General features: G+C 34.5%; 76 protein-coding genes. 4 read left to right on the forward strand and 72 right to left on the reverse strand.

What is annotated here, in order from left to right; all coding sequences use genetic code 11:
* Positions 1–15 precede the first annotated feature (15 nt).
* The 12 genes from OO013_RS07585 to OO013_RS07640 form a co-directional block, all read right to left on the reverse strand.
* Complete coding sequence (locus OO013_RS07585) at positions 16–633, reverse strand: class I SAM-dependent methyltransferase (RefSeq protein WP_266056124.1); 618 nt, start codon at positions 631–633, stop codon at positions 16–18.
* Between the two features lie 26 nt (positions 634–659).
* Complete coding sequence (locus OO013_RS07590) at positions 660–1,628, reverse strand: amidohydrolase family protein (protein WP_266056125.1); 969 nt, start codon at positions 1,626–1,628, stop codon at positions 660–662.
* Between the two features lie 258 nt (positions 1,629–1,886).
* Entirely contained in the window at positions 1,887–2,720 is an 834-nt protein-coding gene (locus tag OO013_RS07595) for an alpha/beta hydrolase (RefSeq protein ID WP_266056126.1), read from the reverse strand.
* A gap of 74 nt (positions 2,721–2,794) precedes the next feature.
* Positions 2,795–3,646: an FkbM family methyltransferase gene (locus OO013_RS07600; RefSeq protein ID WP_266056127.1), complete on the reverse strand. Its 852-nt coding sequence runs from the start codon at positions 3,644–3,646 to the stop codon at positions 2,795–2,797.
* 440 nt (positions 3,647–4,086) lie between these two features.
* Complete coding sequence (locus OO013_RS07605; RefSeq protein ID WP_266056128.1) at positions 4,087–7,992, reverse strand: cadherin-like domain-containing protein; 3,906 nt, start codon at positions 7,990–7,992, stop codon at positions 4,087–4,089.
* A gap of 365 nt (positions 7,993–8,357) precedes the next feature.
* Positions 8,358–10,952 (reverse strand): T9SS-dependent choice-of-anchor J family protein, encoded by a 2,595-nt coding sequence (locus OO013_RS07610; protein ID WP_266056129.1) that lies wholly within the window; start codon positions 10,950–10,952, stop codon positions 8,358–8,360.
* 442 nt (positions 10,953–11,394) lie between these two features.
* Complete coding sequence (locus OO013_RS07615; protein WP_266056130.1) at positions 11,395–12,810, reverse strand: amidohydrolase family protein; 1,416 nt, start codon at positions 12,808–12,810, stop codon at positions 11,395–11,397.
* 200 nt (positions 12,811–13,010) lie between these two features.
* Positions 13,011–13,457, reverse strand: a complete 447-nt coding sequence (locus OO013_RS07620; RefSeq protein WP_266056131.1) for a hypothetical protein — start codon at positions 13,455–13,457, stop codon at positions 13,011–13,013.
* Positions 13,458–13,799: 342 nt separating this feature from the next.
* The gene (locus OO013_RS07625) at positions 13,800–14,369 is read right to left on the reverse strand and encodes a hypothetical protein (protein WP_266056132.1); all 570 of its coding nucleotides are present in this window, start codon (positions 14,367–14,369) and stop codon (positions 13,800–13,802) included.
* 484 nt (positions 14,370–14,853) lie between these two features.
* A complete protein-coding gene (locus OO013_RS07630; RefSeq protein WP_266056133.1) occupies positions 14,854–15,387 on the reverse strand; it encodes a hypothetical protein in 534 nt (177 codons plus the stop codon).
* Positions 15,388–15,454: 67 nt separating this feature from the next.
* Positions 15,455–16,204: a hypothetical protein gene (locus OO013_RS07635; protein ID WP_266056134.1), complete on the reverse strand. Its 750-nt coding sequence runs from the start codon at positions 16,202–16,204 to the stop codon at positions 15,455–15,457.
* Positions 16,205–16,208: 4 nt separating this feature from the next.
* Complete coding sequence (locus OO013_RS07640) at positions 16,209–16,769, reverse strand: hypothetical protein (RefSeq protein ID WP_266056135.1); 561 nt, start codon at positions 16,767–16,769, stop codon at positions 16,209–16,211.
* Positions 16,770–17,480: 711 nt separating this feature from the next.
* On the opposite strand from OO013_RS07640, the gene OO013_RS07645 reads away from it, so the two are divergent.
* Positions 17,481–18,836 carry a serine hydrolase domain-containing protein gene (locus OO013_RS07645; RefSeq protein ID WP_266056136.1) on the forward strand — a complete coding sequence of 452 codons (1,356 nt, stop codon included), beginning with the start codon at positions 17,481–17,483 and terminating at the stop codon, positions 18,834–18,836.
* Between the two features lie 144 nt (positions 18,837–18,980).
* Here OO013_RS07645 and OO013_RS07650 read toward each other — a convergent pair whose 3' ends face one another.
* The 13 genes from OO013_RS07650 to OO013_RS07710 form a co-directional block, all read right to left on the reverse strand.
* Positions 18,981–19,619, reverse strand: coding sequence for a hypothetical protein (locus OO013_RS07650; RefSeq protein WP_266056137.1), 639 nt, complete (start codon positions 19,617–19,619; stop codon positions 18,981–18,983).
* A gap of 31 nt (positions 19,620–19,650) precedes the next feature.
* Positions 19,651–21,819, reverse strand: a complete 2,169-nt coding sequence (locus OO013_RS07655) for a TonB-dependent receptor (RefSeq protein WP_266056138.1) — start codon at positions 21,817–21,819, stop codon at positions 19,651–19,653.
* Between the two features lie 280 nt (positions 21,820–22,099).
* Positions 22,100–23,191 (reverse strand): zinc metalloprotease, encoded by a 1,092-nt coding sequence (locus OO013_RS07660; RefSeq protein ID WP_266056139.1) that lies wholly within the window; start codon positions 23,189–23,191, stop codon positions 22,100–22,102.
* A 573-nt stretch (positions 23,192–23,764) separates the two neighbouring features.
* Positions 23,765–24,223: a hypothetical protein gene (locus OO013_RS07665; RefSeq protein ID WP_266056140.1), complete on the reverse strand. Its 459-nt coding sequence runs from the start codon at positions 24,221–24,223 to the stop codon at positions 23,765–23,767.
* Positions 24,224–24,280: 57 nt separating this feature from the next.
* Positions 24,281–25,171 (reverse strand): hypothetical protein, encoded by an 891-nt coding sequence (locus tag OO013_RS07670; protein WP_266056141.1) that lies wholly within the window; start codon positions 25,169–25,171, stop codon positions 24,281–24,283.
* A gap of 161 nt (positions 25,172–25,332) precedes the next feature.
* Positions 25,333–25,695, reverse strand: a complete 363-nt coding sequence (locus tag OO013_RS07675; protein ID WP_266056142.1) for a hypothetical protein — start codon at positions 25,693–25,695, stop codon at positions 25,333–25,335.
* 461 nt (positions 25,696–26,156) lie between these two features.
* Complete coding sequence (locus OO013_RS07680; RefSeq protein WP_266056143.1) at positions 26,157–27,230, reverse strand: hypothetical protein; 1,074 nt, start codon at positions 27,228–27,230, stop codon at positions 26,157–26,159.
* 372 nt (positions 27,231–27,602) lie between these two features.
* The gene (locus OO013_RS07685; RefSeq protein WP_266056145.1) at positions 27,603–28,385 is read right to left on the reverse strand and encodes a hypothetical protein; all 783 of its coding nucleotides are present in this window, start codon (positions 28,383–28,385) and stop codon (positions 27,603–27,605) included.
* A 528-nt stretch (positions 28,386–28,913) separates the two neighbouring features.
* Positions 28,914–30,653, reverse strand: coding sequence for a BspA family leucine-rich repeat surface protein (locus OO013_RS07690; protein ID WP_266056146.1), 1,740 nt, complete (start codon positions 30,651–30,653; stop codon positions 28,914–28,916).
* 536 nt (positions 30,654–31,189) lie between these two features.
* Positions 31,190–31,975, reverse strand: coding sequence for a hypothetical protein (locus OO013_RS07695; RefSeq protein WP_266056147.1), 786 nt, complete (start codon positions 31,973–31,975; stop codon positions 31,190–31,192).
* 64 nt (positions 31,976–32,039) lie between these two features.
* Entirely contained in the window at positions 32,040–32,522 is a 483-nt protein-coding gene (locus tag OO013_RS07700) for a hypothetical protein (protein WP_266056148.1), read from the reverse strand.
* 16 nt (positions 32,523–32,538) lie between these two features.
* Positions 32,539–35,256: a toxin-antitoxin system YwqK family antitoxin gene (locus OO013_RS07705; protein WP_266056149.1), complete on the reverse strand. Its 2,718-nt coding sequence runs from the start codon at positions 35,254–35,256 to the stop codon at positions 32,539–32,541.
* A gap of 80 nt (positions 35,257–35,336) precedes the next feature.
* Positions 35,337–35,960, reverse strand: coding sequence for a hypothetical protein (locus OO013_RS07710; RefSeq protein ID WP_266056150.1), 624 nt, complete (start codon positions 35,958–35,960; stop codon positions 35,337–35,339).
* 504 nt (positions 35,961–36,464) lie between these two features.
* On the opposite strand from OO013_RS07710, the gene OO013_RS07715 reads away from it, so the two are divergent.
* A complete protein-coding gene (locus OO013_RS07715; RefSeq protein WP_266056151.1) occupies positions 36,465–36,959 on the forward strand; it encodes a YciE/YciF ferroxidase family protein in 495 nt (164 codons plus the stop codon).
* Positions 36,960–37,044: 85 nt separating this feature from the next.
* Here OO013_RS07715 and OO013_RS07720 read toward each other — a convergent pair whose 3' ends face one another.
* From OO013_RS07720 to OO013_RS07730, 3 genes are all read right to left on the reverse strand, one after another.
* Positions 37,045–37,779, reverse strand: a complete 735-nt coding sequence (locus OO013_RS07720) for a hypothetical protein (RefSeq protein ID WP_266056152.1) — start codon at positions 37,777–37,779, stop codon at positions 37,045–37,047.
* Between the two features lie 50 nt (positions 37,780–37,829).
* Positions 37,830–39,257 carry a hypothetical protein gene (locus OO013_RS07725; protein ID WP_266056153.1) on the reverse strand — a complete coding sequence of 476 codons (1,428 nt, stop codon included), beginning with the start codon at positions 39,255–39,257 and terminating at the stop codon, positions 37,830–37,832.
* A gap of 387 nt (positions 39,258–39,644) precedes the next feature.
* The gene (locus OO013_RS07730) at positions 39,645–40,034 is read right to left on the reverse strand and encodes a nuclear transport factor 2 family protein (protein ID WP_266056154.1); all 390 of its coding nucleotides are present in this window, start codon (positions 40,032–40,034) and stop codon (positions 39,645–39,647) included.
* Between the two features lie 136 nt (positions 40,035–40,170).
* Between OO013_RS07730 and OO013_RS07735 the strand changes: the two genes are divergently transcribed.
* Positions 40,171–41,061, forward strand: a complete 891-nt coding sequence (locus OO013_RS07735; RefSeq protein ID WP_266056155.1) for a LysR family transcriptional regulator — start codon at positions 40,171–40,173, stop codon at positions 41,059–41,061.
* Positions 41,062–41,371: 310 nt separating this feature from the next.
* Here the strand turns inward: OO013_RS07735 and OO013_RS07740 are convergent, their stop codons facing one another.
* On the reverse strand, positions 41,372–42,520 hold the full coding sequence (locus OO013_RS07740; RefSeq protein WP_266056157.1) for an alpha/beta hydrolase-fold protein: 1,149 nt from the start codon (positions 42,518–42,520) through the stop codon (positions 41,372–41,374).
* A 568-nt stretch (positions 42,521–43,088) separates the two neighbouring features.
* Here OO013_RS07740 and OO013_RS07745 point away from each other — a divergent pair.
* Positions 43,089–44,021 carry a hypothetical protein gene (locus OO013_RS07745; RefSeq protein ID WP_266056159.1) on the forward strand — a complete coding sequence of 311 codons (933 nt, stop codon included), beginning with the start codon at positions 43,089–43,091 and terminating at the stop codon, positions 44,019–44,021.
* Between the two features lie 184 nt (positions 44,022–44,205).
* Here the strand turns inward: OO013_RS07745 and OO013_RS07750 are convergent, their stop codons facing one another.
* From OO013_RS07750 to OO013_RS07955, 43 genes are all read right to left on the reverse strand, one after another.
* Entirely contained in the window at positions 44,206–44,418 is a 213-nt protein-coding gene (locus OO013_RS07750; protein WP_266056160.1) for a hypothetical protein, read from the reverse strand.
* 86 nt (positions 44,419–44,504) lie between these two features.
* Positions 44,505–45,947 carry a glycoside hydrolase family 30 protein gene (locus OO013_RS07755; RefSeq protein ID WP_266056161.1) on the reverse strand — a complete coding sequence of 481 codons (1,443 nt, stop codon included), beginning with the start codon at positions 45,945–45,947 and terminating at the stop codon, positions 44,505–44,507.
* Positions 45,948–46,098: 151 nt separating this feature from the next.
* Positions 46,099–46,287, reverse strand: a complete 189-nt coding sequence (locus tag OO013_RS07760) for a hypothetical protein (protein ID WP_266056162.1) — start codon at positions 46,285–46,287, stop codon at positions 46,099–46,101.
* Between the two features lie 541 nt (positions 46,288–46,828).
* Positions 46,829–47,722 (reverse strand): zinc-dependent peptidase, encoded by an 894-nt coding sequence (locus tag OO013_RS07765; protein ID WP_266056163.1) that lies wholly within the window; start codon positions 47,720–47,722, stop codon positions 46,829–46,831.
* Between the two features lie 143 nt (positions 47,723–47,865).
* Entirely contained in the window at positions 47,866–48,045 is a 180-nt protein-coding gene (locus OO013_RS07770; RefSeq protein ID WP_266056164.1) for a hypothetical protein, read from the reverse strand.
* 33 nt (positions 48,046–48,078) lie between these two features.
* Positions 48,079–48,537: a YehS family protein gene (locus tag OO013_RS07775; protein ID WP_266056165.1), complete on the reverse strand. Its 459-nt coding sequence runs from the start codon at positions 48,535–48,537 to the stop codon at positions 48,079–48,081.
* Positions 48,538–48,649: 112 nt separating this feature from the next.
* A complete protein-coding gene (locus OO013_RS07780) occupies positions 48,650–48,907 on the reverse strand; it encodes a YdeI/OmpD-associated family protein (RefSeq protein WP_266056166.1) in 258 nt (85 codons plus the stop codon).
* A gap of 125 nt (positions 48,908–49,032) precedes the next feature.
* A complete protein-coding gene (locus OO013_RS07785) occupies positions 49,033–49,584 on the reverse strand; it encodes a DUF6985 domain-containing protein (protein WP_266056167.1) in 552 nt (183 codons plus the stop codon).
* Positions 49,585–49,726: 142 nt separating this feature from the next.
* Complete coding sequence (locus tag OO013_RS07790; protein WP_266056168.1) at positions 49,727–50,341, reverse strand: hypothetical protein; 615 nt, start codon at positions 50,339–50,341, stop codon at positions 49,727–49,729.
* A 466-nt stretch (positions 50,342–50,807) separates the two neighbouring features.
* Positions 50,808–52,166 (reverse strand): BspA family leucine-rich repeat surface protein, encoded by a 1,359-nt coding sequence (locus OO013_RS07795; protein WP_266056169.1) that lies wholly within the window; start codon positions 52,164–52,166, stop codon positions 50,808–50,810.
* A gap of 239 nt (positions 52,167–52,405) precedes the next feature.
* Positions 52,406–52,810, reverse strand: coding sequence for a hypothetical protein (locus tag OO013_RS07800; RefSeq protein ID WP_266056170.1), 405 nt, complete (start codon positions 52,808–52,810; stop codon positions 52,406–52,408).
* A gap of 138 nt (positions 52,811–52,948) precedes the next feature.
* On the reverse strand, positions 52,949–54,205 hold the full coding sequence (locus OO013_RS07805) for a right-handed parallel beta-helix repeat-containing protein (protein WP_266056171.1): 1,257 nt from the start codon (positions 54,203–54,205) through the stop codon (positions 52,949–52,951).
* A 431-nt stretch (positions 54,206–54,636) separates the two neighbouring features.
* Positions 54,637–56,481 carry a PLP-dependent aminotransferase family protein gene (locus OO013_RS07810; RefSeq protein ID WP_266056172.1) on the reverse strand — a complete coding sequence of 615 codons (1,845 nt, stop codon included), beginning with the start codon at positions 56,479–56,481 and terminating at the stop codon, positions 54,637–54,639.
* Positions 56,482–56,650: 169 nt separating this feature from the next.
* Positions 56,651–57,136, reverse strand: a complete 486-nt coding sequence (locus OO013_RS07815; RefSeq protein ID WP_266056174.1) for a hypothetical protein — start codon at positions 57,134–57,136, stop codon at positions 56,651–56,653.
* Positions 57,137–57,419: 283 nt separating this feature from the next.
* The gene (locus OO013_RS07820; protein ID WP_266056176.1) at positions 57,420–57,968 is read right to left on the reverse strand and encodes a glycosyl-4,4'-diaponeurosporenoate acyltransferase CrtO family protein; all 549 of its coding nucleotides are present in this window, start codon (positions 57,966–57,968) and stop codon (positions 57,420–57,422) included.
* 75 nt (positions 57,969–58,043) lie between these two features.
* Entirely contained in the window at positions 58,044–58,589 is a 546-nt protein-coding gene (locus OO013_RS07825) for an RNA 2'-phosphotransferase (RefSeq protein ID WP_266056177.1), read from the reverse strand.
* Positions 58,590–58,610: 21 nt separating this feature from the next.
* Complete coding sequence (locus OO013_RS07830) at positions 58,611–59,987, reverse strand: amidohydrolase family protein (protein WP_266056178.1); 1,377 nt, start codon at positions 59,985–59,987, stop codon at positions 58,611–58,613.
* Positions 59,988–60,155: 168 nt separating this feature from the next.
* Positions 60,156–61,067, reverse strand: coding sequence for an amidohydrolase family protein (locus tag OO013_RS07835; protein WP_266056179.1), 912 nt, complete (start codon positions 61,065–61,067; stop codon positions 60,156–60,158).
* 214 nt (positions 61,068–61,281) lie between these two features.
* A complete protein-coding gene (locus OO013_RS07840; protein ID WP_266056180.1) occupies positions 61,282–62,406 on the reverse strand; it encodes a peptidase MA family metallohydrolase in 1,125 nt (374 codons plus the stop codon).
* A 123-nt stretch (positions 62,407–62,529) separates the two neighbouring features.
* Positions 62,530–63,546: a DUF3500 domain-containing protein gene (locus tag OO013_RS07845; RefSeq protein WP_266056181.1), complete on the reverse strand. Its 1,017-nt coding sequence runs from the start codon at positions 63,544–63,546 to the stop codon at positions 62,530–62,532.
* Between the two features lie 276 nt (positions 63,547–63,822).
* Positions 63,823–64,359, reverse strand: coding sequence for a hypothetical protein (locus tag OO013_RS07850; protein WP_266056182.1), 537 nt, complete (start codon positions 64,357–64,359; stop codon positions 63,823–63,825).
* A 28-nt stretch (positions 64,360–64,387) separates the two neighbouring features.
* Positions 64,388–64,963 carry a hypothetical protein gene (locus OO013_RS07855; protein WP_266056183.1) on the reverse strand — a complete coding sequence of 192 codons (576 nt, stop codon included), beginning with the start codon at positions 64,961–64,963 and terminating at the stop codon, positions 64,388–64,390.
* Between the two features lie 142 nt (positions 64,964–65,105).
* Positions 65,106–65,420, reverse strand: coding sequence for a hypothetical protein (locus OO013_RS07860; protein WP_266056184.1), 315 nt, complete (start codon positions 65,418–65,420; stop codon positions 65,106–65,108).
* Between the two features lie 391 nt (positions 65,421–65,811).
* The gene (locus OO013_RS07865) at positions 65,812–66,741 is read right to left on the reverse strand and encodes an alpha/beta hydrolase (RefSeq protein WP_266056185.1); all 930 of its coding nucleotides are present in this window, start codon (positions 66,739–66,741) and stop codon (positions 65,812–65,814) included.
* Positions 66,742–66,911: 170 nt separating this feature from the next.
* Positions 66,912–67,493, reverse strand: coding sequence for a pyridoxine/pyridoxamine 5'-phosphate oxidase (locus OO013_RS07870; protein WP_266056186.1), 582 nt, complete (start codon positions 67,491–67,493; stop codon positions 66,912–66,914).
* Between the two features lie 77 nt (positions 67,494–67,570).
* Positions 67,571–68,560, reverse strand: coding sequence for an MBL fold metallo-hydrolase (locus tag OO013_RS07875; protein ID WP_266056187.1), 990 nt, complete (start codon positions 68,558–68,560; stop codon positions 67,571–67,573).
* A 166-nt stretch (positions 68,561–68,726) separates the two neighbouring features.
* Positions 68,727–69,098, reverse strand: coding sequence for a hypothetical protein (locus tag OO013_RS07880; protein ID WP_266056188.1), 372 nt, complete (start codon positions 69,096–69,098; stop codon positions 68,727–68,729).
* A gap of 316 nt (positions 69,099–69,414) precedes the next feature.
* Positions 69,415–70,671, reverse strand: a complete 1,257-nt coding sequence (locus OO013_RS07885; RefSeq protein ID WP_266056189.1) for a serine hydrolase domain-containing protein — start codon at positions 70,669–70,671, stop codon at positions 69,415–69,417.
* A 105-nt stretch (positions 70,672–70,776) separates the two neighbouring features.
* Positions 70,777–72,093 (reverse strand): amidohydrolase family protein, encoded by a 1,317-nt coding sequence (locus OO013_RS07890; RefSeq protein ID WP_266056191.1) that lies wholly within the window; start codon positions 72,091–72,093, stop codon positions 70,777–70,779.
* 225 nt (positions 72,094–72,318) lie between these two features.
* On the reverse strand, positions 72,319–73,035 hold the full coding sequence (locus OO013_RS07895) for a hypothetical protein (protein WP_266056192.1): 717 nt from the start codon (positions 73,033–73,035) through the stop codon (positions 72,319–72,321).
* A 145-nt stretch (positions 73,036–73,180) separates the two neighbouring features.
* Positions 73,181–73,645, reverse strand: a complete 465-nt coding sequence (locus OO013_RS07900) for an Imm42 family immunity protein (protein WP_266056193.1) — start codon at positions 73,643–73,645, stop codon at positions 73,181–73,183.
* A 66-nt stretch (positions 73,646–73,711) separates the two neighbouring features.
* Positions 73,712–74,236 (reverse strand): hypothetical protein, encoded by a 525-nt coding sequence (locus OO013_RS07905; RefSeq protein ID WP_266056195.1) that lies wholly within the window; start codon positions 74,234–74,236, stop codon positions 73,712–73,714.
* Positions 74,237–74,377: 141 nt separating this feature from the next.
* On the reverse strand, positions 74,378–74,971 hold the full coding sequence (locus OO013_RS07910) for a hypothetical protein (RefSeq protein ID WP_266056196.1): 594 nt from the start codon (positions 74,969–74,971) through the stop codon (positions 74,378–74,380).
* 132 nt (positions 74,972–75,103) lie between these two features.
* Positions 75,104–75,757: a hypothetical protein gene (locus tag OO013_RS07915; protein WP_266056198.1), complete on the reverse strand. Its 654-nt coding sequence runs from the start codon at positions 75,755–75,757 to the stop codon at positions 75,104–75,106.
* On the reverse strand, positions 75,758–76,234 hold the full coding sequence (locus OO013_RS07920; RefSeq protein WP_266056200.1) for a hypothetical protein: 477 nt from the start codon (positions 76,232–76,234) through the stop codon (positions 75,758–75,760). It lies immediately after the preceding gene.
* Between the two features lie 360 nt (positions 76,235–76,594).
* A complete protein-coding gene (locus OO013_RS07925) occupies positions 76,595–77,059 on the reverse strand; it encodes a hypothetical protein (protein ID WP_266056202.1) in 465 nt (154 codons plus the stop codon).
* A 130-nt stretch (positions 77,060–77,189) separates the two neighbouring features.
* On the reverse strand, positions 77,190–77,486 hold the full coding sequence (locus OO013_RS07930; protein WP_266056203.1) for a HigA family addiction module antitoxin: 297 nt from the start codon (positions 77,484–77,486) through the stop codon (positions 77,190–77,192).
* Positions 77,487–77,488: 2 nt separating this feature from the next.
* Positions 77,489–77,770, reverse strand: coding sequence for a type II toxin-antitoxin system RelE/ParE family toxin (locus tag OO013_RS07935; RefSeq protein WP_266056204.1), 282 nt, complete (start codon positions 77,768–77,770; stop codon positions 77,489–77,491).
* A 140-nt stretch (positions 77,771–77,910) separates the two neighbouring features.
* On the reverse strand, positions 77,911–78,387 hold the full coding sequence (locus OO013_RS07940; protein ID WP_266056206.1) for a hypothetical protein: 477 nt from the start codon (positions 78,385–78,387) through the stop codon (positions 77,911–77,913).
* Positions 78,388–78,491: 104 nt separating this feature from the next.
* Positions 78,492–78,788, reverse strand: a complete 297-nt coding sequence (locus OO013_RS20260; RefSeq protein WP_369414881.1) for a type II toxin-antitoxin system RelE/ParE family toxin — start codon at positions 78,786–78,788, stop codon at positions 78,492–78,494.
* The gene (locus OO013_RS07945; protein WP_266056208.1) at positions 78,770–79,003 is read right to left on the reverse strand and encodes a hypothetical protein; all 234 of its coding nucleotides are present in this window, start codon (positions 79,001–79,003) and stop codon (positions 78,770–78,772) included. Before OO013_RS07945 ends, OO013_RS20260 begins: the two co-directional genes overlap by 19 nt.
* 261 nt (positions 79,004–79,264) lie before the next feature.
* Positions 79,265–79,753 carry a phosphoribosylaminoimidazolesuccinocarboxamide synthase gene (locus OO013_RS07950; protein WP_266056209.1) on the reverse strand — a complete coding sequence of 163 codons (489 nt, stop codon included), beginning with the start codon at positions 79,751–79,753 and terminating at the stop codon, positions 79,265–79,267.
* A 75-nt stretch (positions 79,754–79,828) separates the two neighbouring features.
* Positions 79,829–80,857, reverse strand: a complete 1,029-nt coding sequence (locus OO013_RS07955; RefSeq protein ID WP_266056211.1) for an SMI1/KNR4 family protein — start codon at positions 80,855–80,857, stop codon at positions 79,829–79,831.
* Between the last annotated feature and the right edge of the window lie 139 nt (positions 80,858–80,996).

Raw genomic sequence — 80,996 nt, forward strand, 5'->3', positions numbered from 1 at the left:
AAGAAGGGTGTTATTTCATACTATTTTTTTACCGATTAACCGAATTATCCTGCTAAGTCCATTGTGGTATTTTCCTTCTGATAAATGAGTTTCACTTTCTTTCAATTGGAGTATCTTAAAATTGCTGAAGTCTTCTTTAATAGATTCGATAGAAAAAAGCATATCTATATCCGGTGGACCACCGGCTTTTGGATCTGCTTGTCTTAGTTCATAATGATTTTTACTAAATCCTTCCAGAATTACAAATCCACCAGGTTTGATCAGATTAGCTATTTTTTTATGATATTTTGATAAAAGTTCAGGTGGGAAGTGTGCAAAAATCAATGCTGCTACATCATATTTCTTATTGCTGATATCCATTTTCATGAAATCACCTACGTGATAATCGATTTCAACATTTTCTTTTCTAGCTAATTTTAAGGCTTTCTTTCTCCCTTCAGTGCTTATGTCGAAAGCTGTTACATTTAATCCTTTTTTTGCAGCATAGACTGCATTTCGACCTTCCCCTTCAGCAGGCATCAGGATATTGCCATTAATATTATATTTATCAATTGCTTCTTTAAAAAAGATATTCGGTGAAGTGCCATAGGCATATTCTTCACCGGAATACCTTTCATCCCACATTTGCTTCATAAAATTATAATATCAGTGTTGCTTTATTATTTATTCGTATTAATTAATTTCTCCTTGTCATTCCTACTTAGAAATTGTACTGCATTATTATAAAAGATGTCACGCTTTTGATCCTTAGTTAGAAAAGGGGCTTCCTTAATAGCTTCAACTGCTGCCCCGATTTTATCCGGCCATACCATCTGGTCCGTTCCAAACATGATTCTTTTCCCAAGTCCGGCATGAATAAACGCTTTCAAATAATCGTAAAATGCCTCTCTGGGTATTACCCAGGTAATTGTTGAAACATCAGCATATAATTGAGGATATTGATACATCATTGCAATCATTTGATCCCGGTACGGATACCCTGCATTTTCAACATATAGCCTGAGTTTAGGATGTTTTATTAGTACTTCCTCAAGTAATAGCGGACTTCCGGAAGATGAGCGGAAATTGGGCATATAAGGGCCTATGCCGGCTGCGTGAATGAGAACAGGAATATCCATTTCTTCTGCTAATTGAAAATAGGGTTCAAGTGATGGGTCATTTGGTTTTATTCCATTCAGTTGTGTGCCAATTTCTCCCATACCTTTAAATCGCTTTGCGATATACTCTTCTTTTAAAGCTTCAATTCCTACTTCTTCAGGGTTTAGGATAAAAGGAGAGGGTATGAAGCGATCGGGAGAGGCATTATTCCATTGCTGAACTACATCCCAGTCCACTCCACTTAGAAAAGCTTTTTCGATATTGTATTTATCCATTGCTTCTATTGTTGCCCTCATCAGTTTAATTGGATTAACAACCGACTTACCAGTACCCTCACATGGCGAAGGGCGACAAATAGCCGGGATACCTTCAGGTATTTCTTCGGGAAGTCCGGTATGCATGTGCATGTCAATGATTGGTTCGGCATAATTAATCGAACCCAGTAGTTGAACTGACTCTCTATCTGACTCACGATTACATCCTGGTAAAAGTAATATCAGTAAACCAAGGGTTAAAACAATACTTTTCATGATTGAAAACTTTTAGTTGGCAGATATTTTTTAGATTTCTAAGGAGAACGAATTGCAGCTTTGAGGAGGTGGGGCATAAAACTGCCGAGGTGTGATATACAATTTACAAGGATTTATTCTCTTTTTCTTTCTTATATGCTAAAAATTAAAGCTTTCTGTGAATAATATTCTATTCATAGATGTTTAAAATCAATTTATTGGCGGTTTTAACTGCTAAATTGTTAATCGTAAATGTATATTGTAGTAAATGGGGGTTGATTAATTGATCGGGGGGTTGATGGTTTCATTTGTTACCTGGATCCCCTTATAAAAGCTATCAAGATAAAGTGAGTTGTGTGTTTTATGTTCATAAAAGAAGGTTGTCAGGTCAATTTTATGATCGTTATTCAATAACTCAATTAATTCTTCGATTTTTGATTTGTGGAAATCCGGTTTTGGCTGGTAAGAAATAACAACTTTAATATCCTTTTCTATTTGATTGTTTTTTATTCGTTCAATTACTTCGCCGTTGCTATACCAAATAGCCGGGTCATACATGTGAATAACTTCAAAAGGATGAGTCATAGAGAGGAGGTAGCCCCCAAAATAACCACCGTAGGAATGACCGATGAGGGTTTCGTGATCAGTAGTGGAATAATTATTATTAACATCCGGGATCAGTTCATTCATGAAGTAATTATAAAATTTCATTGCTCCTCCGGAATTGGATGAATTATACCAGGTGGAATCAACAATTTCACCATCGTATTCAATTCTGGATTGGCTGAATGTTAAATCTATTCCTCGTTTAAATTCCCAATCGATGTGTGGAATTCCAACGACAATTGATTTTTGAATTATATTATTTCCACCTAAATCAAAAGCGATATTCCTAGCGAGATCAAATCTCCATTCCGCATCAAGCACATAGATTACCGGATAACTTATCGAATCAGAATAGTTTAAGGGAAGACTAACCCAATAATCTCTGGTTTCACTTAAATGTTCAGATTCTATTTGATGACTGATAACCTGGTTTACGCAAATTGTGTCCTGGGTAAATGCCGATACGGATAAAGAAATCAATAATGCTGATATAAAAAATATTTTCATGGCTCCTTAATACATAATTGAGGAGGCAAAAATATAAAACCTGGAACAAATTTGTCTTGAATTGGGAAATGAATTTATACCATTTTAGAGATCTTCCTGTTTTTATATACATCGAGTAATATATCCTGGAATTCCCCTATTTTAGAAAAGTTGGTTCTGATATTATATTCGAAATTGTTCTTTTCAAATTGTTGAATAAAACTGGATAAATGAGATTTTTCTCCGCCGATCTTATGATGATATTCGATCTTATATCGGTTGAAGTGATCTATTTTCTCTTTACTAAACAGATCTTCGATAACCTGGATCTCAGCACCTTCAATATCGATTTTTATCAGGTCAAAATGATTGTCTAGTATTAATTCTGACAACTTTTGTGTTTTTACAACAATCTTGTTTTCTCCCCCGCGTTCTTTATTGAAAGATCCCTGTAGTGACCCTTTGTGGTCATTAATGAAAAAATCTATTTCTCCAATGTCATTTGACAATCCAACATTGTGTAATTCAACATTTTTTAAATTGTTTTGACGCACATTTTTTTCCAGAAGTTCAAATGCATAAGGATTAGGTTCAAATGCCATTATAGAGCAATCAGGGTAAAGCTTTTTAAAGAAAAGTATGGACATGCCTATATTGGCACCGCAATCAATGATCTTTGGTGAGTCAGTTTCAATATCAAAATAGTAATCGGTTGATAAGAATATTTCAATTATTAAATAGAGAAGAGTATCGTGGTCATAGGCTGTCACCTTATAGTCGAGCACTTTTTTAGTTACCTCACCATTGTTTTTACTAAATTTTGAACCCAGATAGGTAGATAACAAAACGCCGAAAATCTGAAATTTCTCGCCGAATTTATAATTGCTGTTTATCGCAAGACTAGCGAAATTATAAATCTGTCTGAATGCGTTGATGATTTTTTTCATAGTGCTGAGTGGTTGTTAGGCTATTGGACTTAAAAGTCATAAGGTTAAATCTGGTAATGATGTTGTAAAATCGCTTATTCAAACAAAGACAGAAGTTTTTGTATTATCTATTTATTTATGGTTACCCCTTTCTTTATTCTTGCTTTTCCTGTTGTTATTAATGAGTAGAATAGTCAATATGATGCTAGATCTCCTTACTAATAAACCACCGGATACTATTAAATATAATCAATTTATTATTAATAAAGTGCTATTACTAGGTTGAAAATTAAATAATTTGAATAAGAAATATCCCGGAGCCATTTATACAAATCCTTGATAATTAGTTTATTATCAATATTCATAGAGAAAGTTGTATAAATGGCTCCGGGTTATAAGATTACATATAATGTTCATTTTAATAAAATCGGGAATTATAAAGTCCTTATTTATAATTCAGTCTAACGGATAATCATCACTTTTCTCATTTCCTGAATGCCGTTATCTGTCGTGAAGAAAATGTGATAAATACCACTTTGAATAGTTTCAGGTTTAAGAGTAATCTGATGATTTCCAGCAGGACTAAATCCATCTTTGATTACCTGAACTTTCTGCCCGGTCATATTAAACATTTCAATGGTTACATTTGATTCTTTTTCCAGCCTGTAAACAATTTCTGCTGTGGTTTTTACAGGGTTTGGATAGATATTAATTCTATCATTTTTATCAGTCAGATCATTACCTGAAATTCCCATTACAGATGAAATTGATGATGCTTGGTAGCTACTGATTGAATATTTTGATTCTATTACAGCAATGATCTCATCAATACTGGCGATCAGAGCAGTTGCTTGTGCTTCTGTTAATACATTGTCTTTCTCGTAAAGATCCATTACCTGAGTACGAAGATCATAAAGCACTGCAAGGGCTTCCTCATACTTATCTTTATCAAGTAGCTTAAGTGCCTGATCGATTTTTTTCAATAATCCATTTTCCTGTCCATTATTGAGTACTTGCGAACTTGTGAGTAATTGAATGTCATCTTCCAGATCATTTAATGCCTCAGTGATTAAAATTGCGGTGATAGTTACGTAGTCCGGATCACTGTCTTTAAATCCATCGTTAACGATAAGCTGCACAGAGTAAGTTCCTGGTACATCTGCAATGAAGGATGGGGTAGAAGTGTTGGCTCCACTGAGTGAAGCTGTACTACCTGCAGGTTTTGCCGGAGAGGTATCCGGGCTGGCAAACATCCAGGAGTAGGTTATCGGATCTCCTTCAGGATCAGAAGAGCCGGATCCATCAAGGTTGACGGTTTGTTGCTCAATAACTTCCTGGTCTTCTCCGGCATCTGCTATTGGTGGGTTATTAGGTATAACAGAAATAATAAGTTGACCAAATCCGATTCCTCCGTTACCATCTGTAATGGCTATTGTTAAAGATTCAATACCTTTAAAGTCCGGGTTTGGTGTATAAGTAAATCCACCATCAGCAGATGTATTACTCATCGAACCATTTTCCGGGACAGTGTAGGATATCCATTCTATTTCATCACCATCGAGGTCAAAGTCGTTTGCCAGGTGGCCGGGAGCTGTAACGATCAGTTCGGTGTTTTCGGGTGTCGTATAAACATCCGGAACCGCAATTGGAGTTCGGTTTTGATCCGGAATGACCAATATAGAAATAAGTCCGAAACTTATACCTCCGTTACCATCTGAAATGGCAATCTCAATAGATTCGATTCCGGAAAATCCTGGATTTGGAGTATAAGTGAAAGTACCATCAGGGGAGGGATTGCTTATTACTCCATTTTCCGGAACAGTATACGATAACCACTCTATTTCATCACCATCAAGATCTATATCGTTATTGGTGTGGCCGGGTGCAGAAACTATCAATGGAATGCCTTCTGGTGTAGTGTAAACATCGGGAACTGCCACAGGCTCTCTGTTTTGATCAGGAATGACTAAAATGGTTAATGTAGTAAATGCAATTCCTCCATTACCATCTGTTATTGCAACTTCTAATGATTCGATCCCTGAAAACCCAGGATTTGGAGTATAAGTGAAAGTACCATCAGAAGATGTATTACTCATTGTGCCATTTTCCGGAACAGTATAGGATATCCATTCTATTTCATCTCCATCGCGGTCGAAATCATTTCCAAGATGACCCGGAGCAGAAACTATTAAAGGAGTATTTTCCGGAGTCGTGAAAACATCAGGTATAGCTATAGGCTCTCTGTTTTGATCCGGGATTACCAGAATAGAAATGAGTCCGAAACCTATCCCTCCATTACCATCAGATATTGCATATTCAAAGGTTTCTATTCCTGAAAATCCAGGGTTAGGAGTATAGGTAAAGCCCCCATCAGAGGTAGTATTGGTAATTGATCCATTTTCCGGGACACTATAGGAAAGCCAGGTAATCGGATCTCCATTTGGATCAAAATCGTTATCCAGGTGGCCAGGAGGTGAAACGACTAATGCTGTGTTTTCCGGGGTAGTAAATACATCTGCCACAGCCACAGGATCAGTGCCTCCGGATGGAGTGACAGTGATCATAATTAGTCCAAAAGCGATACCTCCTTCCCCGTCAGAAATAGATACAGTTATTTCTTCAATCCCTGTAAATCCTGGATTAGGGGTATAAGTGAAAGTTCCATCAGAATTTACATTAGAGATAAATCCATTTTCAGGAACGGTATATGTAATCCACTCGATTTCATCACCATCAGGATCGCTATCATTACCCAAATGTCCGGGTGCTGAAACTATTAATGCTGTATTTTCAGGTGTGGTATAGGTATCTGGTACAGCTACAGGATTCCGGTTTTGATCGGATATCACCTGAATTTGAAGTAAACCGAAACTAATACCGCCATTACCATCGGAGATAGCAACTTCAATGGATTCTAATCCTGTAAATCCGGGGTTAGGTGTATAGGTGAAAGTACCATCAGGGGAGGGATTACTTATTACTCCATTTTCCGGAACAGTATACGATAACCACTCTATTTCATCACCATCCAGGTCAATGTCGTTATTGGTATGGCCAGGAGCAGAAACAATTAGTGGAGTGTTTTCAGGTGTGGTATAAACATCCGGGACCGCAATGGGAGTTCGGTTTTGTTCCGGAATAACCAGAATAGAAATGAGTCCAAAACTTATGCCTCCATTCCCATCAGAAATTGCAATTTCAAGAGACTCTATTCCTGAAAATCCTGGATTTGGCGTATAGGTAAATCCACCTTCTGAGGTTGTATTGCTCATTGTTCCGTTTTCGGGAACAGTATATGAAAGCCATGTTAATTCATCACCATCAGGTTCCAGGTCATTGGAAAGGTGGCCCGGAGGTGTTATCTCAAGTGCTGTGTTTTCGGGAGTGGTGAATACATCAGGAACTGCCACAGGATTTCTGTTTTGATCAGGTATAACCAAAATAGATATGAGTCCAAAACTAATACCTCCGTTGTTATCAGATATGGCAACTTCTATATTATCAATTCCTGAAAACCCAGGGTTAGGGGTATAAGAAAATCCGCCATCAACAGAGGCATTACTAATTGCGCCATTTTCTGGTACTGTATAAGATATCCAGATTAGTTCGTCACCGTTTAAATCAGAATCATTAGCCAGGTGCCCGGGAGCCGCAATAATTAGTTCCGTGTTTTCAGGCGTTGTATAAACATCCGGTGTGGCAACGGGAGCATAATTTTCCATGTCGGTCTCCATAACCGTCATCTGATCATCTTTTTTTGAGGGGTAATTTTGGTTTAAGAGTTGAACCGGTTGATCCCTTTTAAGAATTAAATCGGACTTCTTTATTTGTACCGGTCCATTATTTGGTGAATCTTTGATTACCATATCCAGAACTTCCCCTGAAATACGATTTTTATTTGATCCTTCAGGGGGACTAATAAGAATTTTATCTCTTTCTAGTTCTGTTTTATTTTCTGATTTTGGGTGGGCCTGAACTGAATTACTAAAATTTAAAATATCATCTAATTCAAATGATTTTCTTTGTTGTAAATGATCTTTATTTATCAGGATACTCTCATACTTATCATTTAATAAAACTCTTTCATCAGACTTTGATTGATCAATTTGTTTTGCTTCGGAGGGCAGAACTAATGTTTCACCTTTTTGATTAAATTCATTTAGTAAGCGTTCATTTTCAGGGTTGATTTTTGGAGTTGATGATTGTTCTAACTTTTCTTTTTCCACTTTTACCTGTGTTAGGGCAGGCATCGAAATAAATAAGGAAAGAAGTAAAATAAAGATGGAAGTTTTAAAATTATACTTTTGATCGGATACAGATATTTTAATATCATCCTTGGTTTTTGGGGATAAAATGATCGGTTTCATGGCTATAGAATTGACTTGTGGTGTATTATAAATTAAATAATTAACCAGAAAAGAACAATAGGATTATGCCCCTAAGCGACCAAGTAGTCCTAAATTTCGATGAATATTGATATTCAGTGACTTATGCAAAAAATACTGTGGGTTGTGAAGATATTTGAATTTCTGATAATTTACGCTATCGGGTATGTTTTTGTAGCTTCTTAATGTGTTGATATGCCGACATTTTACATCAAATAATTTTCGATATAACGGCTCAAATACATTTTCAGGTAAGCGCTCAGGTAGGTTTTTATTCTATCACAAAAAACAATAAAAAAAGCCGCTTCACATATTGAAGCGGCTTATATATTTTTAAGTAATAATAATTACTGGATCACAACTCTGTTAACCAATACATTATCACCATCAGTAACTCTTATGATGTAAAGACCTGCATCTAAATCTGATACATTGATCTCATTATATTTATTTGAAAGAACACCTTCTTTCCAAACCTGACCGGTTGTATTCATAATTCTGAATTGAGCCGATTCCATTTTACCAATATGTATATTCAGGTAGTCCTTCGCAGGAATAGGATATACAGAGTAACCTTCAGGTCTTTCACCTGTGCGGGTTACAGAAACTTTTGAAGTTCTTGCACCACTACCTACACAAAAGTTGGTTGTTTCACTTGAAGCGAACGATCCTCCTGATGCTAATGTAACTCCATCAGCAGTTAGAGAGTATGAACCGTTTCCGTAAGAACAGCAAATACCGTCACCATAAGCATCATAGATTACGAAATCATAGCATCCATCGTCAAGAATAATATCCTGAGTGACAGTAGATCCATCTGGTTGAGAACCGTAAGTTCCGCCAGAAGCAATAACTGTTGAGCCACTTAGGATCTCCCAGCTTGTTTCTTCAGGATAGTTATCAAGAGTGATAGAAAGCGTGGCAGTAGTTGTTCCTCCACCAGTGCTTCCACCTGTACCAAGGCTAAGCGCATCAATAGCCATATCTCCTTGCCAGGTATCACCTGTAGTACCTACAAATTTTAGTTTTACTGTTCCACCTAAATAAGCAGAAAGGTCAATGCTTGCTTCGTTCCAGCTGTTACCCTGGTTTCCTGATTTACTCCAGATTGTTGACCAGTTTGTGCCATCTGTTGTAGCATGAAGTTCAAGGTCACCCATTGTAGTAGCACCATACATATGATATCTGAATGAGAATGCCGCTGAAGTTTCAGAAGTAAGATCGAAGCACGGTCCTGCCAGCTCCGCTCTTTTGAACGAATAGTTAGGACTTGATGACTCCATGTAAGCGTAATAGCTTCCAGCAAAAGCACCTGATGGTCCTGTGTTAGAAGAAGGAGTGCCTGAGCTGTTAACTGTCCAGTCGAAGTCATCTCCTGAAACTTGAGACCATGATCCCAATCCACTTTCAAATCCTTCACCATAACCTAATGTTACAGTTGAAGAGCAGCTTTCTCCACCACCAGTTGAACCAGTTGATAAAGAAATTTTATCTACCGCTATATCTGAAGTATATGACGAACCGGTTGTACCGACAAATCTTATTTTTACAGTTTCTCCAAGATATCCGGCCATATCTACATTAGCAGAAAGCCAGCTATTTCCCTGGTTGCCACTTTTCGACCAGATTGTAGTCCAGCTACCACCATCGATTAAAGCCTGTACTTCAAGACTTCCCATGGCAGAACCATACATGTGGTAATCGAAACTGAACGTAGCAGAAGTTTCTGTAGTCAGGTCAAAGCATGGACCAGCAAGGTGTGCAGATTTTGACGGGTAGTTTGGATCTGATGCCTCAACATACATGTAGTACGAACCATCATTTGCAGATGAAGGTCCTGTGCTTGAAGAAGGAGTACCAGAGCTGTTTCTTGTCCAGTCAATATTGTCTCCGCTTCCTTGTGACCAGTTTCCAAGACCACTTTCGAAGCTTTCATTGTAAGGGTAATTGCTCACTGTTCCAGTGCAAGAAAATCCACCGCCTGGATTTCCAGGAGTATAAACAGGATCTAAAAGGAAGCCTTCACGACCACCACCATTAGAAAAAGTAGCCTGCATTCTTGCATCCTGACCAGCTGAGAACATAAACATACATGCATCATCAACATAATCCATATAGTTCATGAACATATCGTCCTGTCCACCAGAACAGCTATTTGTTCCTGGTGAAGGGCATCCGTAGTTTGGATTTCCAGCTACCGGGGTGTCACTAACAAAGTCATCTGCAGAGCAATTTCCATCTCCCCAGATATGACGAAGGTTTAACCAGTGACCTACCTCGTGAGTAGCAGTTCGTCCCTGATCAAATGGAGCAGAAAGATAGAAGTTACTACCCCCTGCTACTGAAGCATCACCAAAATACTGAGGAGACATTACAACTCCATCAGTTGCCGGATCACCACCAGGGAACTGAGCATATCCAAGGATACCACCTCCGATATCCGCAACCCACATGTTTAATATGCGGTCCGGTTCGATTGGAGGGTAAGCTGCTTTTACAGCGTCGTTAGTGCCCCAAGTGTCACGTGAGTTTGCATATCTCTTAATTTCGATGATCTCAAAACGGATTTGAGTATCTCCTGAACGCACACTTTGAAATTCAGATGGTGTGTTGTCATAGTCGCTATTGGTAGCGCTATAATCTTTGTTTAATCTGTCGATCTGAGATTGGATCTGTGCATCAGAGATGTTTTCCTGAGAATTTCCATATACCACATGAATAATACATGGAATAACGATGTTGCTTCCTGATACTCTGAAGCTTTCCGAATTTTCTGCAAAGCGCTGAGTCAGTTGCTCGATCTCAGCCTGTCGTCTTGCATAGTCGGGGTTTTGTTGAAGTAGTCTTTCGTGTACCTCATCGGTAGCACAAACACGTTCCTGTGAATAGGTTAGAAAAGAACAGCATATAGCCATCCCAAATAATAGTAAACGTTTAATCATACAATGTTGGTTTATAGATTACAAAAATATAACTGTCAGATTAACAGTGGTTTGAGCGGGTTGGACTGATAAAGCCAATGAAATGATCACTAATGTTTTGGTTGCTCGAACTTCACTTAATTGTTCGTTCTGACTTTTACTACATCCACAAGTATACAAATAATTTTTCGCAATATAAAATTCTGCATTTTTTGTCTATCCAGAATTTATTACCAAGATCACTTATAAATTAAGAATAAGTGAAAATAAAAATTAAAAATATCCATTAAATTCTGAGCTAAATTTTGGCCGGTTAAGGGGTTTTTTTGGCCGAAAAGCAGATTCTATTTAATCTTAGCACTTGCTTAGAATTATTTTCTTAAAAAGGAGAGTTTGGCCATATTTTATTGAATAAAAAATGTTCAAAGATTAAAATCCAAATCTAAAATTTTCCAATAGTTGTTTAACGAATCCCGACTAATCCTTCTGCAGCTTTGAAAAGTTTTTGGGAATCATAACCAATTCCATTTTTGAAAATGATTTTATCTGATCGAATCGCAGAAATATCTTTACTGATATCATCATTCATAATTATTATATCAGCAATTTTTCCTTCTTCTATGGTGCCAATAAGGTTTTCTGATTCTAAATACTTAGCCCCGTTTAATGTGCATATCATAATCGCATCAGGAATACTGAATCCCATTTCAACCATTAGTTCAAGTAATCTCATATTAGCATAACCGGCAACTATTCGTCCATCATATGTTGGGTCTGTACCTGCGACTAATAACCCGCCTGCATCATGAAACTTTTTATCCATGAGTTTAAGTTTATTGAACCTTGCGACATCAATAGAATCTCTTCCCTGCTTGCTAACCCATCGTTGATAGACCTTTTCTTTTGCTCTGGGCGATAAGGCTTCCAGGCCTCCGCCTGGTATTACTTCTCTTCCTGTATAGGGTTCAAACACGTTAACTGTAGTTGTCAGTGCTACATTATTGGAAATCATGTGATCGATCAAACTGGTGACATTTTCGGAATCCGGGTCTACTTCTAACAGACTTTCCAGCATAAAGGGATTACACTGGTCGGGTAGTTTGTTTTCTAAAAAGTCAGGACAAGATCCAAATCCGTGTTCAATGTTATCAATTCCCAGATCTACCGCTTCCCTGTATGTTATGGAGCAAAGGTGACCAGTTACTTTCATGTTTCTGGCATGAGCTGCCTCAATAATGGCCTTGAGATCTTCCCTTGTCAGCATATTGTATACTTTTATTGAGGTAATGCCCAGGTCAGCATAAAAATCCACCTGATCTTGTGCCTGTTCCGGACCATCAAATGCAAACATTTCCAGGATTGGGAGTCCTTTTCTGTCCATATGTGGGCTGGTAGCATCGATAGTGGGGCCCGGTAATCGCCCGTCTTTGATCCATTTCTTCAATTTTACATCTACCTGGGGCATTATCGCTCCGGCAGTACGCATTGTGGTGACACCTCCTGCCAGGTAAAGCTTGGGAAATGAATAAGTCATCTGATCTAACCCGTAGTTTGGTCCCGGGACATTTTTAGGATAAAACAGGTGTTCATGAAGCATAATCATACCCGGCATAGCAGATTTTCCTTCCATATTGATGACAATGGTATTGTCAGGAACGCTTAAATCCTGACCTATTTGAGTGATGTATTCTCCTTCGATTAATATATCCTGGTTGGTCATGGCAGCTGAACCGGTACCATCGAGTACTGTGAGGTTATGGAGGAGGTAATTACCACGATCGTGAACTACGTATTGTTGCACTTCAGCCGAGAGGCTATCCTGGGCATAACAGATTGTATTAAGTAAGGATAGAAGGAAAAGAACCGGAAATTTTTTCATGGTGTTTGGTAAGGTATTGGTGGAGGAAGGTGTTGAGGATATTATTTTTAATAGTTTAATAATAATATACGGTTATAAAAGGCATGTTCCAAACCCACTTAGAGATTTTGAAAGGGTAGAGGAGGTTTTGGGATGTAGTTTGGTGAGTAGGGGTTAAAAAGGGAAGGGATTATTCATTGAAGGTGTTGTTGGAATGTCGTTTATATCAAACTATTCCAATCATCATTCTGAGTAATAAAATATTCGAAAGTATCATTTACTTCCGTTGTTTGACAATCCATTTCCCAATGGATATTATTTTTTGTTCTATTTTCTTTAGGGCAAATCCAATATTTGAATTTTACGATTTGTGATAACTGTTCATATTCAATGAGAAGAGTTTTTGTGTAATCAATTTGATTAGTTGTTGGAATAGAAATCATCAAATTGTATAAGGAAGTTCCTCCAAAAAGATACTTGGAATAACCTCGATCAATTATATGGCGAACTAGAAATCTAATTGGTCTTAATTGTTCCCCTTCGTTGTCAATCAAATGATTATAAAACTCCAGTATTTCTCCCCAAGTTTTGATAAGATCTTTGGTAGATATGTTATCACCTTCTGTCATAAGTCTTCTAATGCATGCCAACGAAGTGCTATGAGTCACTCTGTGACTCTTATTCCTTATATAGTTATCGTTTTGGTTGTTAATAAATTCCTTTAAAAGCTAAAAATAGCTGTTTCCAGCTCAAAATCAAACTTTATCTCTTATTTATACCCGATTGTAACAGTTTACTAATGGAAAAGAGGATGGTGATTTTTGAATGATATTAAAGCACAAAATCAATCTTGCGGTAGGGGGTGTGACTAACTATAATATAACAGAAGTTACGGTATTTAGTTGTTAGCGATAGAATTAAGCACAGGTTTTAGAAATGCACGCTAGATTAGACTATGTCCGAATCCAGCGTGCATTGCGGTTATACATTATTGTAAAACGCTTTTAAGATTAATTGTAAAGATTAAAACCCCATACTCCATGAGTATATCCATCAATAACTCCTTGCCAGAAATTTGGATTTGAAGCGCTATTTTTTCTATCGGTTAAATAGTTTATTCTAAACTGATAATCATCTGAAGAAACAAAACTTATGTTAAATAAATCTTCATTAAACTTAGCTCTGTAAATTTTGATCACTTGATTTTCAGTCTCATCAATTCCTCCATTATCATTATAATCTCCAAAATACGTATCCAATTCATCACCTAGACCAAAACTTTCTTCATAGTCAACTTCATAATACTTAGTATGATACTGTGTTCCCCAATTAGGATGTAATTCCATTGCTATTTTTTTATCGGAATTGACATCTTTGTATCCTTTAACATATCCACATTTATATTCGTTAGCTGTGCATTCATTGTAAGGGATTAGTTCAGGTAAAGTTGTTCTGTTTGCAGAGCTATTTTGGATAAATGATAATTCTACGATATCATCCTTATGTATGTCAGTTATTTGGTCATTACATGAAAATGAAAAAATGATAATAATAAGTGAAAGCGTTAAATGTTTTTTCATGATTATTTAGTTTTAAATGTTTTACAACATATGATATAACACACTCAGTGCTTGTTATTCATATGTCTGTTTTTTGATTGTTGTTGATAAATTCTGGTTTCAGAATCCTAAAGTAGGTATTTTTGGCTAATAGTCAATGATTATATTGAATTTTTAAGCGGATGGAAACAACTGTAGCCGTTTGTACACTGAATTGTATAAACGTGTTTAAACGTTTATAACTGTTAAAAATGGATAATATGGACTTTATGTTTCCTGTCCAAGGAGGCTTAGCTAGCATTTCGTAAAACTAGATCCTTGCGTGATCAGTGGAAGTGACTTTTTTTTACCTTTCGTTTATTGAATTGTGCATAACGGTTGCGTATATGAAACGTTTGGCATTTCGAAGTACTTTCCTGTTCCCCGTAACCCAAGTAGGCTACTGAGCGAAAACCTTGCTGGCAGACGTTCACCCGCCATAAACTATATGCGTTGTTGGGTACAGTTATATTTTATTCATTAATTCTATTTCTTTCATCAAATCCGAACCGTGATATTCTTTGACATTCACAATATTTCCATCAGTGTCGTATTTGAATTTAATCGTTTTATTATCATTGAGATTATTGGTCATTTTGACTACCTGTCCAAGTTGATTGTAAAAAAAATGGAATTCATAAGGTAACTGCGAGCAAATCATACACGCTGAGTATTTATATGAGGTTACTCTTGAAAGTGAATCGTAAGTTATCGTGTAACTCCAATTGGTATTGAAATCCCCAACTTTAGTCGAGTCATTCCATATAGTTATTGTATCATTTTTATGGATAGAGTCAACCATTTTTTGAGGGTAATGATATGGAGTGAAAAAGTGTTTTTTGTAAAAATCAAAGTCCAATTTTCCCGAGTGCACAATTGTTGGTGGGGCGGTTATTTGTCCGCTAAATCCTTTTGGTGTAGTCACACTAAATTGAAGAGTGTCCTGCCCGTAAACAAGATTCAAAGTCAAAATTAATATGATTGTTGTTATCGTCTTCATTTTAATTATGCCCAACGTTAAGTGTAAAATGCGTTTTAATGCATTTTTACACAGTGTTGGCAAATCGTTATTCATTTATTTTCTCTAGGCCAAATCTTTCAGCACTTAAGTTAAATTGTTCAGAAGCCCATTTATATTTCTTGTAAGCACTTGTTTCTGCAGGAAGTTTGAGACCATCAATTATTATTTCTCTTAATTTCTGGTAATGGATGGCCGCAGTTCCTTCTCCACCACCAACTAGGTCGTCATAGTCAGTGAAATAATCAAGGTAATATTCCTTTTCATTAAGCTGTTTACAATTCTTTTTTATAAAGTCAATTTCCCATTCTTCGTAGTCTTTATTAGCTGGGCCTGGGAATAATTTTACTACATCAAATAGCTCCTTTTCGAATTTTACTATAGGCAATATTTCTTCTGCTTCTGATTGGTAGGCTCTTATAAACGCTTCTCCAAACATTGTGCTTTCAGTATGGTGTAAATACCCAGCTTTAATAGAGCCTCTGCAGAGAAATCCATTTGAAATAAGTAAGTGAATTGCAAAAGCACAATCTGATAGCATGTAATATATTCCACCTTGTTCTTGAATGAGTCTGGATATCACCAAGCTATCGGAAACTTGAATAATTTGAGTGTCCGTATTTAATTTCCTGTCAGCATCAATTTCATACTTGTCTTTTGGTGTAATAAAGAATTCGTTTAGGTCTGTCAAAGCAGTTTTAATCCTGTTAAACTCATCATCATCTTCTAGGCTGGAATCAACGGCATTTTTAAATCCTAAAATGTCAATGAAAGCTACAACTCTAATATCATATTTCATTTGGTTATTTTATTTCTTCACAAAATTGTCTTGCTTCTGGGCAATGTATTACAAGTCCATCTTCAACTTTCCTATCGGTTGACCATAGCATTCTGTATTCAGACTGTGGTTGATAGTCAGTATGCTTCAAGAAAAATCTATGTCTCGTTAGTGAAGGACCTGCAGCTTGTATCATTTTTTGAAAACTAATTTTATCTGTTTCCTTATCGTCCTTTAACTCTTCAATATCTAAATTCTTTGGTATTTTAGTTGAAATTATTTTTTCATTTACGTAAAGACAATTCCCAAAAAGTACACTTTGAACTCTAGGAAGGGAACGTGTAATTTCAATCATAAAGTTTAACGGGTCAATTATTCTAAAGACAGAGTCTCGTTTGAAAGTTTTCTTAAGTTCATCATCTAGAATTGTGGAAGTACAAAAGCAAAATTCATTTTGGCCTACCATAGTATATGTGCCAATCATTTTATCATTAGCTCCATTGACTATGTTCATAGAATGACCTTCAGTTTTATCTCCTAACTGGTTGTCTTCATATGCTTTGTAATTCTTGAATGAACTTAGCATGATATTTCCAGTTTTAAAGAATTCATCTATCCATTTATTATTCTCATATCTGTATAAATATGGTATTGAATTCTCAAATGGAATTACATGCGTGAATTGTGTTGCGAAGTTTCTATTCATTCTCTAATGTTTGCCAACGATTGGCTATGCGCGACTCAGTCGCGCTTATTCCTTATATGGTTATCGTTGTTAATTTTGTTAATAAATCCTTTTCAATGACCAAAATAGCCGTTTTCTCTTCAAATTCAAACTTTATTACTATTTAATACCCGTTAGTAAACGTTTGTAACCGACTGTAATCGGAAATTTTTATATCCGTTTGTAACCGTTTACGAATGGGTAATAAGACTTTTGTGATTCTGCGATTAATAAGGTATTTAGCTTAGACTAAACGTTTTTATAATCCGATCGGTCCAGGTGAAATCTTGAACTATAACTTGACCTGCATTCCCAGACCAGCTAAGGAAGTTTTTTTTATAGAGAAGGAGGAGCTTATTGTAATATGACAGTAGAGCCTTCTTTTTAAATGCTACCTGATTTAATAGGAAGTTATTATAATAAACGCTTATAATTAGCTTGGTTCAAACTGTTGTGAGTATTTGACTTTAATCTTTTATAGTTATTAGTATCTAATTATAATTTCTAAATTTACCATTTGTAATTCATGCTTCAACTCAATTTTTGAAGAGCTAAATTTTTAAGAATCCAACTATGAATAGACAAATATTCTGGTTATTACTAATAACCATATTTTTATCAAATTGTACAGAGAAAAAATCAGACCCTAATCATTCTTCTTTAGAGGTCTATACTGATTCGTTATTTAAGGCTACGATCGACAGCGGTTTTATTGCCGGAGCTTCCGTGATGGTTGTTAAAAAAGGCGAAGTTTTAATAGATACATCTTATGGCTATGCAAGTTTGGAATTATCTGCCCCGATGCCTGAAAACCCATCATTTGAGATCGGGTCAGTAACAAAGCAATTTACTGCAGCAGCTATTCTTAAATTATCTGAGGATAATAAATTGTCTCTTGATGATGACTTTACTAAATACCTGGAGTTTGATACCAAAGGACGAATTGTTACAATAAATCATTTGCTTTACCATACTTCGGGAATTGCCAGTTATACTGAGTTTCCAGAGTTTATGGATTTTTCTGTTCAGCAGCATGATCCTGATTCATTAATCAGATGGATTGAACAAAAGGATTTCTCTGTTGAACCTGGTGAATCAATGCTTTATAATAATTCTGCCTATGTCTTCCTGGGGCGTATTATCGAGGAAGTGAGCGGGATGACTTATGAAGAATATCTTCAAAAGGAGTTTTTTAAACCCCTGGGAATGGAGCACACTTATTATGCTTCCAATACAGAGGTAGTTAAAGATAAAGTGTATGGATACCGATATTCACCTGATGGATTAAAACAAAAAAGATATTTAAATCATACCTGGCCTTTTGCTGCCGGATCGCTTTGCAGTACAACTGAAGATCTTCTGATCTGGATGAAAGCGTTGCACGAAAAGCAAATACTTGATGAGGATTTATACGCTTCACTTATTAAAACCGGAGAACTTAATGATGGCACAAAATTACGTTACGCCAAAGGGCTGGATAATTACTTTCATTATGGGAACCAGGTTATTCAACATGGAGGAGCAATCAATGGCTTTTTGTCTGATACAAAATATTTTCCTGAAGAGGATCTTTACATAATTTGTTTGGTCAACACGATAGGGCCAAAAGGAGCAAGCTTCTTTTCCGAGCAACTTACATGGCAATTACTGGAAAAACAAGAGCCGGAAAATATCGCTCTGGATATGAATCTTCAGACTTTAGAAGGGAAATATAAAGGAGCGATGCGTAATTACAATCTTGTGGTAGAGGTAAAAGCTTTAGATAGTTCCCTGGTTTTAACAAGAGAAAACCAGAAACCGGATACTTTAAAGCACTATATTGGTAATAATAGTTTCTGGTATAACAATCAGGTTTATAAATTTAAGAATGAGGATTTACATGCCGATGTAGTTTATGGCTACTACATTTTTGATAAAATTGAAGAGTAGCAAGCAGGTCGCTATTACTATTCACAATAGATATTGCCTGAAATATAAAAAAACAGCAGCCGGGATTTGGTCTCCGGCCGCTGTTTTTTTTAGTAGTGAAGTGTATTAAATTCAATTGCTTTTCAGAATGATTTTTTATTTGGTTTATTTCCCGCATTGCTCATAGGCTCTCATTGCCTGGCCTTTTCCCCACGTTGGAGCAATTTCATTTTCAGGGTTATACGTTTCAAATTTCTCAATTGATTTCCCGATTGTTTCACAGGCTTCGGTAGTAGAGGAGCCCATAAATTGAGCAGTGCCATACATCATTTGTCCCAACATTAATAACGCTCTCGGGTTTTCAGGATCTTGTTGTAAAGCCTGGTTATATTTTTGCATGGCCATTCCGGAATATTTAGGGCCACGTGTTGCCGGATCAACCGAAAGCTTAGCAGTATAAATAAATCCTTGTAATGTTAATAATTCAGCATGATCCGGTGCCAGGTTTAATGCTTTATCCATATGCTGTTGGGCAATCGCAATTAAAGCATCTCTCTTATCTGTATTTCTTTCATCAAAAGAAGATAGGGTATACGCAAAGGCAATGTAGTATTCGGGTTCCCATCTATCCGGTTCAGCATCTGCAATACGCGTGAGGTTGTTTATGGCAATCTGGTAGCTTTCTTCAGAATCAGCAGAGTAAACCAGTTCGATATTCTTTTTCATGGCTTTCTCAAATTTATCGTTGCCGAAAACAGAAATAACTAAAATTGTCAGCAGAGAGGTAATGATTACTTTTTTCATGATTTTATGATTTATAAGTTTCTAATTTTTATTAAAGATTTGGGAGTTCGTTTAATGTTTTATTCTTCGAAAGGGTGATGAAGACACCAAGAAAAATAAACCGTGGTGCCATAGGTGTAATGGCTCTTCTATTGTATTGTCCGCTTTCATCAGGTGTGTTACTGTATTCATATCCAAATACATTTTTGATGCCCGGTATATTGGTAATTGACCCGTGGATGATCACATTTGATCTCAACAGATAACTGAAATTCATACTTAGATCATGGTATGACCTGGTTTTACCTGAATTGAATCCTGTGCTGTTCGGATCATGATAAGGCCGTCCACTGGCAAAATTGTATGACATCCCAACCTGTGTTTTTATCTTCTCAATAAAGTGTTTGTAAACAATCGAGAAATTATGCTTTGAGGCAAATGTGGGTACTGCCAAATGAGGGAAATTCAAATAATCTCTCTTTGTGTCGAGGTAAGAGTATGAGACCCAGTAGTCTACTTGCTTAAAGGTTTTATTATCACGCCAAAACAAATCAAACCCTCTCGCATAACCACTGCCTTGATTAGTATATACTTCCGGTTGCTGTGACTGGTTTTGATCAAATTTCACGAGGTCAGCATAATCCTTATAGTATATCTCTCCACGGAGTATTCGTCCTTCATTTTGCCATTGATAATTAATCAGGTAATGGTTGGCTTTTTCTACACCTAGTTCCGGATTGATTTTTACCCATTGATTTTCTGCTGTTTGATGAAACTGCCCAACTGCCATTGATATTTGACTGTTTTCTCCGGTTTTGTAAGCCATGGATATTCTGGGAGCAAATAGCTGATCATTGTTTAAGCTATTGTGTTCGAATCGGAGACCGGCTTTTGTGATGAAATTATTTGAGGCATAGAATTCCACTTCTGAAAATCCTGCTAATATGGTTTCGTCGAAGTTGAGTGACCCCGTTTGCTGATTTGATAATGAATTAAATTGTTGTTGATAATTCCTTTTAAAAACCTCCATTCCAAATTTAATTCCCAGCTGGTTGGAGTGGTCATATCCAAGAACTGTTTTTAGATGAAATCCTTTTTCTTTTTCGTTTACCTGGGCAGTATCCATCCCTATAATATCATTATTGAGCGTGTAGGAAATACCGCTGTGCAGGCTCCAGTTTTTATTTAGAATATCTTTATAAGAAGCGTTTAAATACCTGTATTTGTTTTCGAGAGAAAAGCGGTGGTAGGTATTTGGCTCATCAATTTCAGCTAACTGACTCACTAGTGAAGACTGGTTGATATTTCCATATACTTTCAACATTCCATCTTTATTGACTTGCTGGCGGAATGCAAAATTTGCTTCCAATGCTTCCGGAGCTTTATCCATAGGGATTTTTTGTTCGATCAGGGTGAAATAGGGAGTCAGATTAATGTACTGGATTTTACCTGATACAGAGTTTTTATCATTGACTTTAGTACCACCTGCACTCATTCCAACAGACATCAAGCCGATATCAATCCGATCATGGTTAGGAGCATCTTTTGTATTTAGTATCAACGCTGAAGATAATGCCTGACCATATTCAGCTGAGTAACCACCGGTGCTAAAGCTGGCTCCCTTAAACATCATCGGCGAAAATCTGCCTCGTCCTGGAGTATTTGGGATTGTGGAGTTGTAGGCATTTAATACCTGCATGCCATCAATAAAAGTTTTTGTTTCATGGCCGCTACCCCCTCTCACAAAGAGCCTTCCTTGTTCGCCAACAGCCTGAGTGCCGGGAAGAGTATTTAAAGCACCTGCAATATCAGCCGTTGCACCAGCCGTTGTTACAATGTCCATTGGTTTAAGGACTTCTTGCCTGGCTTCATCGCTCGCGCCAAACGATCCGGCAGAGATCACAACGGCCTTTAGTTCGTTTATAGACTCTTCTAAAATGAATTTGAATTCAGATAGTTCCGCCTTAAGATCTACTGGCTGGTGTATAGGTTTATAACCTATGAAAGTTACAACAAGGATATGCTCCCCGTGTGAATCAGTTTTAAAATGAAAATTTCCATTAACATCTGTTGATGCCCCATCATAAGTTCCTTTGATATAAATGTTAGCACCAATTATTGCAGCACCTTTTTTATCTGTTACAGTGCCTTTAACAGTAACTTGTGCCAGTGCTATTTCAAAAGTGAAGAGTGTGAGTAATAGGTAAAACAGTGTTTTCATTTCTTTTTTTGATAAAGGTCATGAAGATTACCTTTGAAAAGAAAAATGAATTACCCAACCGTAGTATGAGCAGGATGAATCGTTGAAATAGGAGATTAAAAATATTTATGCAGAAGCCTGGCTAATCGATAGTGGGGGAGGAGTGATTGGCAAGTTTGGGTCAGTGGTTAAGCGAGGAGGAGGTTGTGGGTACAAAGCATCAATAAAATAACAGAGTATAAAAAAACCGACCGGGGAATACCCGGCCGGCTTATATAATTGAGATTAAATAATATACTTATTAGTTGTATATAGATTCTCTTGCTCCACCAGCTGCAAATAATGCACGCATTCTTGCTTTTTGACCTTCAGAGAACATATACATGCACTCATCATTAACATAATCCATGTAGTTCATAGTCATGTCATTAGATCTGCAGTTTACAGTTGGGTAAGAAGGACATCCGTAGTTTGGTCCATCTGAAGAAGGAGTGTCAGCAACGAAATCATCTTGCTTACATCTTCCGTCACCCCAGATGTGTCTAAGGTTCAGGTAGTGTCCAACTTCGTGAGTAGTCGTTCTTCCTTTATCAAACGGAGCAGATAAATAACCTGTGTCTCCGAAGAACTGAGGACCAACAACTACACCATCAGTTGAAGGGTCGCCACCTGGGAATTGAGCATAACCTAATATGCCGCCACCGATGTTACAAACCCAAATATTTAATGCAGACTCAGGAGTTACCACATCTACACCACCGTTAGAAGCAAACTTCATTTCATCTCTGGTTCCCCATTCTGTTCTTGAAGAAGCTTTTCTGGTTACTCCAGCTAAAGTGAAGTTGATGTCAGCATCAGCTAAAACATCAGTGAATTCTGCTGGTGTTAAAGATGCATCGTTGTTAGTAAGGTTAAAGTCAGCATTCAGAATGTCGATTTGAGACTGGATCTGAGCATCGCTAATATTTTCTTGTGAATTACTATAGATCACGTGTACATAAACAGGGATGTTGATAGAACCTAATCCGTCGTCAACCGGATCAGTAGTTCCTCCGTCACCACCGTCATTTCCTCCGCCACCGCCATTTCCGTTGCCGGGAGTTCCTGTAGGTTTTTTCGCAGCAATAAACTGTCTTACCTGCTTTTCAACATTGTACATTCTGTTGTAAAGTCCTGGGTTTTCACTTAATTGTCTGTTTAAGACCTTCATCGTGTGGCAAGACTTACCACCATTTGTACGAGCGGCCTCGTCATCAGCATTAGTGTAAAGATAAAAATCGCTCATATCAACAGAAACCTGCTCATCCTGATCTGCGACAATGTTTGGTGTTTCGTCATTACAGGCAGTAAAAATGAATCCTGTAACAAAAAGTAGTAATAAAACTTTTCTCATTTTAGTTTGTGGTTTGGTTGACAAAGGTCGCAATATATAAATTAATCTTTAGAAATCAATGGTAGATAATTGCGAATTTATATTTAATCGTAAAATTAAATTCTGTAAAAGCTGCTAATTTATAGTATAAAATTCTTATTTATTATGAATATATAAAGATCTTGTATTAATCAAAGATCAAGGAATTGTTAGCCAAAACTAATAGTGATGACTTATTTTGAGGCTAAGATTTAACAATGTGGTAATATTTTTGAATGTGATTTATCGAGTATTATTATCGTTGCTTGGCTATTGGGCATAATAACGTTTTGAATTTTCGGATATCTGCTTTTTCATAGCATATAATTGTCCGGATGATATCGGTTCTAGGTAGAAGTGTGCTTTTAAAAAGTAAATTTCAATGATAGATATTAATAGACTGGGAGGTCATTTTTTGTTCCAAATGTTAGCCTAATTAATTTTCATCAGGGATGAATTGGTCAATTCCTATGAAATTTGAACCGCTATAAGTTGAGGTATTATAATATTGGAAATAGCTGGAGGGGGTTCTTGTTGGGGACTGGCTTATAAATGTTAAGAAATCCCTAAGAATTCCTCATCAATTTTTATCCAGTCAAAAAATACCCAAACATAAGTCCTACGATAACCATGATAATATTCAGCCATTTTTTCAGACTCATCAATTGAGTATGTAAAACGCCATAAATGTAAATCACCCTCTAAATAATGTAAAAACTTATTTTTAGATGAAAAAAGCTCTTTAACTCCATCAATCTCTGAAACTTCAAAATATTTAAAATCAGCTTTGGTGCCACTATAGAATGTCTTTAATAATTGAATTTGATTTGAATTTAAATTTAAATTCGAAGCTATGTTGACATCATTAGTCCATTGAATTTGTTTATAACTTGTGTGGGTATCACTTAATATTTGTTTCATTAAATCTGTTTTACCAATTATAAAAAAGCTTGCCAGGTTCAATAGATAAATACTAATGATTATTGTAATGATATAGTTGAATGGTTTTTTCATTTTTGGTGGTGCTAAACGTCCAACTATCATCCCGAAGCTTATGAATGATATTATTTGTCAGGCAGCTTTAAGTTTCTTAAGTATTGATTTCATTTCTTGATCCAATTTGCTTTCTGAAATAAAATTCTCAAAAGCATCCACAATTTTTATATTTTCTGAGTAAAAATTTACAATTGTGTTGACCTTTGCTTCTGGTGTTACTTGGTAAGTATGCCCATAAAAGTTGAGGAATTGTATGATTAGCAAATGGAAACATCTAAGAACATTTAGTGTTTTGTCATTCGGGTCATTTTCAATTTTTGAAAAGTACTCAATGATCTTTCTTAATTCATTGTAGTTAAATCTAAGCTTCGGAACAAATTCATCAAACTCTATTACTCTGTCATTTTCAACAACCCAGAGTGTGAATCCTTTTAATTCATTCTTCCAGAAGTGATTCTTAGTATCTGACCATTTATACCCAAGAGGCGTTAATAAGTCGAGTTCTGAAAAAATATTTTTAAATGTTTTTATGAATTTCAGGAATTTAATATCAGACTTATCGGCAACTGTGGAGTCAATTGATAGTGTTTCTTGTTCAATTTTGTATACGTAATGCAGGATAACAAGAAATCTATAAATGAAGCTGTTTAAATAGTATTGATCTGTTTCAAACCATTTATCCGGATCAATTCTATGCAGGTTTTCTTTAGTTCGCTTATTGAAGTTCCTAAGTCGATAGTTGAATTCTTCACATGCATTAAGAAGTGGGATCTTATATTTTGAAATCTCTTCTTTCAACTTCTTTTTTTGTTCGAAAGTGTATTCCTTGTCCAATCTGAAAGACAAAGAATTTCGTTCATAAAAGAATTTGAAAAGCCATCCAACTACGAAGATAAATAGGGAAGTAAGAGCGGAAATAATGGTAGCTTGAAGTTTAATATCTAGACTATTAATAAATTCCATCATGACTTATTGGATTAGAGATATACTGCCTAAGATTTTGGTTAAAGCTAGGGAGGCTTTTCGTAAATTCCTAAAGAACCGAGATCGTCATCGTTAACCGGGTCTGTGCTTGTCGAAGACGTAATGGCTGCATTAGCTTTAGGCGTTGTTAGCCACTGTTATTTTTATTCTTTCAATTTTACTTCGATTTCTTTAACTCCGTTTTCGGGAGGCCCAAATCTTAATTTCGCAATCCCTCCTTTTATGAAATCGGATTTCTCCAAAGCCGGTTGAATAGTTTTAAAGAGGGTTACAGCATTTGGTCCATACATGTATAGATAACCGTCACTGTAGTCTATAGCTATTTCATGTCCGTCATACTCTCCAACTCCTTCTTTTTTAATTAGCTCTTCTAATTCTTGCTCAAGTCGATGTAATGGTTCAAGTCCGTTGATTCCATAACGAAAACGAATAATTAACGTTTGTTCAGGTTCTTGTTGAGTTGAGTCGGTTGTGGTCTTTCTAAAGAGTTTGTCAATTAGTACCAAGTTGATTAGTTTTTAATAGTGTATAACACCAATGTATAAATTCGTAGCTGGTTAAAAGTATAAAGGTTTGCTTAAACTACCGTGGCAATCCGTAGAATTTGCTTACACCAATAGACCAATCCAGAGGATTGACGGGATATATACAAAGGGTCGACGCTAAAGTTTACAATGAAACCCCATGATCTGTACAGAATATTTTAAGTATTTAATGAAGTTTTTATAGCTATTCTTTAGGTATAGATATAATATTTTTATCAAAAAAAATGGGTTAATACATTGTATTAACCCATTTAAATTAAATATCTCGAAAAAACTATTATTAAATCGTTGTCAAATCTTGTGCTTTCATAATTGTTAATCTAAGGTTTATATATTCTTTTAACAATGTTACAAAGTTAAATGTTTCATTTGTAATATAATAACTAATTGCTAATAGTTTAAATATATACCCACTATTAGTGTTATTCTTTCTTCTTCGAATTTACGAAAATTTGTTTAACATCAAGATTTTTAAGTTCAGTATCTTTAAGTGCTTCACTAAATAGCCCCTTATCAAGTTCAAATGCCCTTTGTAAGTTTTTCTCAGCCTTATCCCTTAACTTCTTGATGTATTCAATCTCATTTGTTTCTTTAAACTCTAAGTATTCTCTATTGTAATTGCACGCCAAATTGTAATAGGCAGGAGCAAATTCCTTATTCTTAGAGATTAAATCCTTCAATTCATCGTTTGAACTATCAAAATCTTTCAGATACTTACTTTTTATAAAACAATAGTTTAATAAACTGTACTTATCCTCAGAATCTTTAAGATAAGCTGCTTTATAGGCTTTTGCTGCACGATCATATTCTTTCATGTAGAGTAGAAATTTTCCTAATCGTTTACTTAAAATTGGGTTTAAATTACTTACCCCATTTTTGGATATGTAATTAAGAATATCTTGCTTTTTAGAGTTACTTATTTTAGAAAAGTCAAGATGTAAAGTGTTGTCAATATTTAACTCGTTAGGATTCATTGATTTGTCTCCGAGTATTGCTTCAATATTTCTGTCATTAATTACTAGTTCTTCAAAAATTTTAGTGACTGAAAGTATATAAAGCACAATAAATCCTAACACAAAAAATATCCCTATTATACAGGCAATAATAACTACTTGGCTACTATCATTAACTAAAAAGTATGATAACTTCTTAACCAGGACCTGAAAAAACTTAAAAATGTCTTTTAGTTCGATTAGTGTAATACCGACAATAATTTTCGTTAGCCAACTTGTGATTTCTTTTAATGAGGAATTTCTAACATATTTGTTTTTAAATTCTATGTTATTGTGAGCGGGAAAACCAAAAAGAAACCCAAGGAAGCTTCCTATAAAAAAACTAAAAAATTGAAGAAGTATAAGAGTTCCTGATAAACGAACGTATCCTGAAATGTTGCAAGCGCTCATAGAATATAAAAGTATTATAACAGTAGAAACTATTGTTATAAGGCAAGTGTAATTTAGATATTTGTTTCTAGAAAAATTTAATACGTTTTTCAATTTTTATTGATTATATATGATTTTAGATTTCACTGTTTTAATTACAATTTTACTAAATTAAGCTACATGCATTGCTTAAAACGATTGTATATAAGTAACTGTGTCACACTTATTTCTTATATAGCTATCGTTGATTTGGTTGTTAATAAATTCCTTAAAGTTCGAAAATAGCTGTTCCCAGTTCAATATCAAACCTTTTCACTTTTTAATACCAATTAGTAAATATTTGTAACCGATTTTAATAAGATATTTTGATAAACGTTTGTAATCGTTTACTAAAATATTACAAGCAACTTGAAATTTTAAATGGTTAAAGTACAAGATCAAGCTTGCGCAAGTGGAGCGAGCCGTCTACTCGATTAGCACACTTTCTTAATAGTAGTCTTTTAACCAGCCATCTACATTGTATTTCTTTAGACCTTTTACCGTATTTTCAAATCCTGTAGCAATTACTTTCAATGAAAATATTAAGATTATAACAAATAATAGCAATAGATAAACATTTGGTTTGGATGGTTTTGATGCTAAGAAAGAAGAAAACAATGTATATGTAGACATAATCATACCCAGAACAATTTCTAATAAACCATATATAATTAAACGACGCTTTTTTATTTTATATAATTGATAGCTTAGAACCAACGAACCAATTGCGATTATAGTGACCGATAAAGGAATGTTTAGGTGCAATAAATAAAAAAAAGAGTCAATATAAGATTGTCCACTTATTTGTTCAAGTGTAATAAGAAAGCCTTTTATTAATAACAGAAATCCTGCAGGAAGAGCAAGAATGAAAAGTGATGATAAAATATTTTGAATAGAGTTAAGTCGTATTTCCCTCTCTTTTTCATTTCCCTTCGTTCTACCTATTGTAGATGATTTGGAATGGATTAGAAACCGAATAAAGTCGTAATAATTATAAAGGATGAAGTAAGATTGACGATATCTTCTTGCAATGAAATAAGCTATTACATAACAAAAAATTGGTAGTGCAATTGATGTGTAAAAAATACCTTCTGAACATTGAGGAAAATCCAGTATATTTAGAGGATAAGTCTTACATATTTTATGAGGAATTGCAATGCCTAGTATTGCTGTTGGTGCAAGAATAGAAAACCATCCAAAAAGTTTCGTAAACCAAAATTCGAGTTTCATAATTAATTTTTAACTAGTAGAGAATAGAATTCAGGGTAGATAAATGTAGGTTATACCACAAAAAAAATCAACAAAATGTGTGCTAACGAATGGCTAATCACAACTCTGTAGCGCTTATTCCAATATAACTATCGTTGATTTGGTTGTTTAAAAATTCCTTAAAGTCCGAAAATAGTCGTTGCTAACTAAACTTCAAACCTTTTCACTTTTTAATACTAATAAGTAAATGTTTGTAACCGATTTAAATCAGATTTTTTTATAAACGTTTGTAATCACTTATGAATGGGATAAAAGGGGTGTGGAATTATGAAGAACATAGAAGCACAAGGACATAATTGTGCTAGGGTGGGAGGTTTTTCCATTAAAAAAATCAGCCTCTCCAAGGACTGATTTTCTTAATATTTGATTTTTAACTCCATATTTATCCAATGAGTCTTTTCTTTTTAGAAACGTGATGATCCTAAAAATAGTAGTGATATAAAATGTAGTTCTTGTTTATCTTGATATGAAATATAGTTGATTTATTTATTAATAATCACAGCTTAGATTTGGTTTAGGAAGTGTCCAATTTATAGCACCAGATGAAAATTCAGCGCATGTAAAAACATCGTGAACATCCCAGCCAGATAAGTCCTGATTGAATGAAGTAGCGTCTTTGAACATTTTTCTCATTGTGGAAACCCATCCAACGTTCCATGTTGAAATATTCTGGTTAAATGTGCTAGCCCCTTCAAACATAGAGTCCATACTTCTTACTCTGATTACATTCCAAGAGGAAATGTCTTGATTAAATGTGATTGCATTTTTAAACATATAGCTCATATGCGTTACCTTAGAAACATCCCAATCAGAAATATTTTGGTTAAAAGAGTACGCATTTTCAAACATATTATACATGTCTTCTACATTACTAACATCCCAGCCTGAAAGATCTTGATTGAATTTTTCAGCACCATTAAACATATCTGACATATCAACAACATTGCCAACATTCCATGAAGCGATAACTCCATTGAATTCTTTTGCATTGTAAAACATGTCATTCATAAATTTAACATTACTAACATTCCATGTTGAAATATTATGATTAAAAGAAACTGCTCCTGCGAACATACCATTCATATATGTCACCTTACTAACATCCCAGCCTGAAAGATCTTGATTAAATTTTTCAGCAACAGAAAACATATGACTCATACTAGTGACATTGCTGAGGTTCCACGTAGTGATATTTCCATTAAATTCCATTGTATAGGAAAACATATAGGCCATATCAGTAACATTACTAACGTCCCAGTTTGAAAGATCCTGATTGAATATTAAAGCTCTTCTAAACATTGAATTCATATTAGTAACATTGCTAACATTCCAAGTAGATATATCAATATTAAAAGCTTCAGCAGAATGGAACATATACGACATGTCTGTCACATTACTTACATCCCAATTAGAAATGTCAACATTAAACTTATAAGTACTTTTGAACATTTGTTTCATTGTAGTAACATTACTAACATCCCAGGTTGAAATATCCTGGTTAAACTCAAGGTGATTAGAAAACAAATAATCCATGTCCGTTATATAAGTTGTTATTATATGTGTTAAGTCATACATGCCATTGTAAGAGACTAAAAAATCAAGTCTTTCGTGATCTACAATTTCGTACATTTCGCCTTTGTAAGGATATTTCTTACCAATTTCTGCCTGTGGGAGACAATATAAGGTAACCCCGTTATCAGCGAGTTGAATCATGTCTTCATTAGTAATTTCTCTAAAGTTTGCAGTGATACTGATATCTTTATCCATTTTAATCATTAATGGATTTTCGTTTGAAGAGATATCTCCAGTCCACCCATCAAAAATATATCCTTGTTCTGGAGTAGCAATCACTTCAATTGTATCTCCTTCTAAAAGCTCTTTTGATGGTACATTAACCGAACCAGCACCATTGGCATTAGCAGTTAACTTAAAATAAGTTAGATCTTCAGTAAAGGAAGCGATCAGGTTAATATCTTTAACCATAGTTATGGATAGAGGATTATTAGCAGAGTTAATATCTCCTTTCCATCCAGAAAAAGTATACCCCTGATCAGGAATGGCTGTTACTTCTATGGTTTCTCCTTGTTGAACCGTTTTTTTTGAAGGAGTTACATTTCCAGACCCTTCTACTTGTGTTGTTAAAGAGTAAGAGACAATAATTTCATTTTCTTTTTCACAGCTTGATAATCCTAATAGCATGAAAGCTAAAAAAATGTAGTACTTGTTCATTTTATATTATAATTGAAAGATAAATACGTTTGTTAATAGAAATGATTCCAGAGGATTTTCCTTTAACTATAGGAGAAGATATACTGAAATTGAATTGACAATGACATCTAATGATAATGCTCTTGATTATGCTTTTTTTAATCGCAATTTGCTAGTTATTAAATCCCTTTAAATATTGAACGGCAATAATAACTCCTAAATTTTCCTTTTCCAAATTTTAGAAATGTGTTTAGATAGTATAACTATATTCTGGGATGAAGAAGCAGACCAATACGAATAAATAAATCTTCATTATTCCCTGGTCTGTACCCCCGGGAGACTAGAAAATAGGTTTTAATAATAACCTTCGGTCAAGATATAAGCTACAGAATTAGGTTTTAGTATAAAGTAAAAAGCATATTTAAACAAATAAATACCCTTGGAATTAAAGTAAAAGTTATCTCCTCACTAGAAATATTATTTATAGATCAGGATCCAATCCCTGCATTTCATTAAAAGTATGAAGTTACGCTATCGCTAAACTTCAGACAGCGGAGTTATTTATAAGTAAACTCCCTTTCAACTACCATATTAAGGCTATCATTTACGTATGTAGTTGTTTTGATGGGATTGTGTTGATCGTCTAGCTGTTGTTCATGTCGTGCAATTTGAACCAAACTATCGTTTTTATTGTATGTTTTCACTCCAATCACTTCATCGTGCTCGCCATATGTGAAGATTCTTTTTTCTTTTTTTATTAGTTGATCACTACTATTATAGAATGTGGTGGAATGGGATAAAGGTGCATCAAAGCCATTCTTATATTTGAATTCATCTTTTGTTTTACTTACAGCCTCTCCCTTAATATTGTACCAGGTTGTATTAGATACCAGGGGACGTCCTGTTTTATCGTACACAGCATAAGTTTCTTGTTCTTTTATACCTTTTCCATTACGATTAATAATTTTTAATTTATTTTCTTTCAGATAGGTTATCCTGGTTACAAACCGATAAATTCCATTGGCATCAGTTACTACTGAATCGATTCGGTTGTCTTTATAAAAGTAGGTTTTTCTACGTCCGGAAGTATCATAGGGTTCGATTGTTAAATTGCGCATATAAGATGAAGTAATGCGATGATAATCATCCAGAGAATATACCATTTCCCAGGTAGGTTTTTTTAGCTTTCCGTTATCATCTACACTTTTGTACCATTCTTTTATTTCAATTACATCACCTTTTACGGATTTGTAATTCATAAAACTTTTATAGATGACAGGGTCGTCTTGATGAGTACATCGACTCAGGTTAGCAAGTAAGATCAGGAAGACCAGATATTTCATTTGCGAGGGTAATTTGTGTAAACTGATAAATCTATTTGTTACTAAAATTCTTCTACAGGAACTTCTACCGCAATAATTTCAATATTCCTGCCTGTTTTGATTGAAGTGATTTCCAGCTGTGAGTGGATTGAAGATGGGTGAACTCTAGTAAACCTTTGTAATACTTTATTCCACTTTTTTCAACTATCTTATAATCGTACTGACTGAATTCTATTTTTGTCCATTCAATATTGTGATCTTCTTTATACCATTCTAATCCTTTATAATTATTGAGAGCCATTGCCCTCCATTTTTTTTTAGACATGCTAGTGATGTTCAGGATTTCTTGCTCATCAGTAATATTATATTCTTTAATAAGATTATGAAAATCCCGAATATTCATCATCTGCCGCGTAAATCTTTTTGCAGATAGTTGATCTAGCTTTTTTAAGATATTAAAGGCTTTTTTACCCACTACATTTGGATCAGGTAATTTTTGTGATTGAGCAGGAGCTTTAAAGCCTAAACAGATCGCAATAAAGATCAAAATTATTTTTTTTAAACTCATTTGTATTTATTATTTATTAAAGGATCTCATACTGGTAATTGCATGAGCTTTCTACATTTCTAAGAAAAGAGGCAATGTTTTGCTGCCAATCATATTGAGTTAAATCATCACTGATTGTTAATTTGAATGATAAAGATTCTTCACCTTGCTGATAAGCCTTAGCCAACACTTTGTGGCCTTCAATTTTTAATTTTATATAATTATCAAAGGTCTTTTTGCTGTAAAAAATAAAGCTCCCTTCAACCGGCAAATCCTCCTGAAAGATCCCTTTAGCTATGATCTTTCCTTTGCCTTCGTAATACAAGGCCTCTCCATTTCTTTTTCCTGCCTTAAACTGAATTTCACTTAACTTTTGCCCATTAGTTCTGTAAAGAGTTTTGGTCAGTATATTTTTAGGCCTTTCATAATCAATCGATATTAAAAGCCTTTCCAAATTCTCATCGGCATACTTCTCCTCCCTGATTAAGTAGCCGTTTTTGTGGTGTAACAGCTTTTTGTAGCCTGGCACAACACCATCATATTTAATGTTGTTTTTGAAGCTAACTTTATAAGCTTTACCAGAAAGAAAATTAGTTTGTTCTTTCTGAAAACCGTTTTCCCAAATTGCTATTCTTGAAGTATCCCCGTGGTGATTAAATTTTATCCAATTACCATGAGGGCGGCCATTTTTCAAGGTTCTAATTGAAGAAATTTCTCCGTAGGAATATTCGTAAAAGGTGCCTTCATACGTAATCCCATCTTCATAAGTGCCAGTAACTATTCCTGTCGGGCCATAAAATGTAGCTTTTCCATCTTTTTTGTTATTCGAATATTGAATAATCTGAATTGGATTGCCATTTCTATCAAATTCCTTTAAAAAGCCTTCTCGCTTGCCATTTTTATAATTTTCTTCTTTAACAATGATTCTGCGGTTCAATGCAGAATTCTGAGTAAAAGTAGTTTTCTTCCCATGAAGCATTCCTTCCTTCATATGGGTAATTGTTTTCAATATTCTATTTTGATATTCAAAAACTGTCCCTTCATAGGGCTTGCATTCTTTGTAGGTTGCCGATGCTAAAATATTTCCCCATTGATTATAAAAATTAGCTTCTCCAAAATAATCGATTTCATAAATTAGTCTTTCATTAGGAGCATAGCGCTTTTTATAAATAAGTGTGTCGTTGCGGTATCGATCTATTTTGTAAATATCTCCATGTTCAAAGAAGTATTCATCACCATTCTTATCGTATCCTTCCCTTATTAACTTGCCGATTGTATTGCCATCTTTATTAAAGTATACTGTTTTGTTGATTCTATCATTATTAAAAATTATGGTACTTACCGACTGTTTTACACCTTCAGGATAATAAATTGTTTCTGTGCGGCTTTTAGGATTTTGGTATAAAATTGACCTTTTTAAATTCCCCTCTTTATTATAAAACTCATTCCTTACAAGTTCTCCTTCTTTGTATTCTTTAATTTGAGTAACCAGATGGTTGGCGGAATAACTATATTCTTTACCTGTATACTTTTGATTGTTTTTAAAGATCAGTTTTGCTATAAGTTCCCCTTTTTGATTATAGGTAACTCGAATAGAATCTTTGTATTCTACCCAGGCGATTTTTTTTCGATCTGGGTAATGTCTTCGCTTCTGAATCAGATTGCCATCCTTGAAAGTGAATATTAAATATTTGTCAGTTCTACTTACAAAATCTCCTTCCTTTCGCAAATCATTTTCATAAATGCCAACACAAATTAGATTATCATCCTTATCATAATACTCTATTTCCCCTTCAAGCTTTCCATTTTTATATTGGCCACTTCGCTTTATACCGTGTAAATAATAGGTATCAAAGAAAGGCCCATTTAAAACGCCATTTTTATAACTGTGCTTTCTGAAGGCAATATCACCATTAAATTCATATTCAGTTCCAACCCAGGGTATTTCATTTTTATATTGGATTGAATCCAGTACTTTTCCATTCTCATGAGAAAATGAAATTATTTTTTCCTTTTCCAGAAAAAGTGCTTTTGATTTTAGTTTGCCACTTTTATAAAAACTTAGACTTGAGTCTTGTCGACCTTCCGTGAAGTAACTTAAATTTAAATTTTCAGTTTTGGGTTCAATGAAAGAAAATACACCACTCCATATTTGATTATCGGCCGTATATGTCCCGGTACCTAATAATTCACCCTTGTATCCGTAGGTTTTAGTTTGATACACAGAATCATCTCCTTGTTGAATAAGTTGGGTTATTAATTTTAATTTGGACTGGCCGTCAGCTGGGTATACTAACTTCTTTACGATATACCCATTTTTGTATGTTGTTTTTGAAGCTAGCTTAAATTTCTCTGAATAAACAATACCTTCGTAAGGCTGGTCTTCACTGTAAGTACAAATAGCTAAAGTATCTCCGGATTCATCAAATTGAATATAGTCTCCTTGTTTATTACCATTTTGGTAGTTTACTATTTCGGCTAACTTACCCTCCTTATCAAACCGTTTTAATTCACCATGATAAATATCTTCTTCCAAAGAAATGGAGAAAGCTATTTTACGTAAAGTTCCTGAAATGTAATAATCCTTAATTTGAAAAACAGAATCTTTTTTTACCGGTCTTAACCTGAAATATAAAGCATTTTCAGGGTGTGTCTCATCCCAATTAATATTATAATAGAGGGTGTCAATTGGTTGGGCAAATGAAAATAAGTCAAAAAGTAATAGAAAACTTATAGTGATTAAAGTGAATCGCATAGTGATTTTATTATGTATGGTTGAACCTGCTGATGAGTATGCTGGGAATAGATTGTTATAAACTGTAAAATTATATTCGACTAGTTATTATTTAGCTTTCTTTGGTAACACTCTATTTTAGTAATTCTTCCTTTTTTAGGATCATAATTGGCTTTTATTAAGAATTCATGCATGTTTTCAATGATTTCCCATTGTCCATTCTTTAATTTTTTAGTTTTGATAAGAGAAGGAACTATTGTCAGTTTTGTACTGAAAACTGCAAATTCAGTATTTGTATACTTCTGCATGAGATACATATTTCGATAGATTTCCAACTCTTTAATGGGATTAATTAAAAGCAGTTTATATATAGGGTTACTTAGGCCTACGTCTATTTCATTTAATTTCTGATTGAAATCACTAACATCTATCTGCTCAAATCCATCTGTCTTTATCGTAAAATTGTAATCATTTGAATATTGTTCCAGTAATTGCAATTGATATTTTTGAATTTTATGCTCATTGGCATGAACAAAACTGTCAATCTTGGTTGAAATTAAATCGGTCTCATCAAAATCATACTTTAAGAGCTTGTCCGAATCATAATTATTTAAAAGGGGATATATATTAGTTCTGAATTCGGTTAATTCCTTCGCGAAATCAGAATTCTGGGCAAAACAATATGAACTGATTCCTAAAAAAGTAAGGATGAAAAGTTTTTTCATGTTGAATATAGAACTTAGGTTGAAATGGATAATCGCTTAGAATACCTCTTTTATAATTTTGGTTACAAAAGTAAATTAAAAAACTTCTTAGTCAACTCTACATACACCTAATTCATTCATGATGTTAATAAAGCATTTAACAAGTGAACGATCAACTGAGTATTTCATAAGTGAAAACGCTTGAAATCTCAATTTACAAATTAACAATAATCGTATTAATGCGATTATAAATGCTCAAATCCACAAAGCTTGCGATAACTGTCTTTGGAAAGGGTGAAATACTTCCTATCTGGTTTATTTTTAGACAATTGTCACTGTATGTGTAAGTGTGTTAAATGTGAATTTTTACTGCTGCTTAATGAAAAACGTGTGGTTGTTTGAGAATCCCTTTTTTGTTGAAATTACAATGACTAAAATCATTCTAACGGGCCATATAGGTACTTACTTTTTACGTGATAGCTGGTTATTTTTATCTATATCTATTGTTAACTTAATCAGCCAGTCATGAGACATATTAAAAATTTCGAAGATCTTTTCGTAGAGCAATTAAAGGAACAATTTCATGGTGAGCGACAACAACATGGAGCTTTAATGACTTTACGGGAAAAAGCTACTGACACATCATTATTGCAAGCCATTGACCACCATATTGGCCAGGTAAAAAGGCAAATGAAAAGCATGGAGCGGGTGTTTGAGTTGCTCAACCGCAACCTGCATGGTGAAGAAAATGTCGGAGTCAAAGGATTGATTCAGGAAGCAATCGAACTTGCAGAAAGGTGCACCAATGATGCTGTGCGCGATGCAGGCATTTTGAGTTCTATCCAACAGCTCAATCACCATAACATTGCAAGCTTTGGTACGCTATGTACCTATGCAAAAGAGCTTGGACTGGAAGAAATAAAACTATTACTCGGAGGCTCCCTTGAAGAACAAAAGTCTATCGATCAGGATCTCTCTAGTTTAGCTATTGATAGTATTAATTTGATGGCTATGAAATAGTAGAGTTTAAAATATATTGGTATTTGATATTTTGTCCTGACCCTAACCACCAGGCAGGAATGAAAGTGTTTTTTTATATTCGTTTTTAGAGATTAGGCGTTATAATAGGTTCAATATCCAAATCATTTCTACCAATAAAATACTTAAATCCAGTTGTGTCGCTTTTATTCACGAAAAGTTTTAAGGCGTATTTATTTTCGGTATAATGTTCTAATTCTTCAATAACCCCAAACTCATATTTAATATCTTCCTGGTTTCCCTGTTTCACAGGCGCGAAGTAAATTGTGTCATTTGATATTTTATATATTCCTTTGACTTCCGATATCCCGAAGCAAACATTTCTTTCCTTAAAAGTAAAATTGTCTTTTAGTTTAAATGTTGTTGTGCAGTTTGCAACGCCTTCTCTTTGTGCAATCAGTAGGTTTTTCCCTTCAAGTTTGTCAAGGTCAATAATTCCAATTGGTTTATAAAATGTAATTGTCAACACAAGCGTTAAAAGTCCTATTGTAATGAGTCGATACTTGTTTGATAATTTTTCTTTAACGGCTAAGTTTGTTTGCCATATTAGTGCTATTACAAGTCCGAAATATATTATCACTAAGAAAATAAATGCTGGAAATGCAAGAAATCCAAGTTTCCCTTCCCAATAATAAGTGGTATTTATCGTCAGGAAAAATATGATAGTAATAATTAATAGAGCTTTATTTTTCAATTTCGTTGTCTTTCGTGTTTTAAGCTGATTGCTAACTAATTGCTGAACTTCAGATATCGGGGGCTTTTTATTAGCAGGTTTGGTGGAAATATACGTATTCCTTTCCATTCCAGTAGATTTGACCGCCTCCGACTCTTTACATATTGTTATAGATGTTTTCACCAAAACTTCCACCATGGATTAGTGTTTTTTGGCTTAGGTGTAGGATCATTCTTAAATCCTTTTTCTTTTATATCCCTTTGATTATGTTGAGAAGTATAGTTATCGATAAAATCCTCAACATTAATCTGGATACCCAAAAGATTAGCACGATCTTTATATTCTTCAATAAATCCTGGTATCAGAGATTTGTGTGAATTTTCCTCTAAGGTATATTCAGCGAAGTGAGAAAGGGCTTCCTTGAAATATTCTTTTGCCCGATCCTCTTGGTTGGACATACATAGTAAATCTATTTTATTAAACCCCTTGCAATGTTCAGCTACTGCATTAAGGTTAGGCAGTTTTTGAAAATATGGAATCACTATTTCATTAATTATTTTTAAAACAGCTTCTTCTACTTCTTGATAGTGATAGTTTTCTCCCTTCCAAAACGGATTTCTACTTTGTTCTGGTAAGCCTAAACGTTTAGGTTTAATGGGTATTATATTATTTACACTATTGCCATAGTGAAATTTATCTCTACCAAAAGTTTCCTTATACCATTTAGTTCTGTCACAAAGAATATTGAATGAAATATATGGTGATGCAAAAATTTCGTTTTCTTTTGGAGCTTTAAGATTAAACTTAAAACGTAATCCTTGATCATTTTTTATGAAAACACCTTTTTCTATTTCTGTCAATCCCAAGACAGAGATTGCTTTTCTAGCCTTTTCTAAAATGAGATTATAATGCGTAGTTAAAATTGATCCTTGAAATTTTTTAGGAATTTCAATTGAGGAATCATTAAATGCTTTTTTCAGTTGATTGTAAGATGCTTCTGGAATATAATTATCTATATCTGCTCTGAACATTTTATCTGACATGTAATTTTTACCAGTCATCAATTTCACTAGTTCAAATGCAATGCTACCTCCAATTTGATCATGAGTCCATTTATTTAATTCTTTTGATTGGGATGACTCAGTCAGAAAATACTCACAGTTATCGATTTGTTGTTTTTTGACATAATAATTACGTTCGATCTCCAATTCATTTCCAAAATTTGCTGACACATCGGGGTGGGCTCCTTCCTTTAACCTTACCAATTGGCCGTTTTTAATATAGGCATAGCCATATGAATTAGCTATTTCATAATTCATGATGGTTAGAATATCTTTATTAGGAAATCTTGAAGCCAGTTTATTCTCGTTTTCAGAAAGGTTATTCTTATCACGATTGGATTGGTAGGCTCCTTCAAAAATAAAGAATGTAGAACCATTGATCTTACCAACATAAACGCCATTTCTTAGCCGGCCAGAATCTGCTTCATCAAAACGAGCTTTTCCCAGTTTCTTATAGTCGCTAAAACCTAAAAGATCAAGTACTTCTTTTTCTTCAGGTTCCGATAATTCAGAATTTATAAAAATTGCTTCGCTAGAAAATCCCATAAATGTTTTATAAATTTTATACTTGGGCCAATCAGCAGCCCTTATTTCTTATATAATTCTTGTGATTTGGTTGTTAATAAATCCCTATAAAGGCTAAAATATCTGTTTCCGGTTCAAATTCAAACATCATTGGGTATTTATACCTGCATGTAATCTTTTGTAACCAATGGTAATTGGATGGTCTTAATGGTTTTTAAAACTTTGATACACATCCTTTTTTAAAAAGTCTGAAGTTATGCTATCGCTGAACCCATGATAGCAGAGAAAGTATGAATTATAAATAGTAACGGTTCAAGTCTCAACCTGAACCATTATTATATTTATATATGGTCACTTTAGCTTTATTGATAAAGTATTCAGAAAATGAAATATTTGATTACAAAAAAGTTAGTCTATTACTTTTTCCAAATGCCAAATTTTAGAAACTATTTGCCAGCCGTCTTCTCCATTAACAAAACCAAGATGGTCTACAAATATATTTTCGTGTGCTCTGATTCTTATTTTTACTGTTGCACAGTTTGATGATAACCAATCAATCATTAGAATTTCGGCTTCTGGTTTTTGTCCTTTACTTTTAGGTGATGTTCTTCCCCCAACATCTTTGCTAAAGCTATCAATGGGTTCAACGAAAACCTTTCCCTTATCAACATCAAACAGGCTGGAACTTTTGTGAAATACTTTATTTAATAATTTTGTGTCGCAATAATAAAGAGCATCGAAGTAAACTTGTACTGCATTCATTAAATCAGTAGGTAGATTCATTTTTTGCTTGTGCATAATCTCAAAAATTTAAATTAATTTCAAAAATAGATTGTAGGAGGATGGTTATTAATTCTTGAAATTGAGCATTTTAAATCTTTCGCTGAAAAGTTTTCAATTAGCAAAAGGATACAACTTGTTATCTTTGTGACCTATGGAAATAAAATATTTTAGACTAATAAAAACAATTGAGGAGGAGGGAAGTATTGCCAATTCTGCCGATAAATTGTATTTAACGCAATCTGCGTTAAGTCACCAATTAAGAGAATTGGAAGAGCGTTTAGGGTTTAAAGTATTTCATAGAAAGCGGAACAAATGGCAGTTGACAGAAGAAGGAGTGGAGCTTTATAAAGTAGGTGATTCTATACTTGAAAGCATCGAAAGAGGGTTTCAAAACATAGAGCAATTGCGAACAGCTTCTGTTGGTAAAATAAAAGTTAGTACCGAATGTTATAGTTTTTATCAGGGGCTGTCTTCTTTCATACAAAAAATGGGACTTCTCTATCCAGAAATAGAAGTAGATCTGATTCTTGAAGCCACCTATCAACCTATTTCAAAAGTTTTATGTAATGAGATAGATATTGCCATTGTTACCCAAAAACCTATAAACGAGAGTCTATGTAGTATAGAAGTCTATGAAGATGAAATTCTTGCGATTGTTCACAAAGAGAATCCATTAAGCAAGGTCGATTTTTTGAAAGCGAAAGATTTTTTAGATATTCAACTAATAATTCATTCTTTTCCCTTAGAGACAGTCTCGGTATATGAACTATTTTTAAAACCGAATAATGTTATTCCATCAAAAATTTCTGCAATTCCTTTGACAGAGGTAGCCTTGGAAATGGTAGATGCAAATATGGGAGTAATGTGTATGCCTAATTGGGCATTAAACTCTTTTAAATTGTCTGATGATATTGAGTTTAAACGGATAAGTAGAAATGGTTTGAAGAGAACACATTATTTGGTTTATCGCAAATCAGATAAAGACAAAAAGTATATTAAAGATTTTATTTCAAACTTTGAGGATGATTTTTCAAAGCACTGATTTTTTGAATATGTTGCTGATGAAGGTACAAGAGTCACCCTCTGAACCTTATTCCATATATAATATCGTTGTTTTGGTTGGTAAAATATCCCTATAAAGGCTTAAAAATCCCTTTTACCAGTTCAAATTCAAACATCACCTGTTATTTATACCCGCATGTAATTTTTTCTAACCGATGGTAATTGGTAGGTCTTAATGGTTTTTAAAACTTTGATACAAATCCTTTTTTTAAAATTCTGAAGTTATGCTATCGCTGAACTCCAGACAGAGATGGAATTTCACAATTAGATAGCTTGTTTTATATACATTTTTACCACCCGTTTTTTGTTTTTTCAGCTTTTATTTCATCAATGATATCACTTTTTCCTTCCCAGTCGTTCTCAACAGTATTTAAAAGATGTTTTGCCTTTTCTAAGTATTTTCTTGATTCTACTTTGTCTTTATCATTTGTTAACTCATAAAGGGACAAGTGAAATGCAAAATATCTCGGATAATATTCAAGCCCCAATTTATAAATTTCGATCGCATAATCATCATACTCACTGTACGAAAACCGTGAAGCAATACCGTTTATTTCAGCTATTTCAGGTGGGTAAAAATAAGTTTCGATTTTTGATGCTGATATTACTTTTTCCACTTCTTTTTCTGGTGATTCAGGGACATTAACCATTTTATATTCATCATTGACTTTCGCAATGTTCGAATATCTATCCCTAAAATTTTCAAATAATCTTGTTATTAGAGTTGGTGTCGATACAATTGGAACAGCATTATGTGACGAATAATCGGCTTCGAATACCTTGATTGAATTAAAAAAGTCAGGGTATTTTTCTTTTAGTTCGTTGAATTTTTTTCGGTGATAATAGTCTTTATGGCCGGCAATTCCACCGATGCTTATTGAAATATCACCTTTTTCTAATTTATTATTCTGTTGAAAACCATTCACTAACAGCTCTATTTTATCGAGTGGTGTATTCGCTATAACAGAAGAATAATAGCCCGGATGATTGTAATATGAATAGAGTGAAAACGATGCTGAAAATGAGTGGCCAATAATTACTTTATAATCACCTGGATTATATTTAGATAGCTCCTTGTCTAATTCTTGCGTTATGAAAATGTCAAGTGGTAATTCGGTTTTTAGGTCCACAATGCCACATTCTTTGATACGGTTTTTATGGGGAATAGCGACAACAATCGCATTGGGGATCTCATGTGTGTATTGTAAATATTTTATATCTGAAAGTATTGGGTTGACAAACCATTCGTGTTGTCCATCAAGAATATAAATGACAGGAAGTTTAATAGAATCCGATTTGTATTTGTAAGACTCTGGTTTGTGAATATATACGGTTCTATCCTCTTTAAATGCTTTTGAATAAAAAGACAGAGTGTCTACTTCCTGTCCATATGTTAGTGACGAAATAATAAATAATATCAGAAAACTTAAAATCTTCATTTACAAGTCTATTTTAATGGCTGGTGATGTCAAAGTTATATGTCAGCCGAAAACTACGGTTGCTTTTAAAATCGCATAATTGATACCCAAATATAATCGCCTTCTCTTAAAAAGAGAAAGAAGGTTGAAAACAAAAAGTCGAGTTGTTGAAAGTCAGTCGTTTATGTTTAATTTATAAGGAAGGGATGTATGGAAGTGTGAGAGTTAATAATTTCCAATAAAAGATATAAGCCGCTGTTCAGTGTTTAATATCAAATTGTTAATCGTATGCCTACCCTTATTAAAGGCTGAAAAAAACCGTATCTATTTTATTAGTTGATAGCACTAGGGGAGCTTCTAAGAAGGGTTATTGAAGGCAATTTTGAAAATGACCCCGATACAATCCCTGCTATTCATTAAAAGTCTGAAGTTACGCTATCGCTAATCTTCAGACAGTGGGGCTATCATAAATTCTAAGTAATCAATCCCTTGTGAAAAGAGTAGGAAAACTGTTTTAATGATTTTTTCAATTAAGAATAATGATTACATTTGAGATTACTTTTTTATTTAAATATTCAACCAAAACGCTATGAGAGTCAATCAAAATTTTTTACTCGTTAGTATGTTCGCTCTATTTCTTGGCTTGTTTTCCTGCAGTGAAGACGAAACTTTAGAAAATAATTTCAGCAACAATAATTTAAATCAATTTACTCCGGATCAGGCGGATTGGTCTACTTTCTATTCCAAGCCTAAAGAAGCAGGTAACACCTCTCACGATCCTGATGGCGTGTTTTGGATAAGTGCTCAAACTTGGGAAAACTCAAAATGGGACGGTGAAAGTATTTGTGATCCAACTAAATTGACGCGGGAGGAATTTCTAAAATGTTTGTTTCCGGAATCTGGTGATGTCCTAAAGGGTATTTATGAGCTTTATTATGAACATAAACCTTTTGCAGATGTCAATAACCCCACTAAGGAAGAGGTCAATGAGTGGCACAGAATTGTGATAAACCATTTGAGGGCCCTTGTAGGTTATACTAGTCAGGATCGACAGATCGAAAAAGACCGTTGTTTGTTTGCCCGTGCCTTATGGGGTGATCAAAGGAAATTTACAACCATGTGGGATGCAGAATACCCAGGAGATAATGGGTCAGCATACGGTCCTTGTCAGGGATCCACTAATTCACACTGTGGAGCAACCTTTGTACCCGATGCAGAAGATCAGGCAGCATACCTGCCAGAAGGATTTGAACCTTGTGGTACACCTGGAGGATCAGAAGGAATTTTCTCTGCTGCTAAATCAAATATTCCATGGTCTATTAAAATTTGTCGTGTTATCTCTCAAACTATAGGAGCTGAAGGGTTTTGGGGAGGCCATACCGGGCCTTGGTTTCACAGGCAAAAGTTTGGATTTAGTTTCTGGGACATCGACCCAACTAATAACAACAGCAATGCAATACTACGGGCAAAATGGGGAGGTACGCTTATGCCTAGCCTATATTGTCATCCGGACATATGTTGATTGTGATTAATAGCAATATTTACTTTTGAGGAGGGAGCCTCCATCATTTCGTTAAAAAGGTGATTTGATGGTGTCTCCCTTTTGAATAAGGGTAACGGTTGGGATTAAGAAATCGTGGAACTTAAATTCATTTTAGTATCAAACCGTTAAGTTGTTTGTTAATATCATATGTTGTGTGGTGTTTTTATTCAATTAACGTCCACTTTTCATTTGATTTTTTATTATAAAACTGAACAATTCCTTTATCCCTTGCTTTAATTGTCCACGAAATCCGATTCAGTTCATTTAGATTGCTTTTTGTCACCTTATACACATCATTATAAGTAATTCCATCAAGTTCCCAATCCGGCATAAATTCAATAGTCAAAGAATCTGATGTTTCATTTTGCGCTAACATATAAAAATGAAACAAGTCATTATCAAATCTGTCTAATAAAAATCCTGAAGTTACGTATCGGCTAACTCAAGAGAGTGCGGGCTATTCTATTCCCAAACAAATGTTGCTGCCGCACCTGCAGCTAAATTAACGGTAATAGGTTCTGCTGCAACATTAATATTTATTGAATTTTGTGATCCTGAATCGTTTAATAAGATCACTACAATTTTTCCTTCTGGAGTCTGGTACGCTACGTTGGGGAAATTAGAAGATGTATTAGATTCAATTCTAACAGAACCCGGCGGGACAAATTTTGACGAATGGCCAATTACATAATACCCTACATTTCTTGAGACTACATTTCCATCAATGGTTACACCGCCCAGGCATTGGGTACATCCTCCGGGTGTATGTGGTTGTAATTGGGAATTAGATGATAGGTTCCATTGCAACACATTTTTACACCAATTCCGGGTAGCTCCGATTACTATATTTTTCATGTGCCAGGCTAAATCACCTCCAAAATTTCCGGTTGAACTAACCCATTGTTCAGTAAAATATAAGTTTTTGCCAGGGTAGGCATTATGTACCTTACTCAGGTTATTTATTGAGCCTGCGTACAGGTGAAAAGCCGAACCGTCAATATATTGATTAGCCTCCGAATCATTAAAAATACTAATAGGGTAATTAAAATTATCTGCATTATGATCCCATACAATTATTTTAGTTTGGATATTTGCAGAAGTAAATGCCGGACCTAGATTGTTTTTTACAAAAGCAGCCATTTCATTTGCTTCCATTCTCATACTCGGATTGTTACTATCATGATGAGGCTCATTTTGTACAGATAAGGCATCTATAGTGATTCCTTCAGCTTGATAAGCTTGGATGTATTTCACCAGGTAATTCGCATAAACGGGATAATATTCTTGCTTTAAACTACCACCTATTGTGCTATTGCTGGTTTTCATCCAGGATGGTGCAGACCATGGCGAACCCAGGATTTTAATATTCGGGTTTATAGCTAATATTTCCTTTAAAACAGGAATAAGATTTTTCTGGTCTTTAGTAATAGAAAAATGATCTAAATTCAAATCTTCTGTTTCTCCAGCTGGAAGATCATCATATGAAAATGGTTCGGCATCTAAATCGGAAGCCCCGACGCTGATTCTTAGATAGCTTATTCCAATACCGTTTGAACCAAAGAGTTCATTTAACAAGTCAGCTCTTTGGCTGCTCCCCATGCTATTTAAATGTAGAGCACTTCCTCCTGTTAAAGCAAAACCAAAGCCATCTATTTCCTGATAAGTAGTTTGATCTGAAACTGAGATCGTAAAATTGTTATTACTTGTCATTGCTGAAAGGCCTCTGGTAGTTAATTCCAATAGGTTTAACTTATCAGGGGTGGTGAGATAAAAACTTACGTTTTGGGGTACGTCTTTTTCAATGTGTACTACCTCGACATCCTCATTCTCATTACAACTGCATAGAGTAAATAATAGAATAAATACAATTGCTGATAGATCTAGTGTGTGTTTTAATTTTCTCAATATTATTTTTTGGTTTGCATGTTTTACAACGATTTGCAATTCGTGATACGGTCTCGCTTAATTAAGATCTTCGTTATTGTTTTGGTTAAAATGAATTGCTGAAAAGGCTAAAGTAGCTGTTTCCAGTTTAAATTCAAACTGTGTGTGTTATTCATAACTTAATGTTAACTGAATTTAATTCCATTTGAATTAGCGAGTCAATATTTGTCTTATCAAAATCATCTCTGTTGGTATGATAAAACCTTATAGAAGTTCCTTCTATTTTATTAGGTTTCATAGTGTATCCAAGCCAATCTTCAGGATTATCCATCTTTATTCTGTATTTATCCTTTAATTTCATGTTAATAACTCCATGGTTCAGCCTTGGTGTTAACGATTTATTAAAGGGGAATGAATAGGCTAGTTTTGATTCTTTGAGATTATCGTCGTTTAAGATGAGAACAAAGTAGTCCTGCTGGTATTCATCTAATTCTAAAATGATTTTCTTATTGATGTGTGAGTAGAATAAAATAGCTGAAATAGCTAAAATCAGTTCAACTGCTGAAAGTAAAGAGAGGTTAATAGTTGATGCGAAGAACCTGTCAATCGCTATTATTTATATATGCCAATAGATCAGGTTATAAATAACTTCCTATAAATACTATTATACCTGCATTTAGCTCAAAATCAAATATTTACCTGTAATTTATGCTGTCTGTAACTTATTGTAATAAATGAGGTTTGCAGGCCGTTGTATACACTTACTAAATACCAGGTGGTGAACCAGGATGTGCCTGGATAAAATTAAATTACCAGGATTTAAATCATCTTATCAGTGCTTGATCTGATATATCCTGATTCAGATAAATAGTATAAAATGAACCTTGTAAAAGAGGTTTCTTCTAACCAATCATTTGATTGTAATGAACCCGGCCACAGCATTTTTTGAATTTTTTCCCACTATCGCAGGGGCAGGGACTGTTTCGCCCGATCGCCACTTTACTTTGATCCAGGTTTCTGGATGTCATATCGTGTTTAAATATCTTTTCGAGTTGACTGTAAAGCTCAGGATGTTTGCTTTCTAATAATTTTGGTCGCTCGAAGAAGTATTCACAGATAACTGAAAAGAACTCTGCCTGGTTGGTTCCTCCATACGGGTTAATATCGGAATTTCCATTATATATTTCTTCAATTTTTTTGTTGATGAGATCGAGCCAGGGAATAATGTATTGTTTTTCAAATATGATATTAGGAACACCGTCAATAACACCATCAGCTTTGTCTATCAGGTGGATGAATTCGTGGATAGCCGTATTTTTCTTATCCGTTTCATTTTGGAAGCCACGCCTTAGTGCCTCTTTAGAAAGGATCATCTTTCCTTCCATATATCCGTTACCTACCATTCCCAGGATTCTTCTGTCTTCACCAGTGGTTTCGAACTTGTGGTTAAAATGTGAAGGATATAATAAAATCTCATTAAGATTCGTGTATTGCCAATCCGGAAATTGAAATATAGGAATAACGGCACTGGAAGCAATTAGTATTTTGTCCAGGGGATCGACCGATGTTTTAATCCCGGTAATTCGACATGCATCTAAGAATTCCAATATTTTATTCTCAAAACGGCCTTTCTCTTCTTTGGATAAGGAATTGTAAAAAGAAACATGCTGATTTAACAGAATTCGCCATTCCGCAGGAAATGTCTTGATCTTCTTACTCTTTTTGTTTTTGGTGAATTGATTGTAAGTATAATACACGAACAGAAGAAGAACGCCGAAAGAAACGAAATAAGCCATGCTACAATAAAGGAAATTTAAATAATAAGGGAGTTTTTAAGATACACCCATCCTTACTGCCGGTTTAAAAAAGAATATAAATCGATAGGCTAAGATAATATCAAAAGTTGGTGTATTGGCTACTTGCAATGAACTTTTATATCCTACACAGCCATTGAATATTCCAGCAAGTTTTTATTTTTAATCTCATACTTGTAAGGATTCTCAGAGTCCATTTCACCATTATGGTATATAAGAAATTCAAAAAAAACCTGATCAAAATTCACTGTCTTATTAGCTTCAATTGTATAAAGAAATTGGCGAATCATAGTCTCCTTATCCATTTTTAATGTGAAAATACGCCTGGCTATTATGATTTATGTTCTATATTTTAGTTGGAGTCCTTTCAGGAACTTTCGTAAAACCTGGTCACCGCATTGTTTGTATTGTCCCTGGCCGGGCTTACGAAAAAAGGCACTCAGTTCATGCTTGCCGATCGAGAAGTTTGCCAGATTTAATATATCCAGCATATCGGTATCTTTTAAATTAAGGGCAATTCTTAATTTTCGAAGTATTTGATTATTGTTCAGGAATTCCTCTGCTTCACGTTGTGGGCCTTCTTTAACTCCTCGTTTTAAATTGATCAGTCCATTAAGGAAAAGAGCTAATTCCTTATCTTTCATTGGCTGAAAAAATTCTTCTTCTTCTTTTAGCAACCAGTCAACTACTTGAGAACGATTTACAGAATGCTGAGCAAGTTGAAAAATTTCAATAACCTGCTGATCACTCAGGTCTAATGTGTAACGTAGTCGACGTAAAATATCATTATTTGTCATCCTGCAATTTATTGAACAACAGGGGTAAATTAAACAGAACTACTTTAATCTTTTGATGTTATTCCTTTTGGTGCCGGTAGTTAAATAATTCTCGTAATTTTTAAATATTTAACTATCTGAACTGTTTTGGTATCAAGTTTTTACTTGCATTTTCTGCTATTTCTAAATTCCTTTTTCGTCTGGTTACTTTTCTTTTAGCAGAAATGACCCAGTACAATAATATTTTCTTAGTGGACTTACTTAGGCCGTTAAAGTAATCAAATGAGCCCTGGGAATTCGCAAAATCATCGTTTAAGTTTTCTGGAATTACAAGCTCTTCAACTTCATCCAAAATAGACCAGGAGCCATTTTCTCCAGTCTTTATTGTCATTGGGACAGAATTCTTCAGCATCATTCATGTTGTTGGCTTTAATTAATTGGTTACGTTCAAGGCTAAAAAGCGTTGCTGTCCCGAAGGGCAGCTATGATTTTTTAGCCATTGTTGTAAGCCGTTTTTTATTCTTCAAATTTTGCTAATAGTTCGTCTTCACTATCTGGAATATTATAAGCATCAGCCTTAGTCAAGTGACCATCTTGGTCGCTAACTCTCGTCAATGCTTTTCCTTTCTTAAATACTAATTGCAAACCATGTTCTTTCTCCCATTTACATTCACAAGTCATATTAATGAATATATCAGGCTCATTGTACGGTCGTCTTGTTATGATGATTTGGCTTGGAGAAATGAATTTCCAAATTTCTGATTTATCAATCCCTTTCATTTCATCAGGGATATCCTCTTCACCTACCATTGAGCAGAAGTCTCGAAAGTGGTCATAAATCAGTCCACTAATCTGATTTTTATAATCATCTCCTAATTTGAGAAAGTTACTTAGTGCAGAGTCCGCCTCTTCAATAAAGGATTCATCTTGTTCAGGTTCAAAATCCATGAATACCACATTAAGCTCTGCACCAATCAATGGGATTCTAATTGGTTTGCTGTTCCACCAATCGTCAAATCTAGCGTCTTGTGTTACCTCTCCTAATATTTTCGAACGAACTATTTTCATTTTTTTATCTATGGCTTACGGTTTGCATATGGCTTGTGGCGGTTTCGAAGCACTTTTCTATCCACCGAAACCAAACCTGGCAACTGTGCGAATACCTTGCTGGCACCCGTTCATCCGCCAAAAGCTATATGCTTTGTTGGCATTATTTATTTATTTTAATTCCTATTATAATTCCTAGTTTTAAAATTGGCGTAATTGTCTTTCCTTCCTTATCTCTTATGTTTATTAGTCTGAAAACTGGGTCAAAATCATCCACAGGTCTTTCTCTTTCAAAATGTTCTGTGTTTTTAAACCTTAATCCAACGCCTCCGAAAAAATCAAGATAAAACCGTTGAATATCGATTCGATACCCAATTTTTGTATTTATGTCAAATCTTGATTTCTCAATTTGATAGTCGTCAAGATATGTGGAGTAAATTTGGGATGTATCGTTATCTAATTCAAAGCTGTTCGATGTTTCATAGTTGATTTTTGAATACTCTAGATTAAGCGCGTAGTAAAAGGAATTTGATTTATGCAACTTATATTCTGTCCCAATAGAGAAGCCATTACTTTCTTCTTCAAACATGAAATTGTATAGGAAATAGCCACCTGTTAGAGAAATACTGTTTTTCTCCTTTTTTAATTCAACCCCAAGGTTAGCCTGAGGGTGAGACAAATCAACATTTCTAAATGCATTTGTGAAAAGTCGAACTTCTTGAGACAATAGAATTGTAGAAGGTAAAAAGCAAATTATCAGAAGAATTAGTTTTTTCATTTTTTAATTAATGCCAACGATTGTATATGAGCCACTCTGTGGCTCTTATTCTATATATAGTTATCGTTTTGATTTTGTTAATAAATCCTTTTCGCTGACCAAAATAGCCGTTTCCTCTTCAAATTCAAACTTTATTACTATTAAATACCCGTTATTAACGGTTGTAACCGACTGAAATCTAATAAGTTTGTAGCCGTCTGTAATAGATAGAATGACTTTATTAATTCTAGTTAATGATGGGGTCTTCAACAGAAAAATTTTTATAAAAACTAATGATATAGATACAAGAAAAATATCGAGCCATATGTGGCCATGGAGCTTAACTTGCCAATTGCCCATAAGTATATGCTTGCGCGAGTGGGGAATAAGCCTCAAATGAATAAGGGCATATGATGTCTTTAAATAAAGAAAGCTGCCATTCAGCAGCTTTCTCTTTTAAGTTTTTATAAATTGAAAACCCTATAGTTTATTGGGCACAGGTTAGAGCTGGTTTTGGCAAGGTCCAGCTTGAAGCATTTCTGGCAAACCTTATACAAGTTGTTACCTGGTCTACATCCCAGCCAGATAAATCCTGATTAAATCCTGTTGCATAATCAAACATCTCTTCCATGTTTGTCACCTTACTAACATTCCATGATGAAATATCCTGGTTAAATGCCTTAGTATAAGCGAACATAAGTCCCATGTACGTCACATTACTCACGTCCCATGAAGAAATATCCTGATTGAATGAATCTGCCTCATAAAATAATCCTCCAAGGCTTGTTACGTTACTGATGTCCCATGATGAAAGGTCCTGATTAAACGCGTCAGCATCAGCAAACATATATTCCAGGCTGGTTACTTTACTTATATCCCATGAAGAAATATCCTGATTAAATGCTGTAGCCTGCTTAAACATATTTTTCATTGTTGTTACGTTACTTACGTTCCAGCCTGAGATATCCTGATTGAAAGTAGTTGCCTTTAAAAACATGTTTGACATGTCTGTTACATTACTCACATCCCAGGAAGATATATCCTGATTAAATGCTGCAGCATAAGCAAACATGTATATCATGTTGGTCGCTTTACTTACGTTCCAGCCTGAGATATCCTGATTGAAGCTTTCTGCTTTGTTAAACATTTGTTTCAAGCCGGTTACATTATGTATATCCCAGTTTGATATGTCCTGGTTAAAAGAGCGAGCCAGGCGGAACATATAATTCATTCCGGTTACTCTGTTTACTTCCCATGCGGAAATGTCCTGGTTGAATGAGGTAGCCCCATCAAACATGAAATTCATGTTGGTAACATTGCTTACATCCCATGTAGAAATATCCTGATTGAAGGATTCATTACCTTTAAATAAGTTTTCCATGCTTGTCACGTATGTGGTAATGACATGGGTGACATCTTCATTGTTTGCTACCATCTGAAAGAGTCTATCGTTATCAACAATTTCATACAGTTCGCCATTATAGGTGTATTTTTTTCCTACTTCAGCTTCAGGAATACAAAATAGAGTTACACCATTTACTGCTAATTGAATAGTATCCACCTGATCTTCAAAAGTTGCTTTGAGGTTGATGTCCTTATTGATAGTCAGTGTTAGAGGATTGTTGGTTGAAGTAATATCTCCCGTCCAGCCCTTAAAAATAAATCCGGCATCAGGAGTAGCGGTTATTGTAACAGTTTCACCGGCTACCACTTTTTTTGAAGAAGGGGTGACTGTACCGGATCCTTCTACCTGGGTTGACAGCAGATAAGAAGTGATCACTTCTTCGTTATCACAGCCTGTTAATCCTGCTAATACGATAAATAAAAAAATACAATACTTTTTCATTGAATTTGATTTTGTGGTTTTGATTTATAAATGTGATTTCCCTATGGAAGGGAATAGTTGAAAGTTCTTTTCCGCGTAAAAAATCTGGTAATTAAATGTTGCTGATATTAGATGGTTGATTAAGTGTTTAGTCCCTAAATGAGTTGAAAGATTAAGAAAAGCCAAATGTAATAATATTTCAGAGAAAGATAAATGATTGATTATTTCATTTTATTTATATCAAATTGTATAACCCTGTTTCAGGACAAGACACTCTTTGAAATCCTGATCTCAAAAATTGAAAGTGCAATTACAATCAATACTTCACTGAGAATATATGCCCATCCAAAAAGAGTTATGGTATTTTGATGATATATCGCCATTCCGACAGACAGGCAACAATAAAGAAGATTCATAATAGCTATTCCCTTTAAGAGTGTTGCTGCTTTGCCTATATCTTTTCTGAAGGATATGATATCATAAACAGCAAAAAACACCGGTATGGCTGCGAGGAAATAGAGTGTTGAGGCTGGAATACCAAAAATATTCTCGAATCGGATCAATACTACCCCCAATAAAAATGCTGAAAGAATTGCTCCTGAACCATCGATTAAAAATAATTGCTTTGGTTTCGCTTCAATTTTATTTATCAACTGATTTATCATGAACATAATATTCTATGTGACAATCTTAAATGACTATCACAAAATAAAAAGGGTATTTTAGTAATACTAACAAAATATTCTTACTGAATATAATCTTGTAGTACTTCTAAAATACCCTTTAGCTAGTCAGTCTATTTTTTATTGACAAATATTACCGCTTGAATTATCTGCAAACGTATTGCTGTCACCAGGAACGAAATTACTATCTGCTGTTTCTACATAAATACCACAGCCGGCACTGTTTTGAATCGTGCTGTTTGTTACCGTAAGATATGGTGCTGCATAGGCTCCATCCTTGGTTAAAAGGATGTTGGCTATACCACTATCATATTGATCACTGCCACCATATTCTACAATACAATGGTCCATTTCATTTAATAGGCTATTACTATGAACTACCAGTCCCATCCAGTAACCTGCAGTTTTTGTTGCTCCGGTAAATGTAATTGGTTCGGATGCCGTACCTTTAGCGATTATGATACCATCATTTGGTCCTGAAAAATCCTGTTTGAAGTACATGGTCTTATTCGCTTCAAATTCAATGATAGTTCCCGGCATAATTGTAAGTGTAGCTTCTACATCAATTGACTGCTCGACCCTGTAGGCTGCTCCATTTGATAAGGCTTGCCAGGTAGCATCATTTACAATATCGTGTAACGGACTTCCACTTGCGTTAATTTCTATACCGTCAAAGTTGTTATTAGAAAATGTTGATTGACCATCTATTGCGCCAACATTGTCAGCATCAATTCTCACTGCAGCTTCTGTATTATTGATAAAACTGTTGTTTGCGAAATCTCTTAGCAGAGTGCCATGCTCTACTATCAGACCATATCCTATGCAGTTTTGAATAGTGGAGTTAAATACTTTTAAGCTTCCATTCCAGCCACTTGCTCCTTCAATGGCAACACCACCATTGATTTTGATGCTGGTGCCGTAAGTAGCGAGAAAATCACTACCTGCATATTCTACTGTTACATGGTTTAGTTCGTTTCGTACATCGTTTGCTCTTACTTGCAGTCCACGCCAGAATCCCGGGGTTCTGGATTCTCCGGTTAAAGTGATGGGTTCAGAAGCTGTTCCTACTGCCTGAATAGATCCGTCGACATTGATGTACAACCCTGAATTAGCTTTAAATACAACGCATACTCCGGGCTGGATAATCAGATCTGCATTAACTTGTAAAAAACCATCAATAATGTAATCACATTGTCCCTGTTCAGGATTGATGTTTTCCAGGGTCAAATCAGCATTAATATCTTCGTTAATTACCACGGCATTAGAAGTGCCTGGTGAAGTGTCTTCATCATCGTCACCACAACTTATAATTACAAATAGTGATAACAAGCATGCCATAGATAATAGTTGGCGGGTGATTAGTTGAAATGATTTCATATCTTAATTTGATAATTGGTTTAATAATGTCCTGATAATTGAAATGTCAATCATCGTTTTCTTCTGGTTAGTGAGAAGAATTTTGAAAAGGTTACCGGTTGTAAAAAAAAAAGTTACCGGAAAAACTATGTTTTGGTTTTATTAAAAACGAAAGTAGTAAGAAAAAGGTAAATAAAGAAATATGGATCTGGGTTATTGTATTTGATTGTTTTGAGTGTAACCATTTGAAAATCAAAATATTAATATTATGCCAGGAAGAATATCAGAATATAAGCTAATATTGACTATGGAGGGGTTTGATTCATCCAATTTTAGTTTTTGATTCTATTTAATTAAAGAAATAGTCGGGAGAAAAGTCTTTAGGCTTTAAAAAGTAAAAGGCGGATATTCAATTAAAAATATCCGCCTTTTTAAATATTCCGTTATCAGGATCAGATTTCTTTAACAAAATCCCTGAATACTTCTTTATGTCGTTCAAGATCCATATTGTGAGATAGTGCTACCCGAACAATATAGTCTTTGTCAGATTCTTTAGTCGTACCCTGGGTGGAGGTTGCCGGAATAGTCCAGTAACATCCTTTAAGCTGACCGTAGCTTACACAGTATTTGCTTTCACCTGGGATTTCATTGATCATTAAATTGATCAGTTTTTGATTCAATGATCTTTTATACGTTTCTTTTTCTTCATCAGTATTACCTTTTGTTGGCAGGTCTAATGAAAACACAGAAGGGGTAAAGCCTTGCTCAGCTAATTTCTCAGAAACAAAATTGATCTTTGCCTGGGGTAATTGTTCTTTTATGAAATTTACAAACTCTCTCGTGTTCTTATAAGCATCGTGAATTCGCTGATTCATTGAAGGTAATTGCTCTGCTAGTATTTCATATTGAAGATCGGTAGCTTCGTTGTCGCAAAGCAAGAGGTGTTTTTCAATTTTATCAAGCAGGTTTTCAGCTTTATTATTTGCCACAATATAGCCTGCTGTACATTTTCCTCCGCTCGGAAATTTAGATCCGCTAACATATGAAATAGAACGTATTGAAGAGAGGATCTTATCCTCACCCAGAAACTGAACGTTAGGACAGAAAGTCTGGTCGAGGATAAAAACCGGATCGATAGCTGTATCCCCAGATGCAGATTTGCGCTCCTTACTTAATACTTCTTTAAGTTTTTCCAGATTTGGAACTTCAACCCGTGGGTTTGTCGGAATTTCAACTATGATGTACGGAATTGCATCTTCTTTTGCTACTTCCTCTAAGACGCGGTCAATACTATCGACCATATTGTTTTCACCATCAACAGGGAGGTCGACGATCTCCACATTGTCCTGGCATGCAGCAACTCTTCTGGCCTGGTCATTGGTACCCCCATAACAGTTAGGAGGAACAATGAATTTGATGTCTTTTCCCGGGTGTTGTTTTAAGGCATCATCGATGAGGCCCATCATGATAGCGTATTGGACAGATAGTCCTGAAGAACCCACCAGAGCTTTGGATGTAGTTCCGGTGATACCCTTGATCGTATCCTGAACAATGGTTTTATTTTCTTCTTTATTGGTTTTTACCTTATCTAATGATGAGGATCCGGTTAAAATCTGCAGTGCTAAAAAGCAGTTGGCCGGAGTCATTGCTATGGTTTCTCTTCTTCGGACGTGCTGAATTTCAGCGATATACTCTTTATTTTTTTCGCCATTCACTAAAATGATGCTACCGAAAAGGGAATGTATGCGAACGAAAAAGTCTATGTTCGATGGCAGTTCCATTTTACCAATCTCATCTTTTTGGGAAATGAATACAGTACTTCCTTCAAATTCCGGGATTTCATCAGTGTTTTTAACCTTTTTCAGTTCGAAATTATATCCATAGATATTTTTCAATGTTTCAAAATCAAACTGTTCTGGTAATTCTTCGGTATAAGTGATGAGTGTATTTCGATTGTCGAGCAGATTTTTTCTCAATACAGCTGATACAGGCGCTGTCATCGAAGAAAAGCTGATTACACTATCAGTTGAGAGACCATTTAAATTGGCTACTGCCCACTCAAGCACACACGAAAGGGGATGCCCAAGTCGTATATAATCAAAAGCAGTTGGTAATTCACTAAGTGCTGAATTATCAGAATTGTCTTCTGTATATAACTTTTCAAAATGCTCAATGAACTGGGTTTTTGCCAATGACTCATTATAGATATCAAGTCGATGGGTTGTTAATCTCACCCAATCGTTTGGCATGTTTTCCAATACATCTTCAACAAATTTCAGCACGTTATTTTCTTTCATGATCTTAAGATTTAGATAGCTCAGCAAAGTAGATGGAATTAGATTTATTTTAAAAGCCTTACCCCGGTTTTATTGAATTTTTTGGGTATAGCCACCTTGCAGGAGAAAGCTTATGAATGTATTTTCAGCCTGGTTTTTTTAGATATCAGGAACGTGGAGAGAAATGGCCTTATTTTTTTAATGCGCTATTTTTAGCCAGGCTTATTGATTCAAACGCTCTTTTTAAATTCTTTTTATTCCAAAAACCGATGTCATACTGCTTTATTGATGCGGGATTGCTTTTTGACTTGAGTATCAGGGAATATTTTGGATACTTCTCAGCAAGGCTTCTCTTGAGTTTTAAATTAAGATCGTCGTATAAAAATTCTATTGGTTTTAGTTCTTCATCATATCGTGAAGTCAATAGAGTGACTGACTTTTCTGTTATTTCGATATGGTTGATATAATATTTTGCTTTTTTAAAACATATTGTAAAAAATACAATCAGCAGGAATAATAAAATAAGCTGATAAATGATAAAATCGTCTGGTTTTGAAATAGTTTTTGAGAGAATTACCATTTCAAGGATAAAAAACATTATCAATCCTAAATAGAACCCTGAACCAATTAATAGTCTTTGTAAAAAGGCCGATTTTGTAGCATTGATCGTTTCCATGATTTAATTAATGACACTTTAATCTAGTTAAAAAATCACATTTTTGTATATAGCTTGTCGTGTTAAATAGCTTTAATAAAGGAGCTTTCAGATACTTCAGGATACGATAAAGGACCTTAGTAATTGAGGGAATTAATACCTCCTGGTAAAAAGTATGATACCTCCATTCCAGGTAAATGGGGTGTCTGTCTGGTTTTGCTAAGTGAATTTATTGTAAAGGCCCGATCACCATACCTTAATTCCTGTTAAGTATCCTTATATAATCATTATTCTAATGATTGTTTTATTGATATTTCTTTAGCACCTGTTTATATCTTATCCGGTTATATTGCTGTAATAAATTAGGATAAAAATTAAAAAGGAAGTTACCGGTAAATAAAATGATTGCTATCGTGTAGGAATTAATTAAATAGGCATAGATGCTTGTTAGTAGGCAAAATACAAATAAAACAGTATGAGACCTTTCGATGACATAGGTTTCCTTTAATTTATCTTTTATCATTTCAAAATTTCGGAGGAAACGGTAGGAGGGATACTTTTTTCTTATCCGCCTGTTTATATAATCGCCATTCGATGAGAATTTCTTGAATTTATCAACGCCCAGATTCTTGTAGAAATTCAGGTCTTGAGAAAATTGAATTTTATCATAGAAAGGGTGTTTCAGACGGCTTATTAAATAACTAATAGCAATAAATATTCCTAACCAAATGAATTCCCCTTTTCCTCTTACAAAAAATATTAACGAGGGTGCTAATGTGGTAGAACATAACAGGGCTATAATGATCAGGTTTAACCTGTATTTCAGTTTTTCTAAAGCTTTATCTTGAGGCATAGTTGATATTTAATCGAAAAAATAATCAAATTTTTCAAAACCTGCTATTTCTTCCTTATCATTTTTTTAAGGCATTCATAATTCAAATTTGATATACTTCACATCAACATTTTCTGTCAGCCATACACCATTTTCTGAAAGGTAAAAATCAATTCCCTCTGCATTCATTTTACCGGATTGAATTTCTAAAACAATGGGGTTGCCATGTCTCATTCCGACATTTTTTGCTGTTTCTTTATCACTTGATAAATGAACATGATGCCGACTTTGCTTTAAAAGCCCGTGTTGTTTAATTGAATCAATATTTTTGGTGGCTGTGCCATGAAATAATATTTCGGGTGGTGATTTTTGTTCTAATTTCAAGTCAACATTTACTGAATGACCTTGATTAGCTCTGATTTTAGAAAAGTCCTGGTTAAACTTAAATCTCTGTTTATTATTTGATTTGACAATATCTTTTAAAATATCAATGTCAATTGAATAATTAGCTTTTTGCACTCCCTGAATTAAAAGCTCCGTATCAGCCCATCCATTTTCATCAAGTACCAGATCTATAGTTTCAGGTTTGTGTCTTAATACCAAACTTAAAAACTTACTTATTTTTACCTTATCAGTTGTCATTTTTATGGCTTGTCTTCATCTTTATTTTTTAAACCATTTTTCTTCACTTTCAGGACCTAGTTTACCTTCGCATTGTGCCAATATGGTCCTGGAATCATAAATTTCACCATTTTTAATTACTGTGTGAACACTTCGGGTGGAATAAATATCTTCCAATGGATTTCCCTTAATGATTATTATATCAGCAAGCTTACCTTTTTCGATAGATCCAAGCTTTTCTTCCAGTCCCATAGACGTAGCACTGTTTATCGTGGCAATTTTTATTATTTCATTATTTGGAATACCAATTTCTGACATCATAGCCATTTCTCTGTGAGTGTTAAAGCCCGGAGTTTTGAAAACCCAGAGAAAATCCAGAATTAATGGTCCATCAGTGCCCATCGATATAAGTCCACCCCGGTCGTAATATCGCTTGAGTATTTTTTTACTGTTTTCATAGAATTTTTCACGATTGGGATTCCATCTTTTCGGGTTGGTATTGACAATAGATTGTGCATATGGTGTCCAGTATTTTTTCTCATCCACCCAATATTTAAGCCATTCATCCTGGCTTTGTGTAAACCCGCCGATTACTGTGAGTGTCGAATTAAACCAGACATTGTTATCAATAAATAAATCAATGGATTGATCTATCAATGGATCGGAAAGATCTAGCGCTGCAATTTCTGTATATCCAGTTGTATTTCCAGGTAAGGCATCTCCGCCAATGAAATGCTCAAGACGATCTATTCCTAATGGAATGGCTATTTGTGATCCTACTTCAGGATGTGCTTTATGGTGAAGGTGTCCTGTAACTGTCAGGCCATGTTTATGCCCCCTGTCTATAACATACTGAAGATGGGTCTCACTAATATCTTTCACTTTAAGACCATTGACTCCTCTATCAGCCCAATAATCAATAGTTTGATATATTTCTTCCTTGCTCATGCTATCACTCCACTCTTTATTACCATGACCAAAATACGGACCTGAATTAAGGATCCTGGGACCAACCGATCTATTTAAAGAGACATTCGTCTTATATTTAGCCACTGCCTCAGGATCTACATCTCCACAAGTGAAAATAGTTGTCACACCATTAGCTAAATAGAGAAGTGGAGTTGTTATTGTATCCTCTTTATATTGCCCTTCATAAATTAATTTTAGATGGGCGTGCAAATCAAACAATCCGGGAAGAATGTAATCATCTTTGTGAAGAGTGATCGTTGGGAAATTCTTTTCGTTGCTGGTAACACCAATGGAATAAATCTTACCGTTTCGAATCTCAATTGCTTTATTTGGAATAGAAATATTGGAATCAGCTTTTACAATATTACCCCCTCTGATTATGAGGTTTTGAGCATAAACGTAGCAACTATGGATGACGCATATCAGAATTATATTTAGTTTTTTCATCATATATACCAGATTGCAGCTAAAAGTATTAAAGGGGAGATTTAAATTACTTCCTGTTGTGATGTAATTCTAAATCCATCCAAATGAACTTTGACATAATGATTGTCATGGAAAATAATTTTTTGCTTTTAAAATTTTCATACTACCATCTTTATTTACCCTGATCTTTTTTTATTCTTTCAGGTTCAAAAACCTTGAAGCATTATTGTAAAAAATATCTTCTTTATCCTGTTCAGTCAGGAATTCAAGACTGTTCAGAAAGTTTATTGATTTGCCAATTGCATAGGGCCATGTCATTTGGTCAGACCCAAACATCACTCTGTCTAAATATCCGGCGTGTTTGGCATTTTTTAAAAACTCTGTTACAGTTCGCTGGGTATTCGGTTCAACCCAAAGCATGACGGCTATGTCAGTATATAATTGAGGATAATAGGCCATAAGTCGCAAAGTATGCTCATGCCATTCTTCTCCTCCATTGTGCATTATATAAATTCTTAATTTAGGATACCTCACTAATACATCTTCAATCAGGTACGGGTCACCTAATCTGAGCCTTGCTTTTGGAGACCAGGAGTATGTTCCGCCAGGATCGCCTCCTCCAGTATGTACGGCTACAGGTATATCATACTTTTCGCAAATCCTAAGATACGGTTGCCAGATTTCATCACTTATGGTTGTTCCACTGTAATAGGCTCCAATTTCTCCGAAGACTTCAATCTTTTTGTTTTTAACCATTTCTTCGAACTTCACTGAATCCAGATTGTAGTCGTCAGGATGAAAAATTAATAGACCTCTGATGATTCTCTGATTGCTATCTTTTGCAGCCCAATTTTCTACACTTTCAGGGTTTCCGCTGACCACCGCTTTTACAATATTCCATTTCTGAAACTCAGCAAATGTTTCATTTCTGTGTTCCTCAACTGTTGAAGCACCCGGAACCCCGTAATGGTCAGTTGGACTTTCTCTTTCACCAAAATCTTCCTTCGAATACGAATGGACGTGCATATCAATTATTTTAGATTGGCCGACCAGCAGATTTGCACTCAAGGCCATCAACAAGGTAATTAGAACTGGTTTGTACATCGTAAAGTATATGTTTGTTAAGGAAATAGCTTACATAGATAAACTCACTACCTGGACTGATTTGTCGGGATGCCTTATACTAAAATCGTACTGAGCCTTATCGTTTGTAGTTTAATTCTAATCAAAATAACTAAACAATTTGAAAAGAGAAATTAATCATTCTAATTACCAGCTTTATTCAGGCATATGTTCATTTAAATTAAAGGAGAAGAGATTATTCATGGGAGCCAGTGTTGATAGCAGTTTCTTTCTTTTCGATTAAGTAGTTCCTCCAATTTGTCTCTAATTCTGATGCTGTGAGTCCGAATATGTTAGAGAAATCTGTGGGGTTTAGAATTAGTTTCCTGATACTTTCGTATCCGTATTTATTTATTATAAATTCAACAATTAAAGCAGAATATTCATAACCCTGGTTTTCTCCAAATTCAACGGTTTCGGCCTTATTTAGATAACTCCAGGAAGGAATATTTTCTATGGTTACATTATTCAGTATTTGGTCTTTTGATTCTTTTGAAAGTTGTTTGGCGTAGTAAAATGCGAATCCTTCATTTAGCCACTTGGGTAAGCCCACTTGTCCTTGAGGTCTCATATTAATAAATACAGTGTGGCTAAGTTCATGTACAATCGCTTTAATTAAAGACTCGTAATCATGTACAGTTCCCGGATTAAGAGGAGAGACCATTTTAAGTTCATTCTTTCCAGCTGCCCCAACAACCCAATCAGGTGCATCCTCTAAATATATTGCCTTGTGGAATTTTTCTATATCAGGATAAATAATGACATCAATCTTATCCGAAAAATCAGTTTTCATAATGTCAGTCAGCACCACGTAATTTGAATCTAACGTGAGCATAAGATCGTTTAGGACGCTGACATCTTTATCTTCTAAATAAAAATTATAATACTTATTTGAGTGCTGTAGCTTATAACTTATTGTTTTTTTTCTGTCATCATTGAGAAGTTCTATTTCTGTTATGCTTTTTAGAATTATGCTCTGCCTGGAATGACCTTCCTGCCAAACGCCACTAATGCTTTTTTTATCCTCTGATAGAATGCCTTTGAATTTGGCCATTGCAGCTGAAATATCAAATATAACAGAATCAGATTTAGTTATTATGCTACTTACTGGGATGCCTTTAATTCCTTTATCCGGACTGCCAACTGTTCCTTGTAGATTATTATTGCTATCCATAGTAATTGTAAAGACCAGTCTTGGATAATCTTCACCCATTTTAACTTTTCCCATCCAATTACCAGACAGGTTTGAATCTTGTGCATAGGTGTGGGAAATACAAAATAAAGTAACCAGAACAGAAAGTATTGGTAAGGATAGTTTCATAGGATAATGGGTAAATGTTTTTTAGAAAGTACTTTAGTTTTTTTTGGTAAATAGATACAAACGGTGTTTAATATAAGCCGTATTCCGCAAGTATGGTTTATAATCCGTCCTTAGACATGTTTATTAATCATGTTTATGATGTTTCGAATACTTATAATGTTCTCTAATTAAATCCCTGCCAAAATCTCCATTGAAGTCCCTCCAAACTGTATGGATATGATTGGCATTTGACTGTGTATTATCAAATTCTATCAAAAATGATTTACCTTGAATCCTGTAATAATGGCCTTCGCCAGATACAGTAGCTCCCGCCCAAGCAAATCTTACCTCATCCATTTCTTCCTTTTTGATATTCTCCATTCTTTTTTCAGCCTGAATAGCTGGGATGGTTGAAAGGTATTCATTTAGGAGAGTTAGGAAAACAAGTTGTTGATCGTGATTCATCTCTTCGAACTTAATTCCAACGGGGGCTAGCGGATCAACTTCAATTGAGTTTCCAGTCACAATATTAGAAAATGGTTTCTGCTTAAATATTGCCAGTTTTCTTTGTTCACCAGTGAATGAATTAATCAATTCTAGTCCTAAGTCCTCCTCTTTATCAAGGGTCCGCTCACCTTTTCGGGTACCTGAGGGAATAGTGGCAGGACTGGCTCCTATAAATCGTGGAGCAATTATAGTTTTACCGTTAAGTACAGTGAAATTAAGTGAAAGATGATGCCCTTCAAAAGACCAGGCCCAAAGACTATCGATTTCCGGATTTCCATAAAATGCTACGAAATACTTTCCAGGATCTCTCTTTACAGAATCCCCTGTGATTTCCAGCAACACATTTTCTAACGCTATTATTTTTTTTGTCTTGAGATAACCTGTCTCTGAAAGAAAGGATTGGAGTAATTCATTCACTAACTCTTTTTGAGAGGTATTAATTTCATTTAATTGAATTCCTGGTCTTGGAAATCTTGAGCCTGGGATAAAATGCCAAAAAGTTCTTGACGTATCATCAAATGGAAGTTGTGCCTTATCCCTTTGATTTTGATTTAATGAATTCAAAAACTTAACTGCAGGATTATCATCTGAATGACTAAATAACAGGATTAGTGAAACAGTCGTCAAGAGGGCTATTATAAATTTTTTTTTCATAAATACTGTTTTAATAGCCTCAACTGAAAAATAAAACGGTGAGCCGTAGCCTTTGTTGTAGGAGGCAAGTTGTCTAGTTTACCATTTTTATTTCATTTTTATTCAGAAATATTTGGACTTTTTTTATCATCAGCACGTATTAGATGCCAGGTGTTTTTCCGGGATACAGTGTTCTCATCCTCATAGAGTAAATTGTCTTCTATCCAATTTGGAAAACCAGTGCCGACTTAATTGGGATGCTTTACAATAAAAAGGGGCTGAGCCAAATCCTGGTATTTAATTTAGTAATCCTTTATTTATTAATCCCTCAAATTCATTTGATGAAATTTCAATATCCTTTAATGTCAATAAATACCTCATCTGAACTTTCTCTGATCCTGTGTAACAAGGAGCAACCATTTCTATATAATCTCCAATATTTAATTTAAGATCAAAATATCTAATTGACCATCCACAAGTTGGATCTTTTATTGGATGTTCGATATTGATCCAATTTCCATCAATATCCTTTAATTGGCATATTAATTTAACATCAAAACAACTGATTTTTTCATTTAAAACTGAGTCACTCAAATTAATTAACTTCAGACTGACTCCCCTTACCGAATAATCATAATTCACATATTTATCAGGATTAACTAACAATTTTAATCCAGTATGTTGAGTGATCGCCTTATTATCGTTTAGAACTTTCACAGGAAGTTCAATTGGAGATTTGAAATGAGTAAAAATAACGGGATCATTTAGACATTCTGTTTGTTGTCCAAATGCACTGAAGTAAATAATACTCATTATAAAAATCAGTAGTTTCATTTTATCCTGATTAAATGCTGTGTTCTGTTTAGTTTATTCTGTTCCATGTAAATCCATTAGAATGATCTATAAATTGGATAATCCCTTGGTATGGAGCCTTTAATATTTTGATAATTCCAGCTTTATGGATATTGGTGTCCTTTTCCATTAGATAAACGTTATCGTAATTGATGCCATTGATTGTTACAGAACCCAATTCCTGAGCATTAGAATAAGTATTTGTATTTAACATCTCGTAAACATCTTGATGATCATTAATTGAAAAGGTAACTCTGTGATGGTCATGATAACCGTCTTCTATTGTATAGCCATATGTATTTTCTTTAGATGATTTAAAAAAGGCATAGTAATGACATTCTTCATTTGTAGTGGCAGGAAAGGAAGTTTTAATTGTATATGGTTCTGTGATACCTGAATCTACAATTCTGAATGTTATCGTATCTGAGCCATTTTCAAAGATTAAAGTATCATCAATCTGATAGGGTATGTATATTAAATTTTCTTTAGGAAATCCTTGACAATTTTCCTTTACACATGAATTAAGGAATAGGCTACAAAAGGATATAGTTGTAAGTATCAGTTTTGTGAATTTTTTGTTGTTCATGTTTTTTGTAATCAAGGCCATGTTAAATTGTATGAGTATTGACAGGTTGCGTCCAGTCAAACTATTATGCAGTTTAAGCGAGCTATGACGTTAAATTTTAGCACTTTACCTTCCATTACTTATGCAAAAAGTTGTGGTGTCGTTATTTTTTCTTTCCTATTAATAATATTGAGTCACTGTCTTCAAATTCTTTATATTCTTCAAGAACCAGGATTTCAAAAAAATCTCCAAATATTTTTCTTAAACTTTCATCTGTCTGGTAATTTATAAATAACCCGTTAAAAATTTTAAGAATTTCTACTTTCTCGTCTTTAGTGAGTGATTGGTTATTCTGTGAATATAAATCTGAATAGTTTAGAAAACTAAGTAAAACTAGGGCATATGGAAAGATATTAGCTTTAACATCTTGTATAAAAGGGGATAGAAATTTGTAGTTTTTCTTTATGTAAGTTTTCAAGTTATTATACTCGGTCGATAACAACTCATGACTAATGTACTACAATGTACCGTGTAAAGGTGAACGGGAAGCGAGCCAGGCCGCGTCGATCTTATCGTAAGTTAACTGAAAGGATCCTCCCGACAAACGACTATAAAGCAGTATGCCGCTTTTCTATTTGTTATACAAAGGTGTATTTCAGGTGTCTTATGAAATGTTATCCCAATCAATATCTTTAAATAGCAGGGTAATTGATCACTAGTTTTTTTCATGTTGCTATTTAAGCTAATTACAGATTACGGTCTCATATAACCGTCAGCTAAGGGTTAATATGCTTTGATTTTTGATATAGCCCTGGGACCGGATGTAAGCGAAGCCGCCATAATTGTGGCTATGCATTGTTAGAAGCTTTTTAATGTTTGCTTTCTTGGTGGAGTAACTCATATATACCACGACCTAACGCAGCAGGAATACATGTTACATGGCTTTCATCTTTGAAAATAACCGTTTTAAGTTTCAGGGAGTTATAATTGCGTGAACGTAGTAATCCCTCAACTTTTTTGATATTATTTGAGGTTAATTCTTCCAATTCACCAGCACTTATAAAAACATCCGCATTCATATCGTTATATTTTTTTGCATATTCTGATTCATAATCATAAATGATGCCTTCCTTATAATGAATACTTGGGCTTCCAATCAGATACTTTGAAAATAAATCAGGGTTATTAAAAAGAGTATACAATCCAAACAAACCACCAAAAGAATAACCACAAAGCATTTTTTGGCTACCATCGATTCGATAGTTTGATTCAATAAATGGCAAAAGTTCTGCTTCGATGAAATTTAAGAATAATTCGGCTCCACCAGTATTTACTTCTACATTGGGGACACCCGAGCTAATAATCCTTCTTTCTAAGTCAGCCTCAGTTATCGAGTCTTTGGCTGGAGTAAGATCTCTCGTGCGTCCTAAAACCCATTTTAGTAATGCCTCATTGCTTTTTCCACCATATCCAATCCCTACTATAATTACCTCAGGGATTAAGGAATGCGGTGTTATCAATATATCAGTAAAGCCTTTTACTATCGAATAGGTACGGTAAGGGTCCAATAAAAAAATTACAGGATAATCACTATCCGTACTGTGATAGCTTTTAGGTAAAGAGACTAATAATTCATAATCCTGACCGACAATGTTCGAAGGTAAGGTTCTAATCTCAGTTCCCTCAAGGGTTACAGCGGGATAATTTTGATTGGATTTTCTATTCTGAGAAATTGCCTGAGTTGAGAAAATTCCAACTATGAGGAAGTTGATACATATATTTATTATCACAGTTTTCATAGTTTAAAATTTCATTGACTAAATAGCTTCTATCGTACCATATTAAGAGGGTGAGGTGAACGAGCAAGGTCGCGTCGACCTTAATGTAATTTAACGAAAAGTACTTACCCCGACAATAACCGTGAAGCAGCATACCGCTTTACACATTGTTAACTGTTGGCTTATAATTTTTATGGTTGGAGTTGTTTCAAAATCCATTTCTCATCCTTGAACTCAAAAAGTTTTCTGTCATGGAATCTTGATTTCCTGAATTCCATAAACTCAATTCGCACAGGTTTGATTGAAAACCCACCCCAGTCTTTTGGCTTGTCAATTTTTTTGTTTTTGGTTACCCTTTCCAAAACCTTTTGTTCAAGTAGTTTAATAGTGCTGGTCTCTTTACCTTGCTCACAAATCATAGAAACTACCTTGGAATTAAAGTCTCGTGCGTGAAAATATTTTTCCGCAAGTTCTTCAGAGATTTTTGTTGCTATTCCCTGAACTCTAATTTGTCTCTCCGTTTCGGTCCACCAAAAGGTTAATGAAACCTTATTGTTTTTTTCTATTTCAATACCTTTCCGTGAATTTAATGGTCCAGTTATAATAAAGGACTCATCATGGATTTCTTTAAAGGATACATATCGTGCATTTGGAAAATCATCAATTCCAATTGTTGATAAACAAACAGCTGTAGGGATTTGAACTTTTGTAAGATTTATTTCTTCTTCAAACCATTTTTTAAAAAGTGGTATTGGTTGTCTGATTTTATCCATATAGTTTTTCAGCTTGATACTCACGATCTTAATAACCGGTGGTATTAATGCTTTTATTTTTTGTTAGTATTTGTGTTCTATCGAGCAATATAACCAGCTTGTATTCCATTCTTTAAATCAAAACTGTCTCCCACAGACCCAACCACAGCATCGCTACGGCTCATATTCAACATTGTTCTTAGCATATACAGTGAATTAATGCCAGTGCAGTGAGCACCAATTATTTTAGAGACTCCAAATTCAAGCAGTTTGTCTGCTGTCCATTTCAAATGTTCATCTGATGCATTTACTAAATGAAAGCCTCCTATAGCGGCGAACACTTTTTCTTCATGAATATTTAATCTAACATGCTCGATAGTATTAATGATGCCTGCATGGCCACAACCTGAAATTAGAACAAACCCATCTTCTGTATCAATCACTAAAGATTGATCTTCGGGTATATTATCTTCTATCGTGCCATTGTCCGTTTTTATTTGAACGTTTCCACTCCAATTTCGCTCTTCATGAATTCGTTCTATTGGTCCTGTAATCCAAACTCCAGGGAATAATTCATGTTGATTTGAATATATAATAAACTCAACCCCATCAGCTTCCAACTCTTTTTTCATTGATAACATGTGATTTTCCCGATCCTCTCTGTGGCTAAATATGCCCATTCCAACATGGACTCTACTTAATGCTTTAGGATTAACTTTTTTTAATTCCTTTCTAAGTGTAAGGAGTCCACCCGTATGATCTCTGTGATTATGGCTGAGAAAAACGTCCTCCACATCAGATAAATCAATGCCTAGCTCCTTTGCATTTTTTAAAACTGTTTCAGGTTTACTTCCCGTATCAAATAATATTTTTTTTCTGTCTACTTCTACTAACGCGGAGTATCCCCATTCTCCTAAACCTCGATTTGCCAGCATAGTTGACAAGGTTGTGATTTTCAATGAAGATACAGTAGTTCTTTTTTTATTAAAGGATGTTTGCTGAGTGAAATTTGATTTTTCCTGTTGGGCTTTTAAATAAAAAACACTAAAAATAAGTAATAAAAGTACAGTGAATTTAATTGGTTTCATGAGTGATATCTTTTTATAAATGCTCTAGCATTAATGATTGAATTTTTGGTTGATTATCGTGCCGATTTCGCGTCCGATAAGACAGTGAAATCCAGCGAGAAGCTGGCGATTGGCCCGGTATTAATGCCGGCATAACTTCGTATATCCTGTTGGCAACTCTTTCATATTAATATCCAATATGTTCTTTAACTGCTATTTTATCCTTCGTACAGGTGAGTTCTGGCCTGTATCCTCCTTCAACATAATGTTCTGAACAAATTGTGTCGTTATTTGTGTATATACAAACTTTGAATAATCCTTCACCTTTGCAGTTAAAACCAAAAGATATTGACTTATAATTTTGCAAATCCGCTGAAGTTATTGTTTCTGAATTTTCAATTGTCTGAAATTCAATTTTATTTATTCCTTCAGGATTAAGTACTTCAAGACTTACAATTACATCAAAACTATCTCCTAATTCAAGTGTCGGATTATCTTTTGAACAGCTCACCAAAACTAACATGATATGAATTAAGAAAAGCGCTTTCAAATTGTTCATTTGTTTAATCATTGTCAACGATTGTATATACGCCACTCTGTGGCACTTATTACATATATATGAATCGTTGTTAATTTTGTTAATAAATCCTTTTCGCTGATCAAAATAGCCGTTTCCTCTTCAAATTCAAACTATTTTAATTATAAAAACCCGATGGTAAGCGTTTGTAACTAACTGTCATCGGGAGTTTTTATATCCGGTTACGTATGGATGTTTAGTAAAAAAGATAGTTGGGGATTGGAAATTGTATTAAATGTGAATTTGCTTTAAGGCACATGGGTATCTTTGTACCAGAAGGAGCCCGCAGAACCAACTATTAATTTTCCAACTTCTCAAAATATTCATTCATTTTGTCCCAGATCGCATAGTATTCTAATTCCTTGGCTCGTTCATCATTACCCCAATCAGTATTGATTATGATATATCTTCCGGTTTTTTTCTCTTTATCAAAAAACATCCATGTTCCTACTCCTGCATCTCCCCCGGTATGGCCTATATATCCCAAAGCACTATGACCTATGAAAATCGCCGGACTGTAATCCTCGTCATAGGGGTGATTGGGATTTCGTGATTCAAAGTTTTGCTCTTCTAATTGTTCGGTAAACAGTTCTTCGTAACTTTCTTTTTGAAGTAAGGTTCCATTACCGTTATAACCTTTAACTAATTCTGCCAGGTATTTTGCCATATCACTACTTGATGAAATTAACATCCCATCCGGGTAGGTTATCGCAGTATAAAATGGTAAAACAGAATCGTCATTTCTATACAATCTTGAATGTTTGGTAATATCTACCTCTTTTAATGACCAACCACTTGAATTCATATCTAATGGTTTTAAAATATGTTCTTTAGTAAATATATCGAATCCCTGACCTGTGGCTTTTTCGATAACCAAAGCACACAGTGTTGCTCCGATATTAGAGTAGTTGTATCGCTCGCCGGGTTTGAAGTCGATGAAATTTTCTTTTTGATAATATTTGCCTTCTGTATCCAGATATTCTTTCAGATAGGTCTCCATTGGCATATCCTGGCTGGGAAGATTGAGTTTTTGATAGGGATAATCAGTATTTACATTTGTTAGGTCCTGGTTCTTTTCCATGATCCAGGCCCTGTTCATATATTGGTCGGTATCATTAATGCCGGATGTATGGGTAGCCAAATGTCTTATGGTGATTACTTCATTTGGAAAATCAGGATTTACTACTTTAAATGGTAAATAATCCTGAATGGGGTCGTTAAGATTAAGTTTGCCCATTTCTTTGGCTTTCATTAGTGCAATACCGATCAACGTTTTAGACACCGAAGCAATATGCTGGATAGTATTTTCGGTATACTTTTCTTTAGTTTCCCGATTAGCAATACCAAAGCCTTTTGTGTACAATACACCGTATTGGTTTACCATAGCCACGGCAAACCCATTTATTTGCCCGTTTTTCTGAATAGAATCTAATTCTGCTGTCAAAGAATCCAGTACAATTTGATTTTCACTTACAGGTTTATCACTGGTTTTGCTTTCCTGGTTACAAGAAGAAAATGCAAGTCCAATAATTAATAGAATAGCTGATTTTTTCATATGGTTTTTTGATAGGGTTGAAGAGGTTGAATTTTGTTATGGATTTCTTTTGTAAATAAATTTAAAAGTAGGGATTATTCATGGAAGCATTTGTTAGCGCCTCTATTAATTTCCAAAAGCAGTTTTTATTTCCTGTTTTATCTGTTCCGATTCACTATTTGAAAGCCAAATTCCACGTACCATTATGCCTGTTTGTTTTTTAAGATTATTGATATCTTCCAATGGATTACTATCAAGCAGTAATAAGTCAGCACGTTTTCCAATTTCAATAGTGCCAAATTCCTTTTCTTTTTCCATAGCTAATGCAGCCTCAGTGGTGGCCATTTTCAATACATCGTAATTTGCTATTCCAATGATGTTTAAAGCTGCAAGCTCTTCATGAAGAGAAAACCCTGGAACTAATAATGGGATACTACCTGCATCGGTTCCTGCAACCAGCTTTGCATTTGATTTGTAAAAACCTGAAACGATTTGAGCGAATAGTTCCTTGTTATTTTCACCGTATTCAGCTAATAGTGCCTCTTTCTTATCAGTATCTTTTAACATAAGACTTTCCCATCTTTTAATAAGTTTGCTTGGAAGTAAACTAGTGATATCCTGGTTTGCTAAAACATTTTCAGCCATCTCCTTATCCCAATTTATCAAGAGGTTATATAAAGTAGGACAGTTCCATGTGCTTGATCTGGCAGTTGATGTTGCATAGTCTTCATTAGCAATTAAATAGGCCTTAACATTATTTCTCCACCCCTTGTATCCGGTTAGATGTTCAATAGATGATTGTTTGTTCAAGGCTTCCTCAATACTAATTGCAATTGGAAGATGTCCTACGACAGGTATAGCTTGTTTTTGTGCTTCATCTAAAATGGCTAAGTAGGTTTCTTTATTAAGGTCATCATATACTTTGATGAAATCGTATCCTGTTTTCTTTTGTTCGATCACTTGTTTTCGTCCTTCTTCAGGAGTTGAAGCCACTATTAAAGTGGGTGGATTATCCATACCATTGATAATAGGGCCTGCCTGATAAATATTGGGAGCCAAAACCTCATTGTTCTTGATTTTGTCTCTTAAAACAAGCTTACCTGGTTCACCTGCCATGTCCCTGACAGAAGTTACTCCGTTAACCAGAAGCAGAAGCATCCATATATTTTTCATCTGATGCTGATCGAACAAGTGTATGTGCATATCTGTAAGTCCCGGCATCAAATACTTGCCTTTCCCATCAATTTCGATTGCTGCTTGATTAATAATATTTATCCCAATCTCTTTAATAACCCCATTTTTTATCAATACATCCTGTTCTACAATTTGAGAATCCAACATGGTCAATGTGTTGACATTCTTAAAAATATATGAGTTCGGTTTATGTTGCTCTGATACCTTTTCGAGTAAGTCATTTATTCTAGAGGCTTCCTTATTCGACATAAATTGAGCATGGCTTACATAAACCGAGATTGTCAAAAATAATGTAAGGAAGAGTTTTGGCGGTTTCATCTTGGGTCCATTATTGGCACTAACGTACCGTGTAAAGGGTATGCGGTGAGCGAGCCGGGTCGCGTCGACCGTAACGTAAGTTAATGAAAAGGGCGAAACCCACCAACAAAAGTGAAGCAGCATACCGCTTTACACATTGTTGGCAATAGTATTTATTTACATTGGTTCAATTCTCTTCTCTAATTGCAAAATAACCTTTTCTCCGTTTGGAAAATCATATTCACTATATACAAATCCATCAACCTCATCAAAGTGAAAAATATGTATAGACAGGCCAATGCAACTTTGGCCTTCTGAGAAAAATTTCCAGCTTTTCTTATAATTTTTATTGGTAGTTTTTACTCCAGCTTGTCCCAGGTTTTTATAAGTAAAGCTTACACTACCTGTTAATCCAATCTCCTCATATCCTTTAAGATTACCTATACCATCCGGCCAAGATAAATTATCTACCAAAGGAAACTTAACCTTAGGAAAAGGTGCTGATTCAGTAAAAATAAGAGGCATTCCTGATCGGGGGGGATGTATCCAAACCGTGGTTGAATCTTCGATAATACCCGTAATATTCTTTTGGACAACTGAATCGTTTGGATTTAAATATTCCCACTTAACTTTTGTCTGCCCCAAGAAACTACCCGGCAAAACAGTAAGCATGACACGATCGACAACTAGAGTGTCATTTAAATGATTAACAATATAATTTCCCAGGGTATCGCTACCCTTTATTCTATCAATAGAATAAATGAACTTAGAATTAGTAGTAAAAACTACATTATCATCGTTATGCTTGCTTTTTATATCATAACCCTCTGTATCTCTGAACATTCTACATGAGGCGCAGATAACTATTAAAGCTAAGAATGAGAAAAATTTCATGTGATCTAAAAATTATTGCTAACGTTAAGGCTATGTGTTCGCCAAACCCTACGGCTGCTTAAAAAAAACGCATAGCTGAAACCCAAAGATAATAGCCCCAACAGAAAAACAAAACGGTGGGCCATACCTGCTGTTGTGAGCAGCCTTATTTCATTTGTCTTTTAAATTCCTCGTAAACACTGGTTATCGATTGGATATCCACTGTTTTAATTTTTACAGTTCTATTATAGTTCCTCAGCTCTTCAAATAATAAATCATTTTCATCCGAGATTAACCTCCAAACTATAATGATTTCATTACCGGATTTGAATTTGAATCCTTCAAAATCATCAGTAAAAGTTGAACTGGAAATTATTATGCTACTATCTGAATTTCTAATCGAATTGAGATGGGATAAAAGCTCGGTATTAGAAAACTTTTTCCAGTCAAGCTGAAATTGTTTAGCCTGAAGCAAATTTCTAATAATATTTATTATGTAACTGGGATAAATCAAATCTTCATTTGTCCCATAGAATTCTCCTTTAATCCAAATTTTACCATATCCCATATCCTGAGACCCAGGTTCAGGAGTATATTCAATAGCAAAATCACTTTTATCTCCGAAGATCATAGTTTTGGTTGCTTATAACGATAAGGCTAAGCGGAGAACCCTATTCCTCGGGGTGGGGTATGAGACTTAGGCATTGTTGTGTGTTCGTTTAACTTTTATTTTATCCTCATCAAATCCAGTTTTTAAATTATTTATCAAATCCTTTACCTTCAACTCATCTCCAAGAGAACTGTAAGAGATATAATAATACTCCTTGTAGGATATTTTAAAAAGAATTCCCGAATCCGATATTAGACATTGTCGCATATCTTTAAATTCGTGTACTTTTGATTCATCATCATAGGATACTGTTAGTGAGCTATCTGAAATAATGAATTGAAAATCTTTATTAAATATCTTTTCCTTTTCTTTTCTGTTGACCCATCTATTAACTCTATTAGGGAATTTTATCAATTCAAATATTCCAATTGCTATGAATGGCAAACCTAAGAACCATCTAGGATAGTAATAAATTGAAATTGCTACCCCAATAATTAAATTTATCGATGCAAGAATCCATTCATTTCTGCCCATAAAAGTGAAATTGTACGAGGATTCAGCATGTACTGTTAATAGCTCTCTATTTTGTTTTTGATTGATTGTTATATCCATATTTTCTTAATGACACACAACGTCAAGGCTATGTGTCCGCCGAAACCAACGGCTACTTAATAAACGCATAGCTGATACCCAAAGATAGCAGCCCCAATTGAAAAACAAAACGACGGCAAATAGGTGTTTTTACCACTCGTATTAATTTACTCTTTTAGTTATTATTACTCCTCCAAATGAGTATTTTCCAAAGGGCAATTCATTAATGAAAGAATCAAAGATCATTTTAAGATCTATATACTTTCTAATCCCTTTTAAAATTTGTCGAATATTCTTTATTTGAACCACTGATGAATCTTGATATTGATCATTTTCAGGCTCCCAATACCAATACTCTCTGGAAAGTTTTGAAGTTTTAATAGTAAAAAATACTGACCTACCATCTAAACCAATAACACAACCTTTAACATCCTTACAACTTTCTAGATTCTCTATGTTATTTAAACTCCCAATATTCATTATCTCTTGAACATGTTTAGATGGAATAGTTAATTTTTGTTGCAGAATTTTTTTTCTTTCTTCTTTTCTATTGACCTTCCAAACAGCAGAAGTTAATGTTCCCGAGTATTGCCCATTTACATCCTCAATTAGTTCAATTTGTTGATAATCTGATATACTTATTTGATAAATCCGTTTATGGGTTGCACTGTCAAATAATGTTTTTGAAATATCAATCTGTGCAACCATCTGCTGCCCGACCAATAAAGATAATATTATGTAAAGTACTATTTTCATTTATGTGTGGTAACGATAAGGCTATGTTTTCGCCGAAACCTACGGCTTCTTAAAAAACACATAGCTGATACTCAAAGATAATCCCTCCATCTGAAAAACAAAACGGTGGGCCATAGCCACTGTTACCTTCAGTTAATTATTATCCATTACCCATTTTTTGATATTTTTATCTATTACCTCGTGATTATTTAATGTTGAATCTACCTTGTCAATTATCTTAATTAAACGATGGAATTCATCAATTCTCCATTTATTTTGAGATTCTCTATTGTAGGATGTGAACTTTTGTGGGTTTAAATAGAAGTATGTTCGTGTTGAATTTTTATTAAACAGTTCAATTTGATACCCGATCCCATCAGTGCCTAACAGTTTATAATACTCTTCTGAACTAAGTGTATAAAATTCATTGTCCTTTTCAATTGTTAGTTTAATATTTTCTAATGGAGGTAAAGTTCTAATTCCAAGTGAATCAATGGTTGACCAAAGATCATTTAAATCTGGTTGAAAATTTAATCCTGGTACCTCAATAACGTTTCCATTTTCATCTAGGAATCCTCTACTGTAATTCCATATGTTATTATTTGAAATTGTTAATTGAGTGAAGGTTTTATATAGGGTAGATGGGCATCTCCAAATTCTGATTTCAAATTTTAAACTGTCTAAATTGGGAGGTTCTATTTCTTTAAAAACTAATTGACTAGAAAGCGAATCATTTTCTATTTCAAATTGTCCGTATGAAAAAAATGGAATTATAAATATTAATATGGCTTCAAAATATTTCTTCATTTATTCATACACATGTTTAGTTTCACAAAATTTACCTGTCAACCTATAAAATAGACTATCAGTTTTTTCATCTGGTTGCAAGTGTTTTTTGTAGAAGCCCACTTGAATGTCATATTCATTTGGGTTTGGGCCGAAGGTTGTACAGGAATTATCGTTCGTTCTATTTGAATCATGTGTTTCAAATGCTTTTGTGATAAAGGATTTAAAAATGGATAATTCATCGGGACTAAGCTGGATATAAGTTTGAAATTGAGTGTCTTCATCTCTCACTAATATCCAGTCTTCATTTTCATAGAAATAACCACTCCTTTTAACTACATAGTTGGTTAATCCAGTTCCCGCAATTCCCCCATGAAACCTCTCCCTAATTTCTATTCGATCTGTTGAATTTATTCGTTCAATAAATTCCGTGTCCGATATACTACAAGACATCATGCATATGAATATAAAAAATAGAAGTACTAATTTAATTTTCATGTTAAGAAATTGAGCCTAACGATTGGCTATGCGCGAATCTGTCTTGCTTATTCCTTATATAGCTTTCGTTGTTTTTGTTGTTAATAAATTCCTTTAATGTTGAAAATAGCTGTTTTCAGCTCAAAATCAAATATTTTATATTATTAATATCCGTTAGTAATCGACTGTAATCGGATAATTTTATAGCCGTTTGTAATCGTTTACTAATGGATAAGATGGGGTGCTGATTTATGTAAGAAGTAAAAGCATAAGTAAATACCTGCGCTAGTGGGAGAAATGAGTCTAACGTTTAGTAAATGGTTTAGTAGCATCCTGAAAGGTGTTATGAGTTATACATCGTGTAATAGCTATAATTTTAATTTACCTTCCTTGTTTATTATTTGCAGCATTTTTTATTTCAGCAAATTCTTTAGTTATGATTTCGCCATCAGTCCCTTCAATTTCTAGCTTCAAAAGGGGGGTATTTTGGTTGTCAATTATTTCAAAATTGTATTTGTGGCCGTCTGGAATTCCATCATCAAAATCATTTGGAATAAAATGACGAACCTTCACATAATACTTATCAGCATAGGTTACTAAAAAGTCATTCTCACCACAAATTGTATTAAAGGATTTAGGATTGCCGTTCTCAAAAATTGTTTTGTCTAATCCATTGTCAACCAACTTTTTATCTGATTCTTCATTTCCTGAATAAAAACCATATTCAACTTTTACTAAGTCAAGGTCTAGATTATCATCAACGGTTACATTAATGGAATTATCTACCGAGTTGCACGAAGTCAAAATTGAAATTAATAAAATCATGGATAATGTGATTTTTTCCATATTGTTTGATTAGTTATAACGTTCAATGTATGAGTTTGTGGCGGATTACCGTGCCGATTTCGTGTCCGATAGGACAGTGAAATCCAGCGAGAATCCAGCGCTTTAACTGACTCTACAGCCGGCATAACTGCTAGGCTACGTTACTATAATTTTTAATGTCCTGTATTTCTTGTTTTGATTTCTCTTTTTGTTCTTCGAGATCAAAATCGGCCTGTAACCCCATCCAGAATTTAGCTGAGGTACCAAAAAACTTTGAAAATCTTAGTGCAGTATCAGCAGTGATTCTTCTTCTACCATGAATAATTTCACTTATTCTTGTTTGAGGAATAAAAGTTTCCTTTGATAATCTATATGCACTTATGTTTAAAGGCTCTAAAAATTCTTCTTTAAGAACTTCTCCAGGATGTATATTAGGTAGCTTTTCCATAATTAATGATAATCAACAATTGAAACATTAAAAGCATCATTGTTCTCCCATTTGAAAATTATTCTCCACTGCTTATTAATTCTAATACTATGATAATCTTTAAGATCACCAGATAGTTTTTCTAATCTGTTAGCAGGAGGGATTCTTAAATCATTTATTGAAAATGAGTTGTTAATCATTCTTAGCTTACGTCTGCCGATTCTTTGAATGTCTTCTGGAAGTTTTTTTGATCTTATCCCATCAAAGACTTTCTCAGTTACTTTATCTCCAAATGTCTTTATCAATGCTTACTCTATTCGTTACTAACGTTAAAGATAAGTAAATGGTTGCTTATGTCAAAATTAATGTAGCCTAACGTCAAGGCTAAGCGGCGAACCCCATCCCTCGGGAAGGGATTATTCATGGAACACACTGTTGTAGCACGTTATTTATATTCATATTTATTCCGCCAAACATCTTCTCCTTTCAAAAAGTCAAGAAGTATTTCAGTCATTTGGTCAACCGATTCTAATGGCTTTACCAATAGAATATGGTCTTCGTCAGTTACAAGTCCAGAAGCTAATCCATCATCTGCTAAACTTCCACCAACGTCCAAAGCTTTATATCCATCAGCATTTTTGTCTTCCAGTTGCACAATGTGAAATTCATTCCAATTGATTGATTTCATAGTGCTTTTTATTATTTCCGCTGTTGCTTTTTCAGTTATGATTTTTGTTTTTTGTCCGTAATCGTATGTTACAATGAGTTTTAAATCTCGTTCTTCTTGTTGGATTTCAAGATTCCGTAATTCAGTTTTATTTTTAGCAATTACGGGTGTGTTTGAATTCCATTTTGTATTCCAACTAATAAAAGTAAATATTCCGATTAATGCTAAAACTCCGAAGATTATGTAGGTATTCATTCTTTTCTCGCGATTTTGGTTTAACGTGTTACAACGTTAAGGCTAAGCGGCGAACCCCATCCCTTGGGGTGGGGGATGATGCTTAGGCACTGTTGTACACTGGCTTATATTTTTAAATTTTTTAAATCTCTTCTAGAATCCCAAATTCTGATTATTTCTATTCGGTTTGATTTAATCAGGTAAAAAATCAAATAATGCCTAACTATTTTTATTCGAATATTCTTATAGTCTGATTTTTTCCCGGATTCAGGATTAGTTGATATTAATTTGACAGCCTGGTTGAATAAATTGTTTAATCTGATGCTATATGTTTTGGACTTATTTCTTTTGAACCAATATTCTAAAATGTCATACTTATCCTTAACTGCACTTTTAGACCAAATTACTTCGTATTTAACCATTCTTTGAAAAAATTATCAACGTCTTTCTGATTCATGGATTTACCTTCATCAATATCTTTAAGACCTTGATCAATTGCACTTTTTTGTTCAGTATTAAGTTCAATAATCTCTGTTGAAAGATTCATTTCTAGTTCAATCATTTCAAGCATCTCTTCGAGAATTTTTTCATCCTTAATATTCTGAATCCGTTCTAAAAGTTTCTCTCTAGTATTCATGCTATAATTATACGAAAAATATTTCATTTGGTCTTGGTAGCCCTTGCTTGTGTACAACGATCTGTGTATGGACAGTAGGGCAGATTCAAAGCTCTTCACTTTCGAGTTTGCACCAAGCCAAAACAAACGTTTTTACTTTTAATTTTCTTTTTTGTTAAACGTCAAAACTTTGTTTTGGCGTTGCCTGCTCAAAGAACAGGAATTTCAATTTATCACTAAATGCCCAATTGGCTATATAACTTGTTGGCATTTCGTTTTTTTTTATTTTAATAGTTGCTCTTCTTTCATTATTTCAACAGCCTTTTCTGTTTCATTCTGTCCGTCAGTCAATGAGCCTGGAAGCATAATCAGTCGTTTTTTGATTTTTCCGTTCTCATCTTCGAACTGCACTTCAAATCTAGAACGAGTCAATCCTTTAACAGCTTTTTTAAGTTTTACAGCTTTAATTTTCTTTCGGTCGATAATTGGTGTTTCTGAATTATTTATACTACTGACAATTCCGTAAATCAGATATAGTCCAATTAGTCCAAATAAAATTGGTTGTAAGGTCTGTCCGTTTTTAAATGCTTCATAACCAAAATAGAACAGTCCAACTGTTATTGCTCCGTAAATTAGAAGGATTCTTGCAATATTGTTTCCAACAGTCACTTTAGTCACATTACCTAAAACCCCGTCTCTCGTCAAGACAATTTTATCAGGAAGGATATGGCAAAATCCCGTTTTTGTCTTAAATGTCTTTTCTGATTCCATTTAGTTTTTTCAATGAATGCCAACGGTTAATGTAAAATGCGTTTTAATGCATTTTTACATAGTGTTAGCTGTATGTTATTTCAATATTTCTACTAAAAAGTCTTCAAAAGATTCTGAAAATTTTTCGAATTCCCATTCTCCAGTTCCGTGCATACTTGTGTAAATAGCTCCTTGGCTATCACTTATATCTATACAGTAAGGGTCTGCTCCCGATTCAGCAATAACAACAAAATTATTTGGCCAATCATTAATTATTTCATCTTTTATTGGATTATATGAGTATCCTTCTTGTCGCTTGATTAAATCATTAGCGCCATAAAGATTTAAGCCCTGAAAAAAATTATCATTATCAATGTAAACATTGAGTGGGGAGTACTTTTTTAAAAACTCGAGGTAACCCGTTGGTAAATCCCATTTTTTTTCAATTTCTAAAATCTTGTTTTCATCGGCAATTGTTAGCCAGTCCGAAGGATTAGATAAATCTTGATTAGTGTTTCGCTCAATTTTTAATAAGTTATCAAGTTTTGCTACTATCTTTTCAAATTCTGTTTTCGGGTTATCTAATGATGGATGTCTTAAAGGTTCTTCGTATCCGCTTCCTGAATTATACCCATTTTCTTTCCATTCAATTATTTCATCGATTCGTAAATCACTTACTTTCCAATAACCAGGATCTTTAGGCAAATCTCTATCAAAAGGTTGATCACTATGGGCGGCAAGACTTTTTATTGCTTTTGATCTACTTGCTAACTCGACATTTTCATCTGTCAGTAATTCTAAAAGCTGATCGTAGCAATTGAACCCCTTAGTTTTTAAAAGTCCATCTATTCCCCAATAGGTCAATTTGGATTGAGTTATTGCCCACTCAAAGAAGGGAATGTAATTAGCTTCATTAACCTTAATTAGCCTAATAATATCGGATAATAGAAAATTTCGCCAATGTAACAATTGTCCCGAACGGCAATAGTCCATTAATATTTCTAAGACTTTTTCTCGACTGTTTTCAGAGAAATTCTTAACCAATTTATTCTTTAGTTTACTGAATTTGCTTCCGTCAGTTTCAGAGAAAATTTCTTTTTCAAATTGTTCAATCGATTTTGCCATAGTGATTCTGAATTACAGCTAACGTTCAATGTATGAGTTTGTGGCGGATTATCGTGCCGATTTCGCGTCCGATAGGACAGTGAAATCCAGCGAGAATCCGATGCCACACCTGGCACCACAGCCGCCATAACTTATACAA

It is taken from the genome of Mangrovivirga halotolerans (genome assembly GCF_026241165.1).
Taxonomy (GTDB): domain Bacteria; phylum Bacteroidota; class Bacteroidia; order Cytophagales; family Cyclobacteriaceae; genus Mangrovivirga; species Mangrovivirga halotolerans.

Excerpts from the sequence above, each read along its gene's own strand:
- OO013_RS07870 (WP_266056186.1), bottom strand. The coding sequence starts at position 67,493 with ATGGATAAAATCAGACAACCAATACCACTTTTTAAAAAATGGTTTGAA.
- OO013_RS07785 (WP_266056167.1), bottom strand. The coding sequence starts at position 49,584 with ATGAAAATAGTTCGTTCGAAAATATTAGGAGAGGTAACACAAGACGCT.
- OO013_RS07810 (WP_266056172.1), bottom strand. The coding sequence starts at position 56,481 with ATGAAAGAAAATAACGTGCTGAAATTTGTTGAAGATGTATTGGAAAAC.
- OO013_RS07880 (WP_266056188.1), bottom strand. The coding sequence starts at position 69,098 with ATGAACAATTTGAAAGCGCTTTTCTTAATTCATATCATGTTAGTTTTG.
- OO013_RS07820 (WP_266056176.1), bottom strand. The coding sequence starts at position 57,968 with ATGCCTCAAGATAAAGCTTTAGAAAAACTGAAATACAGGTTAAACCTG.
- OO013_RS07700 (WP_266056148.1), bottom strand. The coding sequence starts at position 32,522 with ATGAGTTTAAAAAAAATAATTTTGATCTTTATTGCGATCTGTTTAGGC.
- OO013_RS07800 (WP_266056170.1), bottom strand. The coding sequence starts at position 52,810 with ATGATAAATCAGTTGATAAATAAAATTGAAGCGAAACCAAAGCAATTA.
- OO013_RS07600 (WP_266056127.1), bottom strand. The coding sequence starts at position 3,646 with ATGAAAAAAATCATCAACGCATTCAGACAGATTTATAATTTCGCTAGT.
- OO013_RS07715 (WP_266056151.1), top strand. The coding sequence starts at position 36,465 with ATGAGACATATTAAAAATTTCGAAGATCTTTTCGTAGAGCAATTAAAG.
- OO013_RS07945 (WP_266056208.1), bottom strand. The coding sequence starts at position 79,003 with ATGAATACTAGAGAGAAACTTTTAGAACGGATTCAGAATATTAAGGAT.
- OO013_RS07825 (WP_266056177.1), bottom strand. The coding sequence starts at position 58,589 with ATGACAACTGATAAGGTAAAAATAAGTAAGTTTTTAAGTTTGGTATTA.
- OO013_RS07765 (WP_266056163.1), bottom strand. The coding sequence starts at position 47,722 with ATGGCTTATTTCGTTTCTTTCGGCGTTCTTCTTCTGTTCGTGTATTAT.
- OO013_RS07855 (WP_266056183.1), bottom strand. The coding sequence starts at position 64,963 with ATGAACAACAAAAAATTCACAAAACTGATACTTACAACTATATCCTTT.
- OO013_RS07690 (WP_266056146.1), bottom strand. The coding sequence starts at position 30,653 with ATGAACAAGTACTACATTTTTTTAGCTTTCATGCTATTAGGATTATCA.
- OO013_RS07605 (WP_266056128.1), bottom strand. The coding sequence starts at position 7,992 with ATGAAACCGATCATTTTATCCCCAAAAACCAAGGATGATATTAAAATA.
- OO013_RS07725 (WP_266056153.1), bottom strand. The coding sequence starts at position 39,257 with ATGGGATTTTCTAGCGAAGCAATTTTTATAAATTCTGAATTATCGGAA.
- OO013_RS07695 (WP_266056147.1), bottom strand. The coding sequence starts at position 31,975 with ATGAAATATCTGGTCTTCCTGATCTTACTTGCTAACCTGAGTCGATGT.
- OO013_RS07630 (WP_266056133.1), bottom strand. The coding sequence starts at position 15,387 with ATGAAGACGATAACAACAATCATATTAATTTTGACTTTGAATCTTGTT.
- OO013_RS07850 (WP_266056182.1), bottom strand. The coding sequence starts at position 64,359 with ATGAAACTACTGATTTTTATAATGAGTATTATTTACTTCAGTGCATTT.
- OO013_RS07830 (WP_266056178.1), bottom strand. The coding sequence starts at position 59,987 with ATGATGAAAAAACTAAATATAATTCTGATATGCGTCATCCATAGTTGC.
- OO013_RS07595 (WP_266056126.1), bottom strand. The coding sequence starts at position 2,720 with ATGAAAATATTTTTTATATCAGCATTATTGATTTCTTTATCCGTATCG.
- OO013_RS07735 (WP_266056155.1), top strand. The coding sequence starts at position 40,171 with ATGGAAATAAAATATTTTAGACTAATAAAAACAATTGAGGAGGAGGGA.
- OO013_RS07930 (WP_266056203.1), bottom strand. The coding sequence starts at position 77,486 with ATGGAAAAGCTACCTAATATACATCCTGGAGAAGTTCTTAAAGAAGAA.
- OO013_RS07650 (WP_266056137.1), bottom strand. The coding sequence starts at position 19,619 with ATGAAAAAAGTAATCATTACCTCTCTGCTGACAATTTTAGTTATTTCT.
- OO013_RS07925 (WP_266056202.1), bottom strand. The coding sequence starts at position 77,059 with ATGGAAAAAATCACATTATCCATGATTTTATTAATTTCAATTTTGACT.
- OO013_RS07815 (WP_266056174.1), bottom strand. The coding sequence starts at position 57,136 with ATGGAAACGATCAATGCTACAAAATCGGCCTTTTTACAAAGACTATTA.
- OO013_RS07950 (WP_266056209.1), bottom strand. The coding sequence starts at position 79,753 with ATGGAATCAGAAAAGACATTTAAGACAAAAACGGGATTTTGCCATATC.
- OO013_RS07710 (WP_266056150.1), bottom strand. The coding sequence starts at position 35,960 with ATGAAAAAACTTTTCATCCTTACTTTTTTAGGAATCAGTTCATATTGT.
- OO013_RS07840 (WP_266056180.1), bottom strand. The coding sequence starts at position 62,406 with ATGAAACTATCCTTACCAATACTTTCTGTTCTGGTTACTTTATTTTGT.
- OO013_RS07625 (WP_266056132.1), bottom strand. The coding sequence starts at position 14,369 with ATGAAAAAACATTTAACGCTTTCACTTATTATTATCATTTTTTCATTT.
- OO013_RS07940 (WP_266056206.1), bottom strand. The coding sequence starts at position 78,387 with ATGAATACCTACATAATCTTCGGAGTTTTAGCATTAATCGGAATATTT.
- OO013_RS07865 (WP_266056185.1), bottom strand. The coding sequence starts at position 66,741 with ATGAAAACTGTGATAATAAATATATGTATCAACTTCCTCATAGTTGGA.
- OO013_RS07705 (WP_266056149.1), bottom strand. The coding sequence starts at position 35,256 with ATGCGATTCACTTTAATCACTATAAGTTTTCTATTACTTTTTGACTTA.
- OO013_RS07635 (WP_266056134.1), bottom strand. The coding sequence starts at position 16,204 with ATGAAATATGATATTAGAGTTGTAGCTTTCATTGACATTTTAGGATTT.
- OO013_RS07795 (WP_266056169.1), bottom strand. The coding sequence starts at position 52,166 with ATGAAAAAGTATTGTATTTTTTTATTTATCGTATTAGCAGGATTAACA.
- OO013_RS07790 (WP_266056168.1), bottom strand. The coding sequence starts at position 50,341 with ATGAAAAAACTAATTCTTCTGATAATTTGCTTTTTACCTTCTACAATT.
- OO013_RS07665 (WP_266056140.1), bottom strand. The coding sequence starts at position 24,223 with ATGAAAAAACCATTCAACTATATCATTACAATAATCATTAGTATTTAT.
- OO013_RS07610 (WP_266056129.1), bottom strand. The coding sequence starts at position 10,952 with ATGATTAAACGTTTACTATTATTTGGGATGGCTATATGCTGTTCTTTT.
- OO013_RS07745 (WP_266056159.1), top strand. The coding sequence starts at position 43,089 with ATGAGAGTCAATCAAAATTTTTTACTCGTTAGTATGTTCGCTCTATTT.
- OO013_RS07890 (WP_266056191.1), bottom strand. The coding sequence starts at position 72,093 with ATGTCGAATAAGGAAGCCTCTAGAATAAATGACTTACTCGAAAAGGTA.
- OO013_RS07645 (WP_266056136.1), top strand. The coding sequence starts at position 17,481 with ATGAATAGACAAATATTCTGGTTATTACTAATAACCATATTTTTATCA.
- OO013_RS07740 (WP_266056157.1), bottom strand. The coding sequence starts at position 42,520 with ATGAAGATTTTAAGTTTTCTGATATTATTTATTATTTCGTCACTAACA.
- OO013_RS07640 (WP_266056135.1), bottom strand. The coding sequence starts at position 16,769 with ATGCTAAGTTCATTCAAGAATTACAAAGCATATGAAGACAACCAGTTA.
- OO013_RS07900 (WP_266056193.1), bottom strand. The coding sequence starts at position 73,645 with ATGATCTTCGGAGATAAAAGTGATTTTGCTATTGAATATACTCCTGAA.
- OO013_RS07720 (WP_266056152.1), bottom strand. The coding sequence starts at position 37,779 with ATGGAAAGGAATACGTATATTTCCACCAAACCTGCTAATAAAAAGCCC.
- OO013_RS07685 (WP_266056145.1), bottom strand. The coding sequence starts at position 28,385 with ATGAAACTCGAATTTTGGTTTACGAAACTTTTTGGATGGTTTTCTATT.
- OO013_RS07885 (WP_266056189.1), bottom strand. The coding sequence starts at position 70,671 with ATGAAAAAATCAGCTATTCTATTAATTATTGGACTTGCATTTTCTTCT.
- OO013_RS07730 (WP_266056154.1), bottom strand. The coding sequence starts at position 40,034 with ATGCACAAGCAAAAAATGAATCTACCTACTGATTTAATGAATGCAGTA.
- OO013_RS07955 (WP_266056211.1), bottom strand. The coding sequence starts at position 80,857 with ATGGCAAAATCGATTGAACAATTTGAAAAAGAAATTTTCTCTGAAACT.
- OO013_RS07895 (WP_266056192.1), bottom strand. The coding sequence starts at position 73,035 with ATGAAATTTTTCTCATTCTTAGCTTTAATAGTTATCTGCGCCTCATGT.
- OO013_RS07805 (WP_266056171.1), bottom strand. The coding sequence starts at position 54,205 with ATGAAATCATTTCAACTAATCACCCGCCAACTATTATCTATGGCATGC.
- OO013_RS07910 (WP_266056196.1), bottom strand. The coding sequence starts at position 74,971 with ATGAAAATAGTACTTTACATAATATTATCTTTATTGGTCGGGCAGCAG.
- OO013_RS07915 (WP_266056198.1), bottom strand. The coding sequence starts at position 75,757 with ATGAAGAAATATTTTGAAGCCATATTAATATTTATAATTCCATTTTTT.
- OO013_RS07660 (WP_266056139.1), bottom strand. The coding sequence starts at position 23,191 with ATGAGAAAAGTTTTATTACTACTTTTTGTTACAGGATTCATTTTTACT.
- OO013_RS07875 (WP_266056187.1), bottom strand. The coding sequence starts at position 68,560 with ATGAAACCAATTAAATTCACTGTACTTTTATTACTTATTTTTAGTGTT.
- OO013_RS07760 (WP_266056162.1), bottom strand. The coding sequence starts at position 46,287 with ATGAAATTAAAGGATAAATACAGAATAAAGATGGATAATCCTGAAGAT.
- OO013_RS07780 (WP_266056166.1), bottom strand. The coding sequence starts at position 48,907 with ATGACAATAAAGACTGGAGAAAATGGCTCCTGGTCTATTTTGGATGAA.
- OO013_RS07615 (WP_266056130.1), bottom strand. The coding sequence starts at position 12,810 with ATGAAAAAATTTCCGGTTCTTTTCCTTCTATCCTTACTTAATACAATC.
- OO013_RS07655 (WP_266056138.1), bottom strand. The coding sequence starts at position 21,819 with ATGAAAACACTGTTTTACCTATTACTCACACTCTTCACTTTTGAAATA.
- OO013_RS07835 (WP_266056179.1), bottom strand. The coding sequence starts at position 61,067 with ATGTACAAACCAGTTCTAATTACCTTGTTGATGGCCTTGAGTGCAAAT.
- OO013_RS07670 (WP_266056141.1), bottom strand. The coding sequence starts at position 25,171 with ATGATGGAATTTATTAATAGTCTAGATATTAAACTTCAAGCTACCATT.
- OO013_RS07590 (WP_266056125.1), bottom strand. The coding sequence starts at position 1,628 with ATGAAAAGTATTGTTTTAACCCTTGGTTTACTGATATTACTTTTACCA.
- OO013_RS07775 (WP_266056165.1), bottom strand. The coding sequence starts at position 48,537 with ATGACAAATAATGATATTTTACGTCGACTACGTTACACATTAGACCTG.
- OO013_RS07770 (WP_266056164.1), bottom strand. The coding sequence starts at position 48,045 with ATGGATAAGGAGACTATGATTCGCCAATTTCTTTATACAATTGAAGCT.
- OO013_RS07920 (WP_266056200.1), bottom strand. The coding sequence starts at position 76,234 with ATGAAAATTAAATTAGTACTTCTATTTTTTATATTCATATGCATGATG.
- OO013_RS20260 (WP_369414881.1), bottom strand. The coding sequence starts at position 78,788 with ATGGTTAAATACGAAGTAATTTGGTCTAAAAGTGCAGTTAAGGATAAG.
- OO013_RS07750 (WP_266056160.1), bottom strand. The coding sequence starts at position 44,418 with ATGTTAGCGCAAAATGAAACATCAGATTCTTTGACTATTGAATTTATG.
- OO013_RS07845 (WP_266056181.1), bottom strand. The coding sequence starts at position 63,546 with ATGAAAAAAAAATTTATAATAGCCCTCTTGACGACTGTTTCACTAATC.
- OO013_RS07905 (WP_266056195.1), bottom strand. The coding sequence starts at position 74,236 with ATGGATATAACAATCAATCAAAAACAAAATAGAGAGCTATTAACAGTA.
- OO013_RS07585 (WP_266056124.1), bottom strand. The coding sequence starts at position 633 with ATGAAGCAAATGTGGGATGAAAGGTATTCCGGTGAAGAATATGCCTAT.